The organism is Marinobacter sp. B-21, assembly GCF_056857895.1.
Genome location: NZ_JBSXNZ010000072.1, coordinates 1 through 110366, shown reverse-complemented (window position 1 = coordinate 110366; position 110366 = coordinate 1). Strand labels below are relative to the sequence as shown.

115 protein-coding genes, 1 tRNA gene and 2 pseudogenes (1 of these 118 running past the window's edge) are annotated in these 110366 nt (G+C 57.9%); 55 read left to right on the top strand and 63 right to left on the bottom strand.

Annotation, left to right across the window (positions count from 1 at the left end):
* Nucleotides 1–1973, top strand: partial view of an efflux RND transporter permease subunit gene (locus AC13C0_RS10840; protein ID WP_341582736.1) — the 3' portion only. 1054 nt of this gene lie to the left of the window's left edge; only the last 1973 of its 3027 coding nucleotides appear in the window; its start codon lies beyond the left edge, outside the window; the stop codon is at nt 1971–1973.
* 62 nt (nt 1974–2035) lie between these two features.
* On the opposite strand, the gene astE is transcribed toward AC13C0_RS10840, so the two are convergent.
* The 6 genes from astE to AC13C0_RS10810 all read right to left on the bottom strand — a co-directional run bounded on the left by astE (nt 2036) and on the right by AC13C0_RS10810 (nt 7278).
* A complete protein-coding gene (gene astE / locus AC13C0_RS10835; protein WP_341582735.1) occupies nt 2036–3106 on the bottom strand; it encodes a succinylglutamate desuccinylase in 1071 nt (356 codons plus the stop codon).
* A 158-nt stretch (nt 3107–3264) separates the two neighbouring features.
* The gene (locus AC13C0_RS10830) at nt 3265–3987 is read right to left on the bottom strand and encodes an ABC transporter permease (protein ID WP_117618377.1); all 723 of its coding nucleotides are present in this window, start codon (nt 3985–3987) and stop codon (nt 3265–3267) included.
* A 3-nt stretch (nt 3988–3990) separates the two neighbouring features.
* Nucleotides 3991–4695 carry an ABC transporter permease gene (locus AC13C0_RS10825; protein ID WP_117618376.1) on the bottom strand — a complete coding sequence of 235 codons (705 nt, stop codon included), beginning with the start codon at nt 4693–4695 and terminating at the stop codon, nt 3991–3993.
* Nucleotides 4696–4743: 48 nt separating this feature from the next.
* Complete coding sequence (locus tag AC13C0_RS10820; RefSeq protein WP_117618375.1) at nt 4744–5496, bottom strand: ABC transporter substrate-binding protein; 753 nt, start codon at nt 5494–5496, stop codon at nt 4744–4746.
* A gap of 98 nt (nt 5497–5594) precedes the next feature.
* The gene (locus AC13C0_RS10815; RefSeq protein ID WP_117618374.1) at nt 5595–6365 is read right to left on the bottom strand and encodes an ABC transporter ATP-binding protein; all 771 of its coding nucleotides are present in this window, start codon (nt 6363–6365) and stop codon (nt 5595–5597) included.
* 154 nt (nt 6366–6519) lie between these two features.
* On the bottom strand, nt 6520–7278 hold the full coding sequence (locus tag AC13C0_RS10810; protein ID WP_117618373.1) for an FCD domain-containing protein: 759 nt from the start codon (nt 7276–7278) through the stop codon (nt 6520–6522).
* A 373-nt stretch (nt 7279–7651) separates the two neighbouring features.
* Here AC13C0_RS10810 and dctP point away from each other — a divergent pair, with 373 nt between their 5' ends.
* From dctP to AC13C0_RS10770, 8 genes are all read left to right on the top strand, one after another.
* Nucleotides 7652–8677 (top strand): TRAP transporter substrate-binding protein DctP, encoded by a 1026-nt coding sequence (dctP, locus tag AC13C0_RS10805; RefSeq protein WP_205422330.1) that lies wholly within the window; start codon nt 7652–7654, stop codon nt 8675–8677.
* 102 nt (nt 8678–8779) lie between these two features.
* Entirely contained in the window at nt 8780–9484 is a 705-nt protein-coding gene (locus AC13C0_RS10800) for a TRAP transporter small permease subunit (RefSeq protein WP_117618371.1), read from the top strand.
* Nucleotides 9481–11016, top strand: coding sequence for a TRAP transporter large permease (locus AC13C0_RS10795; RefSeq protein WP_117618370.1), 1536 nt, complete (start codon nt 9481–9483; stop codon nt 11014–11016). Before AC13C0_RS10800 ends, AC13C0_RS10795 begins: the two co-directional genes overlap by 4 nt.
* A 22-nt stretch (nt 11017–11038) precedes the next feature.
* Nucleotides 11039–11464, top strand: a complete 426-nt coding sequence (locus AC13C0_RS10790; RefSeq protein WP_117618369.1) for a GlcG/HbpS family heme-binding protein — start codon at nt 11039–11041, stop codon at nt 11462–11464.
* A gap of 40 nt (nt 11465–11504) precedes the next feature.
* A complete protein-coding gene (locus AC13C0_RS10785; RefSeq protein ID WP_117618368.1) occupies nt 11505–12977 on the top strand; it encodes an FAD-linked oxidase C-terminal domain-containing protein in 1473 nt (490 codons plus the stop codon).
* A complete protein-coding gene (gene glcE, locus AC13C0_RS10780) occupies nt 12970–14037 on the top strand; it encodes a glycolate oxidase subunit GlcE (RefSeq protein WP_482954379.1) in 1068 nt (355 codons plus the stop codon). The genes AC13C0_RS10785 and glcE overlap by 8 nt, the downstream gene beginning before the upstream one ends.
* 2 nt (nt 14038–14039) lie before the next feature.
* Nucleotides 14040–15248: a glycolate oxidase subunit GlcF gene (gene glcF / locus AC13C0_RS10775; RefSeq protein WP_117618366.1), complete on the top strand. Its 1209-nt coding sequence runs from the start codon at nt 14040–14042 to the stop codon at nt 15246–15248.
* Nucleotides 15249–15384: 136 nt separating this feature from the next.
* Nucleotides 15385–15828 carry a DUF4124 domain-containing protein gene (locus AC13C0_RS10770; protein ID WP_117618365.1) on the top strand — a complete coding sequence of 148 codons (444 nt, stop codon included), beginning with the start codon at nt 15385–15387 and terminating at the stop codon, nt 15826–15828.
* A 12-nt stretch (nt 15829–15840) separates the two neighbouring features.
* Here the strand turns inward: AC13C0_RS10770 and rhtB are convergent, their stop codons facing one another.
* Complete coding sequence (rhtB, locus tag AC13C0_RS10765; protein ID WP_117618364.1) at nt 15841–16461, bottom strand: homoserine/homoserine lactone efflux protein; 621 nt, start codon at nt 16459–16461, stop codon at nt 15841–15843.
* A 3-nt stretch (nt 16462–16464) separates the two neighbouring features.
* The gene (locus AC13C0_RS10760; RefSeq protein WP_341582734.1) at nt 16465–17433 is read right to left on the bottom strand and encodes a calcium/sodium antiporter; all 969 of its coding nucleotides are present in this window, start codon (nt 17431–17433) and stop codon (nt 16465–16467) included.
* A gap of 197 nt (nt 17434–17630) precedes the next feature.
* On the opposite strand from AC13C0_RS10760, the gene AC13C0_RS10755 reads away from it, so the two are divergent.
* The 3 genes from AC13C0_RS10755 to AC13C0_RS10745 all read left to right on the top strand — a co-directional run bounded on the left by AC13C0_RS10755 (nt 17631) and on the right by AC13C0_RS10745 (nt 19280).
* On the top strand, nt 17631–17786 hold the full coding sequence (locus tag AC13C0_RS10755; protein ID WP_162893708.1) for a hypothetical protein: 156 nt from the start codon (nt 17631–17633) through the stop codon (nt 17784–17786).
* Between the two features lie 80 nt (nt 17787–17866).
* The gene (locus AC13C0_RS10750) at nt 17867–18619 is read left to right on the top strand and encodes an NYN domain-containing protein (protein ID WP_117618361.1); all 753 of its coding nucleotides are present in this window, start codon (nt 17867–17869) and stop codon (nt 18617–18619) included.
* A 220-nt stretch (nt 18620–18839) separates the two neighbouring features.
* Nucleotides 18840–19280 (top strand): universal stress protein, encoded by a 441-nt coding sequence (locus AC13C0_RS10745; protein ID WP_482954378.1) that lies wholly within the window; start codon nt 18840–18842, stop codon nt 19278–19280.
* Nucleotides 19281–19670: 390 nt separating this feature from the next.
* Here the strand turns inward: AC13C0_RS10745 and AC13C0_RS10740 are convergent, their stop codons facing one another.
* From AC13C0_RS10740 to AC13C0_RS10715, 6 genes are all read right to left on the bottom strand, one after another.
* The gene (locus AC13C0_RS10740) at nt 19671–20165 is read right to left on the bottom strand and encodes a PIN domain-containing protein (RefSeq protein WP_482954377.1); all 495 of its coding nucleotides are present in this window, start codon (nt 20163–20165) and stop codon (nt 19671–19673) included.
* Complete coding sequence (locus tag AC13C0_RS10735; protein WP_482954376.1) at nt 20140–21231, bottom strand: helix-turn-helix domain-containing protein; 1092 nt, start codon at nt 21229–21231, stop codon at nt 20140–20142. The genes AC13C0_RS10740 and AC13C0_RS10735 overlap by 26 nt, the downstream gene beginning before the upstream one ends.
* 542 nt (nt 21232–21773) lie before the next feature.
* Nucleotides 21774–21849: transfer RNA gene (locus AC13C0_RS10730), tRNA-Phe, on the bottom strand.
* A 121-nt stretch (nt 21850–21970) separates the two neighbouring features.
* A complete protein-coding gene (locus AC13C0_RS10725) occupies nt 21971–22243 on the bottom strand; it encodes an oxidative damage protection protein (RefSeq protein WP_117618355.1) in 273 nt (90 codons plus the stop codon).
* 75 nt (nt 22244–22318) lie between these two features.
* Nucleotides 22319–23386: an A/G-specific adenine glycosylase gene (gene mutY, locus AC13C0_RS10720; protein WP_482954375.1), complete on the bottom strand. Its 1068-nt coding sequence runs from the start codon at nt 23384–23386 to the stop codon at nt 22319–22321.
* Entirely contained in the window at nt 23386–25548 is a 2163-nt protein-coding gene (locus tag AC13C0_RS10715; protein WP_482954374.1) for an AsmA family protein, read from the bottom strand. The genes mutY and AC13C0_RS10715 overlap by 1 nt, the downstream gene beginning before the upstream one ends.
* 193 nt (nt 25549–25741) lie before the next feature.
* Between AC13C0_RS10715 and AC13C0_RS10710 the strand changes: the two genes are divergently transcribed.
* From AC13C0_RS10710 to hisF, 5 genes are all read left to right on the top strand, one after another.
* Nucleotides 25742–26203 carry an SRPBCC family protein gene (locus AC13C0_RS10710; RefSeq protein ID WP_117618352.1) on the top strand — a complete coding sequence of 154 codons (462 nt, stop codon included), beginning with the start codon at nt 25742–25744 and terminating at the stop codon, nt 26201–26203.
* A 116-nt stretch (nt 26204–26319) separates the two neighbouring features.
* Complete coding sequence (hisB, locus tag AC13C0_RS10705) at nt 26320–26913, top strand: imidazoleglycerol-phosphate dehydratase HisB (protein WP_007153401.1); 594 nt, start codon at nt 26320–26322, stop codon at nt 26911–26913.
* Between the two features lie 71 nt (nt 26914–26984).
* Nucleotides 26985–27626 (top strand): imidazole glycerol phosphate synthase subunit HisH, encoded by a 642-nt coding sequence (gene hisH / locus AC13C0_RS10700; RefSeq protein WP_482954373.1) that lies wholly within the window; start codon nt 26985–26987, stop codon nt 27624–27626.
* A 182-nt stretch (nt 27627–27808) separates the two neighbouring features.
* Nucleotides 27809–28546, top strand: a complete 738-nt coding sequence (gene hisA / locus AC13C0_RS10695; RefSeq protein ID WP_117618350.1) for a 1-(5-phosphoribosyl)-5-[(5-phosphoribosylamino)methylideneamino]imidazole-4-carboxamide isomerase — start codon at nt 27809–27811, stop codon at nt 28544–28546.
* A gap of 8 nt (nt 28547–28554) precedes the next feature.
* On the top strand, nt 28555–29328 hold the full coding sequence (gene hisF, locus AC13C0_RS10690) for an imidazole glycerol phosphate synthase subunit HisF (protein WP_482954372.1): 774 nt from the start codon (nt 28555–28557) through the stop codon (nt 29326–29328).
* Between the two features lie 38 nt (nt 29329–29366).
* Here hisF and AC13C0_RS10685 read toward each other — a convergent pair whose 3' ends face one another.
* The 4 genes from AC13C0_RS10685 to gpmI form a co-directional block, all read right to left on the bottom strand.
* A complete protein-coding gene (locus AC13C0_RS10685; protein WP_482954384.1) occupies nt 29367–30140 on the bottom strand; it encodes a divergent polysaccharide deacetylase family protein in 774 nt (257 codons plus the stop codon).
* Between the two features lie 47 nt (nt 30141–30187).
* Entirely contained in the window at nt 30188–31597 is a 1410-nt protein-coding gene (locus AC13C0_RS10680; protein WP_117618347.1) for a S41 family peptidase, read from the bottom strand.
* Between the two features lie 97 nt (nt 31598–31694).
* A complete protein-coding gene (locus tag AC13C0_RS10675; RefSeq protein ID WP_482954371.1) occupies nt 31695–32828 on the bottom strand; it encodes a murein hydrolase activator EnvC family protein in 1134 nt (377 codons plus the stop codon).
* A 20-nt stretch (nt 32829–32848) separates the two neighbouring features.
* Nucleotides 32849–34396, bottom strand: a complete 1548-nt coding sequence (gpmI, locus tag AC13C0_RS10670) for a 2,3-bisphosphoglycerate-independent phosphoglycerate mutase (RefSeq protein WP_482954370.1) — start codon at nt 34394–34396, stop codon at nt 32849–32851.
* 147 nt (nt 34397–34543) lie between these two features.
* On the opposite strand from gpmI, the gene AC13C0_RS10665 reads away from it, so the two are divergent.
* On the top strand, nt 34544–34960 hold the full coding sequence (locus AC13C0_RS10665; protein WP_117618344.1) for a rhodanese-like domain-containing protein: 417 nt from the start codon (nt 34544–34546) through the stop codon (nt 34958–34960).
* 144 nt (nt 34961–35104) lie between these two features.
* The gene (gene secB / locus AC13C0_RS10660) at nt 35105–35608 is read left to right on the top strand and encodes a protein-export chaperone SecB (RefSeq protein ID WP_117618343.1); all 504 of its coding nucleotides are present in this window, start codon (nt 35105–35107) and stop codon (nt 35606–35608) included.
* Between the two features lie 85 nt (nt 35609–35693).
* Here the strand turns inward: secB and trmL are convergent, their stop codons facing one another.
* The 5 genes from trmL to traF form a co-directional block, all read right to left on the bottom strand.
* Nucleotides 35694–36158, bottom strand: a complete 465-nt coding sequence (gene trmL, locus AC13C0_RS10655; RefSeq protein ID WP_117618342.1) for a tRNA (uridine(34)/cytosine(34)/5-carboxymethylaminomethyluridine(34)-2'-O)-methyltransferase TrmL — start codon at nt 36156–36158, stop codon at nt 35694–35696.
* 5 nt (nt 36159–36163) lie between these two features.
* The gene (locus AC13C0_RS10650; RefSeq protein ID WP_117618341.1) at nt 36164–37342 is read right to left on the bottom strand and encodes an acetyl-CoA C-acetyltransferase; all 1179 of its coding nucleotides are present in this window, start codon (nt 37340–37342) and stop codon (nt 36164–36166) included.
* A 129-nt stretch (nt 37343–37471) separates the two neighbouring features.
* The gene (locus AC13C0_RS10645; protein ID WP_117618340.1) at nt 37472–38218 is read right to left on the bottom strand and encodes a pteridine reductase; all 747 of its coding nucleotides are present in this window, start codon (nt 38216–38218) and stop codon (nt 37472–37474) included.
* A gap of 9 nt (nt 38219–38227) precedes the next feature.
* Entirely contained in the window at nt 38228–39349 is a 1122-nt protein-coding gene (locus AC13C0_RS10640) for a tRNA nucleotidyltransferase/poly(A) polymerase-related protein (RefSeq protein ID WP_341582729.1), read from the bottom strand.
* Between the two features lie 126 nt (nt 39350–39475).
* The gene (gene traF, locus AC13C0_RS10635; protein WP_482954369.1) at nt 39476–40780 is read right to left on the bottom strand and encodes a conjugal transfer protein TraF; all 1305 of its coding nucleotides are present in this window, start codon (nt 40778–40780) and stop codon (nt 39476–39478) included.
* A gap of 247 nt (nt 40781–41027) precedes the next feature.
* On the opposite strand from traF, the gene AC13C0_RS10630 reads away from it, so the two are divergent.
* On the top strand, nt 41028–41576 hold the full coding sequence (locus tag AC13C0_RS10630) for an LPP20 family lipoprotein (protein WP_117618337.1): 549 nt from the start codon (nt 41028–41030) through the stop codon (nt 41574–41576).
* A gap of 9 nt (nt 41577–41585) precedes the next feature.
* Nucleotides 41586–42815, top strand: coding sequence for a flagellar assembly protein T N-terminal domain-containing protein (locus AC13C0_RS10625; RefSeq protein WP_482954368.1), 1230 nt, complete (start codon nt 41586–41588; stop codon nt 42813–42815).
* Between the two features lie 13 nt (nt 42816–42828).
* On the opposite strand, the gene AC13C0_RS10620 is transcribed toward AC13C0_RS10625, so the two are convergent.
* The 8 genes from AC13C0_RS10620 to trhP all read right to left on the bottom strand — a co-directional run bounded on the left by AC13C0_RS10620 (nt 42829) and on the right by trhP (nt 51110).
* Nucleotides 42829–43299: a SufE family protein gene (locus AC13C0_RS10620; protein ID WP_117618335.1), complete on the bottom strand. Its 471-nt coding sequence runs from the start codon at nt 43297–43299 to the stop codon at nt 42829–42831.
* Nucleotides 43300–43424: 125 nt separating this feature from the next.
* Nucleotides 43425–43967, bottom strand: a complete 543-nt coding sequence (gene sufT, locus AC13C0_RS10615) for a putative Fe-S cluster assembly protein SufT (RefSeq protein WP_117618334.1) — start codon at nt 43965–43967, stop codon at nt 43425–43427.
* An 88-nt stretch (nt 43968–44055) separates the two neighbouring features.
* On the bottom strand, nt 44056–44409 hold the full coding sequence (locus AC13C0_RS10610) for a HesB/IscA family protein (RefSeq protein ID WP_117618333.1): 354 nt from the start codon (nt 44407–44409) through the stop codon (nt 44056–44058).
* Nucleotides 44410–44422: 13 nt separating this feature from the next.
* Nucleotides 44423–45676: an aminotransferase class V-fold PLP-dependent enzyme gene (locus AC13C0_RS10605; protein ID WP_117618332.1), complete on the bottom strand. Its 1254-nt coding sequence runs from the start codon at nt 45674–45676 to the stop codon at nt 44423–44425.
* A gap of 6 nt (nt 45677–45682) precedes the next feature.
* The gene (gene sufD / locus AC13C0_RS10600; RefSeq protein WP_117618331.1) at nt 45683–46969 is read right to left on the bottom strand and encodes a Fe-S cluster assembly protein SufD; all 1287 of its coding nucleotides are present in this window, start codon (nt 46967–46969) and stop codon (nt 45683–45685) included.
* A 17-nt stretch (nt 46970–46986) separates the two neighbouring features.
* On the bottom strand, nt 46987–47772 hold the full coding sequence (sufC, locus tag AC13C0_RS10595) for a Fe-S cluster assembly ATPase SufC (protein WP_482954367.1): 786 nt from the start codon (nt 47770–47772) through the stop codon (nt 46987–46989).
* 90 nt (nt 47773–47862) lie between these two features.
* Nucleotides 47863–49311: a Fe-S cluster assembly protein SufB gene (gene sufB / locus AC13C0_RS10590; RefSeq protein WP_482954366.1), complete on the bottom strand. Its 1449-nt coding sequence runs from the start codon at nt 49309–49311 to the stop codon at nt 47863–47865.
* Nucleotides 49312–49793: 482 nt separating this feature from the next.
* Complete coding sequence (gene trhP / locus AC13C0_RS10585; protein ID WP_482954365.1) at nt 49794–51110, bottom strand: prephenate-dependent tRNA uridine(34) hydroxylase TrhP; 1317 nt, start codon at nt 51108–51110, stop codon at nt 49794–49796.
* Nucleotides 51111–51317: 207 nt separating this feature from the next.
* Between trhP and AC13C0_RS10580 the strand changes: the two genes are divergently transcribed.
* A complete protein-coding gene (locus tag AC13C0_RS10580) occupies nt 51318–51674 on the top strand; it encodes a helix-turn-helix transcriptional regulator (RefSeq protein WP_117618327.1) in 357 nt (118 codons plus the stop codon).
* A gap of 6 nt (nt 51675–51680) precedes the next feature.
* Here the strand turns inward: AC13C0_RS10580 and fabB are convergent, their stop codons facing one another.
* Nucleotides 51681–52892 (bottom strand): beta-ketoacyl-ACP synthase I, encoded by a 1212-nt coding sequence (gene fabB, locus AC13C0_RS10575; protein WP_482954364.1) that lies wholly within the window; start codon nt 52890–52892, stop codon nt 51681–51683.
* Between the two features lie 11 nt (nt 52893–52903).
* The gene (gene fabA, locus AC13C0_RS10570; RefSeq protein ID WP_117618325.1) at nt 52904–53413 is read right to left on the bottom strand and encodes a bifunctional 3-hydroxydecanoyl-ACP dehydratase/trans-2-decenoyl-ACP isomerase; all 510 of its coding nucleotides are present in this window, start codon (nt 53411–53413) and stop codon (nt 52904–52906) included.
* Between the two features lie 344 nt (nt 53414–53757).
* On the opposite strand from fabA, the gene AC13C0_RS10565 reads away from it, so the two are divergent.
* Nucleotides 53758–54273: an SRPBCC family protein gene (locus tag AC13C0_RS10565; RefSeq protein WP_482954363.1), complete on the top strand. Its 516-nt coding sequence runs from the start codon at nt 53758–53760 to the stop codon at nt 54271–54273.
* Nucleotides 54274–54346: 73 nt separating this feature from the next.
* Here the strand turns inward: AC13C0_RS10565 and AC13C0_RS10560 are convergent, their stop codons facing one another.
* On the bottom strand, nt 54347–55531 hold the full coding sequence (locus AC13C0_RS10560; protein ID WP_482954362.1) for an NnrS family protein: 1185 nt from the start codon (nt 55529–55531) through the stop codon (nt 54347–54349).
* Nucleotides 55532–55657: 126 nt separating this feature from the next.
* On the opposite strand from AC13C0_RS10560, the gene AC13C0_RS10555 reads away from it, so the two are divergent.
* Entirely contained in the window at nt 55658–56035 is a 378-nt protein-coding gene (locus AC13C0_RS10555) for a SirB2 family protein (protein WP_482954361.1), read from the top strand.
* Here the strand turns inward: AC13C0_RS10555 and AC13C0_RS10550 are convergent, their stop codons facing one another.
* On the bottom strand, nt 56036–56857 hold the full coding sequence (locus AC13C0_RS10550) for an ion transporter (protein ID WP_482954360.1): 822 nt from the start codon (nt 56855–56857) through the stop codon (nt 56036–56038).
* A 229-nt stretch (nt 56858–57086) separates the two neighbouring features.
* On the opposite strand from AC13C0_RS10550, the gene AC13C0_RS10545 reads away from it, so the two are divergent.
* On the top strand, nt 57087–57212 hold the full coding sequence (locus tag AC13C0_RS10545; RefSeq protein ID WP_482954359.1) for a hypothetical protein: 126 nt from the start codon (nt 57087–57089) through the stop codon (nt 57210–57212).
* A 1-nt stretch (nt 57213) separates the two neighbouring features.
* Here the strand turns inward: AC13C0_RS10545 and AC13C0_RS10540 are convergent, their stop codons facing one another.
* Complete coding sequence (locus tag AC13C0_RS10540) at nt 57214–58536, bottom strand: MFS transporter (RefSeq protein ID WP_482954358.1); 1323 nt, start codon at nt 58534–58536, stop codon at nt 57214–57216.
* A gap of 299 nt (nt 58537–58835) precedes the next feature.
* On the opposite strand from AC13C0_RS10540, the gene AC13C0_RS10535 reads away from it, so the two are divergent.
* Nucleotides 58836–59297: a universal stress protein gene (locus AC13C0_RS10535; protein WP_117618302.1), complete on the top strand. Its 462-nt coding sequence runs from the start codon at nt 58836–58838 to the stop codon at nt 59295–59297.
* Nucleotides 59298–59344: 47 nt separating this feature from the next.
* Nucleotides 59345–60847, top strand: a complete 1503-nt coding sequence (locus AC13C0_RS10530; protein WP_117618301.1) for an MFS transporter — start codon at nt 59345–59347, stop codon at nt 60845–60847.
* Nucleotides 60848–60926: 79 nt separating this feature from the next.
* On the opposite strand, the gene AC13C0_RS10525 is transcribed toward AC13C0_RS10530, so the two are convergent.
* From AC13C0_RS10525 to AC13C0_RS10515, 3 genes are all read right to left on the bottom strand, one after another.
* Complete coding sequence (locus tag AC13C0_RS10525) at nt 60927–61343, bottom strand: globin (RefSeq protein WP_341582706.1); 417 nt, start codon at nt 61341–61343, stop codon at nt 60927–60929.
* Between the two features lie 168 nt (nt 61344–61511).
* Nucleotides 61512–63104, bottom strand: coding sequence for an MFS transporter (locus tag AC13C0_RS10520; protein WP_117618299.1), 1593 nt, complete (start codon nt 63102–63104; stop codon nt 61512–61514).
* A gap of 258 nt (nt 63105–63362) precedes the next feature.
* Nucleotides 63363–64520 carry an NnrS family protein gene (locus tag AC13C0_RS10515; protein WP_482954357.1) on the bottom strand — a complete coding sequence of 386 codons (1158 nt, stop codon included), beginning with the start codon at nt 64518–64520 and terminating at the stop codon, nt 63363–63365.
* Between the two features lie 73 nt (nt 64521–64593).
* Between AC13C0_RS10515 and AC13C0_RS10510 the strand changes: the two genes are divergently transcribed.
* A complete protein-coding gene (locus AC13C0_RS10510; RefSeq protein WP_117618297.1) occupies nt 64594–65157 on the top strand; it encodes a Yip1 family protein in 564 nt (187 codons plus the stop codon).
* Here the strand turns inward: AC13C0_RS10510 and trhA are convergent, their stop codons facing one another.
* Nucleotides 65158–65847, bottom strand: a complete 690-nt coding sequence (gene trhA / locus AC13C0_RS10505) for a PAQR family membrane homeostasis protein TrhA (RefSeq protein ID WP_482954356.1) — start codon at nt 65845–65847, stop codon at nt 65158–65160.
* 166 nt (nt 65848–66013) lie between these two features.
* Here trhA and wrbA point away from each other — a divergent pair, with 166 nt between their 5' ends.
* Nucleotides 66014–66613 (top strand): NAD(P)H:quinone oxidoreductase, encoded by a 600-nt coding sequence (wrbA, locus tag AC13C0_RS10500; RefSeq protein WP_339753260.1) that lies wholly within the window; start codon nt 66014–66016, stop codon nt 66611–66613.
* A 96-nt stretch (nt 66614–66709) separates the two neighbouring features.
* On the opposite strand, the gene AC13C0_RS10495 is transcribed toward wrbA, so the two are convergent.
* The 9 genes and pseudogenes from AC13C0_RS10495 to AC13C0_RS10455 all read right to left on the bottom strand — a co-directional run bounded on the left by AC13C0_RS10495 (nt 66710) and on the right by AC13C0_RS10455 (nt 74971).
* The gene (locus AC13C0_RS10495) at nt 66710–67417 is read right to left on the bottom strand and encodes a Crp/Fnr family transcriptional regulator (RefSeq protein ID WP_117618294.1); all 708 of its coding nucleotides are present in this window, start codon (nt 67415–67417) and stop codon (nt 66710–66712) included.
* Nucleotides 67418–67679: 262 nt separating this feature from the next.
* Nucleotides 67680–69173 carry a cytochrome D1 domain-containing protein gene (locus AC13C0_RS10490; protein ID WP_482954383.1) on the bottom strand — a complete coding sequence of 498 codons (1494 nt, stop codon included), beginning with the start codon at nt 69171–69173 and terminating at the stop codon, nt 67680–67682.
* Nucleotides 69174–69177: 4 nt separating this feature from the next.
* Nucleotides 69178–70008, bottom strand: a pseudogene (cobA, locus tag AC13C0_RS10485) (uroporphyrinogen-III C-methyltransferase); the annotation flags it as partial.
* Nucleotides 70009–70046: 38 nt separating this feature from the next.
* Nucleotides 70047–71243 carry a heme d1 biosynthesis radical SAM protein NirJ gene (nirJ, locus tag AC13C0_RS10480; protein ID WP_341582696.1) on the bottom strand — a complete coding sequence of 399 codons (1197 nt, stop codon included), beginning with the start codon at nt 71241–71243 and terminating at the stop codon, nt 70047–70049.
* A gap of 13 nt (nt 71244–71256) precedes the next feature.
* Nucleotides 71257–71772, bottom strand: coding sequence for a siroheme decarboxylase subunit beta (gene ahbB, locus AC13C0_RS10475; protein WP_117618291.1), 516 nt, complete (start codon nt 71770–71772; stop codon nt 71257–71259).
* Nucleotides 71747–72229 carry an Lrp/AsnC family transcriptional regulator gene (locus tag AC13C0_RS10470; protein WP_482954355.1) on the bottom strand — a complete coding sequence of 161 codons (483 nt, stop codon included), beginning with the start codon at nt 72227–72229 and terminating at the stop codon, nt 71747–71749. Before AC13C0_RS10470 ends, ahbB (AC13C0_RS10475) begins: the two co-directional genes overlap by 26 nt.
* On the bottom strand, nt 72213–72713 hold the full coding sequence (ahbB, locus tag AC13C0_RS10465) for a siroheme decarboxylase subunit beta (RefSeq protein WP_303288191.1): 501 nt from the start codon (nt 72711–72713) through the stop codon (nt 72213–72215). The genes AC13C0_RS10470 and ahbB (AC13C0_RS10465) overlap by 17 nt, the downstream gene beginning before the upstream one ends.
* A gap of 41 nt (nt 72714–72754) precedes the next feature.
* Nucleotides 72755–73219: an AsnC family transcriptional regulator gene (locus tag AC13C0_RS10460; protein WP_339753279.1), complete on the bottom strand. Its 465-nt coding sequence runs from the start codon at nt 73217–73219 to the stop codon at nt 72755–72757.
* Between the two features lie 27 nt (nt 73220–73246).
* Complete coding sequence (locus AC13C0_RS10455) at nt 73247–74971, bottom strand: nitrite reductase (protein ID WP_303288145.1); 1725 nt, start codon at nt 74969–74971, stop codon at nt 73247–73249.
* 215 nt (nt 74972–75186) lie between these two features.
* On the opposite strand from AC13C0_RS10455, the gene AC13C0_RS10450 reads away from it, so the two are divergent.
* From AC13C0_RS10450 to AC13C0_RS10430, 5 genes are read left to right on the top strand one after another with little or no spacing between them, the layout of a single operon-like run.
* Entirely contained in the window at nt 75187–75552 is a 366-nt protein-coding gene (locus AC13C0_RS10450) for a c-type cytochrome (protein ID WP_339753282.1), read from the top strand.
* Between the two features lie 26 nt (nt 75553–75578).
* Nucleotides 75579–76811, top strand: coding sequence for a cytochrome D1 domain-containing protein (locus tag AC13C0_RS10445; protein ID WP_339753286.1), 1233 nt, complete (start codon nt 75579–75581; stop codon nt 76809–76811).
* Nucleotides 76795–77559 carry a type 2 periplasmic-binding domain-containing protein gene (locus AC13C0_RS10440; protein ID WP_303288148.1) on the top strand — a complete coding sequence of 255 codons (765 nt, stop codon included), beginning with the start codon at nt 76795–76797 and terminating at the stop codon, nt 77557–77559. Before AC13C0_RS10445 ends, AC13C0_RS10440 begins: the two co-directional genes overlap by 17 nt.
* The gene (locus AC13C0_RS10435) at nt 77556–78344 is read left to right on the top strand and encodes an AAA family ATPase (protein ID WP_482954354.1); all 789 of its coding nucleotides are present in this window, start codon (nt 77556–77558) and stop codon (nt 78342–78344) included. Before AC13C0_RS10440 ends, AC13C0_RS10435 begins: the two co-directional genes overlap by 4 nt.
* A complete protein-coding gene (locus AC13C0_RS10430) occupies nt 78310–78684 on the top strand; it encodes a hypothetical protein (RefSeq protein ID WP_117618283.1) in 375 nt (124 codons plus the stop codon). The genes AC13C0_RS10435 and AC13C0_RS10430 overlap by 35 nt, the downstream gene beginning before the upstream one ends.
* 97 nt (nt 78685–78781) lie before the next feature.
* Here AC13C0_RS10430 and AC13C0_RS10425 read toward each other — a convergent pair whose 3' ends face one another.
* From AC13C0_RS10425 to AC13C0_RS10400, 6 genes are read right to left on the bottom strand one after another with little or no spacing between them, the layout of a single operon-like run.
* Entirely contained in the window at nt 78782–79021 is a 240-nt protein-coding gene (locus AC13C0_RS10425; protein WP_117618282.1) for a cytochrome C oxidase subunit IV family protein, read from the bottom strand.
* Nucleotides 79022–79033: 12 nt separating this feature from the next.
* The gene (locus AC13C0_RS10420) at nt 79034–79606 is read right to left on the bottom strand and encodes a cytochrome c oxidase subunit 3 (RefSeq protein WP_117618281.1); all 573 of its coding nucleotides are present in this window, start codon (nt 79604–79606) and stop codon (nt 79034–79036) included.
* Between the two features lie 5 nt (nt 79607–79611).
* Complete coding sequence (locus AC13C0_RS10415) at nt 79612–81435, bottom strand: nitric oxide reductase activation protein NorD (RefSeq protein WP_482954353.1); 1824 nt, start codon at nt 81433–81435, stop codon at nt 79612–79614.
* Nucleotides 81436–81444: 9 nt separating this feature from the next.
* Nucleotides 81445–82401: a 4Fe-4S binding protein gene (locus tag AC13C0_RS10410; protein WP_482954352.1), complete on the bottom strand. Its 957-nt coding sequence runs from the start codon at nt 82399–82401 to the stop codon at nt 81445–81447.
* A gap of 57 nt (nt 82402–82458) precedes the next feature.
* A complete protein-coding gene (locus AC13C0_RS10405; RefSeq protein WP_482954351.1) occupies nt 82459–83874 on the bottom strand; it encodes a cbb3-type cytochrome c oxidase subunit I in 1416 nt (471 codons plus the stop codon).
* 10 nt (nt 83875–83884) lie between these two features.
* Nucleotides 83885–84334 carry a c-type cytochrome gene (locus AC13C0_RS10400; RefSeq protein WP_482954350.1) on the bottom strand — a complete coding sequence of 150 codons (450 nt, stop codon included), beginning with the start codon at nt 84332–84334 and terminating at the stop codon, nt 83885–83887.
* Nucleotides 84335–84527: 193 nt separating this feature from the next.
* On the opposite strand from AC13C0_RS10400, the gene AC13C0_RS10395 reads away from it, so the two are divergent.
* On the top strand, nt 84528–85445 hold the full coding sequence (locus tag AC13C0_RS10395) for an AEC family transporter (RefSeq protein WP_482954349.1): 918 nt from the start codon (nt 84528–84530) through the stop codon (nt 85443–85445).
* A 153-nt stretch (nt 85446–85598) separates the two neighbouring features.
* On the opposite strand, the gene cadR is transcribed toward AC13C0_RS10395, so the two are convergent.
* From cadR to AC13C0_RS10375, 4 genes are all read right to left on the bottom strand, one after another.
* Entirely contained in the window at nt 85599–86057 is a 459-nt protein-coding gene (gene cadR, locus AC13C0_RS10390) for a Cd(II)/Pb(II)-responsive transcriptional regulator (protein ID WP_482954348.1), read from the bottom strand.
* Between the two features lie 53 nt (nt 86058–86110).
* Nucleotides 86111–86734, bottom strand: coding sequence for an SCO family protein (locus tag AC13C0_RS10385; protein WP_482954347.1), 624 nt, complete (start codon nt 86732–86734; stop codon nt 86111–86113).
* Nucleotides 86734–87573: a cytochrome c oxidase assembly protein gene (locus tag AC13C0_RS10380; RefSeq protein ID WP_341582674.1), complete on the bottom strand. Its 840-nt coding sequence runs from the start codon at nt 87571–87573 to the stop codon at nt 86734–86736. Before AC13C0_RS10380 ends, AC13C0_RS10385 begins: the two co-directional genes overlap by 1 nt.
* A gap of 179 nt (nt 87574–87752) precedes the next feature.
* Nucleotides 87753–88661: a cation diffusion facilitator family transporter gene (locus AC13C0_RS10375; protein ID WP_117618272.1), complete on the bottom strand. Its 909-nt coding sequence runs from the start codon at nt 88659–88661 to the stop codon at nt 87753–87755.
* Between the two features lie 365 nt (nt 88662–89026).
* On the opposite strand from AC13C0_RS10375, the gene AC13C0_RS10370 reads away from it, so the two are divergent.
* The 3 genes from AC13C0_RS10370 (at nt 89027) to AC13C0_RS10360 (ending at nt 91230) form a co-directional block, all read left to right on the top strand.
* Nucleotides 89027–90382 (top strand): APC family permease, encoded by a 1356-nt coding sequence (locus tag AC13C0_RS10370; protein ID WP_341582673.1) that lies wholly within the window; start codon nt 89027–89029, stop codon nt 90380–90382.
* A gap of 12 nt (nt 90383–90394) precedes the next feature.
* Nucleotides 90395–90640, top strand: a complete 246-nt coding sequence (locus AC13C0_RS10365; RefSeq protein ID WP_341582671.1) for a DUF805 domain-containing protein — start codon at nt 90395–90397, stop codon at nt 90638–90640.
* 116 nt (nt 90641–90756) lie between these two features.
* Nucleotides 90757–91230 carry a hypothetical protein gene (locus tag AC13C0_RS10360; RefSeq protein ID WP_341582670.1) on the top strand — a complete coding sequence of 158 codons (474 nt, stop codon included), beginning with the start codon at nt 90757–90759 and terminating at the stop codon, nt 91228–91230.
* 156 nt (nt 91231–91386) lie between these two features.
* Here AC13C0_RS10360 and AC13C0_RS10355 read toward each other — a convergent pair whose 3' ends face one another.
* Both AC13C0_RS10355 and AC13C0_RS10350 read right to left on the bottom strand, forming a co-directional pair.
* Nucleotides 91387–92151 (bottom strand): copper resistance protein B, encoded by a 765-nt coding sequence (locus tag AC13C0_RS10355; protein WP_341582668.1) that lies wholly within the window; start codon nt 92149–92151, stop codon nt 91387–91389.
* 20 nt (nt 92152–92171) lie between these two features.
* Nucleotides 92172–94007: a copper resistance system multicopper oxidase gene (locus tag AC13C0_RS10350; RefSeq protein WP_341582667.1), complete on the bottom strand. Its 1836-nt coding sequence runs from the start codon at nt 94005–94007 to the stop codon at nt 92172–92174.
* 392 nt (nt 94008–94399) lie between these two features.
* On the opposite strand from AC13C0_RS10350, the gene AC13C0_RS10345 reads away from it, so the two are divergent.
* From AC13C0_RS10345 to AC13C0_RS10335, 3 genes are all read left to right on the top strand, one after another.
* Entirely contained in the window at nt 94400–94786 is a 387-nt protein-coding gene (locus tag AC13C0_RS10345; protein ID WP_341582665.1) for an EMC3/TMCO1 family protein, read from the top strand.
* Nucleotides 94787–95084: 298 nt separating this feature from the next.
* Nucleotides 95085–96512: a hypothetical protein gene (locus tag AC13C0_RS10340; protein ID WP_341582664.1), complete on the top strand. Its 1428-nt coding sequence runs from the start codon at nt 95085–95087 to the stop codon at nt 96510–96512.
* 58 nt (nt 96513–96570) lie between these two features.
* The gene (locus AC13C0_RS10335) at nt 96571–98157 is read left to right on the top strand and encodes a hypothetical protein (protein ID WP_482954346.1); all 1587 of its coding nucleotides are present in this window, start codon (nt 96571–96573) and stop codon (nt 98155–98157) included.
* Here AC13C0_RS10335 and AC13C0_RS10330 read toward each other — a convergent pair.
* Nucleotides 98154–98876, bottom strand: a complete 723-nt coding sequence (locus tag AC13C0_RS10330; RefSeq protein ID WP_482954345.1) for a cytochrome c biogenesis CcdA family protein — start codon at nt 98874–98876, stop codon at nt 98154–98156. The two genes, AC13C0_RS10335 and AC13C0_RS10330, sit on opposite strands and share 4 nt — an antisense overlap.
* Before the next feature lie 515 nt (nt 98877–99391).
* On the opposite strand from AC13C0_RS10330, the gene AC13C0_RS10325 reads away from it, so the two are divergent.
* From AC13C0_RS10325 to AC13C0_RS10280, 10 genes are all read left to right on the top strand, one after another.
* On the top strand, nt 99392–99850 hold the full coding sequence (locus AC13C0_RS10325; RefSeq protein WP_117618265.1) for an ATPase: 459 nt from the start codon (nt 99392–99394) through the stop codon (nt 99848–99850).
* 432 nt (nt 99851–100282) lie between these two features.
* Nucleotides 100283–101455 carry a porin gene (locus AC13C0_RS10320; RefSeq protein ID WP_482954344.1) on the top strand — a complete coding sequence of 391 codons (1173 nt, stop codon included), beginning with the start codon at nt 100283–100285 and terminating at the stop codon, nt 101453–101455.
* A 12-nt stretch (nt 101456–101467) separates the two neighbouring features.
* Nucleotides 101468–101782: a c-type cytochrome gene (locus AC13C0_RS10315; protein ID WP_288944969.1), complete on the top strand. Its 315-nt coding sequence runs from the start codon at nt 101468–101470 to the stop codon at nt 101780–101782.
* Complete coding sequence (locus tag AC13C0_RS10310; protein ID WP_482954343.1) at nt 101779–102132, top strand: c-type cytochrome; 354 nt, start codon at nt 101779–101781, stop codon at nt 102130–102132. The genes AC13C0_RS10315 and AC13C0_RS10310 overlap by 4 nt, the downstream gene beginning before the upstream one ends.
* A 102-nt stretch (nt 102133–102234) precedes the next feature.
* Entirely contained in the window at nt 102235–103056 is an 822-nt protein-coding gene (locus AC13C0_RS10305; RefSeq protein ID WP_482954342.1) for a PAAR domain-containing protein, read from the top strand.
* 81 nt (nt 103057–103137) lie between these two features.
* Nucleotides 103138–103413: a hypothetical protein gene (locus AC13C0_RS10300; protein ID WP_482954341.1), complete on the top strand. Its 276-nt coding sequence runs from the start codon at nt 103138–103140 to the stop codon at nt 103411–103413.
* A gap of 94 nt (nt 103414–103507) precedes the next feature.
* Nucleotides 103508–104143 carry a DUF2931 family protein gene (locus tag AC13C0_RS10295; RefSeq protein ID WP_482954382.1) on the top strand — a complete coding sequence of 212 codons (636 nt, stop codon included), beginning with the start codon at nt 103508–103510 and terminating at the stop codon, nt 104141–104143.
* Nucleotides 104144–104160: 17 nt separating this feature from the next.
* Nucleotides 104161–104346, top strand: coding sequence for a hypothetical protein (locus AC13C0_RS10290; RefSeq protein WP_482954339.1), 186 nt, complete (start codon nt 104161–104163; stop codon nt 104344–104346).
* A gap of 107 nt (nt 104347–104453) precedes the next feature.
* Nucleotides 104454–104825, top strand: a complete 372-nt coding sequence (locus tag AC13C0_RS10285; RefSeq protein WP_341582650.1) for a type II toxin-antitoxin system TacA family antitoxin — start codon at nt 104454–104456, stop codon at nt 104823–104825.
* Nucleotides 104825–105370, top strand: a complete 546-nt coding sequence (locus AC13C0_RS10280) for a GNAT family N-acetyltransferase (protein ID WP_341582648.1) — start codon at nt 104825–104827, stop codon at nt 105368–105370. Before AC13C0_RS10285 ends, AC13C0_RS10280 begins: the two co-directional genes overlap by 1 nt.
* A gap of 138 nt (nt 105371–105508) precedes the next feature.
* Here AC13C0_RS10280 and AC13C0_RS10275 read toward each other — a convergent pair whose 3' ends face one another.
* A complete protein-coding gene (locus tag AC13C0_RS10275) occupies nt 105509–105814 on the bottom strand; it encodes an ArsR/SmtB family transcription factor (RefSeq protein ID WP_341582646.1) in 306 nt (101 codons plus the stop codon).
* A gap of 224 nt (nt 105815–106038) precedes the next feature.
* Here AC13C0_RS10275 and AC13C0_RS10270 point away from each other — a divergent pair, with 224 nt between their 5' ends.
* The 4 genes and pseudogenes from AC13C0_RS10270 to AC13C0_RS10255 form a co-directional block, all read left to right on the top strand.
* Nucleotides 106039–106242, top strand: coding sequence for a YgaP family membrane protein (locus AC13C0_RS10270; RefSeq protein WP_053113999.1), 204 nt, complete (start codon nt 106039–106041; stop codon nt 106240–106242).
* An 18-nt stretch (nt 106243–106260) separates the two neighbouring features.
* Nucleotides 106261–108723 carry an efflux RND transporter permease subunit gene (locus AC13C0_RS10265; protein WP_482954338.1) on the top strand — a complete coding sequence of 821 codons (2463 nt, stop codon included), beginning with the start codon at nt 106261–106263 and terminating at the stop codon, nt 108721–108723.
* Entirely contained in the window at nt 108720–109568 is an 849-nt protein-coding gene (locus AC13C0_RS10260; protein WP_482954337.1) for an outer membrane lipoprotein-sorting protein, read from the top strand. The genes AC13C0_RS10265 and AC13C0_RS10260 overlap by 4 nt, the downstream gene beginning before the upstream one ends.
* A gap of 31 nt (nt 109569–109599) precedes the next feature.
* Nucleotides 109600–110366: pseudogene (locus AC13C0_RS10255) on the top strand (hypothetical protein); the annotation flags it as partial.

Genomic DNA, 110366 nt, shown 5'->3' with positions numbered 1-110366 from the left:
GCATGGGTCTGCTGGTCGCATCCATCCTGCCCATGGTGGCGTTGATCAGTGTCGGGCTCTATGATCTGGGCGGCGGCGTTCTGCATCAGATTGCCGTGATTGGTATGGTAATTTCCCTCGGTATCCTGATTGATAACGCCATCGTGATTGTTGAAAGCATCCAGGGACACCTGGACGAGGGGATGCGTCGCCTCGATGCTTTGCGTAAGGCGGTGACTGAACTGGCCGGACCTCTGGGTGCCTCAACCGGCACCACTCTGGCGGCGTTTACGCCTTTGTTGCTGTCCAAGGGCGGCACCGCCGATTTCACCCGGGGGGTGCCGGTGATGATCATGCTGACCCTGTCGGTCAGCTATCTGCTGGCCATTTCCGCTGTACCCCTGTTGGCTGCGAAGTTCCTGAAGCCAACGCGGAAAAGCAGAGAGGACCGGTTTACGGGTCTGGCCCGTTTTCTGGGCAGCCTGGTTGCCCGGCACCCCGGACGCCTGATTGCCGCCGGCACCATTCTGGTCGCCATCAGTCTGGCCATGACGCCTTTTATGGCACGGCAGTTCTTTCCGAATGCTGATCGCCCCAGAGTCATCGTTGAAGTTCACATGCCCGAGGGTACTGACCAGTCCCGCACCTCGGACGCAACGGCAGTCCTTGAGAGGGCTATCCGGGCCCGGCCCGATGCCCTGGCGGTGCACCGGTTTGTGGGCTACACCGGGCCGTCATTCTATTACAATCTCCAGGAGGCACCTCAGGCTCCGAACCGCGCCAGACTCGTTGTCACCACACCAACCCTTGAAGACACCGCCGATATGACCCGCTGGATACGCGCTCATGTAAACGAGCAGATGCCGGAGCTGGACGTGACCGTGGGTGTGCTCGGGCAGGGGCCACCAAGGGCCGCACCGGTGGAAATTCGGATCTATCACGCCAGCGACAACACCCGGGCCAGGGCAGTGGAACAGGTCTTCAGTATTCTGCGGGGCGTTGAGGGCACGGTTGATGTGCGCCATGATCTGGATATCGGCGTGCCCAGCATCGCGATTAACGTCGACGACGCCACTGCGGCCCGGTACCGCCTGACCCGCGCCGATGTGGCCCAAAGCCTTTATGGCCAGAGTTTTGGTGTGGTGGCCGAGCGCTATCGCCAGGAGGAGGACCCCATTCCCCTGGTGTTGCGGTCCCGGGAAGGCACTGCGCTGTCGCTCTCACGCCTGCTGTCCGTCAACATCTACAATGATCGCGGGGATGCCGTGCCCCTGTCGGCGGTAGCCAGTGTGTCTACCACCTGGGAACCCGCCGCCCGGTACCTGCGCGATGGCGTCAGAATGAACACGGTAACGGCGAACCTGGAAACCGGCTACAGCTTCAGTCAGGCTCTGGAGGGCCTGTACGCAGCCCTTGACAAGACGCCCCTGCCGCCGGGCACGCGCATGGAACTGGGCGGTGATGCCGAAGGTTCGGGTGAGGCCAATACGGCTTTGCTGACAGCGGCACCTATCGGCATGCTGTTGCTGCTGTTTTTCCTGCTGCTGCAGTTCAATTCCTTCCGCCGGGTCGGGATTATCCTGTTGACGGTACCGCTGGCTGCCGTCGGTATCTTCCCGGGTTTGGTGCTTTCCGGTTCCCCCTTCGGTTTCCAGTCCCTGCTGGGGGTTATTGCCCTGGTGGGTATCGTGGTAAACAACGCCATTGTGCTTCTGGATGTCATGGACCGGGAACTGGAGAAAGGAAAGGACATCAGGGGTGCCATGCGCAGCGCAGCAGAACAGCGCACCCGCCCGATTCTGCTGACGACGGCAACCACCGTGGCCGGTCTGCTGCCCCTGGCGTTCTCCAGCTCCACCTTGTGGCCACCGATGGCCTGGGCCATTATCTCAGGTTTGCTGGCTTCCACGGTGCTGACCCTGCTGGTGATCCCGGCGGTATGTACCCAACTGATCAGAGCCAGCGTACCGGAACCTGAAAACGCCCCGGCCTGACCCGCTGAAGTCAGGGTCAAGTCAAAGTTGGGGTCAGATGAAAAAGGGGTCAGATGAAATTTTCATCTGACCCCTTTTTCATCTGACCCCAACTTCGAACCCGTTTTCGGCCTGATCATCAAACCGACACGTTGGCCCACAGGAACCTCAGGGTTGGGAAATACAATGGCCTCCGGCGAATGCCCGACCCGGTAACTGGTTTCATCGTCCTCCCAGATCACCGTGCCGGGTTGGTACTCGGTGAAGTTGGCAACATCATCCGGGATGTGAAACCGGAAATTCTTTCCGGTGTTCAGGATTTCATGCACCACCTCAAACACCGTCAACTGGTCAAACGGTGGCTGCGGTGAAGGCGCAGGTTGCCCCCGGAGCCGCCGCCGCAAGGCATCCCGGATGCCCGAGAAACGCTTCGGATCATTCTGGCCGAAAGGCCGAACCTTACCCAGTTCCACGGTAAAACTCTCAGCCTTCAACAGCGACGCCGAAAACGACGAAAACGTCGTGCCCGCCTTGTGTTGCAGCAGCAACGTCTCCACCTCCGCCTCCAGTAGAAAATCACACTGCCTGACCGGAACCTGTCGCCCGGCCACAAAAGGATACAAGGCAAACCGCTCCCGGTGGGAGGGACGAATGGCGGTGTGCAGATCGTAGTGATAAAGCGCCTGGGGACTTGCCATGGCAAACTGCCGGCAAGCCTCCTCAAGCAACTGCGCCCGCGCCGCCTCCGCCAGACCGTCGTACTCGCTCCGCCCGTGTGCACCATTGAATAACCGGTTCAGGTTCACCTCCGTGAACCGCTCTCCGGCCACCATCGCCGGCGGATTACCCAGAATCAACAAGACCGGGCAGGCAAGTTCCCACTCGCCATCAATCAGCTCAGAAACCAGTTCGTTCAGAACCTCGACAGGTGCGGTTTCATTGCCATGCACACCCGCGGAAACGATGATCGCCTCGGAATTCGGATTGCCCCGGCCAGCGGGCGGAACAATGTCCAGAACCCCAACGGCCTTGCGGCTGATGCGGGTTCCGTCGGGAAGGAAGGTTTTGGTTTCAGGAAGTGAGGCTTTCGAATTGTCGAGGGTGTGGAAAAGCCAGTCAGAGTGAGTTCCGAAAAGGTCGTGTTTTGCCGACATAGAATCCCCGAACCAAGTCTGGGGGCGGGCAGGGTGTTGCCTCCCGGGAGTGTCTGAAGCCATGGATGGCTTCAGTCAAGCGCACATGGATGTGCTCGTAGCGTCTCCCGGGAGGCAACACCCTGCCTGCCCGGGCACTTAAGCCGAAATCAGCAGGCTCAGCCGCTTACCGGCCGCTGATGTCGAAGCAGATGATTCTCAAGTTTGCGAAACGCAAACACCAGAATAAAGGTCAGCGCCATGTAGCAAAACGCTACAAAGATAAACGCATCAAACGGCGCATAAAACCGCGAGTAAATGTTACGCGCCGCCCCGGTAAGATCGACAATAGTGACCACACTGGCAATGGCACTGGCGTGCAGCATGAAAATCACCTCATTGGAATATGCCTGAACCGCACGCCGCGCGGCACTCGGCAGCACGATACGCCGCATACGCATGAGCCAGTTCATGCCATAGGCCTTGGCCGCCTCGATTTCACCATTGGGTGTTGACACAATTGCACCCCGGATAATCTCCGTGGTGTAGGCTGCGGTGTTCAGTGTGAATGCCAGCAGGGCCGGGTAGAACGGCTCCCGGAAGATCTCCCACCAGAAAGTCTCCTGTATCCCCTCAATCTGGGCCAGGCCGTAATAGATAATATACAGCTGGATCAGCAGCGGTGTACCGCGGAACAGGTAGGTGTACAGCCACACTGGCCCGGACACGAACGGGTTGCGAACCGTTCTCAGAATGGCCAGTGGTACCGCCATCAGTAAGCCGATAACCAATGACAGGAACACCAGATGGACGGTGGTCACCAGACCATCCCAGTATTCCATGATGGTCATGGCGGTAAAAATGTCGTTCTGGTTGAGCCACTCGGCAATGAAATCAGGCATCCGTTAACTCCCCTGAATCACGCCGACGTTAGCGCGCTTGTCGAGCCATTTGATAAACAGCTCGGACCCCGCCGTCAGGGCCAGATAGACGAACGCCACCGGAATGAAAAAGTGGAAAGGCATCCGCTCTGCCTTGGCGGCTTCCTCGGCAACCCGGACCATGTCCGTGAGCCCGATGATCGACACCAGTGCCGTGGTTTTCAGCAGAACCTGCCAGTTATTGCCCAGCCCGGGCAGGGCATGACGAAGCATCTGAGGCAGCATGATTCTGCGGAAGGTATGCAGGCGGGTAAAGCCGTAGGCGCGGGCGGCCTCAATCTGGCCGGTTTCAACCGCCAGAAAGGCACCCCGGAAAGTTTCGGTCATGTAGGCGCCGAAGATCAGCCCGATCGTTACCACGCCAGAGATAAACGGATCGAACTGAAAGAAAAAGTCGATTTCGTAGGCTTCCCAGATGTAGTCTGAGAGCATGTTCACTGCAACCTGGCCGCCGTAATAAAACAGCAGCATCATGACCAGATCCGGCACGCCACGGATCAGCGTGGTGTAGGTGGTGGCGATGCCCCTGGCAACCCGGCTTTGCGACAGTTTGGCAGGCGCGCCAATCAGTCCCAGGACAACCGAGAGGGCCAGAGAGAGGAAGGCCAGCTCAAGGGTAACGATTGCCCCGTCTATCAGGGCCGGGCCATAACCTTTCAGATCGAGCATGGGAACGTCCGGTAAGCAGAGGCAGCCTTAACGGCCGCCCCAGTAAGATTACATCTTGATGTCGTAAGCGAAGTACTTCTGCATGATGGTGTCGTAGGTACCATCTTCCTTCAGGGTGCGAAGGGCTGCATTCACTTTCTCTGCGATATCCGCGTCTCGCTTGCGCATGGCAACGCCAACACCCTCACCCAGCTTTACGGGCTCACCAACTTCCTTGAAGCCTTCCTTGGGCAGTATAGTCTGCTCGCCTACCGGATAGTCTACGAAGACGACATCCAGACGCTGGCCTTCAAGGTCCAGAACCATGTCATCGGCGGTTGTGTAACGCTTGATGGTCACAATGCCGCCCATGTTTTCGGTTACGTGGGTGTCCATGGTGGTGCCACGCTGAACGCCCACGGTCTTGCCCTTCATGGCGTCCATGTCGGTGACGTCGGTGTTGAAGCTCTCAGGGCCGAACCAGCCACCCGGGGTGTTGTAGTACGGTTCGGAGAACAGAACCCGCTCGGCCCGCTCCGGAGTGATGGACATGGAAGACATGATCAGATCAAACTTACGCGCCAGCAGACCCGGGATCATGCCGTCCCATGACTGAATAACGAATTCGCAGTCAGCGTTCATTTCTTCACACATGGCTTCGGCCAGTTCCACTTCGAAACCGGTCAGCTCGCCGTTCTCGTCTTTGTACTCAAACGGCTCGTAGGGCACGTCGAATGCAATGCGGAGGCTACGTTCCTGGGCCTGTGCACCGCCTGCAATCAGGGCGAGGGCGCAGCTTGCTGCAACAATCAGTTTTTTCATGTGTCACTTCTCCAGTGGTTTGCCTTTTGGGCTTTATTTTTAATGGAATTTTTGATTCCAGCTTTTATTTCTTCACCGGCTCAAGATAGCACCGCGTGTCAGAACTTGGGCGCCAGGAACTGTTTCATGCGTTCCGAGTCCGGGTTATCAAACACTTTCCGCGGTGTACCCTGTTCCTCAATCACGCCCTGATGCAAGAACAGGACCTGACTCGACACATCCCTTGCAAACGCCATCTCGTGGGTGACCACGATCATGGTGCGGCCTTCCTCGGCGAGGCTTTGCATAACTTTGAGTACTTCACCCACCAGCTCAGGATCGAGAGCCGACGTGGGCTCATCAAACAGCATGACTTCCGGCTCCATGGCGAGGGCCCGGGCAATGGCGGCCCGCTGCTGCTGACCGCCCGACATCTGGGCCGGATAGTAATCCTTGCGTTCGTAGATGCCCACCTTGTTCAGGTAGGCCTCGGCACGCTCAATCGCTTCCTTCTTGGGCACCTTGAGCACGTGGATGGGCGCTTCAATGATGTTTTCGAGCACGGTCATGTGGGACCAGAGGTTGAAGCTCTGGAACACCATGGAAAGTTTTGCCCGGATCAGTTCAACCTGCTTGTTATCCGCAGGAATGCGTTCGCCTTTCCGGTTGGTGGTGAACCGTATCGGGTCGCCGTGCACGATAATGTCGCCGGATGTGGGCGTTTCCAGCAGGTTAATGCAACGCAGGAAGGTACTCTTTCCGGAGCCGGAGCTGCCGATCAGGGAAACCACGTCGCCTTTGCGGGTCTCCAGTGAAATACCCTTGAGTACTTCAAGCTGATCAAAGGTCTTGTGAATGTCCCTGCAGATCAAAGGCGCTTGGTCCGCCATGGGTGACTCCTGAGGCTGTAATTCAAAGGCGCATGTTTTACGGACTGTGGATGCAGAAATCAATACCTTCAACAGGGCGTTTCACCGTATTTCACCGCCGTTCGCTGCATTTCATTGTGGGCGAATGGGTGATCAATGCAAGCGTTTGCCATCCTCAGGTCGTGGCCTGTGAGTAATGCGCCCCGGCCTCTGCGCCGACCGGCAGGCGGATCAGCGTACTGCCTTCCTTTTCCATCTCCCGCATGGCTTCGCTGACGAACCGCACATGGGCTGTGGCGGCTTTCTGGGCGCTGGCGGCTTTGCCGGAAATTACCGCCTCATAAAGTTGCCTGTGCTGGCGGACAATTTTCTTGCGCATCTCTTCCCTCGGGTTGAGGTTGGCAACGGATGCCTGAACGGTCAACAGCATCATGTTTTTCAGGCTATTGAGCACGTGCACCAGAATCGGATTGTGGGAGGCCTCCACAATGGCCAGGTGAAAGCCGTGGTCGGGTCGGGCGTTGCTGAGCGGATCGGTGTCTTCCAGAGCACGGAACGCCTTGGTGATCCGGTGCCGGTCCAGCCGGGTTGCCCGTTGTGCTGCCAGGTAGGCCGCCTGACCCTCAAGTTGCTCCCGCACTTCCAGCAAATCATAGAGGGTTCGGGGGTGGCCTTCGAAAAGATGCATCAGCGGGCTCTGTTCACCCAGATCGTTGGAGCCGGGAACCATGCTGGCCACAAATGAGCCCTTGCCATGCCGGGTTTCGATAACCCCTCGACCCTGAAGCTCGTGCAGGGCTTCGCGAATGACTGCGCGGGAAACACCCAGCCGCGCCGCCAATTGCCGTTCGGAGGGTATTTTCTGCTCCGGGGCGAGCCCGCCATCAAGGATGAGCCGTTCCAGCCGGTAAGAAATTTCCTGGGAGATTGCCATTTGGGTGCCTGTTTGTGCTCTGTGGTCTGACCAGTCAATGGTTCTGATTGTTGTTGCTTAATCTGCCAACCGATACGCGTCCGAGCCCGTTAAATATGGCTGATTCAGAGTATTTCGTCCATTTTTAATACTTCAAAAACTGGTCTGACCAGTAGTTACGGAACTGGACTAAAGCGGGAATGGCTACGAATATCATGGTAATGCCGGCCTGTGCCGGCGTTGCTATGACGCTCATAACAACAAAGCCAACGGAGACGTTTCGATGAATTCGAAGAATAACATCCGGAATAAATGTGATACGGGCGAGACCCCACCTCGCAGAAGTTTCCTTAAAACTGCCGCTGTAGGCGCCGCCTTCGCCGGCGCGATGCTGATGGGTGCCGGCCAGGCCCAGGCTGCAACAACCTGGAAAATCCAGTCTGTCTGGGATGCGGGCACGGTCGGCTATGACCTGTTTGAGGACTGGTGTAATGGCATGGAAGAGAAGTCCGGCGGGGAACTGATCTTCAAATGTTTCCCTGCCAAGGCTGTCGCCGCCGATAGCAATTCACTGTTCGATTCGGTTCGCAGTGGCGTTCTTCAGGGCATGAACCCGTTCACTCTGTACTGGTCCGGCAAGATTCCCGCTTCGGTTTTCCTGTCATCCTATCCCGGCGGCCCGGATCAGCCTCACCAGTGGGACACCATGTTCTACTCACTGGGCATGCTGGAGAAGACCCGGGAAATCTACAAGAAGTTCGGGCTGTTCTATGTGGGGCCGATCCAGCACGATGCAAATATCATTCACTCCAAGACCCCGGTAAACAGTCTCGAAGACTTTAAAGGCATGAAGCTCCGGGTTCCCGGTGGTATGGTCGCTGAGGTGTTTCAGGCGTTCGGTGCTTCTACCGTGAGTCTGCCGGGCTCTGACATCTTCCCGGCCCTGGAAAAGGGCACCATCGACGCAGCCGATTACGTGGGCCCGGCGGTGAACTGGGAACTGGGCTTTTCCCAGGTGACAGATTACATTCTGTTCGGACCTCCGGGCGTAATGTCGATCTACCAGCCGGTGGACCTGATGGATCTGACCGTCAACCTGCGTGCCTGGAACGCTCTGGATCCGAAACTCCAGCAACTGGTTGAGGATGAAGTGCGCATCTATTCCCAGAAGCACTACCTGACCATTCAGAAGCGCAACGTTGAGGCCATGAAGAAGTTCAAGGATGCGGGTGACACCGTGAGCCGTCTGAGCCAGGAGGATGTGGATGAATGGCGCCGCAGAGCCATCCCGATCTGGTATAAGTGGGCGAACAAAGACGAAGATGCCCGTGCCATCTTCGACATGCAGATCGAGTATATGATGAACGATACCGTCGGCTATATCGATGAGTCTGATCTTGAAGGTGTGCCGGGCCGGTAACGCCTTGTCAAATCAATAAAAAAAGAAACAAGGGGAAGGGCAGGGACAGCTTCGGAAGGGGGGGTCCCACCTTCCCCGTTTTGTGGCTGAGGAAGCAACAACATGTCTGATCTTGAAGGTTTCGGATTCGTAATGCCGCACTGGTTCTACTGGGGCTGGCTTGCGGTCATGCCGCTGATCATGATGGCCTGGGACAGGTGGAGTAGTGGTCACGGAGGCGGGAGTGCCGAGCCGGAATTGACACCGGGGGAATTACAGGCGGAAGAGGATGATCCTCTTATCTATCTCCAGTTCGAAGGGAACTGGTTTACCAAGGTAGTGGACTGGATGTGCGACAAATCCGGTCTGTTTGTGTCGTTTTGGACAATCAATGCCGTTGTGTTCTATTTCTTTGGGGTGGTCATGCGCTATATCTTTAACATGCCCACCATCTGGGTCCATGAAGCCAGCTTCCTGCTGCTGGGTATGCAGTATATGCTGGCGGGCGCATTTGCCATGCTTCATGGCGCCCACGTGCGTGTGGATGTGATGTACAACATGCTGCCGCCGAGGGGAAGAATTGGCCTGGACATCTTTACTTCCATGTTCTTCTTCATTTTTGCCCTGATTCTGCTGGTTACCTCCTGGACCTTCTTCCAGGATTCCTACGCCATGAATGAGACCACGGTTGAGACCTGGGGCATCCAGCATTGGCCGGCCAAAGGCATGATGGTTCTGGGTTCAATACTTCTTTTACTCGCAGGCACATCCAAGCTGATCAAGGATATTGTCCTGTTTGTCCGTCTTGGCCGGGAGCGCACCGCATGACTACAAATACAACAACTGCGCCGGGTAGTAACCTTGTCGGGAAGCTGAGTACCTGGCTGATGATTATCGCCACAGTGGCACTGGCGTTTGTCATCTGTGTCGAAATGATCAACATTCTTTTCTACGATCCGTGGAGCGATGAGCAATTCCTGTTCAAGCTCTCCGGTAGCCTTTCTGACGTCAAGATCGGGCCTTTGACCTATCTGATGTTCGGTTCCCTTGCCGTGGCCCTGATGATGGGGCTGCCGCTGGCTTTCGTGACCGGTGGTCTAGGGGTGATGTTCATCTACCTGGTGGGCGACGCACTGATGCTGAACCTCGTGCCGGGGCGCATCTTCCCGATGATGACCAACTCTGATCTGGCGGCGATACCGCTGTTTATCTTCATGGCTTCGATGCTTGAACGCGCCGGCCTGATTGAGGAAATGTTCAGTGTGGTCTACAAGTGGATGGGTGGCCTGAGCGGCGGTCTGGCGACAGCAACCATCCTGGCCTCCACCCTCCTTGCAGCCATGGTGGGTGTCATTGGAGCCGCAGTTGTCACGATGGGTATCATCGCTCTGCCGGCGATGCTCAAGCGCGGTTACGATCAGAAGATCGCTCTGGGCTCGATCATGGCTGGCGGTACTCTGGGCATACTGATTCCTCCTTCAATCCTGGCAATTCTGTACGCGGTTGTCGCACAGCAATCGGTCGGTGAGTTGTATCTCGGCTCCGTGATCCCGGGCCTGATGCTGTCTTCCATGTATATTGCCTATGTGCTGATCCGCAGCTGGATTAATCCGAAGCTGGGGCCGCCTGTACCGGTGGAAGAGCGGATTTCCCTGAAGGAAAAGCTGCTGCTCACGAAAAACCTGATTGCTCCACTGATTCTGGTATTTCTGGTGCTGGGCCTGCTGTTCGGCGGCATCGCAACGCCCGTGGAAGCGGCCGGTATCGGCTCCTTTGGCGCCATCGTGGTGGCCATGATGCACGGCAGGTTCTCCATTGCCGGACTGCGGGAAGCATCCGTAACCACTACCAAGGCATCCGCAATGGTGCTGTGGATCATGTTCGGTGCCTCGGTCTTTGTTGGCTTCTACATCCTTCAGGGTGGGCAGCAATTTGTCACGGACGCCATCCTGGGTACTGGCATGTCGCCATACGGCATTCTGTTCCTGCTGATGTTCCTGCTGGTGGTTCTGGGTATGTTCCTGGATTGGGTGGGTATTCTGCTGCTGGCAGTTCCTATCTTCATTCCTATTGTTAAAGCGCTGGAGTTCCCGGGGTTGCTGGGCTTCCCGCCTGTGGCAGGTGATGACGTTGTGCTCTGGTTTGGCGTGCTCTATCTGGTCAATATGCAGATGTCGTTCCTCAGTCCGCCATTCGGTTACGCATTGTTCTACCTCCGCGGCGTATGCCCGCCGGAAATATCCATGGCCACGATTTTCCAGTCGTCCCTGGTGTTCCTGGCGATTCAGGCGCTCGGGCTGTTCATGTGTATCCTGATTCCCGGCCTCGTAACCTGGCTGCCAGGGCTGGTCTACGGTTAATTAATTCAAGGAGTAATACGTTATGTTGACAATCAATCGGCTGGATCTGGCTGAAGCACGAATTCTCATTGAAGGCGCCGCGAACAAGGCCCAGGAAATCGGCGTGCCCATGTGCATTGCCATCGTGGATGAATCCGGCAACCTGGTGGCCTTCGAGCGCATGGACGGCGGCAAGATCACCAGTGTGACCATTGCCCAGGACAAGGCGTTCACGGCGGCGGCGGCGAAGAAAGCCACCCACGACTACAACAAGGTGAACGTGCCCGGCAGCCTGGCCTTTGGTATTCACACCGAAGTGGGCGGGCGCATCAGCTCAGTTGGCGGTGGCTTGCCGGTGATCGTTGACGGCGACGTGGTGGGGGGTATCGGAATCAGTTCCGGTACGCCCCAGCAGGACATGGATTGTGCCCAGGCCGGTCTTGACCACTTTGCAACAAAACGCGGTTGATGACTGTCACACTTGATGTAATCCAAACCCAGAGAGTGCTATGACTACCAAGCCGAAAGTTAGCAAAGCCGAGCTGGTGGAGCAGTTCCGGTCGTTTATCGACCCGGACTACGTCATCACCGATGACGAAACCATGAAGCCCTACGAATGCGACGGCATGTCCATGTATTGCGAGATGCCGTTGCTGGTGGTTCTGCCGGAGACCGTTGAACAGGTGCAGCGCGTGATGCGCATCTGCAACGAGAACGCAGTGCCGGTGGTGGCCCGTGGTGCCGGAACCGGGCTCAGTGCCGGTGCCATGCCCAATAAAGAGGGCGTGGTGCTGTCGCTGGCCAAGTTCAACCGCATCATCGGGATTGATCCACTGGGGCGAACGGCACGGCTTCAGCCTGGTGTTCGTAACCTGGCCATCAGTGAAGAGGCGGCCCAGTATGGTCTCTACTACGGCCCGGATCCCTCGTCCCAGATCGCCTGCACCATCGGCGGTAATGTGGCGGAGAATTCCGGTGGCGTGCACTGCCTCAAGTACGGGCTGACCGTTCACAATATTCTTAGCGTGGAGATGGTGACCGCCGAGGGTGATGTGGTCACCGTGGGCAGCGATGGCCTGGACAGCTGTGGCATGGATCTGCTGGCGCTGATGACCGGCTCTGAAGGTCTGCTGGGTGTGGTGACGGAAGTAAAAGTAAAACTGCTGCCGGAGCCGGAAGTGGCCCAGGTGGTCATGGCCGGTTTTGATGATGTGCAGAAGGGCGGCGATGCCGTGGGCGGCATTATTTCCCACGGGATCATTCCCGGCGGCCTGGAAATGATGGATAGCCACGCGATCGTCGCGGCCGACGACTTCGCCCAGGCGGGTTACCCGAGGGATGCCAAAGCCTTGCTGCTGTGCGAAGTAGACGGTACCGAAGAAGAGGTGCATGAGCACATCGCCCAGGCCGAGGACGTGTTCCGCAAGCTGGGGGCTACCTCCGTCCGTACTTCCCAGAGCGAGGAAGAGCGTGCGCTGTTGTGGAAAGGCCGTAAATCCGCGTTCCCGGCAGTCGGCCGGATTTCGCCGGATTACTACTGCATGGACGGTACCATTCCCCGCCGTGAGATCGCCTACGTTCTGACGGAAATGGAGAAGATGTCCGAGGAGTTCGGTCTGCGCGTGGCCAACGTGTTCCACGCCGGCGACGGCAACCTGCACCCGTTGATCCTGTTTGACGCCAACGTGCCCGGCGAGTTTGAGCGCACCGAGGCGTTTGGCTCCCGCATCCTGGAAATGTGTGTGGAAGTGGGTGGCTGCATCACCGGTGAGCATGGCGTTGGCGTGGAAAAAATCCGCCAGATGGCCGTGCAGTTCAACGATGAGGAGCTGCAGCAGTTCCACGATGTGAAAGCGGCCTTCGACCCCGCCGGTATTCTCAACCCGGGCAAGGGCGTGCCGGCACTGCGATTCTGCCAGGAATACCGCTCCCTTGAGCATAAACAACACACGCACGACCATACGGAAGCCGCCCATGGCTGATATTTCCCAACAACTGAAGGAGCAGGTGCTCCAGGCCCGGGACAGCGGGCACAAACTCAATATTGTCGGCGGTGGAACCAAGGCCTTTATGGGCCGGGAAGCCGACCCGGATGCCGGAACCCTCAACGTGGGCGAACATTCCGGCATCGTGGATTACCATCCGGTCGAACTGGTATTGACCGTTCGTGCCGGTACGCCTTTGAGCGAGATCGAGGCCACCCTGGCCGAACAGGGCCAGTGCCTGCATTTCGAACCGCCCAGATTCGGTGCTGCCTCCAGCATCGGCGGCACCCTGGCCTGCAATCTTTCCGGCCCGGGCCGTCCGTGGGCGGGTTCGGTACGGGACCAGGTCCTGGGTATCCGGCTGCTGAACGGCAAGGGTGAGCACCTTCGCTTTGGTGGTCAGGTCATGAAGAACGTGGCCGGCTATGACGTATCACGGCTTCAGGCCGGCGCCCTCGGCACGCTTGGCGTGATTACCGAAATCAGCATGAAAGTGATGCCCAGACCTGCTGCGTCCCTGACCCTGATTCAGGAAATGGGCATGGACGAGGTGATTCACTACATGAACAGCCGCGCCGCCGAGCCCAAGCCGATCACGGCTGCCTGCTGGGTGGACGGCAAGGTCTATCTGCGCCTGTCCGGCGCAAAATCCGGTGTCGAGGCCACGGCCGAAAAATGGTCCGGCGAGGTGATGGAGCAGGGCGATCAGTTCTGGCAGCGGGTGCAGGACATGCAGCACGAGTTCTTCGCCGGTAATGACGTGCCGCTGTGGCGTTTCTCCGTTGGCTCAACCGCGGCCACGCCGGAGCTGGAAGGTAACTGGTTCATCGACTGGGCCGGTTCCCAACGCTGGTTCCGGGGTGCCGGTGAACTGAAAGAGCTGGAACCGGTGGCGCGCGCTGCGGGCGGCCAGGTCAGCCTGTTTCGGGGTGGCGATCGCTCCGGCGAAGTGATGCACCATCAGCCGGAGGCCCTGAAAGGTATTCAGCGCCGAATCAAGAATGCGTTTGATCCGGATAACATCTTCAATCCCGGACGCTTATACAGCTGGTTGTAACTATGCAAACGAATCTGGTTCAACAATTTGCCAACACCGCAGAAGGCCAGGAAGCCGAGTCGATACTGCGGGCCTGTGTGCACTGTGGCTTCTGTACCGCAACCTGCCCGACCTACCAGGAGCTGAACGACGAACGTGATGGTCCCCGGGGCCGGATCTACCTGATGAAAATGTTCCTGGAAGGTGCGGAAGTTACGGACAAAACCCGGGAACACCTGGACCGCTGCCTCACCTGTCGCAGCTGTGAGACCACCTGCCCCTCTGGCGTAAAGTATGGCCGCCTGGTGGATATCAGCCGTGGCCTGATGGAGAAGGAGCTGCCCCGCGATCCGAAAGACAAATGGCTGCGCTGGGCCATGGCCCGGGTCATTCCCAACCGCCAGTTGTTCGGCATTCTGCTGCGTCTCGGGCAGGTGTTCCGCCCGGTGCTGCCGGAGAAGCTGCGCACCAAGGTACCGCCCAGAAAGCAGGCGAATCCGTGGCCGGCGGCCAGCCACAGCCGGATCGTGCTGGCACTGGCCGGCTGCGTGCAGCCCTCCGCTACACCCAACACCAACGCCGCTGCTGCGCGGGTATTGGACCGGCTTGGTATCACCATGGTTGAGGCACCGGAAGCCGGCTGTTGTGGCGCCGTGAACTATCATCTTTCCGAGCACGAGAAGGGCCTGGAAAGAATGCGCCAGAACATTGATGCCTGGTGGCCCGCCATCGAAGCAGGCGCAGAAGCGATCATCATGACCGCCTCCGGCTGTGGCGCCATGGTTCAGGATTACGGCCATCTTCTGAAAGATGACCCGGTGTATGCCGCCAGGGCGCAGAAGGTCAGTGAACTGTGCATCGATCTCGGCGCCTTCCTGCTGAAACAGGATCTGGAGAAGCTCAAGGTGCGCCAGAATCCCGGAAAGGTGGCGTTCCACTGCCCCTGCACCCTGCAGCACGCCATGAAACAGAGTGGAGTGGTCGAACAGGTGCTGACCCGGGCCGGCGTAAATCTCGCTGCCACCAAAGACAAGCACCTGTGCTGCGGCTCTGCCGGAACCTACTCGGTTACGCAACCGGAGATGAGCCAGAAACTGCTGGGCAACAAGCTCAAGGCGCTGACCATCGATAACCCCGACCGCATCGTTACCGCCAACATCGGTTGCCAGATGCACCTGGAGACCAGGTCGCCGGTTCCCGTGCAACACTGGATTGAGCTTCTGGATCAGTAAAACCTGAAATCGGGGTCAGATGAAAAAGGGGTCAGATGAAATTTTCATCTGACCCCTTTTTCATCTGACCCCATGTTCACGGTTTTTTTCGTTATACTGCCGCGGCAATTTACCGAACCACAGGGAGTGGAACCGTATGCCAAGGATAATGGCGAGTCTTGTTGTGTCTGTTGTATTCGCCGCTGTTGCCCACGCCGAAGTCTATACCTGGATAGACAGCCAGGGCGTGGCGCATTTCTCGGATTACCCGCCAGGGGAAATTCCCCACAAACGGATTCAGGTGCGGGCGCCTGCTACTGTGCCGATGTCTGAAAATCTCAGGCAAGAGGAGCGTATTTCCGGGATTCGAGAAGAGGTGAGCGGTCTGCTGTCCCCCTCTGGTCGCCCCGGTAAACCCGATACCAATGCCCGGGAAAGAGCCAGCGCCAGGCTGGAAAAAACCTGTGGCAAGTACCGGCGTAAGCTGGACCAGATTCAGTCCAGGTTACGGGCCGGCTACAGCAACGACAGGGGGAACAGCCTAAGGCGTCAGCGCCGGACATTAAGTCAGAAACTCAGCCGGGAATGCATCCTGCGTTAATTCACTCGCCTGCTAAGCTCGCTTGAAGCTGGCCAGCGCCACGGCGGCGGTGACGAACAGGCCGCCAAACACCCGGTTCATCTGCTGCTGGCGCCGTGCCGAGGTCATGAAGCGGAACAGCTGGCTGGCCAGCAGGGCATAGCCGAGCATGACCAGGCAATCCACCAGTATCAGAGTGGTTCCCATGGTGATCAGTTGGGGTCCGTGGGGCGCACCGGCCACCAGGAACTGGGGAAACAGGGCAACCAGAAAGACCGTTGCCTTGGGGTTGGTAAGGTTTACAAATGTCGCGTTCCAGAACCTCTTGTGTCCGCTCACCGGCTGGCGGTCATCGTCCATGGATTCCATCACTGGCTCGCGCCATTTGGAAATGCCCAGCCAGACCAGGTAAGCAACACCCAGCCACTTGATCACGGATAGAGCAATGTTCGAGGAGGCAATAATGGCACCCAGCCCGGCACCCACCAACAGAATCTGGATACCGAACCCCAACTGCAGTCCCATGATTGCGGGCAGTGAGCGGCGAACACCGTAGCGCATGCCATTGCTCATGGTATTGATGGCCCCGGCGCCCGGGGAAACGCTGATCAGTACGGCTGCAATCAGGAAAGTGAGCCAGGCTGTGAGTGACATAACTTAAGCTCCTGAAAACGCTAAGAGATACACTGTATAACCCACGAAGGCAAGCAGCAGACCAGAACCCTCGAACCGGTTGATACGACCCGGCCCACGGAAACCATACCCCATGGCAAACAGGGCGAGGGTGAGTGTGGCCATTACCGGGAAATCCCGGGAAAGAACTTCCGGCGCTACCGACATCGGCGCAATCAGTCCGGCAATACCCACAACCGCGAGTGTGTTGAACAGATTGGAACCCAGAATGTTACCCAAGGCGAGATCATGCTCACCCTTGCGAGCGGCAATTATGGATGAGGCCAGTTCAGGCAGTGATGTGCCAACGGCCACAATGGTCAGACCGATGACCAGATCACTGATGCCAAACGTGGTCGCCAGATCCACGGCTCCCCATACCAGGATTCGGGAGCTGACAATCAGAAGCAGCAGACCGATAACCAGCCACAGTATTGCCCTCCGCAAGGGAATGGCGTGGGCTTTGAGCTCATCTGTCATCTCATTGGCCATGGTGTCTCCGGGTTGTTTGATTCCCTGGTAGATACTCCAGCCAAGCAGCGCCACGAACACCACGATCAGGCCAACGGCGTCCTGGCGGGAGAGCTCGCCGTCCCAAAGCTGCCAGCCGGCAAAGGCTGTCACCAGAATCAGAATAGGCAGCTCTTTCCGCAGAACCTGCGAATGCACCGCAATCGGCGCCAGCAATGCCGTGATACCGAGAATCAATGCAATGTTCGTGATGTTCGAGCCATAGGCATTGCCCAGCGCCAGCCCCGGATTGCCCTGGGAAGCCGCCAGAGCGGACACCGCCATCTCTGGTGCGGAAGTGCCAAAGCCGACCACAACCATACCAATCAGCAGGGGCGGCATCCCGAAATGGCGGGCCGTGGTGGCTGAGCCCTCCACGAATTTGTCCGCACTCCACACCAGCAGAACCAGGCCCGCAAGGATTGCCCCAATGGCCATCAGCATTTCAAGAACTCCTTTTAGTCAATTACCGTCTCGGCGGCACAAGAATCTATGGTGCCACAGGTTCCGGCAATAGGTATAAATGCCCTGGTGGCGTGCGTGATATTCCGGATGTCGCCCGCGCGGAAGTAGTACCGGAATCTGCTAAACTGGGTATGGAAAAACAAATCCATGAAAACGCCAAAGGAGGCACAACTGTCATGGCCAAGAAACGGGCAAAGCCCACACAGGAAAGCGCTATCAGGCGCGACCTGAAAACCCCGAAATACCAGATGCGAGTGGTTGAAGGCAAAACGAAATACAAGCGCCGGCGGGGCAAGGCCGTTCGAGCCGAGGATTTCCGCAAGGCCGCCTGATGGGTGGTTTTACGGAAATCCTTGGTGAGAATTTCCCGGGCGGTGCCCTGGAGTGAGCCAACAAGCTTGGAAGAAGTACATTGAAGGATCTTGAACAGCACAAGAAGATCGCCGTTTTAATCGACGCCGACAACGCCCAGTTGTCAAAGCTGCCCCTGATCATCGAAGAGCTGTCCTCCCACGGGCATGTGGTTGTTAAGCGCGCTTACGGTGACTGGTCTGTGGACAGTCTCAAAAACTGGAAGACGGTCCTCAATGAACTGGCTATCCAGCCGATCCAGCAGTTCGCCTACACCAAGGGCAAGAACGCGACCGATGCATCCATGATTATCGACGCTATGGACCTGCTTTACTCTTCCAAGTTCGATGCCTTTGCCCTTGTCTCCAGCGACAGTGATTTCACCAAACTGGCTTCCCGTCTGAGGGAGTCTGAGATCTACGTATTTGGATTCGGCGAGAAAAAGACTCCGGTTTCATTCCGCAGTGCCTGCGACGATTTCCTGTTCACGGAAAACCTTGAGTACCCCGATGAGGCGGCTCCGGGCGAACCGGCAAAAACCGAAACCGAACCCCGGAAAAAGAAACACGAAAAGCTTCCCGAGGAAGTCGCACTGCTCAAACGCGCGTGGGAACAGACCCAGGACGACCAGGGATGGGCGACTTTCTCTGCGGCCGGCTCCTTCCTCAAGCGCACCCGCCCGGACTTCGACCCAAGGACCTACGGTGTAAAGAAGTTCTCTGATTTGCTGGTAGCCAGATCGGAATATTTCACGGTCAAGAAGGGCGCCAACGGGCAGGGGTATCGGGCGTACAAGCCGATAGAACAGAAGTAAGCAGATATCAGAGGCGCCAGAGCCTGCGCCAGGCGGGCTTTGCGCATGGACTTTCGGGCATAGTAATCTAAACTCATGCCGGGGATTCAAAGGAGTGAATGGTGTCCCTCAGAGCCTGCGGCTCTTAAGGATTCATCCGGGGGTATGACCTGAGTCAACCATCCGGCTTTCGCATCAATGTTATGTTGATTGCACATCCAACATAAAAGGAGAGGGGACCATGGCCAAAGGGACTCCGAGCATTGTGGTTGCTTGTGACGGTTCGGATCATTCGTTACACGCAGCAAAAATGGCAGCCGAACTGGCTAAATCTACCGGCCAACCGCTCAAATTGTTAGCTGTGTTTCCGGGCACAAAGGTGGAGAGACTGGTTGTCAGCGGCGTATGGCCGAGTGATATTGAGGAAGAGGCAAAAAGTTACGGGCGCAAAATATTTGATGCCGCGAGACAGGCCGTGAGCGGGACGGCCGATCCCGCTGAAGAGGTCCTTCTCAAAGGTGATCCTGCCAAGGAAATTATTGAATACCTGGAAAACAATCCGGGCGCTCACCTGTTTATGGGCAGGCGCGGCCATTCACTGGTGCGCAGTCTTACTCTGGGTAGTATCAGCGAAAAGGTTGTCAGGCATGCCACCGGGCCGGTGACGGTTGTAAGCGAATAACGTCGGCCCTGTTGCCAGAAAAACCGCGATCAGGGTTCGGTTTTTCTGGCAACCAGGCCCATCAGTTAAAAAAGCGAAGAAGAGAAAACAAGTCGGCGACCCATGTCCGGCGTTGCATGCGGCGGGTGGTTTTGCAGGGTTGTGTCTTTATTGTCGATCACCAACACGTCCGATGTTGCCAGCTTGCCCTTCGCAGTGCAGCTTTCCCAGCGGGACCTGAAGATCTTGATGCCCACCTCGCCAAGTATGATGCTGGCCAGAGGGGAAAATGTTCATTTTTTCGAGACTTCATCCTGAAGCAATGAGTACTGCCGGGAAACGTCGACCTGAAGGCGGTGCAGGTCTGTCGTTATGGCGGTAGATTGACAGCTTGGAAGAAAAATTCGGATTTCAGCCCTTGCGCCACTTCGTAAGGCGTTTGTCGCATTCTTCGTCTGGCAAGCGTGCGCCGGAGTAGAGCATCGAAGCTAGAGCACTCGCGAGCTTAGCTGGCGACAGTACCCGGTGAAACTCCAATTCATCCAGAATCCAGAGTACACCTCGGACATCCAACTCCGCTTGGTGGCCAGATTTTCGCAGGTCACCATCATTCGTTAGCAGGGTCCACCCTCTCTCCCTGGCCACGAAATAGCAGGACACATCCGCCAGCGATGAATTGTTCAGAGACTGCTTGAGGTCGAATAGCTGCAGCGTCTCGCTACGACTGAGCGCCTCAATGGTCAGCCCAAGATCCGTTAATTGCTGTCCCGGAGGCTTGCGCAGCTCCCGCCAGACAAACTCTGTGGTGACAAACTGATGGGGTAGCTCGAATACCGTCTCCAAAAGGTTGCAGCGGTGAAGATCTATCCAGATATTCGTGTCAGAGACGAGAATTTTCGTGGGCATCGGCGCCCTCACCTGCTTGTCCGTTTGCCATCACATCCTCGATCTCTCCCAGACCGACGCCAAGTAACTCAGCCGCTCTGGACGGGGTTACTAGCCCCTCCGCCAATGCCCTGTATACGATCTGACGCAAGCGATAGGAGTTCTCCGGGTCCAGAGGTTCCGGTTCATCCTTCCGGTAGCCCTTGGACGACCAGAAACGAAAAGTACTTTGGTAGAAGCCCTGCTGAACAATGTCCAGATCATAGAGTCGCCGCAGGAGCGCCTGGATAGAGATTCCCCATTCCTCTTTGGCCAGCAAAAACTCCTTGAACAGCACCCGTCGGCGGCTGGTGCCGAAAGTTGCTCTCACCTGGCTGGCGGGAAAAAGGAATGCGCCTGCAAAGCGGTGGCACCAGTTTTCTTCATCACGAGTGCCATGAACCGCTTCTGGTATGTCCATCACAAGGTGGCCCAGTTCGTGGGCCAGATTGAATCGCTGCCGTTCTCCGGGGCGTTCGATATTGCTTACGATCACAGCATCAGCACCATCGTTAACCACAGCACAAAGCCCATCAAATTTTTCATGAGCTTTCAGGCCAACCACCTTGATGCCATTCTCTTCCAGGGTTTCAGTTAGGTTTGCAATGGGGTTGGTGCCAAGATGCCATCCTTTCCGAAGGTCTTCTGCGGCCTTTTCAATATCGTCGACATTAGACACCGAAAAGCACTCCCGCCATTGGGCGAACCCATCGGCAGCGTGCTCGGTTTCAAACAGATCCTCCGCAGCCAGATACCGTTCCAGGTGTTCCCGAACTTGCTCTTTCACCGCTTCCTGCTGCTTTTTGCCGAATGCAGAGTGCTTCCGAAAGTCTACCTCGCCAAGCTTGACGGAATCGGAACGAAAGAAATACTCAGGGTTTACCTCCAGCACGTCCGCGAGCTGTATTAAACGGGTGGAATTGGGCGCATCTTTGCCCTGTTCATATTTCGACAGAGCCTGCTTGGAAATATCTCCCAACTGGTCCGCAACCTGCTGTAGTGACATGTTTTTCAGGACTCGTGCACGACGCAACCGATCATGCAACATGGCTCTATTCCTTTAGGGTGACAACTGCTGGTTGACAATTTTAGGTTAAAGTTAATGGATGTCAACCTTATATGTGGATTTATCACAGCACGACACAAGATGTAGTGTTTTTTTGCACAGAACGGGATTTCTTCTCAAAGCTGGAAGTCTGGAAGGGCTTTATTGAGGAAGGGGTCCCGGCTTGGGTGGCTCATACCGGGAGAACGTCATTCAATCCGTAATATCGAATTTGAGTAATCCAAGCTCAGCTATATCCATATCGCCTTTTGACGGTGAGTAGTAGGCCTGAAAAAAACGAAATTCTGCGCGCCCTTCGGCATGGCACTTTCTTTCAGGCAGTTGTGTTCGGATTAAAGAAGGTGTGAGGATTCCAGGCTGTCCATGGTTAAGGTTCGCCCCGCTGGCATTACGGAAGCCTATTGGACGGGGCTGGAACTGCCGGTTGAGCGATAAAGCCACCGGCACAGTAGATCAGCTTTAAGTCCGACAGGCTGCTGGAAACAACAAAGCCCGCACAAGGCGGGCTTTGTCTGAATTCTTAATGGTGCCCGGAGGCGGAATCGAACCACCGACACGGGGATTTTCAATCCCCTGCTCTACCAACTGAGCTATCCGGGCATGTTGCGCTACTGCAGTGCAACGGGGCGCTATTAAACCGGTTTCGATGTTTTGAGTCAAGGCTGGGCCGGAAAAATTTCTGAATCTTTTCAGGGTCGCTCAGGCTTTGATCAATCCGGCTTTACTGCTCTGGCGGTACGTAGCCTTCGGCCTTGTCAAAAGGCTCGTTGTTGAAAAAGTGCTGCATCTGCGCCTGCAGGTATTTGCGGGTGTTCTGGTCCATCAGGCTCAGGTGTTTTTCGTTGATCAGCATGGTCTGCTGGGCCTGCCATTCTTCCCAGGCCTGCTTCGATACGTTTTCGAAAATGTCCTGGCCCCTGGCGCCGGGCATCGGGGGGAAATCCAGGCCTTCCAGTTCTTTCTGGTATTTGCGGCAGAACACGGTACGGCTCATGGTGGCTCCTGTTGGCAAATGTTACTGGCGGTGATGATAACAGATCGTTGCGGCTGAAGACGCAAGCGGACCGGCTCAAAGCAGGGTGGCTTGCTCCGGTTTAGTGAGCAGCGAACGAATCGGCGCCGGTAGCCCGAGATTCAGGGCTTCATGTCGGTGCAGCCATTTCAGGTGGTCGCGATCTGCAATGGCCTTGGCACCGCTGGTCACGTTCAGGCGGGCGGGCTGAATGTGCAGGTGATAATGGGAGAAGGTGTGCCGGAAGCCGCTGATCAGCTCCGGCTCTCCGCAATCCAGCCCGAGGTTCTGTTCACAGGCTTCCTGGAGTTCGTCTGCCCCGTAGGCCGGGTCCAGTTCCGGCAGGCTCCAGAGGCCACCCCAGACGCCGCTGGGTGGGCGACGCTCCAGCAGGATGCGGCCCTCGCTGTCTTGAAGGATCATCATCCAGGTAGTCTTTTCCGGTTTGGCTTTCCTGGGCTTTGAGCCCGGATAGAGTGATGTTTCGCGCCGGGCATAGGCCTGGCAGCCGTGTTGCAATGGGCAGCTGTCACAGGCCGGGCGGCTACGGGTACACACCATGGCGCCCAGATCCATAATGCCCTGGGTATAATTCCGCACCCGTTGTTCTGGCGTGTGTTCCTCGGCCCGTTGCCAGAGCTGGTTGAGCACGGCGGTCTGGCCGGGCCAGCCGGGGATGGCGTGGTAGCGGGCCAGTACCCGTTTCACGTTGCCGTCCAGTATGGCGGCGCGAATGCCGAAGGCCTGGGCCAGTATGGCCGCTGCGGTCGAGCGGCCGATTCCGGTGAGGGACTCGAGCTCTTCCTGGGTTTGTGGAAACTCACCACCGAAGTCGCGAACGACCGTTTGCGCGGCTTTCTGCAGGTTGCGGGCCCGGGCGTAATAGCCAAGGCCGGACCAGTGGCTGAGCACGTCATCTACGGGTGCTTCGGCCAACGCCTGGACATCCGGGAAGCGTTCCATGAACGCTTCAAAGTAGGGGATAACGGTGGTTACCTGGGTTTGCTGCAGCATGATTTCCGAGACCCACACCCGGTAGGCGTTCCGGTTATGGTGCCACGGCAGGTCATGCCGGCCGTGGCTGTCGTACCATTGCAGCAGTTTTTGGGCGAATCGGTCGGGCATCAGTTGAACAGGCCCTTGAGTTTGTCGCCAAGTTTATCCTGCAGCTTCTCTTTCACCTTTCCCTCGGCTTTTGTCCTGGTCTCGTCAATTTTCTCCTTAACTTTGGCCCTGGCGGCATTTTCAGCGATGGTTTTCAGGGTATCCCGGAAACGTGATCCGTCAAAGGAGCAGAGGCCGGCGGGATCTTCGGCAAAGTTGCCCCGGCATTCCACCGGAATAACCACGTTCTCCACATACTCGGTAACCCGGCAGGCGTTATCCCGATGAATCTCACCCACGATTCGAAGCCCCGCCTCGTAATCCAGCTGGCTCTGTTCCATGTCTATGGTTCCTTTGCCCTCAAGGCGCATGCCGGCCAGTGAGGCCACCAGATCGGTGTTGTTCAGGGTGTTGCCGTTGATGTTCAGGGTCCCGCGCATGTCGTTAAACGGGGTGCTGGTGCCCCAGTCGGTGGTGGTCAGCTGATCCTGGTTAACCAGAGCAATTCCCTGGCAGGCCATGCGGGTCAGGTTCATTCGGCGGAACTGGCCCTCCGCCAGGTTGAAGCTGACCTGGCCATCGGCGTTGCTGCGTAGTGCCGAGATGCGGTTACCGGTGGTGGTGACGTTCACTTTGAGGTTGGCGCCACCGCCGAGCATGTCCACGTCGGCAAGGTCGGTGAGCAGGGGCAGGGTCTGCACATTGGTAACGTCTGAGCCAATGGTCCATTTCGGGTTGTCGCTCCGGGCGTCGATGGTTACGTTGGCGCTAAAGCGGCCCTCATAGAGCTTGCCGCTGAACTCATCCACTTTTAACAGGCCATTTTTCGCTGTGGTACTGGCTTTGATTTCTTTGATGGTCAGGTTGCTGACAATCAGTTGGCCGAGTCCCAGATCAATGTCCAGCAGCAGGCCGCGGATGGTTTCCAGTGGCAACAGATCGCCTTCCGGGCCGGTTGTCGCCTTTTCGGGGGTGGCGGCCTGCTTTGTATCGCCTTCTGCTTGAGGGGGGAGGTAGCGGTCTGCATTCAGCTGGTCGCCCTGAAGGTTGAAGACGATGCCAGTGTCAGCGAGGTTGTAGCTGCCGGAGCCATTGAAGGTGGTGTCATCCAGTTTGATGGTCAGGTCGGACAGCTCCACCTTGCCGGCCGGGCCGCTGATGCTGGTGGAGAAGGCGAGGGCTTCAAGAACGTCTTTGTCACGGGTTTCAACGGCTGGCTGGCCGAGGTTGCTTAGCAGCTTCCTGAGGGAGAAATCTGCGATGGATACCTTGCCGCTCAGGGTCGGTTTGTCACCGAACCCGTTCACGGTGAGTTCCGTGCTGAGGGACAGGTTGGCAAGGCTGGCGGTAAAGTCGCTCAGGGTTGCGGTTTCGTTTTCCAGGTTTGCCTTGGCAGAGCCACCAAGTTCAGCGGTGACCTCTTTGCTGCCGAACGGTTCGCCGGTCATATCGAACACGGCTTTCAGGCCGGATACGGCGAACTCGTTGAGTGCTTCGTTGGCGGCAAGACGGGCACTGATGTTGCCATCCACCTCAAGGGTCGGCTGGGTGGTGGCAACCCGGAATCCGATCTCCAGCGGGAACTCGGAACCCAGGGTGATGTTGCTGGCGTTAACGGTAAAGTTTTCCAGGGTGACCGACTGGCCGGTGCTCTTGTCGGTGTAGTGCACCTGGGCATTGCTGATCTGAACATTCTCCACGTTGAAGTTCAGGGGCTCGCCGCCGGCACCCTGATCTTCCTGTGCCTGCTCCTCCTGGGTCCCGGCTGTTTCCGCGGCTGCCTCTCCGGCGGACTTCCCGGGCATGATGCGGGTCCAGTTGCCGTTGCCCTGTTCGTCTACTTCGAGGCGCGCGTCCAGCCCGTCCAGCACAAAGGTATTCACCCGGGGCGACATGGCAATGAGTGACCAGAAGTCGATTTGGGCAACCAGCTTTTCCAGAGCAACGAAACGATCACCTTCCAGGGTGGCCTCTACGGAATTCAGTTCAAACCCCAGCGGGATGAAAGACCAGCCAATGTCGCCTTTGAGAATCAGGTCGAGGTTGGTCTGCTTCTCAACGGCCTGTTCAATCTGCGGTTTGTAGTCGTTGGGGTCGATCACGGCCATGGCGATGGCAACGGCAGCCACGGCGAGAATGACCAGAGCAACGAGGGTGATCAGCACATAACGGACGGCTTTCATGATTCAGGCTTCCTTCCTAATGTTGGGAGCTTGCAGTATTCGCGGAGAATACCGACGCCAATGACCCAAAGGATAACGCAGGGTTAACAAATTAACAGCGCAGGAGTATGACAATGCCGTAGTGTTGGGCCAAAATACACGTCCTTGATTTTCCGACTACATTGATACCTATAAACACAAGAAGGAGTTGGTTGTGGCTATTACTGTTTCGATTGAGCTGAACCGGGAGCTTGAAATACCGGGTAGTTATGATGAAGTGTTTGACCTGCTGGCGGATGTGCCACGTTCCGCCAGCCATTTTCCCAAGGTCCACAAGCTGACTGACCTTGGCGACAACGCCTACCGGTGGGAAATGGAAAAGGTGGGCGTGGACAAGCACGCGATCCAATCCGTGTATGCCTGCAAATATTACTCAGACAAAGACGCCGGCAAGATTACCTGGGACCCCGTTAAAGGTGAGGGCAACGGGGTGGTGAGCGGCTCCTGGACCATTAAGTCCAGGGGTGACAAGGCCACGGCAGTGAAATTCCAGACCAGCGCTGAGCTTACTTTGCCACTGCCCAGCCTGCTGAAACTGGCGATCAGCCCGGTGATCAAGCACGAGTTCAACAGCCTCGTGGATACCTACATGAATAACCTCAAGAAGGCGTTTTAACCGCGCTTTGCTATCGGAGCGATTAAACCGGTTGTGGGACTCAGGCGGACATAAAAGGTATAATCGCCGGATAGATTTTTTCCGGCGCTATGCCGCTCAATTGTCACGGAGTCCCCATGGCCGAACGTAAGGCTCGGGTAGAACGAAATACCCTTGAAACCCAGATCACCGTTGAGATCGATCTCGACGGCACCGGCAAATCCAGTTTCGACACCGGCGTGCCCTTCCTGGAGCACATGATGGACCAGATTGCCCGTCACGGCCTGGTGGATCTGAACATCGTTTCGAAGGGCGACCTGCACATTGATGACCATCACACGGTGGAGGACATCGGTATCACCCTGGGCCAGGCCTTTAAGCAGGCGGTGGGTGACAAAAAAGGCATTCGCCGTTATGGCCACGCCTATGTGCCGCTGGACGAAGCCCTTTCCCGTGTTGTGATTGACCTGTCCGGCCGTCCCGGCCTGATGATGGACGTGCCCTATACCCGGGGTGCCGTTGGTGGCTTCGATGTGGACCTGTTCGAGGAGTTCTTTCACGGTTTCGTGAACCATTCCATGGTGACCCTGCACATTGACAATCTGAAGGGCAAGAACACCCATCACCAGATTGAAACCGTGTTCAAGGCCTTTGGCCGCGCCCTGCGCATGGCTATTGAAATGGACGAGCGCATGGCGGGTATTACTCCGTCCACCAAAGGCTCGCTGTAAAAGGCTCGTCGCAAGAAGACTCGCTGTAACCGGTCACTTTTCACCGGTCAATCAAGGACACCGCAACAACCATGAAAACCGTTGCCATAATCGACTACGGCATGGGCAACCTTCACTCTGCCAAAAAAGCGGTAGAGCACGTCGCCCCGGACACCACCGTACTGGTCACCGACAACGCTGGCAAAATCCGCGAAGCCGACCATGTGATCCTTCCCGGCGTCGGCGCCATCCGCGACTGCATGGCCGAAATCCGCCGCCTGGGCGTCGACACCCTGGTTCGTGAAGTGTCCCAGGACCGACCATTCCTGGGCATCTGCGTTGGCATGCAGGCCCTGATGTCCCGCAGTGAAGAGAACGGCGGCGTTGACTGCATCGGCCTGTTTCCTTCGCAAGTACGCTATTTCGGTGACCACCTCACGGAAAACGGCGAGCGCCTGAAAGTGCCCCACATGGGCTGGAACCAGGTGCAGCAGACCATTGATCACCCCCTTTGGCATAACATTCCCGAGGGTGACCGTTTCTACTTCGTGCACAGCTTCTACGCAGAAGCCGAGGGCAATGCCGATATGGCCGGCCGCACGCATTACGGCGTAGACCTTGCAGCAGCGGTGGCCAGAGACAACATTTTTGCAGTGCAGTTCCACCCGGAGAAAAGTGCACGGGCGGGTTTGCAGTTGCTAGAGAATTTCACAAACTGGACTGGAAAGAGCTGACGGACCGGAATGTTTCAGCCCTTCGATGCGGGGAGCTACTGCCGGGACTGCCTGCAGCATGGATGCTGCAGGCAAGCTCACAGGGACGTATTCACAGCGTGTTCCGGCAGTAGCTCCCCGTAGCGGAGGGTGGGCGACTATCTCCGGTATCTGATCGGCCATCTCCGAGGAAGCTAGAAAATATGCTCATTATCCCCGCCATTGATCTGAAAGACGGCAAATGCGTGCGCCTGCGCCAGGGCCGGATGGACGACTCCACCGTATTCGGTGACGACCCGGTAGATATGGCCACCCGCTGGGTGGAAGCCGGCGCCCGCCGCCTGCACCTGGTGGACCTGAACGGTGCCTTCGCCGGCGAGCCGGTAAACGGCGAAATCGTTCAGACCATTGCCCGAAAATACCCGGATCTGCCGATCCAGATCGGCGGCGGCATCCGCTCCGCGGAAACCATCGAAGCCTACCTGAAGGCCGGCGTGCAGTGGGTCATCATCGGCACCAAGGCGGTGAAAGAGCCGGAATTCGTTACCGATATGTGCAAGCGCTTCCCTGGCCACATCATTGTTGGCCTGGACGCCAAAGACGGCCGCGTTGCGACCGACGGCTGGGCGGAAGTCTCCGAAGTGATGGCTACCGACCTGGCGAAGCGGTTCGCCAACGACGGCGTGGACGCCATTGTCTACACCGACATCAGCCGCGACGGCATGATGCAGGGCGTTAACGTGGAAGCCACTGCGGCACTGGCGGAAGAGGGCGGCATTCCCGTGATTGCTTCCGGCGGCGTCACCAACATGGACGACCTCAGGCGCCTGGCTACCGTGGCCGATAAGGGTATCCTCGGTGCCATTACCGGCCGTGCCATCTACGAAGGCACGCTGGATGTGGCTGAAGCCCAGGCCTTCTGTGACAGCCTGAAGGGGTAAGACGACATATGGCTCTGGCGAAACGTATTATTCCCTGTCTGGACGTCGACAAAGGCCGCGTTGTAAAAGGTGTTAACTTCGTGGATATCCGCGACGCCGGCGATCCGGTGGAAGTGGCCCGCCGCTACAACGAGCAGGGTGCCGACGAAATTACCTTTCTCGATATAACGGCCAGCCATGAAAGCCGTGATACCACCTACGAAACTGTCGAGCGGATGGCGGCGGAAGTGTTTATTCCGCTCACCGTGGGTGGCGGTGTGCGTACTGTGGACGATATTCGCAAGTTGCTGAATGCCGGCGCCGACAAGGTCTCGATCAACACCGCGGCGGTCTTCAACCCGGAATTTGTGCGTGAAGCAGCGGAGCGTTTTGGCAGCCAGTGCATCGTAGTGGCCATTGATGCCAAGCGGGTCAGTGAGGAAGGCGGGGAGCCTCGCTGGGAAATCTTCACCCACGGTGGCCGCAAGCCAACCGGCCTGGACGCCATAGAGTGGGCCCGCAAGATGGTCGAAATGGGCGCCGGGGAATTGCTGCTGACCAGTATGGACCGGGACGGCACCAAGATCGGTTTCGATCTGGGCCTGACCAAGGCAATTTCAGATGCTGTCATTGTGCCGGTGATCGCCTCCGGCGGTGTCGGGGAGCTGCGGCACCTGGCCGATGGCGTGACCCAGGGTGGTGCCGATGCGGTTCTGGCGGCTTCCATTTTTCACTTTGGCCAGCACACCATTCCCGAGGCCAAAGCTTTTATGAAGGCTCTGGGGATAGAAGTCCGCGATTGAACATGAAAGCCGGCGAATAAGGGGTCAGATGAAAGCTTTCATCTGACCCCTTTTTTACGTGCAAAAGCAGGTCGAATGGCCTGCTTCTCACCCTCTGCAAACATCTTCTGGTTGCTGTTGCGCATGGCCCAGAGGCCACTCACGGTAGCGATGGCAATGCCCTGGGCGTCCAGTTCCGGAAGGTGCTTTTCCAGATAGTCCACGGTGACTTTGTGTGGATGGCCGATGCCGATGGCGCTGCCGTTCTCCCGCGCACGCTGGATCAGCAGCTTGAACTGGCGGTCGACAAACTCCTCGGTTTGTTCGTGGTCGAGAAAGACATCCCGGTTCAGGGTGGGAATCCTGTAAGCGGCAGCCACATCACCGGCGACTGATGCAGCAATGGTGCGGCTGTCTACAAAATAGACCGGGTAGCGAAAGAGCTCCTTCATTACCCAGTCCATGGGCTGGAGCTGCTGGGTTAGCAGGCTACCCATGTGATTATTCACACCCTGTACGTGAGGAATGGAGCGGAGCGCGCGCCGGAGCGTCATTGCCATGCTCAGCTCGTCCATATCGGGCGTCAGCCCGCCGGGGCCAAGCCCGAAGCTTCGTGTGTTGGCCATCGGGGCGTGCAGCATGATTTCCTTGTTTTTCCGGTAGGCAAGCCGGGCAAGGGTATCGGTATGCCTGCGGTAGGGCAGGAAGGCGAGGGTCAGCGGCTGATCCAGGTTGGCCAGGCGCTTGCCCTCGTGAAGGCTGTGTCCCATGTCATCAATAATGATGGCAATGGTCGGAGGCAGCGCCTGTTTTGCAGGCTCGGCTGCTACCAGGGTGGGTACAACCGAGAGGGCAAATGCCAGCAGGGAGCCTACCAATTTCACTGACTGCTTCCTTCTGCCTTGCCTTTGCCTTGCGGACTCAGAATCCGGATGCCCTTGAGCAGATTAAGAGCCGAGCGCAGTTGGTAGTCCCTGTCTGCCAGGGAGGCGGTTTCGTCCTCCGCCAGGGTTTTATTGTCCTGTTGCTTCTTGTTCTCGTCCTGGCCTTCCAGGTGTCCGCTCAGGTCTGCCTCGGTGAAGAAGGGTTTGCTGTCCAGTTCCTTCAGCTCTGCCGGGCGCACTTCGATATCCGGTTTGATGCCGGTTGCCTGGATGGAGCGGCCATTCGGTGTGTAGTAGCGTGCAGTGGTCATCTTGATCGCGTGGGTTTCATCCAGGGGAATGACCGTCTGAACGCTGCCCTTGCCGAAGGACTGGGTGCCCATGATCACAGCGCGTTCATGGTCCTGCAGGGCTCCGGCCAGGATTTCGGAGGCAGAAGCAGAGCCTCCGTTAATCAGTACCACAATCGGAGTGCCTTCCATGACGTCGCCGGCTCCGGCGCTGAAGCGAAGGCGCGAACTCTGGATGCGGCCCTCGGTATAAACAATCAGCCCCTCATCAAGGAGCACGTCCGCGGATTCCACGGCCGCCTGAAGAACACCACCCGGATTGTTACGCAGATCAATGATCAGACCATCGAGATCGCGGCCCAGTTCGCCCTCGAGGTTGCCGAGGGCGTCTCTGAACTGCGAGCCGGTATCCGCCTGGAACTGGGTAATCCGGACATAGCCGTAGCCGTTTTCCAGCATCCGGGATTTCACACTGGTGACCTTGATGATGTCGCGCTCGACTTTGATCTCAATGGGCCCCGTCTCGCCCTCACGCATGATGGTCAGAGTGAGGATGGTGCCGGGTTTGCCGCGCATCATTTGGACTGCTTCTTCGAGGCCCATGCCTTTCACCGGCTTCTCATCGAGCTTGATAATCAGGTCTCCGGCCTGAACCCCGGCCTTTTGTGCGGGAGTGTCATCAATCGGTGCGATTACCTTTACGAAGCCATTCTCCATGCCCACTTCAATGCCGAGCCCGCCAAATTCTCCGGAGGTGCTTTCTTCCAGATCCTCATAATCCTTGGGGGCAAGATAGGTGGAGTGGGGGTCCAGGTCTGACAGCATGCCCTTGATGGCGCTTTCAAGCAGCTGTCGATCATCCACTTCCTCTACATAGGCGTCTTTTATCCGACTGAACACCTCGGTAAATTTTCGGAGATCTTCCAGAGGCAGCTGCTTTTCCGGGTCAGGGAGGCGGATTTCAACCCGTTCGCCGTCCCGGATGCCTTCGAGCAGTTGTTCGGTAGCGGAGTTTTTCTCCTGGGCCCAGGCCAGACCGGATGCGGTGGCGAAACAGGTAGCGAGTGCAATGCTGCGTAATGGAAAGGCATGGAGTGTACTTCTGACCCGTTTCATTCACATATCCCGTTTTTATTCCGATAGTTGGACTGGTTTCCCTGACACCCGACAGTATGGCGTTACCCGGGACGTTTGTCAGCCCTCCCGCAGCCTGTCAGTTTGCCAGCCACCGGCCCGGATTGTCAGGTTTGCCATTGTGCCGAACCTCAAAATACAGGGCTGGAGAATCCGTGCCGCCGGTACGCCCGGCCAGGGCGATGGGTTCGCCGGCTGCCACCCAGTCTCCGGGGCTGGTAAACAGGCTGCTGCTGTGGCCATAGAGTGTCATGTAGCCGTCGCCGTGATCAATAATGGTGATCAGGCCAAAGCCCCGAAGCCAGTTGGCAAAAACCACCCGGCCATAATGAATTGCCCGTATCTCCGCTTCTTCTTCGGTGCCGATGAGAAGGCCATTGCGTCGCAATCTGCCATCGGCGTACCTGTCTCCGTAGCCGCTGAGAACCTTCCCCTGTGCAGGCCAGGGCAGCTTGTCCCGTAGTGAAGCGAAGGGCCGGGATTCGTTGGGCGAAGGAATGTTATTGATCGCCTGCTGAACTTCCTCAAGCAGTTTTTCCAGTCGTTTGCGGTCGGATGTCAGTTCTTCCCGTTCGCCGAGCCGGTTCTTGATGTCGGCGTTGAGCGATGCGAGGGTCTGCTGCCGTTGCTTTCTGGATGCCGCCAATTCCTGCTGGCGCCTGGCCACATCACCTTCCGTTCGGGCCAGTTCCACCCGTGTCGCCTGCGCTGCGGCGCGGGTGTTTTTGAGTTCCTGCAGGCTTTTCCTGAACACCTCAAGGCGGGTGACCGTATCCTTGCTCAGATACTCGTAGTAAGTCATGGTCCGGGCGATCCTGTCCGGATCGATCTCATTCAGCAGAACCTTTACCGCCGGCGCGTCGCCCTCCATCCAGGCAGCCCGGATCTGTTTCTTCAGGCTCTCCCGTTGCCGGTCCAGCGTGCGGGTGAGTTCCTGCTCTTCTTTCTGCAGTTCCTTGAGTCGCTGTTGCTGCTGTTCCACCTGCTGGCGCAGGGAGCGGCGTTCCCGGGTCAGGCGGCTGATGGTGCGTTCAGTCGAAGCGAGCTGCTGCTCCAGGGAGGATCGGTCTTCTTCGGCATCCGCCAGCCAGTCATCAATCTCCTCAATACGTTCCTTGAGTTTCTCGATCTGGGCCGGTGTGACCTCTTGCTGGGAGATCGCCGGCGCCGCACCCAGAACAAGGGTGAGCGCCAGCATTGCAGGCAGTCGCAAGGGGTGGGTCCGCGCCGGGATCAACCGATCTGAACCAGGCTGTGCCCGGTCATTTCTTTCGGCTGGTCCAGTCCCATCAGGGTCAGCAGCGAGGGCGCCACGTCGCTCAGGCTGCCGTCGTTTTTCAGCGTCACCTTGCGGTGGCCGGTGTAGACCAGCGGAACCGGGCCAATGGTGTGCGCGGTATGAACCTGCCCTGAATTGGGGTCAGTCATTTGCTCGCAGTTACCATGGTCCGCCGTAATCAGGGCTTCGCCGCCCACTTCATTCAGCGCTTCAACCACTCGCTTTACACACTCGTCGAGACACTCGGCGGCCTTGATGGCGGCAGCCAGCTTGCCGGTGTGGCCAACCATGTCGCCGTTGGCGTAGTTGCAGACAATGAGGTCGTATTTGCCGCTCTTGATGGCTTCTACGAGTTTGTCCGTTACTTCCGGCGCGCTCATTTCCGGTTGCAGGTCGTAGGTGGCGACTTTCGGGGAGGGGACCAGAATCCGGTCTTCGCCCTCGAACGGTGTTTCCAGGCCGCCGTTAAAAAAGAACGTGACATGGGCGTATTTCTCCGTTTCAGCAATCCGGAGCTGGGTCTTGCCCTGATTTGCCACATATTCGCCGAGACCGTTGGTTAACTGCTCCGGGGGGTAGGCGCAGGATGCCTTGATGTCCGCCGCGTACTCGGTCAGCGTCACGAAATCCGCCAGTTCGGGGTGTTTGCGGCGCTTAAAACCGTTGAAGTCCGTCTCCACAAAAGTGCGGGTCATTTCCCGGGCACGGTCGGCCCGGAAGTTCATGAACAGAACCGTGTCGCCGTCGTTAATGGTGCCTTCTGGCTCCCCCGGTGCGTGAATACGAGTGGGCATCACGAATTCGTCATTCTCGCCGCGCTCGTAGGCCTGCTCAAGGCCTGATACCGGATCGGTTGCTGTGAATTCGGATGTGCCCTGGGTCATCAGGTTGTACGCGGCTTCAACACGATCCCAGCGGTTGTCGCGGTCCATGGCGTAATAACGGCCAACGATGGAGGCGACACGGCCTACACCCAGGCTCTTCAATCTGGCTGCTGCTTTCTCCAGAGAGGGCTTGGCACTGCGAGGCGGCATGTCCCGGCCGTCCAGGAAGGCATGTATGTAAACTTCCTTTGCACCACGAGCGGCAGCCAGTTCGGCAGCGGCCAGAATATGGTCTTCATGGCTATGCACGCCACCCGGAGACATCAGCCCCATCAGGTGAACAGCGCGACCACCCTGAACGGCTTTATCGATGGCCGAGCAAAGCACTTCGTTGCTCTGGAAGGTGCCTTCTTCCAGATCCTTGTCGATCCGGGTCAGGCTCTGATAGACCACGCGCCCTGCGCCGAGGTTCATGTGGCCGACTTCCGAATTACCCATTTGCCCCTGAGGCAAACCAACAAACATGCCCGACGTGTTGAGCAGGGTCTTTGGCTGATTCTGCCAGAGCTTGTCCCAGAACGGGGTATTGGCGGTGCTGATGGCATTGTCTTCAGCCGGGTCGCGGTGGCCCCAGCCGTCCAGGATAATCAGGGCAGTCGGCTTGCGCATTGCAGTCATCATTCAGTCCGGAAGTAAAATGTTAGTAAATTTACTAAACCAAAAATTCAGTTTGTCTATTCTCGCATTTACAGGCCAGTTTCGTCACCTTCTGTCCGGGGAGCAGGCTGTGTATAATCCCGCCAAACTCATCATCGGGGTAAATTCATGGGCCGGTTGTTTGAATTTGTCGTTAATCACTACATTCTTGTGTCGCTGTTTGTGGCATTTCTGGTCGCGATTCTTATTCTGGAGTCCCGTCGTGGCGGTGCCAAGATCTCGGCCCAGGGCGCAGTTAACCTCATCAACAAGGATGAGGCCATCGTGGTGGACATCCGGGACCGGAAGGAATTCGGTGAAGGGCGCATTACCGGTTCCATCAATATTCCGCTGAACAGCCTCAAGAGCCGGGTTGCCGAGCTGAACAAGTTCAAAGACAAGCAGATTATTGTTGCTGACAAGATGGGCCAGCATTCAGCGATGGCGGTCAAGCAGCTGAACGCCGAAGGCTTCAGCAATGTTGTGCGTCTCAACGGTGGCGTTTCTGACTGGAAGGCCAGCAATCTTCCGCTGGTGAAGAAATAAGGCCACTCTTGATCTGAAGATCAATCTGCCGCACTGTTTCACATAAGCCGGCGTAGCCTCGACGTAAACTGTTCCGGCAGCAAACTCCACAACACTCCATAACAACGGGCCCCGGGCCCATGACCGAGAACGAAAGGACTGAACATGGCTGAGAATCAGCAAGCCGCAGCAGGCAGTGACAACCAGAACCAACCCCAGTTTGCCCTTCAGCGTATTTACGTGAAGGACCTGTCTTTTGAATCACCCAATTCTCCGGTGGTGTTTCAGGAGCAGTGGAAGCCACAGGTTAACCTGGACCTCAATACGTCCCACAACAAGGTGAGCGACAACCAGTACGAAGTTGTGCTTTCGCTGACCGTGACGGCCAAAGTGGGTGAGAAGGTTGCCTACATCGTCGAGATCCAGCAGGGTGGCGTGTTCCTGGTTCAGGGTATTGAAGGCCAGCAACTGGGTCAGATGCTCGGTGCCTACTGCCCGACTATCTTGTTCCCCTATGCCCGCGAAGCCATTGACGGCATCGTGAATAAGGGCAGCTTCCCGGCCCTGATGCTGGCGCCGGTGAATTTTGATGCCATCTACGCCCAGGCTCTGAAACGCAAGCAGGAAGAAGCGGCGGGTGAGGCGAAGGAAGAGCAGCAGACTCACTGAGGCTGGCACTTTCCGAATACGGGGTCAGATGAAAAAGGGGTCAGATGAAAAGTTCATCTGACCCCTTTTTCATCTGACCCCAACTTCACACTGCTCCGTTGAATCCCAGTTGCCGCCAGGCTTCGTAAACCACCAGCGCGGCGGTGTTGGAGAGGTTCAGGCTGCGGCTCTCAGGGCGCATGGGAACCCTGAGGCGATGTTCTGGCGGCAGGCCTTCACGGATACCGGCCGGCAGGCCCCGGGTTTCCGGGCCGAACATCAGATAGTCGCCGCCCTGATAACTCACTTCATGGTAGGGGTGGCTGCCTTTGGTGGTCAGCCCGAACAGGCGTTCCGGCTGCTCGCTGTCCAGAAAGCTCGGGTAGTCCTTGTGGACCTTAACCCGGGCGTACTCACTGTAATCCAGCCCCGCCCGCCGCATCTGTTTGTCTTCCAGGCTAAAGCCCAGGGGTTCGATCAGATGAAGCTGGCAGCCGGTGTTGGCGCACAGCCGGATGATATTGCCGGTATTCGGCGGTATCTCCGGTTCGTACAGCACCACGTGGAGCATGAAGCTTAGCGCTCGACAGCCAGGGCAACGCCCATGCCGCCGCCGATGCACAGGGTGGCCAGTCCCTTGTGGGCATCCCGGCGCACCATCTCATGAAGCAGCGAGACCAGGATGCGGCAACCGGAGGCGCCGATCGGGTGGCCCAGGGCGATGGCGCCGCCGTTGACGTTCACCTTGCTGGTATCCCAGCCCAGATCCCGGTTCACGGAGATGGCCTGGGCCGCGAAGGCTTCGTTGGCTTCCACCAGGTCCAGATCGTCAACGCTCCAGCCGGCCAGCTTCAGGCAGCGCTGGCTGGCCGGAATCGGGCCGGTTCCCATGATGGTGGGATCTACCCCTGCGTTGGCGTGAGCCTTTATGGTGGCCAGCGGCGTCAGCCCCAGTTCTTTGGCTTTTTCCGCGCTGCACACCATCACCGCAGCCGCTCCGTCGTTCAGTGACGAGGCGTTTCCAGCGGTGACAGTGCCGTCTTTTTTGAAAGCCGCACGAAGTTTGCCCAGTCCCTCGGCAGTCACGCCGTCACGGGGGCCTTCGTCCCGGTCAACCACGATCGGATCGCCTTTGCGCTGGGGAATGGAGACCGGAACAATCTGGCCATCGAAGTAGCCGGCTTCGCGAGCGGCAGCGGCTTTCTGCTGGGAAGCGGCGGCAAATTCGTCCTGCTCTTCACGGCTGATACCGTATTTCTCTGCGACGTTCTCGGCGGTAATGCCCATGTGGTAGTCGTTGAACGCGTCCCAGAGGCCATCGTTGATCATGGTATCCACCATGGACCAGTTGCCCATGCGCTGCCCATTGCGGCTGTTGGGCAAGACGTGGGGCGCCTGGCTCATGCTTTCCTGACCGCCGGCGATCATCATCTCGGCATCGCCACAGCGAATGGCCTGTGCCGCCATATGGACCGCTTTGAGGCCAGAGCCGCACACCTTGTTGATGGTCATGGCGGGCACCGATGCCGGAATGCCGGCGTTGATGGCGGACTGGCGGGCCGGGTTCTGGCCGCAGCCGGCAGTAAGGACCTGGCCAAGAACCACTTCGTTGATCTGGTCGCCGGCGACACCGGTTTCCTCCAGGAGCGCCTTGATGACGGCGGTCCCCAGCTGGTCTGCGCGCAGGCTGGAGAGACCTCCGCCAAAGGCTCCGATAGCAGTACGGCGGGCAGCAACAATAACGACATCACGCATGGGAATTCTCCGGGTCAATGGCGCGCGTGGGCCTGAGCCCCAGCGCGTGCAGGATTGAAAACTGCAAGTATTGTATCCGGAAAGCGGCGGTTGGCCAAAGTTAGCGGGCGGGGAACGCCGGGTGGCACTCTACATATTCAGGCTGCGGCCGCCATCGACGGCTAAAATTTGCCCGGTAATGAACGGCGCGTCGCAGATCAGGAAAGCGATGGTCCCGGCGATATCATCCGGGTTGCCGGTGCGCGCCAGCGGCGTTTTCTCGAGAATGGCCTGCTGGTGCTTTTCATCCATCGCGGCTCCCCCCTCCGGCCAGAGAATGGCTCCCGGCGAAACGCCGTTCACCCGCACATCGGGTGCCAGGTCTTTGGCCCATGAACGGGTCAGTGCAGCGAGGCCTGCCTTGCTGGCACAGTAAAGCGGGTGATCGGCAAGAGGCCTTTCGCTGTATATGTCGATCATGTTGACCACACTGCCTCCGTTTTCCCGCAGCGCCGGAAGGCAGGCCTGAAGCAGAAAGAATGGAGCCCGGAGATTGGTGTGCAGGACGGTGTTCCAGTCGTCCTCGGTGGCTACTTCTGTCGGGTTGGGGTAGAACGCCGAGGCATTGTTTACCAGTGCGTCGAGTCGGTCCCACGGGGTAATGGCCTCGCTCGCCAACCGGTTCACATCGCCAGTCAGGCCGAGATCAGCCTGAACCGCATAAGCGGAATCCGGGCGCTCCCGGTTCAGGTCTTCAACCAGCTCCCGGGCCTGCTGTTCCCTGCTCCGGTAGTGAACCACCAGATTCCAGCCCCTTTGATGAAGTGTCTTCGCCGTTTGCGCGCCAAGGCGATGGGCAGCGCCGGTGATCAGTGCAACGGGAGCAGTGGCGGGCATTTCAACTCCTCAGTGACTGGGCGGGGTGACGGCATCGGCAATGCGTTTCAGGCGTTCGGTACGGATCGCCTCCCCGAGTGCCTTGCCTTTATAACCATGGGTCAGAAGAGTCTTGGGGTCAACGCCGGTTGCGGCGTCGGAGGCGGTCCGAAGCAGTTTCAGGCTGTTCCGGCTATCCGGGAGGGCGCATTCCAGTACGTTAAGCAGTTGTGCGAAACGCCCCGGTCGGCGCCAGAAGTCCGCATGGTCGAGCCGATCCAGCAATGATTCACCCTCGGGATTCCGAGAGTTCATTTCCTGTACCTTTGGTATAAACGCCGTCGCCAGGCGTGCCAGATTCTGACAATCATTGGGAGCTTTCAGGACCTTGGCCCGGGCAATGGCTGCTTGCTCATCCAGAGGCGACAGCAGGGCGGCGAAGCGCTCTTCGGAACTGGTATCAGGTTGAGTATGGATGCAGCGAAGTGTCTCCATTGCCAGAGAGAAAACCTCTGACGGATCGAGTTCCGGAATCAGCACGCCAAGAGCCCCGCAGTCACGGAGAACCTCAAAGAACGCCTCTGGCGCCTGTTCGTGCAGAGCCCGCTGTATCTCCTGCCAGACCCGCTCCGGCACAAGGTGGTTTACTTCACCGGCATCCACCATGTTCTGCATCAGGGCCATGGTCTGGTCGCACACAGTAAATCCCAGGGGCCGGAAGCGGGCTGCGAAGCGGGCGGTGCGCAGGATTCGTAACGGGTCTTCGGCGAACGCCTCCGACACATGGCGCAGCTTCCGGTCTGCTAAATCGGCTTGGCCCTGGAAGGGGTCCACCAGATCGCCACCTTCGGTTTTCGCTATGGCGTTGATGGTCAGATCACGTCGCTTCAGGTCCTGTTCCAGGGTGACATCCGGTGCGCTGTATACGGTAAAACCATGGTAGCCACGTCCCTGCTTCCGCTCGGTACGGGCCAGCGCGTATTCCTCCCGGGTTCCCGGGTGCAGGAATACCGGAAAGTCCGCACCAACCTGTTTGAAGCCCTTGGCAAGCATTTCGTCAGGCGTTGCGCCAACCACGACCCAGTCCCGGTCCTTGACCTCAAGGCCGAGTAATTCATCACGAACAGCACCGCCAACCAGATAGGCTTGCATGGAATGCCTGATTCCTTTCGGAAAGTGTGCGTGGATTATCCGGTCTGGGAGGCAGGTTCGCAAATCCGGGAACGGTGAAATTGGGGTCAGATGAAATTTTCATCTGACCCCAATTTCAGTTTTTGATCAGAACGCGGTGCCAAGCTCCAGCGCAGCACCTACATCCGCATCGCTGTACAGGGCGCCGATATCAAGGCGGGCGCCCAGGATGCTCAGGCCGAGACCGGCGGTGAACTGGGTTTTTTCCTCGATGCCGTCGTTGTCTTCGTTGCTGGCCAGGTTATGGCGAACCCCGGCACGCAGCTGGGCATAGCGGAAGGCATCGAATTCAGCGCCCAGCGCCACCCACTGGGTATCGTCCTCAAAACCAAAGGCTTCCTTCCTGGTCAGATCAATTTCCGCGGTAACGACATGGTACTCGCCTTTATGGGCAATGCCGGTGGTGACCATCGGGTTAAGTTCGAGGGTCCGGACTTCCTCGCCCAGTGCCGGACGGCTGGCTGCGGAATCCAGCTCCATGGGGATGAGGTTTTTCACCACGATGCCGGCGTTCCATTGTTGTTCTTCACCGAAGGCATAGGCGGCGCCGATATCCATATTGAAGCCGCTTTTGTCGGTCTGGTATTGATCACCGTCGAAGTCGTTGTCCTCGAAAGCAGAGACACTCTCGGTGTACTGGAATGTTCTCAGTTCCACGTATTTCGGGGACAGTCCCAGTTGAAACTTATTGCCACTGGGGAGTTCAAACTGGCGTGCGAAGGAGATTCCGACTTCCCCGACTGCGGAGGCCAGGATTCTGCCTCGTGAGGTCAGGTCCAGGGTGCCATCCGGGTTGATAAGCTGGTCAATCGCGGTGTCGACATCCTGTGCATTCGCGGCATTGGCAATATCATCGAGCAAGCTTGTGTCCTGGCCAGAAACGTCGCCACGAACAGTCGCCGTCAGGCTGGCATTGGTAAACACACCCACGGCGAATGACTTGCCGGGGACCGCGAAACCCAGCCCCAGCCCTGCGTTTACTCGCATGGTGTCGCTGTCGAAGGCGGTCAGTCTGTCTCGGAGGTCGGCTGCACCATCCTGAATGATTTGCGGATCGTCCGTGTTCGGATCGAATCCAGAGACCAGGGATTCAAGGTCATCAATCACATCCTGAATATCATCAACCTGGTCAACCGTTTCTTCCTCGTCGGCGGCTCGGGCGTTAACTGATGGAAGCATCAATCCGAAGTCATCATTCCAGCTGTGGTGATCCGCAGCCATCATCGCGGGGTTGTCAGTCGGGGCCGTTGAAGGCGTTGCAACAGCAACACCGGTGCCGCCCATGGCAAAGGAGCGGGCAGACATAAAAGACTGGGGGCTGGCCAGTGCCGAGGTGGTGGCAACGGAGAGGCCAATGGCAGCAGAAAGCTTGGTTAGACGGTGTCCGGTCATGAAGAATCCTGTCGGGTAAAAGGCAAAATAAATATTACGTAACTGAAAGGTTAATGCAGAACGTTTTCCAGCACATGACACATGGGGTAACGGTTTGTTTTTGATGTGTAAACAGAGGCAGGTTTTTGCCGCGTCGGGTTGACGGGTCGGTGCGCTTTGCGTCTGTTAACCGAAATATCAGGGGCTTAGAAAAACTGGCGTAATTCTTTCATGGCAAACCGGAAATGACGTTTTCTGGAGACAAGCAATGACCCTTCGCTGGATACTGATCCCTCTGCTGGCAACGAGTCTTGCTGCCTGTGCGCCGGTTGGCAGTTATCAGGGTGATGGCGGCAAACAGTCCCGGGAGGATACCAGGCTGGAGCCCATTACTGTTCGGGTGAGTGGTCTGGGGACCTATAAAGATGCCGGATCGGAGCGCTCGGACACCCGCAAGCGTCTGATGGCCCGGCGGGCTTCGCAACTGGATGCCTACCGGAACCTGGTTGAGCGGGTATACGGCACCGTGGTTTACGGCAGCTCCACCGTCAATGACTTCGTTTTGCGCAATGACACGTTCCGAACCTATGTCGACAGCTATCTCCGCGGCGCGAAGTTGGTCGCAGTCAACGAGCACAGCGACGGGGTTTTTGAAACGGTTATGGAGCTGAAGCTGGAACCCCGGTTCCGGGCCTGTGTTGCCAAGGTTGCAGAGGATCAGGTTCGGGACCTGTGCCCGATCCCCGTGCCGCGGGACAATGACAGTATTGGCGATGTGCAGAGCAAGGGCGTCGATTCCCTGTATTACCTTGAGTGATCGAAAATTATGAAGTGTTTGTCATCACTGCGTTTGTCGTCACTGATAGTGCTGTGCGCCCTGGCCCTGCCGCTGGTGTTTGCCACCGGGGCGCAGGCCGTGGTTCTGGAAGGTGTGGGCCACGCCAGTATCTATAACGGGGATCTTGAGACCGCCCGTGCCGAGGCCCGCAAGGCCGCGATCAGGGATCTCTCGTTGCAGTATGAAGCCCGGGTGAGCACCCACGACACCATGGAAAACGGTGTTATCACCGAATCGCGGATACGCCTGGCTTCCAGTGCGCGGGCACGAAATGTACGGATTATTGACGAGTACCAGAGCGGCAATTTGCTGCGGGTGGTTGTACGGGGTGATATCAGTGAGAGTCGGGTAGGACAATGCAGTGCCGGTGAGTCGAGCCGGCTGAAAAAGCGGGTAGCTGTCACGGGGTTTCCGGTCCTGTATCCGGATCAGACCCGCATAGGGCGTATTGGCGATGCCGGCGAAATCTTGCCGCACCAGCTGCAACAGCGGTTGATGGAGCAGGGTGGCTTTCAGGTCTTTGGCGCCACCACATCACGGGTGTTTACCGACCTTCTGAACGCACCCACTGTTTGGCAGGGCAACAACCAGCTGACCAATGTGTTACAGGTGGCTCGTGAAATGGAGGTTCAGTTTGTGGTAACGGGCGTTATCCGGGATCTGGGTGTGGCTGATCCCTCCGCCTGGGGCACATCGGTTCTGGACAGAATGCAGCGTGGCATTGGTGCGGTGGATCAGCAACGTCGGTTTGCTGCGGATCTTGTCGTTTATGACGGATTCAGCGGTTCCCCTGTCTATCAGCAGAGGTTCGCGACATCAGCAGATTGGGATGCAGGCCCCGGCAGCTCAGTCGGCTTTGGTTCGGAGGGGTTCCGGAAAACCGCCTATGGCCGGTCTGTAAATGGCGTCATTGAAGAAATGGCGACAGCGGTTACCGAGGCCCTGGCTTGTCAGCCGTTTATTACCCGGATTGCCCGGGTGGATGGGCATTTGGTGACGCTGGGATCCGGCGCAACTGCAGGGCTCAGGCCTGGCGACGAATTGAAGCTGTACCGGAGCACCGCTTACCTGGATTCACCCGGTGCCACGCCGGAACTGAACGATAGCCGGCTTTCTGTAACCCTGGACAGGGTTCAGCCTCAGTCCAGCCGCGGAACCATGCCGCAGCTGGGTGGCATGGTGAATATACAGAGGGATGATATTGCCATCCTGTGGTAGGCGTTGAGCTCATTCAGTCTGCGGCGTCAGCCACCTCGGCGGCGGCAATATCCCGGATCTTGCCGACCATGGCCCGCAGGCCATTGCCTCGGGTGGGGGAGATGTGGCGGAACAGATCCAGCTGCTCGAACAGCTCATCAATGTCGGTTGCCAGCAGGTCCCGTGGGGGTTTCCCGTTCAGTGCTACCAGAATGATGGCGGCCAGGCCACGAACAATCATGGCATCTGAATCAATCAGCAGGTAGAGACGGCCGCTGGCGTCGTCGTAATGGTGAATCAGCCAGACCTGGCTCTGGCAGCCGTGCACATAGTTCTCTTCAATCCGGGCTTCGTCCGGAAAGGCCGGCAGCTGTTTGCCCAGGTCGATAATGTAGGCGTAGCGCTCTTCCCAGTCGTCCAGCAACTCGAAGCCATCCAGAACGTCTTCGAGAGTGGTGTCTCTACCGAGCGGGTTGTTCAGGAAATCGTCTTTAGTGGCGGTCATGTGGTTGCTACTGTTATGAAAACGCGGTCAGATGAAAGCGTTCATCTGACCCCATGTTAGCGGTTTGAAGCCTGCGGGGAAAACGGGGTCAGAAGAAGGCTTTCTTCTGACCCCACCTTCAACCTTCACAGCATCCCCAGTTCAAGCTTGGCTTCATCGGTGAGCATGTCGTTGCTCCAGGGCGGATCGAAGGTCAGTTCCACGGTCACCTTGTCGACGTTCGGCACATGTTCGAGCTTGCGCTTGACGTCTTCGGTGATCACCGGCCCCATGCCACAACCGGCAGCGGTTAGCGTCATTCTGACGTACACGTGGTTGCCGTCTTCGGTGCCGTTCTCGATCTTGCATTCGTAGATCAGGCCGAGGTCCACTACGTTAACCGGAATTTCCGGGTCGTAGCAGTTGCGCATCGCTTCCCACACCTGATTTTCGTTGACGGTGCCGTCTTCCGGTGTGTCGAAGCTGCTTTCCAGTGGCTGCTTGCCAAGGGCGTCGGCGTCATGGCCCTCGATGCGGGCAAGGTTGCCGTTGACTGCAACGGTGAAGGTACCACCCAGTGACTGTGTGATGGTCACGAAGGTGTCCGAAGGAATCATGATCTCTGTCCCAGAAGGAACGAGTCTGGCTTCCACCTCGCGTTTGGTCAGGACCACTTCCCGTTCTTGCATGCCCAGACTTGCCTCGCTGTATCCTGTGTTTATTAGTGTGGGGTCAGATGAACTTTTCATCTGACCCCAATTTCATCTGACCCCAATTTCACGCTACGGTAAAACTCTCGCCGCACCCGCACTCGGCGGTCGCATTCGGATTGCGGAACTGGAACATGGAGTTCACGCCTTCGGTGACAAAATCGATCTCGATGCCGTTCACCAGTGGCAGGTGTTCCTCTTTAACGAAGACGTCAACGCCATCAATATGAAACACCCTGTCGTCGGCTGCGGCTTCTTCCACCCACTGGGTTTCGTACTTGAAGCCGGAGCAACCACTTTTCCTGATGGCCAGCCGGATGCCTTTGGCCTCCGGTTTCTTCTCCAGTTGTTTGCGCACGTGTGTGACCGCGCTGGGCGTCATGGTGACGGCGACGGTCGGGGTGAAGATTTCAGCTGTCATGATTCCATCTCCATCAGGCAAACAGGCGCTGGACTTTCCGCAGGGCGGTAAACAATGCTTCCACCTCGTCCAGGGTATTGTAGAACGCAAAGGAGGCCCGGGCTGTACCGGGAACTCCGTAGAAATCCATCAGCGGCATGGCGCAGTGGTGGCCGGTGCGGATGGCGATACCCTGCTGATCCAGCAGGGTGCCTATATCACTGGGGTGCAGGCCGGCAATTTTAAAGGACATCACCGGCACTTTCCGTTTTGCGGTGCCAATGATTTCCATGCCCGGAACGGTTTCCACCAGTTGGTTGGCCCGCTCGAGCAGCGCCGATTCCGCGGTTTCCATAGCCTGGCGATCCAGACCCTGGAGATAGTCGATGGCCGCCCCCAGGCCCACGGCTTCGGCAATGGCCGGCGTGCCGGCTTCAAACTTGTAGGGCAGGGTGTTCCAGGTGGTGCGCTCGAACGATACCCGCTCAATCATTTCGCCACCGCCCTGGTAGGGAGGCATCTCCTCCAGCAACTGGGCCTTGCCGTAGAGCACACCAATGCCGGTGGGGCCAAACAGTTTGTGGGATGAGAACACGTAAAAGTCGCAACCCAGCGCCCGGACATCCGGCTGGTAATGGGGTACCGCCTGTGCGCCATCCACCAGGGTGATGATGCCGAGGGCCTTGGCCTGCTCGATCAGCGCCGCCACCGGATTGACCGTGCCCAGCACGTTGGAAACATGGGTGATTGCCAGTACCCGGGTCTTCCCGTTCAGCAGGCTGGTGAAGGATTCCAGGTCCAGCTCACCTTCCGGCGTTACCTGGATGGGAACCACTTTCGCGCCGGTACGCTCGGCAATCATCTGCCAGGGCACAATGTTGGCGTGATGCTCCATGTGGCTGACCAGGATCTCGTCGCCGGCCTTCAGTCGCGGGGCCAGGCCGTTGGCGACCAGGTTAATGGCCTCGGTGGTGCCACGGGTCCAGATGATTTCCCGGGTGCTGTCGGCGTTCAGGAACCCGCGAACCGTCTCTCTGGAACCTTCGAAGGCGACCGTGGCCCGATCCCCGAGAGTGTGGGCACCCCGGTGAACGTTGGAGTGCATTTCCCGGTAATAGCGGTCCATGGCGTCCAGCACTGCCTCTGGCTTCTGGGCCGAAGCGGCATTGTCCAGATACACCAGCGGCTTTCCGTTCACCTGCTGTGACAGGATCGGGAAGTCCTGGCGAATGGCCTCCACATCGAAGGTCGGGCGCCTGGTTGTGTTTGCCACGGACAGATCGGTCATAGCCGGTTACGCCTCCTGGAATGTCTGTTCAAAGAACTGGTTCAGCCGGCCCTGGGCCGTTTCCCGAACGGTTTCTACCGGGATCTGCTCCACCAGCTCGTTGATGAAGGCCATGGTGAGCAGGACATTGGCTTCGCGCCGGCCGATACCTCGTGAAACCAGGTAAAACAGCGAGATTTTGTCGAGTTGGCCGATGGTGGCGCCATGGGCACACTTGACGTCGTCTGCGTAAATTTCCAGTTCCGGCTTGGTGTCGATTTCTGCGCCATTGGACAGCAGCAGGTTCTTGTTGTTCATATCCGCGCTGGACTTCTGGGCGTCCTGATGGATATGAATCCGGCCGTTGAAAATCGCGTGGGACTGATCCGCGGCAATGTTGCGATAGGTTTCTTCGCTGTTGCAGCGGGCCGCCACGTGCTCAATGGTGGTGTGGTTGTCGTAGTGCTGTTTGCCCTGGGTTACCACCACGCCGTTGAGCTTGCACTCCGCCCCTTCACCTTCCAGGCGAACCTGCAGGTCGTGCCGGCGCAGGAGGCCGCCGAAGCCGACGCAGTGGCTTTCAAAGCGGGAGCTGCGTTGCTGCAGGACGCCGGTTGCGCCAATATGCTGAACATTCTCGCCTTCCATGTTCAGGCGGATGCTGGTGACGTCGGCACCTTCACCAAGGTTCAGCTCGGTTACCGTATTCACCATGACCGATTCGCTGCCGCCGGAGATGTACTCTTCCACCAGGGTGATCTGGCTGTTAGCGCCGGCGTCCACGTAAATGCGCGGGTAGGCAGAGCCGCTGGCATCAGCACTGGTTTCATGAACAATGAACAGTGGCTGGTCCAGAACCGCGCCGGGCTTCAGACGAATCAGCAGGCCATCTTCAAACCGCGCGGTATTGAGGCGGGAGATCTGCACTGACTGGCTATCCAGGGCGTGATCCAGGCGCCCGGCCAGCCAGGTGGCGGTGTCGCTGTCCAGGTCCTCGAAGCGCTCAATGGTTATGCCATCCAGGTCCGGGTAGTCGCTGGCTTCCGGCATCATGATGCCGTTCAGCAATACTACCTTGTAGCCGGGCACCGCCAGACTGCTGCCGGACTTGCCTTCCGCGGGCAGCGAGATGGCCATATCGTCGGTCAGCTTCAGGTACTTGCTTGAGTACTTCCAGTTCTCTGTTTTCCGGGTGGGCAGCGGCAGATCCACAAGGCTGGAGCCCTGCTGCTTGCGCAGCGCAGCCAAAGGCTCCGGCAATGAGTGCCCGGCCGGATGCAGGAACGCGGTAGAAAGGGTTGGTGCTGGCTTCATTCCGCGACCTCCTTTAGTTAGTTGCCGGAAACGTTGGCAGGGCTGTCGGCGGTTTCTTCATCCTTGATGCCGAGCCAGCCGTAGCCACGTTCTTCCAGCTCCAGGGCCAGTTCACGGCCGCCGGATTTGATGATCCTGCCCCCCGCCAGCACGTGCACGTAATCCGGCACAATGTGGTTCAGCAGGCGCTGGTAGTGGGTCACCATCAAAATGGCGCGGTCTTTTGCGCGCAGGGCGTTAACGCCGTTGGAGACCACTTGCAGGGCGTCGATGTCCAGCCCGGAATCGGTTTCATCCAGAATGGCCAGCTTCGGCTGCAGCAGGAGCGCCTGCATGATTTCGTTGCGCTTTTTCTCACCGCCTGAGAAACCTTCATTGACCCCGCGTTTCAGGAAGGCCGGATCCAGATCTACCTGTCTGGAGACCTCCTTGGCCAGCTTCATGAACTCCGCCGCATTCATCTCGCCTTCGCCCTTGTGGTGACGCATGGCGTTCACGGCGGTGCGAAGGAACTGAAGGTTGCTCACGCCGGGAATCTCCACCGGGTACTGGAATGCCAGGAAAATGCCTTCGCGGGCGCGTTCCTCGGTTTCAAGCTCCAGCAGGTTTTCGCCATTCAGGGTAATTTCCCCCTCGGTGACTTCAAATGCTTCGTTGCCTGCCAGCACCTGCGACAGGGTGCTCTTGCCAGAGCCGTTGGGGCCCATGATGGCGTGAACTTCCCCGGCCTTGATCTCCAGGTTGATACCCTTGAGGATTTCTTTGTCCTCAACGGATGCGTGCAGGTTCTTGATGCTCAGCATTTGTCGGCTTCTCTCTGTATTCTGAAATTCTGTATGTAAATTAAACCGTTTCGGTGCCCGCAAAACGTTCGGCGCAGCGAGGCAAAATAGTTAACCAACGGACCCTTCGAGGCTCACTTCGAGCAGCTTGCCGGCCTCGACAGCGAACTCCATCGGCAGTTCCCTGAACACCTCCTTGCAGAAGCCGTTCACGATCATGGACACGGCCTGCTCCGGATCGATACCACGCTGGCGGCAGAGGAACATCTGCTCATCGCTGACCTTGGACGTGGTGGCCTCGTGCTCGACAATGGCGGACTTGTTCTTGCTCTCTATGTACGGGAAGGTGTGCGCGCCGCAGCGGTCGCCAATGAGCAGCGAATCACACTGGGTGAAGTTGCGCGCGCCTTCCGCGCCGGGGCCGAATTTCACCAGGCCGCGATAGGCGTTGGAGCTCTTGCCGGCGGAAATACCCTTGGAGATGATGGTGCTGGAGGTGTTCCTGCCCAGGTGGATCATCTTGGTGCCGGTGTCGGCCTGCTGGTAATTATTGGTCAGCGCCACGGAATAGAATTCGCCCACGCTGTTGTCGCCGCGCAGTACGCAGCTCGGGTACTTCCAGGTTACCGCTGAACCGGTCTCGACCTGGGTCCAGGAGATTTTGGAGTTCCTGCCGATGGCGGCGCCACGCTTGGTGACAAAGTTAAAGATGCCGCCTTTGCCTTCTTCGTCGCCCGGGTACCAGTTCTGCACGGTGGAGTATTTGATCTGGGCGTCGTCCAGGGCCACCAGCTCAACCACGGCCGCATGCAGCTGGTTTTCGTCCCGCATGGGGGCGGTGCAGCCCTCGAGGTAGCTCACGTAGCTGCTGTCTTCGGCGATGATCAGGGTGCGCTCGAACTGGCCGGTGTTGGCTGCGTTGATGCGGAAGTAGGTGGACAGCTCCATGGGGCAGCGCACGCCCTTGGGCACATACACGAAGGTGCCGTCGGAGAAGACCGCCGAATTCAGTGCGGCAAAGAAGTTGTCGCCGTGGGGTACCACGGTGCCCAGATACTTCTGTACCAGCTCCGGATAATCGCGGACGGCCTCGGAGATGGAGCAGAAAATCACGCCGGCTTTGGCGAGGGGCTCCTTGAAAGTGGTCGCGACGGAAACGGAATCGAATACGGCATCGACGGCTACGCCAGCCAGCTTTTCGCGCTCGTGGAGGGGGATGCCCAGCTTTTCGTAGGTTTTCAGCAGTTCCGGATCCACCTCGTCCAGGCTCTGGGGCATGTCTTCGGGGCGCTTGGGCGCGGAATAGTACGAAATCGAGTTGTAATCGATTTTCGGGTAGCCCACGTGGGCCCAGTCCGGCTCGTCCATCTCGAGCCAGCGACGGTAGGCTTTCAGGCGCCACTCCAGCATCCATTCCGGTTCTTTCTTGAGGCCGGAAAGGCGGGCGATAACGTCTTCATTAAGGCCGGGTTCGAACGTGTCGGATTCAATGTCTGTTACGAATCCGTACTCGTATTCCCGTTTGATCAGCTCGTTCACCTCGGTGTCGGTGGTCGCCATGATCGTCGCTCCGTATTCTCTCATCGCGGGCTTGCGCCCTTGGTGTCGCCGGCAGCCTCATAGGCGGGCTGTCGATCGGATGTCATCAGTTTGGGTGTTGCCAGTAGTCGCTCATCCGGTGAGTGCGCCCTGCAATCGCTTTTTGGATGACGGATTTCTGGTGGCCTGATGCTGAAAAGTAAGCAGAAAAACAGGCTGAATCCGTTGCTTCTGGCTGGCGATTATACAATACCAGAGTAAATTAGTCAGGTATTAATTTGTGCGTGAGGTGATTATACCTTAATCGGCCTTTGGGGCACTAAGGGGGCTGCCAATAGCCTTGATAGTCTGGCCTCGGGCAGGACGGCGTATTATGGAGGGGGGCGTCAGGCGGGTCTGCCTCCCAAAACACGCCGTGAACCCGTCCATGGGGGCTCGGCATTGCCATCCATGGCAATGCACGGTTTTGGGAGGCAGACCCGCCTGACGCCTCAAACTAATTGCTATTCGCTGGCGGGAAGGATTCTGGTCAGGTAGGTGAAATCCAGAGATTTTGGCAAATGTTCTGGTTTCGGAATTCTCACGATATGGCCACTGCCCGGGGCATACTCCATGGTTTCGCCGTTCCGGTTTTCCATGATATCAGCGGAGAAACGAATATTACCGGCCGGGTTGATCAGTTCCAGTTGGTCGCCTGGGGCGAATTTGTTTTTCACGTCGATGGTCAGCCATCGGTCATCCGCATCCGTTATGGTGCCTACAACCTGCTGGGTGCCGAGGAACGATGAGCCCTGTTCGTAGGTCTGGTATTCCCGGGGTACGTGCCGGCGGAGGAAGCCTTCGGTGTAGCCGCGGTTGGAGAGGGCTTCGAGTTCGTCCATCAGGTTCATGTCAAAGGGCTTGCCGTGTACGGCCTCGTCGATGGCCCGGCGGTACACCTGGGTGGTGCGGGCTACGTAGTAGGTGCTTTTGGTGCGGCCTTCGATTTTCAGGGAGTGGACGCCCATTTTGGTCAGTTCCGCTACGTGCTGGACGGCCCTCAGGTCTTTCGAGTTCATGATGTAGGTGCCGTGTTCGTCCTCGTAGGCGGGGATGAAGCCTCCGGGGCGATTGGGCTCTTCCAGCAGGAGCTCTTTTGGCTCCACGTCTTGCACACCGCCGCTGCAGGTGGCGATCAGGTCGCCGGTCTGGTCATGGCTGTGCTGGACTTCCTTGTAGTTCCAGCGGCAGGCGTTGGTGCAGGCGCCCTGGTTGGCGTCCCGGTGGTTCATGTAGCCGGAGAGCAGGCAGCGGCCGGAGTAGGCCATGCACAGGGCGCCGTGCACGAAGACTTCCAGTTCCATGTCCGGGACCCGGTCGCGGATCTCGCGAATTTCGTCAAGACCCAGTTCTCTGGAAAGGATTACCCGGCTGATGCCCTGTCTGCGCCAGAACTCCACAGTTGCCCAGTTAACGGCGTTGGCCTGCACCGAGAGGTGTATGGGCTGGTCCGGCCATTTTTCCCGCACCAGCATGATCAGTCCGGGGTCAGACATGATCAGGGCATCGGGTTGTTGTTCCAGTACCGGCTCCAGGTCTTTCAGATAGCTGCGTACCTTGTTGTTGTGAGGTGCTATGTTGGAGACAAGGTAGAACTGTTTGCCAAGTTCATGGGCTCTTGCGATTCCGGAGCCGAGGGCTGCAACATCCTTGAAACTGTTGTTCCTTACTCTCAGGGAGTAGCGGGGCTGGCCGGCGTAGACGGCATCTGCACCGTAGGCGAAGGCGGTTTCGAGGTGTTCAGGGGTGCCTGCGGGGGCAAGCAGTTCCGGGGTGTTCATGTTGGCTCCGGGTGGTCCGTTCTGGTCAGTCTGGTTGGCGGGCCCTGGCAGGGGATGCCGCCATTCTGAAAAGCGGGGTATTTTGCCGTACGTTGGCGGAGGTTCCCTTGACCCTGCTCAAAGGTAGTATTGATTGTTTTCAGCTAACAAGTGTACGCTCACAGCGTCGGCCAATATGGCCACAGAATCGGAAAAGAGGAGTTCCAGATGGGATCAAAGCCTCTGACGCCAGAGGTGGCGCGGGCTTCGCTGAGTCTCAGGGTGAGTTCCCTGATCAGTGTACAGCTTGCCCGTGGCAAGGTTGGTGTGGAAGTCGTGGCGTCGCAGCTGCATATGAGCCGTTACACGCTGCACAAGAAACTGAAGCGGGAAGGGCTGACGTTTGCCCGCCTGCTTGAGGAGGTTCGTCGTAAACAGGCGCTGACCTACATGCAGGATAAAACCAAGCCACTCGTGGAAATTGCAGAGCAGCTCGGGTTCTCGGAACTGAGTGCATTCAGCCGGGCTTTCAAGCGCTGGATGGGAACCTCCCCGGCTGAATATCGTTCTGTCAGGCTGTCCTGATCCGGCTCAGACCTTTTTGAACACCAGCGAGGCGTTGGTGCCGCCAAAGCCGAAGCTGTTGCTCATCACCAGGTCCAGATTCTGGTTGTCCATGCGCTCCCGAACGATCGGGTAGCCTTCGGCGCCTTCATCGAGGGTCTGGATGTTGGCCGACGGAGCAATGAAGCCCTCGCGCAGCATGATCAGGCTGTAAATGGCCTCATGCACGCCTGCCGCACCCAGGGCATGGCCGCACAGGGGCTTGGTGGAACTCAGCGGCGGGATTTTGTCGCCGAAGGTTTCCTTCAGTGCTTTCAGCTCGGTGATATCGCCTGCCGGGGTGCTGGTGCCGTGAGTGTTGACGTAGCTGATCTCGCCGTCCAGATGCTTCATGGCCTGCTTCATGCAGCGCACCGCGCCCTCGCCGCTTGGGGCAACCATGTCGGCACCGTCGGAAGTCGCACCGAAGCCGACGATCTCCGCCAGAATGTTTGCGCCGCGTGCTTCTGCGTGTTCCAGCGCTTCGAGGGCCAGAACACCGCCGCCACCGGAAATAACGAAACCGTCCCGGTTGGCGTCATAGGTGCGGGACGCCAGTTCCGGTGTGTCGTTGTACTTGGTGGACAGGGCGCCCATGGCGTCGAACAACAGACTCAGGGTCCAGTGGATGTCCTCGCCGCCGCCGGCAAACATTACATCCTGGCGCCCCAGCGCAATCAGGTCTGCAGCGTGGCCAATGGCGTGTGCACTGGTGGCACAGGCGGAGGTAATGCCGTAGTTGATGCCGCGGATGCCAAAGCCGGTTGCGAGGGAGGCGTTAATGGCGCTGCCCATGGTGCGGGGCACGCGGTAGGGGCCCACCCGGCGGATGCCGCGGTCGCGGTGTGTGTCGATGGAATCGAGCAGTTCAACCGTGGAGGCGCCACCCTGGCCGAAAATAATGCCTGTGGTGTCGGCCTTGATGTGTTGGTCGGTCAGGCCGGCCTGTTCGATGGCTTCAAGCATGGCCAGGTAGGTATAGCCTGAGGCCGGGCACATGAAGCGCCAGAGTTTGCGGTCGATCAGTTCCGGAAGGTTCAGGTTTATCTGGCCACAGACGTGGCTGCGGAGGCCCTTGTCCCGTGCTTCTTCGCTGAAGCCGATGCCGGGACGGGAATCCCTGAGGGACTGGGCAACGTCCTTCTGGTTGGTGCCAAGGCTGGAAACAATGCCCATACCAGTAATTACAACACGACGCATCTTGTTAACTCCTAAAAATCATCGGTCGAGGTGAACATGCCAACCCGGAGGTCCTTGGCGGTGTAGATTTCCCGGCCGTCCACTTCCATCCGGCCATCGGCAATTGCCATGGTCAGTTTGCGCCTGATCACGCGCTTGAGATCCAGGCGGTAGGTCACCTTTTTGGCAGTAGGCAGCACCTGGCCGGTAAACTTTACTTCACCGGAACCCAGGGCACGGCCCTTGCCTTCTCCGCCACCCCAGGCCAGGAAGAAGCCGACCAGCTGCCACATGGCGTCCAGCCCCAGGCATCCGGGCATAACGGGATCATCAACAAAGTGCACCTTGAAGAACCAGAGGTCCGGGTTGATGTCGAGTTCCGCCAGGATACTGCCCTTGCCATACAGGCCATCGTTGTCTGCTATATGCGTGACGCGGTCGAACATCAGCATCTCATCAATGGGCAGACGCATGGAGCCAGGGAAGAGTGTACCGTGGCCACATCTGATCAGGTCTTCTTTATCAAAATGATCCGGGTTCATAGTGCCAGTATCTCAGTTACAAAATGATTTCCTCATACTTTAGCGCGAATTGGGCGTTTCGGTATTGACCTTTAGTGGATGATTGTCTTTTTTGCCGGGGTGAGGGGTTGATGGTCATCAAAGATCTGCCAGCGGCATGGTGGTAACGTGTGAACCGGCCCTTGAACAGAGCCGTTGATACACCGGATACCGTGGGATTCCTTGGGGAATATGCAACTCATGATTCGGTATGTATGGGTTTGCGGCTATGAAAAGTAAGAAATATAAATGTTCAGGGTCTTTTATTTGTCTGCTGGCCCGCAGGTATGGGGCAAGGTGGAATGGTGTAGAAGGAGGGCGCATTGATGGCACTGGATGCTGATGACATTCAGGGAAACATCTGGCGTGAGGGGGAGTGGGTTGTAGCCCGGCTGCAACGAAAAATCGGATATGCGCCCGAGGTCGTCTGGAAAATGCTGACGGATTCCGTGTGCCTCAGCCAGTGGCTGGCACCGGGCACTCTGGAACAGGAGCGGGGTGGCAGGGTCAAGCTGGATTTTGGCAACAGTGGCACACCCATCGATTGCCGGATCAGCGCTTGCGAACCCCCCTGTCTGCTCGCGTATTCCTGGAGTGCCGGCGATGATCCGGAACGGCCACTGGTCTGGGAGTTGTCCCCGGACGGTGGCGGGACGATCCTTACCCTCACGCTTTTTCTCCCTGACGACGAGTTGATCGCCATTGCCTGTGCGGGCTGGGATGCGCACCTGGAAATGCTGATGGCGGCGATGGAAGGCATCAGAATTTCATTTCCGGCCGCCCGTTTTCACGAGTCGCGGTCCGCATTTGCCGAGTTGGCGCGGAAAAAACTGGCAGCCTGAGTGGGCTGAACGGTAAAGGCAGGCTCCCGGGCCTGCCTTTTTTCGTCTGCCTTTATTCGAGTGTTCCGGGCGTTTATCCGTCGCGGCCGTCCGGGCGTGGACTGGCCAGTACCCGGGTGTAGCGGAACAGGAACATACCAAACGCGAACAACCAGAGCAGCGCGCTGGTGCTGATTCCCGGATGCCAGCTGATAACCTCGAAGGCTGTCAGCACCCGGATAAGTGCGGCCAGGTGAATGGCGATGAATGCGGTCACCATGCCTGTGGGCAGAACCAGCGGCCGGCCGGTGTGACCGAGGGAGACGCGGGCGATGACGCCGAAAATCAGGCAGGCCACTGCGCCGGTGCCGGCGGCGTGGCTCCAGGCGTTGGATGGCCAGCCGGCAAGCAGTGTGCCGGCCAGCAGGAACAGGGCCACGGGCACCCAGAGGATGGACAGGTGCAGAATCCAGAGCAGTGGTTCCTTACGAACCAGCCAGCCTTTCCAGCCTGCCAGTCGCACCAGCATCAGGGTGCCTGCAACAATGGCCAATACGCCGGTGACGGTTTGCCAGCCAGTGACCAGGGAGACCATCAGCAGAATCAGGCTGAACAGCGTGGTCATATCCAGGGCTGGAACAGTTTTCACGGCAGCGCTGTCCAGCCCTCGTTGACGAAGCCAGCCGGTGGTGAAGGCCGGAGTGATGCGCCCACCAATGATGCTGATCAGCGCCATGGCCATGATCAGGGCACCGTAGCTGAAGGTCATATCCAGTTGGGTCAGGAATCCTATCTGCATCAGCCAGAGTAGCCCCAGAACCAGCAGGATCAACAGCTGGCGCTTCTGGCGGGCGCGCCAGATCCGCCAGCCGGCATCCAGCATGACCAGGGGCAGAAATGCCAGGTTCACGGTATGCACAAGCCAGTCCGGCAGGCCCGCACCGAAAGCAAGCAGCAGGCGGCCGGCCAGCCAGACGCCCCAGAGCAATACCAGTCTGGTTCCGTAGGTGCGCTCCGTCTGGGTCCACACGCAGACTGCGGTCAGCAGGAAGCCGGCGATGCCTGCCGACAGGAAACCGAACAACATCTCATGCTGATGCCAGAACAGGCCCGGCAGGGCCAGGGGCAGGCTGATCACACCATTGACCTGCATGATCCAGAGGGGGATCGCAAGCAGCGCCAGTACCGTCATGGAAAGGAAGAAAATCCGGAACGGATAGCTGAAAAGCTGGCTGACGCTGGCGGCTTCGGTTTGGCTGGTGGTGGGGATCGCCGGCATGGTTGTCTCCGCTTATACATATAATTACAGTACATGTTATACGCGAGCCGATAGAAAGAACATACCCGGTTCGGGGTATCTTTGCGTACAATGCCGCCATCGTTTTGATTCACAACGGGATGATTTATGAGTGCCTATCTAATTCTCAAGCACCTGCACATGACCACGGCCTATCTGACCGTTGTGCTGTTTGCTCTGCGTCTGCTGCTGGATGCGGTTGGCAGGCCCGACTGGCGGAAAACACCGTTGCGCTGGATTCCGCATGCGAATGACACGGTCCTGCTGATAGCGGCCATCAGCCTGTTGTTTGTGACGCCCTGGATGCCATTTGTGCATGGCTGGCTGACTGCCAAGATCTTGCTGTTGATCGGCTACATCATTGCCGGTCTGTTTGCCCTGAAAACCTCTCTGGGCAGGCCGGCCCGGGTGTTTGCAGCCATTCTGGCGTTCGTCCAGATCGGCGTCATTTTCCACCTGGCCATGACCAAGCCGGTGTTTGGCTGATCAGCGCCGCTCCGAGATCTGCCGGGTCAACTCCTGCAACTGTGCCTGCACCGACTGGAGCTGCCGGGCGATCTCATCCCGTTCATCGTGGGCTTTCTGGGCCTGCTTGGCGTTCTGCTCCTCGCCCATGACCTCCAGGATGGCGCCGATCATCATGTTCAGGAAAACAAACGCTGTCAGGAAGATGAACGTGATGTAGAAAACCCAGCTCAGCGGGTATTGCTCCATGGTGGCGTACATCACATCTGTCCAGTCCTCGAAGGTGGCCACCCGGAACAGGGTCAACATGGCAATGGCCACGTCGCCCCAGAGCTCCTCGTCCACACTGGCGAAGAACATCGAACCAATGGCCGCGTAGATATAGAAAATGATGAACATCAGCAGGGCGATGTAGCCCATGCGCGGAATCGCTTTTAAAAGCGAGTTGATCAGGAACCGGAGTTCCGGGACCACGGATACCAGGCGCAACACCCGGAACACCCGCAAGAGGCGCCCCAGCAGCACCGCTTCAGAATTATCCAGAGGAATAAGGCTGCCGATCACCACCAGGGTGTCGAACAGGTTCCATCCGTCGAACAGAAAACGTTTCTTGTTGGCGCACACGCCGAAGCGGAACAGTATTTCCACCAGGAAAAGCAGTGTAATGGCGTTGTCCATTACGATCAGCGACTTTTCCACCAGGGGTGGCAGGTCATAGGTTTTGGCACCAATGGTCAGTGCCGACAGGATAATGATGGTGATGACTGCGCCCTGAAAAAACTTGCTGGACTCAATGCGGCGGAGTTTCTCGAAACCGGAGGCGGGGCTTAATTGGGGCGACATGGCAGACAGCGGCTCCAGATAATTCGGGGAAGGCCGAATTCTAAAGGGCCGGGACTGAATTGGATAGCCTGAATGACAGTCGACACCTGTCGTGAGGCGCGCAACTGCGCGCAATTAGCAGGATTTATTCAGCTTGATCAGAAATATTCATTCGTCCGATCCGGAAACTCTTCCCATAATCAGATCACAAACAATTTTGGCTTGAGTTTTGAAGAAGCCGTTGCATTCCATGATTCACGCCTCCGTGATTGCCTCGGCCGTGGTTGTCTTCGGCGAGCCTTATGCGGGAGGCTGGATTACCCCGGCGTTGTCCCTGATTCTCGCGTTTGTGCATAGAGGCGTAGGGCAATGTTAGGTTATGGCTTTTTCCGGTTGAGCGGATAAAACAGCTGTGGCGAGGCCAATTCCGGCAAGTCCGTTCGTTCCTCGTTGGCAGCCCACTCAAACCGCTCGGCGGACCGGATCGCATAGTGCATCCACACCAGCGCGGCAGCGACGATCACAAACATCAACATGAAATTGCTCTGCCAGATTCCGGTGAGGTCGTTCAGCACGCCGAAGGCCAGTGGCAGAATGAATCCCCCGAGTCCGCCAATCATCCCGACAACGCCACCCACAGCGCCCACGTGCAGCGGATAGTAGACAGGAATGTGCTTGTAGACCGCCGCCTTACCCAGGGACATGAAGAAACCCAGAATAAAGATCAGCGCCACGAACACCGGCAGGCTCATCTCAAGGGTAAAGCGGATATCGCCATCGATGCCCTGCACCACATACTCGGTGGGCGGATAGCTCAGCAGGAAGGTACAGACAACGGAGGCACCGAAGGTCCAGTACATCACCCGGCGGGCACCGAAGTGGTCCGACATCCAACCCCCGAGGACACGGAACAGTGACGCCGGAATGGTGTAGAGCGCGGCGATGATGCCCGCCGTTTTGATGTCCAGGCCGTAAACGCCGATAAGGAAGTGAGGCAACCAGAGCGCCAGGGCGACAAAAGCGCCGAATACGAAGAAATAGTACAAAGCAAACCGCCAGACCCTCAGCTCACGCAGCGGCTCCATCTGCTCCATGAATGATTTGGCCCTGGTGCCGGCCCGCTCTGCGGCCAGAGGGTCCTCCCTGGCCAGCAGGATGAAGACCACACCCATGATTGCCAGCACGGTGGCGTAGATCTGAGCCGTGCTCTGCCAGCCGAACGCGACCAACAGGAACGGGGCCCCGAAGTTGGTTACCGCAGCACCCACATTGCCCGCGCCAAAAATCCCCAGCGCCGTGCCCTGGCGTTCCGGTTCAAACCATGCCGCCGTGTAGGCCACGCCGACGATGAAGGCGCCACCGGCCAGGCCGACACCCAGGGCGCCCACCAGCAGCATCAGGTAAGTGGTTGCGAAGGTCAGCAGGTACACGCAGGCGGCGGTGGTGAGCATCAGGATGCCAAATACCCAGCGGCCACCATAGCGGTCCGTCCAGATACCGAGGAACAGCCGGCTGATGGAGCCGGTGAGAATCGGGGTGGCCATCAGCAGGCCAAGCTGGGTATCCGACAGCCCCAGATCTTCGCTGATGCGGATTCCGATGATGGAGAAAATCGTCCACACCGCAAAGCACAGGGTGAAGGCAAATGTGGATAAACCGAGCGCACGATATTGCTCTGGTTTTGACGGGCTATTGGCCATGCTCCGCTCCCTCCGGACATTCATTAAACGATGTCTGAAAACATCGCCTAAACCTTACCAAAAACAGGGTTTTCCGATGCGGGGCATTGGAGGTACCTCCTGCTGGGGGCGGTGGTGGTAGGTGATCGGAGCTTTTCGAGGCCGGAGGGATAGACCCTTGATTTCTCTCGTGGGGTACATGCTGCGAACGTTGATTTCCGTCAATTATGGGGGGCGCCGGAGTGTGGGCTAATGCTGGCAGATACCAATGCCTGCCCCTTACACGGGCGATGAAAAACGCCTTCGGGAGAACCCATAAAATGAACATTATGATTGCCTACGACGGTTCGAGGAACGCCAGGTTGGCTCTGGCTCAGACCATCACCATGTTCCGCGATCTCAAACCCGTGATCACCCTGGTTGCGGTTGCTGAAAACCCACGGGATATCACCTCCGGAAACGAAGACCTGTTCCAGCAGGAAGTGGCCGAACTGAAAGAGCACCTTGCTGAGGCCCTGGGAGTGTGCGAGCAGGAGCAGATTTCCGCCGAAAGCATGCTGCTTGAGGGGGATGCGCGGAAAATGCTGCTGTACGCCGCGGAGAAAAAGATCCATCCCGATATGCTCGTTATTGCGCGCCACAGCAATGAACCGGACGGCGGATTTATCGCCCGCTCGCTGACCTATTTCGTGGACGAATTGGATTACATGACCTTCGGCAGCGTGAGTTCCTTCCTCGCCCGCCGGATCCAGTGTCCGCTCCTTATTTTGCCCAGCCGTTGAGACTGGCGCCTAACCGTTTCTGTATCTGATAGCCCAGGGAGGCTGACATGAAAGTCGCAGACGTTTTCCACGTCAAAAATCCGGAAGTCAGGGCCCTGCACCTGACCTGGATCGCATTCTTTATAACCTTCTACGTGTGGTTCAACATGGCGCCGCTGGCATCCAGTATGCTCAAAAGCGTCAACTGGCTCACCGCGGATGATCTTCGCCTGTTTGCCATCGCCAACGTAGCGCTGACCATACCTGCCCGGATTATCGTGGGCATGGCCCTGGACCGCTTCGGCCCCCGCCGGGTGTTTTCGGTACTGATGGTATTGATGGCCATCCCTGCCCTGGTATTTGCGTTCGGCAACACCATGACCCAGCTCCTGGTCAGCCGCCTGGTGCTCAGCTCCATTGGTGCCAGCTTTGTGGTGGGTATCCACATGACCGCCATGTGGTTCAAACCGAAAGACATCGGCTTTGCCGAAGGCTTCTATGCTGGCTGGGGCAATTTCGGTTCCGCTGCCGCGGCAATCACCTTGCCGACCATCGCCCTGCAAATGTATGGCGGTGAAGATGGCTGGCGCTGGGCCATCGCCCAAAGCGCGATCGTGATGGCGGCTTACGGCGTTTACTACTGGTTCGCGATTACCGACGGCCCTGTTGGCACGGTTCATCGCAAGCCGCGCAAGGCGGTGGCGCTGGAAGTCAGCAACTGGGGCGACATGATCAAGCTGATCCTGTGGACCATTCCGCTGGTGGGTGTGCTTGGTATTCTGGTCTGGCGTATCGAAAACATGGGGTACCTGAGTGCCACCGGAGCGGCCATCTGTTACGCTGTGATTGTCGCCATTGTGGGCTACCAGATTGTCCAGATCCTGAGGGTGAACGTGCCGATCCTTAAAAAAGGCGTGCCCGAGGATGACAAATACCCGTTCAACAGCGTTGCTGCGCTGAACAGCACCTACTTCGCGAACTTTGGTGCCGAGCTGGCGGTGGTTTCCATGCTGCCGATGTTCTTCGAGGAAACCTGGAGCCTGAGCGCCACCGCTGCCGGCCTGATCGCTGCTTCCTTCGCCTTCGTGAACCTGGTGGCACGCCCGATGGGTGGCCTGGTTTCAGACCGTATGGGCAATCGCCGGTTTGTGATGCTCAGCTACATGTTCGGGATCTCGGTGGGCTTCGCGCTGATGGGCCTGATGAACTCCAACTGGCCCCTGATCATCGCCGTGGGGATCACCGTGTTCACATCCTTCTTTGTGCAGGGTGCGGAAGGTGCGACATTCGGAATCATTCCCTCTATCAAGCGTCGCCTCACCGGCCAGATTTCCGGGATGGCGGGTGCCTATGGCAATGTGGGCGCGGTGGTGTACCTCACTATTTTCACCTTTGTAACGCCCTCTCAGTTCTTCTACATCATTGCCGGTGGCGCATTTGTCAGCTGGCTGCTGTGCATGATGTGGCTGAAAGAGCCTGAGAGCGGGTTCTCGGAGGAATACCACGTGTCTTCCGTGGATCTGCAGATTGAAGAGGAAGAGCGTCGCCGGCAGGCTGTTGTTGTCGGATAACCTGATAGCCAGCAGCCGTAAAGCCGCCGGGTCACCCCCCGGCGGCTTTTTTGTTTTTGTCGAATGCCTGTTTCGATACTCAGAAATGGTAATAGCCAAACTTCATATAGGTGATTCCGGGACAGAGGATGAGCCTCCAGGCCAGCTCAACATCGTCGCTGAACTCCGGATCGTAAGCCCTTACGGTGTCGATCAGGCACTCCAGCCATAGGTCGTAGAGGTGCGGTTTGATGTTGAGTTGACGGGCACTGTGCAGGTAGGCCGTCCGACGGAGAACGTCGTCAATAATGCCGCTTGCGTAAAACGAAACCAGGCTGAAAAACGATTTCTTCAGCATATGTCGTTGTTCTGCCATATCCGTATTGCGAAAGAGCATGCGGACTTCCGACGACGACATCAGAAAGCGGCGGTAAAAGGCTTCAAAAAAGTCCGGACTGCCGGGACGGGGTATTACGACACGTTCATAGCTGGCGTCAAAGATATCATCGAAGGACATGACTGGCTCCGACCGGCGAGAGGGTTGCGCTTCGCCCCTGTTTAAAACCTAGCACTGGTCAGTCTTACTGCCAAATGCAAACCTTAAGACGGAGCTACTGCCTCCGTACCGCAAACAAAAAAACCGACCCCATCGCTGGCGCCGGTTCTGTTACGGGCAGTGTCAGCTCTACGGATTCTTGATGTAGGCATTCTTGCGCAGGTAGAACCACCAGTTAACTACCAGGCAGAGGGCGTAGAACACCGCAAACCCATACATGGCCACTTCCGGTGTGCCGGCCTGGATTTCCTGGCCCATCACCCGTGGCGCGATGAATGCACCGTAGGCAGCAACCGCTGATGTCCAGCCCAGAACCGGGCCTTTCTGCTGCTGGTTAAAGATGAAACCGATGCTGCGGAAGGTTGAGCCGTTGCCGATACCGCTGGCGGCGAACATGATAATGAACAGAATCAGGAAGGGCGCAAAGTAGACGTTCGGATCGGTGGAGTTGTACGCCAGCATCATCACGTAGCCGGTGGCCACAGAGGCGGCAACCATCACAACCGAGATGATCTGGGTAACGATGGAGCCGCCGACCTTATCGGAAATCCAGCCGCCGACCGGGCGAATGAGGGCGCCCACAAACGGCCCCATCCAGGCCCAGGTCAGTGCGCTCGGCGCATCAGGGTTCACCACCCGGGTTACCGTGCCGTCGGCAGCAACGTCCATCATGTTCCCGAAGATAACGCTGATGGACAGCGGCAGGGCGGCGGAGAAGCCGATAAACGAGCCGAAGGTCAGGATGTAGAGCACGGTCATGGACCAGGTGTGCTTGTTGCTGAAGATGGCAAACTGGTTCTGGATGTTGGGCTTGATGTCGCCCGGGATCAGCCGCAGAAGAATCAGCGTGAGCACGATGGTCAGGGGCAGGGCCAGCCACATGTTCAGCACGCCCAGGGCCCAGACGCCTGCAATGGACGTCAGAATGCCGACGCCATAGAGGCCAAGAATCTTGCCAAACGCCGAAAGCGGATTACCGGGATTCGGGGTAACCACTTTCAGGTTGTTCATGCCGAACCAGCCGGCAAACGCCAGCGGAATCAAAAACACCAGCCAGATAAATCCGGCGTTCTGGATCCAGGTGTCGGTACCTGCCTCAATACGGCCGATAAGGGTGCCGCTGGGGCTTTGCAGTTGCATCGGGTCACCGGCCAGGGCGCCGAAGATGCCAACGGTCATCACCAGTGGAATGACGACCTGCATGGTGGTCACGCCGAAATTACCCAGCCCGGCGTTCATGCCCAGGCCGTAGCCCTGTTTGCTTTTCGGGTAGAAGGTGCTGATGTTGCTCATGGAGCAGGCAAAGTTGCCACCACCGATACCGGAGAGCAGCGCCAGGGCCTGGAACACGATAAAGGGTGTATCCGGGTTCATCAGGGCGATGCCGGTACCGGCCGCCGGGATCATCAGCAGGGCGGTGGTCAGGAACACCGTGTTCCGCCCGCCGGCAATCTTGATCATGAATGAGGCCGGTATCCGCAGGGTTGCGCCGGACAGGCCTGCAATCGCAGAGAGGGTAAACAGCTGTTCAATGCTGAAGGGAAAACCCAGGTTTTTCATCTGGGCGGTGATCATTCCCCACATCAGCCAGACGGCAAAGCCCATCAGCAGGCTGGGGATGGAAATCCACAGGTTGCGGGAAGCAATGCGCTTGCCCTCCCGCTCCCAGAATTCTTCATTCTCGACATCCCAGTTTTCGATGTCTGCGTTGGTTTTGGCCATGATTTTGACTCCCTCGGTTAACGTGCCCCTGACCGCAAACCTGGCGGCATCCGGGTTTCTCGACACCATTGTGCAAAGCAGGGCAGGGAGTCATGCTTGATATTTCTCAAGGACAAAACGGCGTGTCAGTTGACCGGTTTCCCGGCGAAAATACCGATGCGTTTTTGTTTCTTAAAATATAATAAAATCAATTGAGTACGATGGTGATATCTCGAAATGAGTAGGCATTCAGACTGCTGGCGCAGTAGAGGTAGCCAATCATTTCCGGCGGTTCTGGCTATGCCGGAACAGTACAACAAGCTGCAGGGCGACGAGAGCGTAGGTGCCGGACCAGCTCACAGCCGACAACCAGAGTACGTGGGGTTTCGCGAAAGGCGTTACGCCCGCATCAAGCCGAGCGAGCACCGCAATAGCCATACCGACAGCAATACCGATAACCTGCCAGGAGGGTGGCGTGGTCCGTCTGGCGCGCTGCCAGGCCAGCCGGAGCATGACACTGGTGGACAGCGTGCCAAGGGCGCCAATGGTGATCAGATGCATGGCGGGGATTGGGTCAGTTCCCTGCAAAAGACTGAACCCGGTGGCGCCGGCGCCTGCCGCCAGCCACAGATAACCAAGGGCCAGAACCAGCAGGTCCGGCCGGTTTCCGCAATGCCAGAGCTCCCAGCGGATAGCGCGAATCACAATCAGAACTGCCGAGATCAGCAATAAGAGTCCTGCCCCCGCAGCCGCGAATGGCAGAAAGGTCAGAACCAGTGCCAGCGGCAGAATGATCAACAGCATCCCTTCAATCCGTGGTTGCACCCTTGCCTCGAGGGGAATGCCTCTTTTCTCCAGGGTTCCCGCCACTGCCGGCGCGATGATTCTGCCCCCGATAAACGTCATCAGCAGCAGCAGGCCGACAATGGCGGCCATCATTACCGGCCGGGTTCCGGGCATTGGCTGAATACTTCCGGCCAGTATGCTATTGGCAAACCAGAAAACGACCGACAACAGGCAAAGAATCAGAATCAGCGGGCCTGTAATCCGGTTACGCCATTTTTTTGCAGCCTGGAATCTTGGCACGGCGTGGCGGGCGAGCAACAGGGCAAAAGCCGGGCTGAGCAGTTGAGCGGCCAGGTTCTCCGGAGCCAGAAGCCAACTGATCCGGGCGAGGATCCACAGCAGAAATAACAACGCAAGTACGCGCCGTGGTTGGGGGCCAAGGGTGTAGCCTGCAACAAGGGCCAGGGCGAAGCCGAAAATCAGTTCATGGCCATGCCCTGAGCCCAAAAGCCCCGGAGGCCAGTCTGTGCCAGACAGGGCGCTGTATACGGACAGAGGCACCGCCAATGCAGCCAGAAGCGAGGCCGCAGGAAAGAACAGCCAGAACGCATGCATGTTTTTACGGGGCATCCCCGAGTTGTCCGAAGTCATCTCGTGTCCTTGACCCGTTCACGTCCCGGGGCTATCAGTAAAAATAACATGGGGTACATTGTAAAGGTGCATCATGAATATTACACAACTTGCTCGCTTACCGTTTTCCGGCAATGGTGCCTGGTCTGAGCTTCGGCGCCTTAATCTTTCCATTCCATTCCTGGCGTGGGTTGTTGTCGTCCCTATGTCGTTCCTGCCACCGGTGCTGCTTTACTACGCAGGCACGCACTATGGGGATGGTTTTATTCAGGGGTTCGGTGACAAGCAATGGCGGTTTATCACCACCATTCTGTTTCTGGCCGAACTGCTCACGTTTTTTGTCATGGGGTGGCTGATTCACGCCGTGATGAACAGCCATCAATTGAAGATGAGTTACGGGGATGCCTATCTGCTGGCCGCAATTGCTCCGCTGCCGCTTTGGCTGTCGTCACTGGCGTTGCTGGTGCCGGCTCTGGCGGTGAGCGTGGTTGCGGTGTTTGCAGGGTTGTTCCTGTCCTGTGCGCTGGTATATCAGGGCGTTCGTTCCCTGTGTGAGCGAACGGATAATGACGTGGTAGCCATGTCTGCCACCTACATTGTTATGGCGGCGTCCTTGCTTGCCTGGGGCGTACTGATGGCGATGGTGTGGGGGTTCTGATCAGGCTGTGTAGGGCAGGACGCCGAAATAAATGGCGCTGAAATGGCAAGCGCTGCCGCCGATCACGAACAGATGCCAGACGGCGTGCATGTAGGGAATGCGGTCTGCCAGATAAAAGGCGACGCCGGCGGTGTACAAAATGCCGCCGGCGATGGTGAGGTTCAGGGCCGTCTCACTCAGGCTGGCAATCAGATCCGAGGAAGCGAAGGTGATCAGCCAGCCCATGGCCACGTAGATACCGACACGCGCCAGCTTGAAGCGGTTCCTGAAAATAACCTTAAGCACCACGCCTGTTATGGCCAGCGACCAGATTACCGCAAACAGCGTCCAGCCCACGGTTCCCCGCATGTTCACCAGGAGAAAAGGCGTGTAGGTGCCCGCAATCAGCAGGAAGATGGCGCAATGGTCAAGGGTTTTGAAGGCGCTCTTCAATTCCGGACGCCGGGCGCCGTGATAAAGGGCAGAAGCCATATATAGCAGAATGAGAGAAGCACCAAAAATACCGAAGCTGACAATTTTCCAGACGTCACCGAGCTGACTGGCACCCACGATCAGAGCGATGGTCCCGACAACGCTGAGCAGGGCACCCAGACCATGGGTGGCACTGTTAAGCCACTCCTCGATGCGATGGTGGATGTTTTGCGCAGGGGATGGAGCTGTTGTCATCGAAAGGTCTTCCGTATTAGTCATGCTCATAAACTACTTGAGCGTACAGGTGTACGCAATAGTCGGGGATGAACATCCTGTGACCCTGTTCAGAAAAACTGAACGACCTGCTGGAAAACTTCCGGTTTTACTGTAATCCGTCGCTGGTTATTCTGAGTTTACCAAATGACAGACAGAGGAGGTTTTTCCGATGGCAAAAGTACTTGTCCTTTACTACTCGATGTACGGCCATATCGAAACGATGGCGAACACAGTCGCTGAAGGTGCCAAAGACGTAGACGGCGCTGAAGTCACCATCAAGCGAGTGCCGGAAACCATGGCTGATCAGGCGTTTCTGAGCGCTGGTGGCAAGGCGGAACAGGAAGCCCCGGTGGCAGATCCGAAGGAGCTGGCGGATTACGATGCCATCATCTTCGGCACTCCGACCCGGTTCGGCAACATGGCCGGCCAGATGCGCACCTTCCTGGACCAGACCGGTGGCCTGTGGGCCGGAGGCAAACTCCACGGTAAGCTGGCCAGTGTATTCACCTCTACCGGAACCGGTGGCGGCCAGGAGCATACGATCAGCTCGTTCTGGACCACGCTGGCCCACCACGGCATGGTGATCGTGCCCTTGGGCTATGGGATTCCGGAGTTTTTCGACATTTCCGAAGCCAACGGCGGAACGCCCTACGGTGCGTCCACCATCGCCGGTGGGGACGGCTCCCGGCAGCCCAGCGAGAAAGAACTGACGATTGCCCGTTATCAGGGCAGGCATGTGGCTGAGCTGGCGGTAAAGCTGCACGGCTAACAGCAAAGTATTGGTCAGGCGTTGAGCGTTTTTCAGGGCAGAAGGTGAGAGCTTGCTGCCCATTTTTTTATGTTGTAGCCGGCCCTGTTCCGGAGCTTACGACCGGTTGCCTGCAGCACCGGTTTTCAGTCGGGAGAAGGTGGCAGGAACCACTCCCAGCCAGGACGCCAGCTGATTGTCTGGTACACGCCTGACCAGTTCCGGATATTCTTCAAGCAGCAGCTTATACCGTTCCCGGGCGGGCATCGTGTGCTTCCGGAACTCCCTCATGCTGGTCAGCTCCGCTATCTCCTCGGTCAGGGCAAGGGCGAATCTCGGCCAGAGCCCCTCACCGTGAGACTGGATCGCGGACCGGAAAGCGGAAAAATCAGCCATCCAGGCGGTTACCGGCGTTACCGTGGTCAGGCAGAGTGTGTTTCGTACGGTGCGGCTGCGGCCAAAGACCGGCCAGACCATATCGCCCTCGGAAAAGAAATGGTGTACGGAGACCTTGCCGCTGGGTGCTTCCCGGAAAAGCCGCAGGATGCCGTACTGAACCAGGTAAACGTTCGCCCAGGGGGTGTCGTGCTTCTCCATGGCGGTTTCGGCGTCAACCCTGCACGGATGAAACAGGCGGGCCAGGTCTGCCAGAAACCGTGCGTCCGGATCGTTTTCATGGCCTGCCAGGCGGATACCGAATACCCGGCTCAGGCCATTCAGTAGCGCCGTTGACTCTGGTGCGGTATCTTGCCGGATGATATCCGTATTGTCTTCTCCGAGCATGCAGGGGGGCGAGGATACGTCTGGCCTGAAAATTGAATTCATGGCTTTGACCCTGTTTGGACTGTGGGTCAATTATCGTATCAAAAAAGCATGTTTTGAAATGACTTAAATCATTAAGGCTTTTTCACTGAATCGATTAGAGCAGCGAAGTAGCGGGAGGGCCAGGGATGGCTCGGTGAAGACGGGGTTGAAGACGGGGTTGAAGACGGGGTCAGATGAACGCTTTCATCTGACCCCAGGTTCACAGGTTCACAGGTTCACATCTGACCCCGGGTTCATTCCTGCTGGCCATCAGAGTAAGCCCTCAGTGACTGGTCCCTTCCTCATAATTGATCTTGTTCCAGACATTGTATTTGCCGGAGGGTTTGTTCATCGGAATGCGCTTTTCTTCCTCCAGCGTGTCTGCGTTGTAGACGATGACGGCGCCGTCCTTGTCCCAGATGCTCAGCAGCAGTTTTTTGCCGTATCGGTCAAACTCCACATGGGCAGCAACTTTGCCGGGAGCGGGTTGTAACGTTTTGACGATTTCAAGCGTCTGCTTGTCGATAACGTGGACCTTGTCCTTGTTGGGGCCGAAGAATACGTCCACCCAGGCGTAGCGGGAGTTCTCGTGGCTGCGCATGAAGAATCCGGGACCTTGCGTTTCCAGAGTTTTGATCACCTCCCAGTTGTCCATGTCGATTATGGAAACGGCGCCTGTCCGGAAGTGCGGAGTGGCCATGACCCGTTTGCCCTGGTACTCCCAGGTAATGCCGGAGCCCAGGTGCGGCATGCCGGGGAGAGGGAGTTCGGCGATGGTGTTACCGGTGTCGAGGTTGATCACGTAGCCGTGCTTGCCGTCGCGGGCGGCGCCGATGAGGTGTTCGTAGCCAGGGTCGAAGAAGAAGTCGTCCAGCCAGGTGTCGGTTTGCATCCGGCGGATTTTGGCCTCGCCATCTTCCACATTGATTTCCCAGGCTTCGGGAATGTCCTTCAGGGCGGCGATGAAGCTGTCCCTTGGTGGGGCCGCGTACACGGCGCTGACCCGGGAGCTTTCACCGGCGTCGTTTTCCACCGGGACGATGTCCATGAGTTCAAGGTTGTCGGCATCGAACAGCACCAGGGTGTGGGGCAGGTAGTTGGCGGCCATTACGTAGTTGCCATCAGCGGAGACGGCGATGTTGCGCATGTTGATGCCGGCACGCACTTCCGCCACCACTTTCAGGTTGTACAGGTCGTATTTGGTGATCCAGCCGTCCCGGGAGCCAAAGTAGACGTAACGGCCGTCCGGGCTGTATTTCGGACCGCCATGCAGAGCGTAGCGGCTTGGGAAACGATGGATGGGCTCCATCTTGTCGCCGTCGAGCAGGGTAACCTGGTGGTCACCGATTTCCACCACCAGGAACAGGTTCATCATATCGGCTTGGTAAACCGGCTGATCGGGTAATGTGCCTTGTGGGTGGGGCAGCAAGTGACTGTCGAGGATGTCTGCCCGTCCCCAGGTGGGTGTGTTGGCGGGCGGGCGGTAAATGTAGTCCGCCAGCGCCGTGATGGATTCGCTGCCAAGAATATCGTTAAAGGCCGGCATCTGGGTTGCGGGCCTGCCGTTGCGGATGGTGTTCTCGGCTTCGGGCTTTTTCAGCCGGGAAAGGTTTTCTGGTAGCAGGGCAGGGCCCATGCCGCCCAGGCGATCGGAGCCGTGGCAGCTGGCGCAGTGTTGCTGATAAAGCGCCCCGGTTTCCGGGGCTGGGCTGGCTTGCAGCGATGCGGGGATCAGCAGGCTGGCGGCCAGAATCAGCAGGGCGTTTTTTTGGTTCATCATGTCAGCCGGCCCCTGCACTGGCTGCAACGGCCTCACTCTGGCCGCAATGCCAGCCTGCTGTGGAGGGTTGCGCCAGTTTGTCTGCAAGACGGACAACCTCACCGACAATGATCAGTGTCGGGGGCTGGAAACCTTCACGGAGAATGGTCGCTTCCAGGTCTGCCAGGGTGGTGACCGCCATGTGTTGTTGTGGCGTGGTTCCCCGCTCCACCAGGGCCACAGGGCAGTCTCCCGGCACGCCATGGGCAGTGAGTTCCCGGACAATGGTCGGGGCATTGTGGAGCCCCATGTAGAACACCCGGGTCTGGCCCGGCGCTGCCAACACACGCCAGTTCAGTTCCAGGGACTGGTCGGCCTTGCGGTGGCCGGTTACGAAGGTCACGCTCTGGGAGTAATCCCGGTGCGTCAGTGGGATGCCACAGTATGAGGCGCAGCCGGCGGCGGAGGTGATGCCTGGTACCACCTGAAAATCGATGTGGTTGTCCACCAGGAACTCCGCTTCCTCGCCACCACGGCCAAAAATATATGGGTCACCGCCCTTGAGGCGCACAACCCGGCGCTGTTTCACCGCCAGTTGCACCAGCAGTTCATTGGTGTCTTCCTGGGGTACATAGTGGCAACCGCTGGCTTTGCCCACGTGGATGCGTTCGGCAGCCGGGTTCACCAGTTCCATGATCTGGGGCGACACCAGGCGGTCATACACGATGGCATCGGCCTGCTGTATCAGCATCAGCGCCCGCAGGGTCAGCAGGCCGGGGTCTCCCGGGCCGGCTCCCACGATGGCTACCTCTCCGGCCCGTAAGGGTTGTTCCGCCAGTTGGAACTCCACCAGGCACTTCTTCCTTTGACTGGTTGTCATGATGCTTGTCCTTAGAGGTTGTGAACCGGAATCTCGGTAACCGGGGCGGCGACGCGCCGGGGCATATCAAGGACACCGATTTCGTCATTGGTGAGGTAACAGCCGGGATCCTCTTCCCAGAAATCACCGGAAATGTTGTAGGCCCGTACCCGGGTGTTGCCGTTGCAGATGGCCAGGTAACGGCAGTCGGCGCAGCGGCCTTTCACCGGCCTTGGTGTCTGGCGGAAACCCGTCATCAGCGGGTCGCTGGCTTCGGACCAGATCCGGGAAAAAGGTTGGTGCCGGACATTGCCCAGGTTGTAGTCCCACCAGAAGGTATCCGGATGAACCTCGCCGAGGTTGTCGATATTGGAAATATTCACGCCAGAGGCATTGCCACCCCAGTACGTCAATCGTTGTTCCAGGGCCGGAACCTGATCGGGGTAGTGTTCCGCGGCCCACTGCAGCAGGAAGGGGCCGTCGGCATCGTTGTTGCCGGTGACGTATTCCCGTTCGATGCCGCGCCGGAGCTCGTCGTGGCAGTGATCGAACAGCAGGGTCATGGCTTCCCGGGTCATCTCGTACCAGGCATCCCGCTTACGGTTGCGGCCGCCCCGGCCGGAGTAGTTCAGGTGCGACAGGTAGAACTTGTCGATGTCGTGTTCGTCCAGCAGTCTGAGCATGTCTGGCAACTGGGGGAAATTGTCCTGGGTGAGGGTGAAGCGAAGGCCGACCTTGATACCCGCCTGCTTGCACAGTTCAACCGCTTTCATGGAGGCCGCGAAGGCTCCTTTTTTCTGGCGGAACTCGTCGTGGGTCTGTTCCAGTCCGTCGATGCTGATACCCACGTAGTCGTAGCCGGCCTCGGCGATTTGCCGGATATTCTCTTCGGTGATCAGCGTGCCATTGGTGGACAGGCCGACATAGAAACCCATGGCTTTGGCCCGGTGGGAGATGTCGAAGATATCCGGGCGCATCAGCGGCTCGCCGCCGGACAGGATCAGCACGGGCACGCCGAAGGCCTTGAGGTCGTCCATCACGGTGTAGACCTCATCAGTGCTCAGTTCGCCCTTGAAATCCACATCGGCGGAGATGGAATAGCAGTGTTTGCAGGTCAGGTTGCAGCGTCGAATCAGGTTCCAGATTACCACCGGGCCGGCCGGTTTCGGAACCGGGCGCACGGGAGCCGGGTTCATCAGGCTCTTGATGTAGCGGGTCATTCTGAACATGGTGCTTCCTCTCTCATGATTTCCGCAGCCGCAGACCGGTTTTTTTCAGGATGGCCGAGCTGTAAAGAATGGTGTGCCCCCGGCAGGTGTCTCCGAGCACTGACTGAATCTGCGAAGCCTTGGCCTCGACTTCGTCACGGCTGGTGCCGTGAACCATGGCGAACAGGTTGTAGTGCCAGTAGGGCAAGTGGCGCGGGCGCCGGTAACAGTGGCTGACGAAGGGCAACTCGCCCACCTGCCGGCCCATGTCGGTGATGGCGTCGTCGCGGACATCCCAGACCGTCATGCCGTTGAAGCAATAGCCCAGGCGGTAGTGATCGGGGACGGCGGCGACCCGGCGGATAACGCCGGCGTCCTGCATGCGCTGAAAACGGGCCAGAACCTCGTCGGCCGGCAGCCCCAGTTCCTTGCCCAGGGTGCCCCAGGGATCCGGCACCAGGGGCAAACCGCCCTGGGTGGCCAGGATCAGTTTCCGGTCCAGCTCGCAGAGCACGTATTCCTGGTCAGACCGGGAAGTGGAGATGGACATGGAACTCTTCCTCTTTCGGCATGTTGTAGACGGCATAGCCGGTTGCGGATTCGATGGCGGCAATTGCCCGGGCGATGTCGTCCGGGGCTTCCGTGGCCAGAACAAACCACATGTTCAGTTCATGTTCCCGGCGGTAGTTGTGGGCCACCTCGTCGAAGGCGTTGACCTTTCGGGTGGCGTCCTCAAAGTCCTGCTCCGGGATTCGCATGGCGGCCAGTGTGAGGCCGCCACCCATTTCTCCGGCGTGGAACATGGGGCCGAAACGGGTAAGAATGCGACGATCCAGAAGGTCTTCAAGGGTATGCAGGAGCGCCTGCTCGGTTATGCCAAGTTCGCCGGCGACCGCTGCATAGGGCGAGTGCACCAGTGGTAGCCCCGTCTGCAAACGGTTAATGACAGCCCGTTCCATCTCGGTGAATTCGGGAGCTGCCTGAAGGCGCTCAGTCACGGCTGACATAACGGCCTCCCCGTTGCCGGTAGGCTTTGGTGCTGAACAGCACGGCACGGGGGATTTGTTCCAGGCCAAGATCGGCGGTCAGCGTTTCCAGTTGACTCAGAACCCGTTGCCGGTCAATGCCGTGAATCATGCAGAACAGGTTGTAGGGCCAATCCGGGAGTCGGCGAGGACGCTGATAGCACAGGGTGATGAAGGATGTGCGGGCCAGTGTGCGGCCCAGATCCTGAACCTCACCGTCCGGGACATCCCAGACCACCATGGCGTTGGCGGTGTAACCCAGCGTCCGGTGCCGGACCACCAGCCCGAGCCGCTTGATGAGCCCCTGGGCCTGCCACTGTCGGATGGCGGTCATCACTTCCTGTTCGGACAGCCCGGTGATCTCAGCCAGTGTCTCATAGGGCCGTGGTGTTAGCGGGAGTCCAAGTTCCAGCTGGCGCCGAAGCCGAAGCAATCCCCAGGCACTGACCGGCCCGGCCCCGGCGATTTCCGGCACCACAGCCAGATATTCCGGGGCGTGGTGAAGGTTCACGGCAGGGCCTCCCAGTCAATATCAAAGCCCAGGTCAATGTGGTGGGCCTCCACCATCGGTAGCCGAAGCATAGGGAGCCTGAGCTGGTGTTCCAGTTCATCAAGCCGCTCTTCCAGGGTGTCTTCATCGGGCGCGGTCATGACAAACCAGAGATTGTAGGTGTGCTCCCGGGCGTAGTTGTGATTCACCCCGGGAGCACGATTAACCCGGGCGGCAACCAGATCGATCTGTTCGTCGGGTACCGCCACCGCAGCCAGCAGGCTCGCGCCCGCCCGGCTGTGCTCAAAAACCGGTCCGACCCGGCTGAGAACCTGGCTGTCCTGAAGTGACTGAAGTCGTGCAATGACCTCCTCTTCGGCGATGTCCAGCTGTCGGGACATTGCTTTGTAGGGCCTGTCGCAGACGGGCAGGTCCCGCTGGAAGAGGTTGATCAGTTGTTGGTCAGTGGTATCCAGTCTCATCAGTGCTCTCCTCCGGGCCGTAACCCGTCAGTAGACGTCGTGCTGGGTGTTGTAGACGTTGAACTTCCCGGTAGGCGTTACCAGCCGTTCGTCCTTGATCACTTTTTTCAGCTTGCGGGTCTTGTCATCAACAACCACCAGGGCCGAGGTTTGTTCCTTGCCATTCCAGACGGAGAACCAGACTTCGTCGCCGGCAATGTTGTACTCCGGTTGGACCACGCGCTTGGGCCCTTCACCCAGATCTGCCCATTCGGCGATCGGCAGCACTTCATAGCCGGCGTCCAGGTTGTCGATGTTATACACGGCGACGCTTTGGCTGACCGCCTCGGCGGGATTCAGCGCGGTATCGACCCACAGGTTGTTCGATTTCGGGTGAGTCTTGACGAACAGCGAGCCGCCACCCTGGCCATTGAGGGTTCTGACCACTTTCCAGGCCTTGTCCGGATGGCCTTCGGGGTCGGTGCCAATCAGTTGGATGGTAGGATCGCCCAGGTGGCTGGTTGCCCAGACCGGGCCATGCTCCGGATCCACGAAATTGGCGCCACGGCCGGGGTGGGGGATTTTGCCAACGTCGATCAGAGCCTCGAGTTCGCGTTCTTTGGAATCGATCACTGCGATTTTGTCGGACTGGTTGGCGGCTGTCAGGAAATAGCGCAAGCTGCTGTCCCAGCCCCCGTCGTGCAGAAATCTGGCGGCATCGATGGTGGTAATTGTAACGGCGTCAAGGTTCTCGTAATTGACCAGCTTGACCTTGCCAGTCTCTTTAACATTGACAATAAACTCCGGTTGCTGAAGTGAGGAAACAATGGCAGCCACGCGTGGCTCCGGATGATATTCCTGAGTGTCCACGGTCATGCCCCGAGTGCCGACAATTTTCTTTGGCTCCAGGGTCTGGCCATCCATGATCACGAACTGTGGCGGCCAATAGGTGCCCGCGATAGCGTACTTGTCCTCGTAGCCCTTGTACTTGGAGGTTTCCACGGAACGGGCTTCAAGGCCGACCTTGATTGTGGCGACGGTCGCCGGATGCTCCATCCAAAGATCAATCATGTTGATCCTGGCGTCCCGGCCGATAACGAATACGTAGCGCCCGGAAGCAGACATCCGCGAGATGTGAACGGCGTAGCCGGTATCGATCACCTCGACGATCTCCTTGGAGTCGCCATCGATGAGTGCAATCTGGCCAGCATCCCGAAGAGTCACGCTGAACAGGTTTTTCAGATTCAGATCGTTCAGCTGCTTCTTGGGCCGGTCTTCTGGCGGCACAACCACTTGCCAGGTAGCCTTCATGTCAGCAAGGCCGAACTCTGGGGGTTCGGGTGGCTGATGCATCAGGTATTTGGCCATGAGATCGATTTCAGCATCGGTAAGCTCACCGGAAGTGCCCCAATTGGGCATGCCCGCCGGAGAACCATAGGTAATGAAGGCTTTCAGGTAGTCTATGCCCCGTTCCTGAGTGATATCTGGAGTCAGGGGTTTGCCGGTTGCGCCTTTGCGCAGAACGCCGTGACATCCGGCGCAGCGCTCAAAGAAAATCTGTTTGGCTTTTTCAAATTCGGCCTCTGTCAGGTCGGGCGCGCCTGGTGTGCGAACGACTTTCGCGGATCCGGGATCAATCGCGCTGGCGGTGCCCTCATAGGCAGTAACCGAGGGGTCGGGGTTCTTGGGAGCGGCATGAGCCGTCAGTGCGCCGAAGGACGCAACGGCGACGGCCAGTGCCAGTGGTTGGAAAAACAGGTTAGTGACTCTCATCAGGTTCTCTCCTTGGATTTAAGAGTCCCTCTAGGTTTCGCTTCTTTAGTCTGACGAACCTTGATTTATGTCATATATATGGTGTTTGGCCGCCATCTACCCTAACAGGGGTATGCCATAATAGTACTGGTGTTAGTAACCCCTTTTAACCAATATCAACGATGGGTTATATGGGTGTCGTCACGATGCCGACAACACTCGGGAGGACGCAGCGTGTGAAGGGTTTCTGGCGGGAAGACCAAAGGCGGATCCTGGTTTCGGCTGTCCTGTTGTCCGGTCTGGTCACGGCGCCAGCCGTGAGCATGGGTGACGACGCCCGGGGCCGGAATGCGGACGAGGCCCGGCTTGCCAATCTGGTGGTTCAGGATTGTGGCTCCTGTCATGGCCTCACCCTGCGCGGTGGCCTGGGCCCGCCGCTGCGGCCTGAGGATCTCGGCGAGCTTCCGGTGGAGGCCATCGCAGCCATTATCCGCGAAGGTGTTCCGGATACCGCCATGCCACCCTGGAAGCCACTGTTGTCCCCTGAAGAGATTCACTGGATCAGCCAGCAGCTGAAATCCGGTGCACTGGTTTCGCCCTGAGGGCCAACCTGGAGGAATGATCAATCATGGATCCTGCATTCAAGCGGCCCGCACAGCTGTTACTGGCACTACTTCTGGCCATCGGCCTGAGCGGTTGTCAGGCGTTTCCCGGATCGGCGGGCCCAGAACCAGAGTCCCGCCCGGAGCTCATGGGCACCGGCGATCTTGGCCTGATCATTGAGCGGGCCACCGGCTCTGTGCTGGTGATCAACACCTCCCGCCATGAGGTGCTGGGCCGAATTGCGGGTTTGGGGGATCTGTCCCACGCGTCAGTAGTCTACTCCCGGGACGCCCGATACGGCTACGTATTCGGGCGGGATGGCGGCCTCACCAAAGTTGACCTGTTGACCCGAACCATTGTCGACCGTGTGATGCAGTCGGGTAACAGCATTGGTGGTGCCATCTCCCAGGATGGCCGCTATGTGGCCGTCTCCAACTATCAGCCCGGTGGCGTGAAGGTGTTTGACAGCCAGACCCTGGAACTGGTGGCGGATGTCCCGGCCACCTATACCAGTGGGCACGGTGAGCCTGGCCAGTCAAAAACCGTCGGGCTGGTGGACGCGCCGGGAAACCTGTTTGTGTTCAGCCTGTTCGACGCGGGGGAAATCTGGACCCTCGACATGAGTGATACCTCGGCCGAAATCACCCGCTTCGAGGCGGGCAAATCACCTTACGACGCACTGATCACCCCGGACGGCCGTTACTACATTGCCGGCCTGTTTGGCGAAGACGGCCTGTCGATGCTGGATCTGTGGAATCCGGGCCAGGGAGTGACTGAAATTCTGCCGGATTATGGCAAGGGAGAGCAGAAGCTGCCGGTGTACAAGATGCCCCACCTGGAGGGCTGGGCCATCGCTGACGGCCAGGCTTTTGTGCCGGCCGTTGGTCACCATCAGGTATTGGTGGCCAACCTCAGCAACTGGTCCCTGACGGATCGCATCCCGGTACAGGGCCAGCCGGTGTTCGTGATGGCCAGCCCGGACAACCGCCGGATCTGGGTGAGCTTCGCCCACCCGGACAACAATGTGGTTCAGGTGATCGATTCACAGACCCGGGAAATCATCCGCACCCTCAAACCCGGCGATGCGGTTCTGCACATGGAATTCACGCCCCGGGGCGAGGAAGTGTGGGTGTCGGCCAGGGACAGCAACCGGGTGACCGTTTACAACACCCGTACCCTGGAGCCGGTCGCAACGCTCAGTGCCGAAAAGCCCAGCGGCATCTTCTTCACCAGCCGGGCCCATGAACTCGGCCTTTGAATCACGGCGGGCGTTGCCTGGCATCCTGCTGGCCGGCTTGTTGTTTACAACGCCTGTCAGTGCCGGGGGCGCGCGGATTCTGATCGGAGTCGAGTCCGCGACCAGTGTTACCGGGGTAGCCCGCTATCGGCTGACAGACTATCTGCGAACTCAGGGCTGCGAGGCCGATGTCCGGTTCAATACCGAGGCCCCAGGCCTTGCCCTGGCGTTCCTGCCAGGCGTTCCGGGGGGGGCGGTGCCGATTCTGGAAGCGGTCAACCGGGATGGCCAGCTTCCGGTTCCTGTCTGGGTAACCCGAGGAACGGCCGGTGTAAGGCATATCCGGGAACTGCAGGGGCGTGATCTGGCCACGGTTGCCGGCAAGGAGCCGCTGGGGGCCAGCCTGCCGCTGGCCGCGCTCAGGCAACAAGGTATCATCCCTGAGCCGGGGCGGCTCTACGAAGCCGGTGACTACAGTTCTGCCCTGGGGTTGCTGCTTCACAACAATACCCATGCGGCGGTTTCCGAGCTGGGATTTGTGAAGCCGTTTCTGACCGGGAATAACCTGGTGGTGAGCTGGCGGGGTGAACCGGTTAAGGCGGCAGGCTGGTTCCGGCAGGCCGGCTGGAACCCGGCCGCAGAGGCCTGTGAACAGGCATTGGCCCGAAGACAGCGGTCAGACGACCCGCAGATGTTTGTGATCTTCCCCGAATGGGTATTTGGCTTTGCCTTACCCGACAGTCAGTACTCAAAGGATTCAATGCAATGATATTTTACCAACCGGCAGGCAACGAGATCGAACTCTTTCAGGCCGCGGCAGATAACGGTCTGCCTGTGCTTATCAAGGGCCCCACCGGCTGCGGCAAGACCCGATTTGTCCGGCACATGGCCGAGAAACTGGGGCGGCCGGTGTACACCGTTGCCTGTCATGATGACCTGACCGCCGCCGACCTGGTGGGCCGACACCTGATCGGGCCGGAAGGCACCTACTGGCAGGACGGGCCATTGACCCGGGCAGTGCGCGAGGGCGGTATCTGCTACCTTGACGAGGTGGTGGAAGCACGCAAGGACACAACCGTAGTCCTGCACCCGCTAGCCGACGACCGGCGGGAACTGCCGATCGAGCGTACCGGCGAGGTGCTGACAGCGGCGCCCGGGTTCATGCTGGTGGTTTCCTACAACCCCGGGTACCAGAGCCTGCTGAAAGGAATGAAGCCGAGCACCCGGCAGCGCTTTGTCTCAATGAGTTTCGATTACCCGGGCGCGGCGGAGGAGCAGACAATCGTGATCGAGGAGTCCGGTTGCGACAGGGAGCTGGCGGAACGACTGGTCAACCTGGCCCGATCAATTCGTAACCTGAAGGATCACGATCTGGAAGAGGCGGCATCGACCCGGCTGCTGATTCACACCGCCCACCTGGTTCGGGCCGGCGTGCCGGTCGGCGAGGCTTGCCGTGCCGGGATGATAGAGCCACTATCAGACGACGAAGCAACGGTCAGCGCACTCATGGAGGTGGTGTATGCGGTATTCGGGAGGTCAGGCGAAGGACAGTAGTGGTGCGGTAGTGCCAGTGATCTGGTATCTGTTGAACCTGCTGGCCCTGCCGGTTATCGGGTTTTCGGTGCTGGTTTGGTTGTTCATCCGTTCCGGGGAGGCACCGGCGTTGCGACAGGCTCATACGCGCGCAGCGTTTTATATGTCGATCATCGGGGCGGTGGTGATTTTCTCCGGTGTGGGGGTACTCTGGCTGCTGTTTGGCAACACCGGTAACTTCTGGACCGGTGCCATTGTCTGGTCGATCACTCTGCACACGTCGTTTGTGCTGTGGGGGATGATCGCACTGGCTCAGGCGATTGGTGACAAGCCGCCTTATTTTCCTCAGAAACATCGGTAACCGCAGAGCTCTGGGCGGCGATCAGGGGAGGCTTTCCAAAACCGTGCGGAGCCATGTGAAGACGGGGTCAGATGAACGCTTTCATCTGACCCCATGTTCAGCTCACGGCATGAAATCCTGCAATTACTGCCACCACTACCGGCGCCCATGCTTGCGCGGCAAAGCGCCAACCAATGGGTGCATGCCGCATTTCCATGAAGTGATCGACCAGAAGAACGGCTTTCACGATCACCAGTGCAAATACCAGCCACACCAGAACGGAAGCATCAGCGCCTGCCTGCATGGCAATCACTGGCGTCATGGTGCAAACCATCAGGGCGATGTAAACCGCTAACATGGGCTCTCCTCCTTACGCCAGAACGTACAGCATCGGAAATAACACCAGCCACACCAGATCCACCATGTGCCAGTAAGACGCGCCGGACTCCATGCCATTCATGTCGTCCCCGTTGTAGTCGCCTCGCTTAACCTTCACCGCCAGTACCACCAGGATAATCTGGCCCAGTACCACGTGCATGAAGTGGAAGAAGGTCAGGAAGAAATAGAACATGAAGAAGGTGTCGGTACCCAGGTTATAGCCGTTACCGTAGAGGTCTGCGTACTCCCAGAGTTTGCCGAAGGTGTAGATGGAGGAGGCGGCGATGGCGCCCCAGAGCAACGGGGTAACGCATGGCTGGCGGTGACGGAGGCGGTGGACGGCGACGGCTACCAGGTAGCTGGCGGTGATCAGGCCGATGGTGTTGATCAGGCCGGTCCAGGGGTGTAATACCTCTCGGCCGGCGGTGAAGGTTGCCGGGTCCAGGCTGCGGGCAACGCCGAAGCCGATGAACAGGATGCCGAAAACGGCCAGTTCCGCAAATATGAAGAACCAGACGGCCAGATCGCCGGGGAGGTGATGGCGTGTCGGGGCAGATGCGTGCATGGGTGTCAGCGGGTCAGGTTCATATAGAGTTTGGGGAGCTGAAGCGGCAACTGCGCTGGGTCTTTGATCACCACGAAATGGTTGCTGCCAAAGATATAGGGCAGGTATTCGCTGGCGTCGTCGTCGATGGTGACGCAGAAGGGGGTCAGGCCAGCCTTGTGGGCTTCCTGAACCGCCATTCGGGTGTCTTCCACGCCGTATCGGCCTTCGTACAGGTCCAGGTCATTGGGTTTGCCATCGGTGAGCAGGAGCAGGATTTTCTGGTGTTCGTGGCGCCCCTGCAGCAAGCGGGTGGCCTGACGGATGGCCGCGCCCATGCGGGTGTAATAGCCCGGCTCCAGTGCCTGGATTCGACCCCGGCTGATGTCGTTGTAGGGCTCGTCGAACGATTTGATGTGATGGAAGCGCACATGGTCCCGGCGGCGTGAGGAGAAGGCAAAAATCGCAAAGGGGTCCCGGCTTGCCTGCAGGGCTTCGCTGAGCAGTTGTAAGCCGTCCCGGGCAATTTCGATCACCCGCTGGCTGTTGTTGATAAAGGTATCCGTGGACATGGAGATGTCCGCCAGAATCAGGCAGGCCAGATCACGCTGGTTCTGTTTGCAGCGGCGAAACAGCTTCTGGTCGATGACGCCGGCGCCCCGGCGGTGCTGGACTTCCCGTTCCATGCAGGCGTCCAGGTCCAGTTCCTCGCCTTCGGTCTGTCGGCGTTGCCATTGCCGGAGTGGCTTCAGGGCACTGAACTGTCGGCGGAGTCTCATGGCCGATCGGGACAGGTGGTCCGGCAGCCTGGTCGGAATAGAATCCTTGCTCAGCATTGGCTGCAGGCAGCAGAACCGTTCCCGGTAACTCTGGCTGCGCCAGTCCCATTCCGGCAGATGGATGCCGGGCCCCAGGTGCAGGTCATCATTTTCTTCCGAGGGCAGGTCCAGATCGAACTTGATGGCGGAGGAGGCTTCCCGGCGGTCTTCAGAGACAGAAATCATGTCCATGTCGTCAGCCACCGCGTCGGCATCCTCTTCCTCCGTGTCATCACCGGCCCGGTCCACAGGGATAAATTCGCTCCATGAAAACAGGCTTTCCAGCCGGAACAGCATCAGGCCCTGATCTTTATCGAAGGCGTCCACCCGTTCGGCCCGCCGGCGTTTACGTTTCTTCGCCAAACCTCCCGGTGTCGAGGCCAGGTTGTCGTCGCCGATGATCTGGCCGGTGACCTTGCCCTGAGCGAGAGTGGGGTAAAGCCAGATAACAACCGGCCAGGGATCCGATTCCGCCCCTGGCAGTGCCGGTACACTGCCTGGATCAATCAGCGCCTGGCGAATGGCTTTTTCGCGGCGACTCTCGGCTGGCGGCAGTACGCCCGGATCCGGTCGCCATTGCAGGGCGTGGCGTACCAGGCGCTGGTAAACCGGCTCCAGCCCCGGCCATCTGGCCAGCAGGGTCTGGACCATGGCCTGGTTGCCGGTCAGCCAGTCGGAGTCGGTCAGTTCACCAAGGGAGGCCAGGGCTGCCAGCCAGAGATAGAGGTCCCGGTTAACGGCTTTGGAGGGAAACAGGGCCAGGCGTTCCGGCAGCCGAAGGCTTTGCTCATCCCGCCAGGCCAGTTCGAATTTTTTGTGGGTGCCTGCCAGCTTCTGCAGGAAACGGCGCCGGGTACGGAAGTGCCGGGGTTCCGCGGTAACCAGGCTGAGGGCCGGGTCGCCGCCCAGGGCCCGGAACAGCACACCCAGGGTTCGCGCTTCGTCTTTCAGGTGTACCGCGTGCTCAGGGAACTCCCCCACGGCCTGCCGGGTAATGTACTCGTGCCATTTGAAGCCTACCCACTCTTCCATTTCAACTCCTCAGGCTCCGGCGCGTTGCTTGCGTGGTGACGGATCAACCTGGCGAACCGGAATCAGCACGGTCTGTTTGCCGGGTTCTCCGGGTTCCCAGCTCAACAGGGAGCCTTCCGGGTTGTTCTTCTGCACCTCCCGGCAGGCGCTGACACACTGCAGGCACTGGGTACAGGTGAATTTTGCCCGCTTGTGGCTGCGGGTTGGCAACCGCATGGGGCAGGCTTCGTCACAGGCCCTGGTGCAGTCGCGGCAGGCTGCGGCCCGTTCGGTATCAAAGGTGACAACCCTGCCTTTGCCGTTGGTCATCCAGGCAATGCTCTGCACCACCCCGAAGGCGCAGCCGTATTTGCAGAACAGGTGCCGGGCAAACAGGAAATCCAGTGTAAACAGAGTGGTGGCTACCGCCAGGAAAATGCTTGGGTAGAGCGCCAGGTTGCCGGTAACCAGATCGGTGTACAGCGGGATCGGCGGCAACAGGTAAGACAGCATCGCCAGGGCCCAGGAAAAACCGATCAGCGCGCACACCAGAACCAGTCCGGCCCAGTGCAGGACCTTGCCGCGCCGGCCTTTGCGAAGCGCCTCGTAAAGGGTGGGGCGGCCGGTAACCCGGGTCATCAGGTGGTTGATGGTTTCTACCACCGAAAAGTGCGGGCACAGCCAGCCGCAGTATATTCGCCCCCATTTCCAGGCGATCCAGAGCACCAGGGGTACCAGGAGGGTAATGGGAAGTACGAACCAGACGAGGATCTGCCCGGCCACTTCCGCCGGTGAGCTCTGGCTGACCCAGGCCAGTTCGAGATTGAATGACAGGGGAAACCCGAAAATGACAAAGTGGGTTTCCGTAAGGTCGTATCGAAAAATATTAAGTACCGGCGCAAGCAGAAACAGCCCGAAGAACGCGGTGCGGGTCAGCAACCGTTTGTTCTGGAGAGTGTCCTTGTTCGGGAAATTCTGCTCATGCACGGCAAGTATCCGTTGAGGGTTGGGCAGGCCGGAGCGATTGGCCCCGGCCTGCGGTTGTTATGCGTCCTGAGTGGCAGGGCCACGGACTTCCTCAGCCGGGGACGCCTGCCCCTTGATGAAGAAGCTGCCGAAGTACACCACCAGGCCTGCCATGAAGAAGCTGCCGGCGACCAGGCGCATCCAGTAGAACAGGGCGATGTTGTCCTGGGTTGCCATGAACGACAGTGCTTCACCGCTCTCCGGAATCCGCTGCAGCCAGACCTGCAATATACCGGCGCCGGTCAGGAACAGGGTGATGAACACCATGGAGATGGTCATCAGCCAGAAGCCCCACATCTCGACAATCTGCGCGGTATTGCTGTTACCGTAAGGCCTGCCACGCATGATGGGAACCGCATAGGAGATGATGGTCAGGACAATCATCACGTAGGCGCCGTAGAAGGCCATGTGGCCATGGGCCGCGGTAACCTGGCTGCCGTGGGTGTAGTAGTTGACCGGGGCCAGGGTATGCAGGAAGCCCCACACGCCAGCGCCCAGGAACGCCATCACGGCAGTCCCCATGGCCCACAGCATGGCGGCCTTATTGGGGTGGTTGCGGCGGCGCCGGTTGATCATGTTGAAGGCGAAGATCACCATCATGAAGAATGGCAGCGGCTCAAGGGCGGAGAATACCGACCCCAGCCACAACCAGTATTCGGGCGGCCCGATCCAGAAGAAGTGGTGCCCGGTACCAATAATGCCGGTAATCAGCGCCATAGCGATGATCACGTACAGCCATTTTTCGATGACTTCACGGTCAACACCGGTGAGCTTGATCAGCACATAGGCCAGGATGGCACCCATGATAAGCTCCCAGACGCCCTCCACCCACAGGTGCACCACAAACCACCAGAAGTACTTGTCCTGGGTCAGGTTGCCGGGGTTGTAGAAAGAAAACAGCCACAGAACCGCCAGGCCGATCAGGCCGGTAATCAAGACAATATTGACCACGGTTTTGCGACCCTTCAGGGCGGTCATCATGATGTTGTAGAGGAAACCGACAACCACCAGGGCTATGCCTATCTTGGTGATCGTGGGTTGTTCAAGGAACTCCCGCCCCATGGTTGGCAACAGCCTGTTCATGGTGACATCGGCCAGGGTGGCGTAGTCCACGAACAGGTAGCCAAGGATAGTCAGGGTGCCGGCAGCGGCGAAAACCCAGAACAGGATCCAGGCGAGCAGCGGGCTGTGCAACTCGGTTTGTGCCTCTTCCGGAACCAGGTAATAGGTTGCCCCCATAAAGCCGAAGAGCAGCCAGACAATCAGCAGGTTGGTATGAACCATCCGCGCTACGTTGAAGGGGATTTCCGGGAACAGGAAGTCACCTACCACGTACTGCAGTCCCAGGATCAGGCCGAACAGAATCTGGCCGGCAAACAGAACCAGGGCAAAGATGAAGTAGGGCATTGCCACTTTTTGAGATTCGTATTTCATGTCTGCTCCCTCAGCCTTCTATGTTGGGTGGCCAGTTGTTGTCGTCAATCTTTGATGTCCATTCCAGGAAGGCGGCGAGATCCTCGATTTCCTGGTCGGTCAGATTGAACTGGGGCATCTGGCGGCGGCCGGGCACGTTGGTGGGCATGGCGTTCATCCAGGCATTCATGTAGGCCTTGAAGACGTCGCTGTCACCACCGCCGCGGCGGTCGAATACATTGGCAAGTTCCGGCGCGAAGTACGCACCTTCACCCATCAGGGAATGACAACCGACACAGTTGTTGTTCTCCCAGACATGTTTGCCACGAACCACCTGATCGGTGAGTTGGTCTCGGTTGTCCCGCTCGGGCATTGCCCGCAACTGGGTATCAAAGGTCAGCGCCAGAAACAACAGGACGAAGAATGCACTTCCTCCCAGGTATATGTTTCTGGCCATGCTTTTGGTAAAGCGCTCGGCCATGGCTCTCTCTCCTCGGTCTTTGTGAAATACCTGACTGCCCCGCTAGGATATAAAGATGCATCCACAATGCTGTTGATGATTATCAAGCATGGGGGGCTATTTCACCATTGCGCCGGGGAGTTACCTCCGGAGGGGTAGGTGGTAGACTTCGCGGCCTGTTTGTCCAGAAACGTTTTGCTCACCTGGAGTGCCGATGACGGCCGCGTTTGCCCTTTTCTTCAAGCTGATTCCGCTCTATGTAACGGTCGTCCTCGGCTGGATTGCCGGCCGCTATCTCGAGGCCAGCGGCCGGCATATAGCCGGCATCATGCTGTACATCGTGACTCCATCGGTGGTGTTTTCCGGCGTTATGGTGGCGCCGCTCTCTCCAGAGGTCATCCTGCTGCCCTTCCTCGTTTTCGGAATCTCATCCGTACTGGGGATCGTTCAGTTGAAGCTGGCGAAAAAGGTTCTTACCGATGGCAGCGCCAATATCATTCCCCTCTGTGTCGGCTCCGGCAACACCGGCTACTTCGGGGTGCCGGTGGCCCTGTTACTGTTCGGGGAAGAGGGGCTGGGGCTCTACATTGTGTGTATGCTGGGTACTACGCTGTTCGAGAATTCAGTGGGCTTTTACCTCGCCGCAAGAGGCCGGTATGGTTTAAGGGATGCGCTCTGGCGGGTGCTGAGGCTGCCCTCGGTGTATGCCTTTCTGGTCGCGGTGGCCCTGAACCTGGCGGGGGTGGGGATTCCGGAGATTTTTGTGCCGCTGTTCGATAACCTGCGCGGCGCCTACAGCATCCTGGGCATGATGATCATCGGTATGAGTATCACCAGTTTCCGGGGGCTGGCGGGCAACGTCCGCTTCACCGCGCTGGCCTTTTTCGGGAAGTTTGTGGTCTGGCCCCTGGTGGCCATCGTGTTCTGGTGGGTCGATGCAACGCTTCTGGGGATCTATGGGCCGGCGGTGCACCAGGCCTTGTTCCTGATTTCGATCACACCGATTGCCGCCAACACGGTGGTCATTGCCACCCTGCTCGATACCTCGCCAAGGCAGGCAGCAGGCACCGTGCTGCTGACCACGCTGTTTGCCCTGGCGTTTATTCCGGTGATGATTGCCCTGGCATTTTAATGGCTGTGTGAGGACAACGCCGTTGCCGGCGGCGCCGGGGATTTGGGTTCGGGGGCGGAGCAGTTGCACGCCATAAAGACCTCCTGCGTTCAGATGGCCTTATTGAAAACCCTGTAGTAACTACAGGATCAAGCGTTTTGGTGGGGTTCTGGGTCAGGTCTGGCCGGGGCCGTGGGTGCCTGGCACATGGTTGTGCCGGCCCTCAGGTTCCGGAGTCTCGAGTTCAGACTTGAGCCCGCCAAGAATGCCGCATTCCCTGACCGTGCGACGATCCGAACAGGCCTCCTGGAGTTGCACCAGGGTTTCTTCAAGGCTCGCCAGTTCCCTCAGGCGCTCCCGAACGTGGATCAGATGGCGTGCCAGCAGGGCATCCACTTCGCTGCAATCCGCCTCCGGCAGCTCGGCCAGCCGGATCAGCTCACGGATTTCGTCCTGGGCCATATCAAGATTGCGGCAACGCCTGATAAACAGCAGGCGGTCCAGATGGGCGGGGCGGTAGCAGCGGTAGCCGCTGCTGTCCCGGACCGGCTCCGGTAACAGGCCGATTTTCTCGTAATAGCGGATGGTTTCAGAGGGAACACCCGTTGCGTTCGCGAGTTCACCGATCTTCAAACTGTATCCTCTCAGTGATTCCGTTAACCGGGTTCATGAATGTTCCTGACCGATCACTCCGTGTCAGTTCTGGCGAGGGCTATCAGATCCTGGCGAATCTCTTTCGGGCTCAGATCCGCCCTGATCAGAAGACGGGCTTTTCCCTCGCGGTCAAAAACGTAAACTGCACTGCTGTGAGAAACGGCATAATTGCCGTTTTCGTCAGGCTCCTCATAACCGAAGGTCGTTCGATAGCGTTTGGCAAGCTCACGAAGTTGCGGCTCTTTCCCGGTTAACCCGACGATCCCGCTACCAAAAAACCTGACGTAGGCAGCCAGGCGTTCCGGTGAATCCCGCTCCGGGTCAACGCTGACGAACAAGGTGAGGACATCGTCCTGAAGCCCGGATGGCAGGCCTTCAGTGGCCTGATTGAGTTTTTGCAACGCCGTAGGGCAGATGTCCGGGCACGAGGTAAAGCCAAAAAACAGCAACCTTATTTTGCCGTCAAACTGCTTGGCGGTTACGGAGCTGCCCTGGCTGTCTGTTAATTCAAACTCCAGACCGGGCATCAGGCCGCTGATGTCTTTGCCGTTCCAGTTTTCCTCTTCCCCTGAACAGCCGCTGACAACAAGCGTCATCAGAATAAGGGCGAGAAGCGACAGTGTGCCGGTGTGTCGCCGAAAAGGGCTGGTACTCATTAAGTTGTCTCCCCCACTTGGCTGGAACGGCTGGTGAAACTCCCGTCTTCCCGCATGGCGCGTCTCAGGATAATCAGAATGCCGAGGATGCTCATCATCGCGGGTGGTATCCAGGTCAGCATGCCGCCAAGAAGCTGGTCGGTCTCCGGCGCCATGGGCCAGGCCCGGCCACAGACCTCGTAAACGTCGTACACCATACCTCTTGAAAACACGATCATAGCCCCGAGCACCATCTGCGGTATCGCCACCAGGGCCAGGAGCAGTATGCGCTTGCCATAGCCCAGAGAAGGGGTGGTGGCAGGTGGGCGAGGATCAAAAATCAACCACCAGAAGAGTATTCCATCAATCAACATACTCCAGTTCATAACCCAGTAAAGGTTTCGGCTGAGCATGGCATCAAAATGAATTGGCGGCCATAACCAGAAATAGATGAGCCCCACAAACAGGACGGAGGCGATCAGGGGGTGTTGAAGAAATCGATACAGCCATCCCAGGGGGCGAAGCCGGCTCTTCAATCCAGGGCTTATTTGCCGGGACCAGAACCGCATTACCGGCAATGGGTTGGACAGGGCAATCAGTATGGGGCCCAGATGATGAAGAACGAGGTGCTGGCCGCGGTGGACGAAGAACATGTATTGGGAGTAGTAATCGAATCGGGTTTGCATGACCCCATAAGCAATCAGAACGCCCAGAACGAAGACCATAATCCTTACCGACCCGGGCCTGTCTTCTTCCGGCATCCGTAAAAGACCGACGCCATAAAAACCCAGTACCAGCATAAAGCTCAGTACGGTCAGCGGCGAGAAATCGTATGGTGCCAGGTACTCAATCAGAGACATAGGGTTGCCGGGTCAGTTGTTGCCTTTTGTTGTTGGCCTGAGCGCACGTTGCCTGGATATTCAGTGAGAATCTGTTTTACGTAAGGATACATCGCCCGGCGGCGGTGAGGTAGGCCCAGACGCTGATAGCGTTCAGTCGTGTCGCGCACGAGCTCCCCCGTAACCATCTGCATACAGCGTTAACAGTGGGTGGTGTTCGGGCATTCGCTATCACATCGTTCCCACTGAATCGTCGTATGCTGGATGTTGAACTCCTCTGCCAGTATCGCTGAGGCATCATTGATGATCCGGTCATCGCCCAGTGGATCAGGCTTCACCAGGTGGACTGTCAGCGCGTTCTCGGTCGTACTCAGGGCCCAGATATGAAGATGATGGGCAGAGTGCACGCCTGGCAGACTCTCCAGACACTCGCGAACAGCTGCGGGATCGATCCCTTTGGGTACGGCATCTACAGCCAGATTTACGGAGTCCTTTAGCAACTGCCAGGTGCCCAGGAAGATAACAGCGGCAATGACAAGGCTGACTACCGGATCGATCCAGGTCAGGCTGGTGTACATCAGTACTATGCCTGAGATCACGACACCCACCGATACCGCAGTGTCGGCGGCCATGTGCAGGAAGGCACCCCGTATGTTGATATCGCCTTTCTGACCTTTGACAAACAACATCATTGTTGCGCCGTTGATCAGCACCCCGATTCCGGCAACCACGACCACGGTCAAACCGGCAACCCCAGCGGGGTTTGTCAGGCGCTGGATTGCCTCCCAGGTAATCCCGCCAACCGCGGCGATAAGAATGAGTGCGTTGAATAGAGCCGCGAGAATGGTGGTCTTTTTCAGGCCATAGGTTTTGCTATGGGTCGCCGCCCGGCTGGCCAGCCAACTGGCCACCCAGGCCATTATCAGTCCCATGACATCGCTGAGATTATGGCCGGCATCTGCGATGAGTGCGAGAGACCCTGATAAAACGCCATAAACCGCTTCGATAACCACAAACAGGGTATTGAGAATCACCGCGATGGCAAAGGAGCGGTTATGAGTGTCGAAGTGATGGCCGTGGTCGTGGCTGTTAGGTTCGTGGCTGTGCATTCCTGCCTCTATTGAACGGAGCTTGAGTGCATGTTTTAAACCTTATAGTAACTACAGAGTCAATCCCGGACGGTGGCCGGTGTTTGCTCGTCGAGTCCTGATCTCCGTTGACCCGGATTCGCCATTGCTTTGCTCTGACGGGCCGGGGTATTCCCCCGGCCCGTTTCCGTCTACACTTTGATATAGATCACGTTCACCCGGAACTGCCTCCTGTATTCAGTTGCAGTTCAGGTTGGGATGGTGTGATACAGGGAAGGGGGTAACTCAGGCAACGAGGTGCACTCCCATGGCCAAAGCACACAACAGGCAATCATGAGCCATTTTGCTGTTCGAAAATCCCACCCATGAAAAAAACAGGAGGTTGAATGAGCAGGGGGAAAGACAGAACCACCCGCTACAAGGAAGGCAGTCTCACCCTCACGGGAACCGTTATGCTGGGTACCGGCGTCATGATCGGCGCCGGTATCTTTGCCCTTACGGGGCAAATGGCGCAGATGACGGGGGTTCTTTTCCCGTTGGCGTTTCTGGCGGCCGCGGTGATCGTCAGCTTCAGTTCTTATTCCTACGTCAAGATTTCCAATGCCTGGCCGTCAGCAGGGGGCATTGGCATGTACCTTTACAAAGCCTATGGCAATCGGCTGCCGACCGCGTTCAACGCCTTGCTGATGTATTTCTCGATGGTGATCGCCCAGAGCTTCCTCGCGCGCACTTTCGGTTCCTACACCATGCAACTGTTCGGTGGTGATGAAAGTGGTCGCATGGTGTCCATTCTGGGTGTGTCGCTGATCCTGGCGGCGTTTCTGATCAATCTGCTCGGTAATCGGATGATTCAGGGCGTGGCTTCCTTTATTGGTATTCTGAAAATCGGCGGCATACTGATCTTCGGGGTGGTGGGTGTCTGGATTGCCGACAGCCTGGCGGTGGATTTCTCGAACCCGGGAGAAGCCGGAACCGCGGGCAATTTCCTGGGTGCAACGGCGCTCGGAATTCTGGCCTTCAAGGGCTTCACCACCATCGCCAACAGCGGCTCCGAGGTCCAGGACCCTCATCGGAACGTAAGTCGCGCCATTGTCATTTCCATCGCGGCCTGCGTGGTGATCTACACCCTGGTCGGTTTTGCCGTCGCCAGCAACCTGTCCCTGGCGGAAATCATCAAGACGCAGGATTACTCCCTTGCGGCCGCCGCGCGCCCGGCGTTGGGTGATTATGGCCTCTGGTTCACGGTCGCCATTGCCATGATGGCCACCGCGGGTGGCATTCTGGCCAGCATTTTTGCTGTCTCGCGCATGCTTGCCATGCTGACTGAAATGAAACTGGTGCCTCACCGTCATTTTGGCATGCCGGGCAGTATCCAGAAGCACACGCTGGTCTACACTGTGGTTCTGGGGCTGGTTCTGACGGCCTTCTTTGACCTCTCCCGGATTGCCGCCCTGGGTATCGTGTTCTACCTGGTCATGGACATTGCCATCCATTGGGGCGTGCTTCGCTATCTGCGTGACGATGTGAAGGCCAGGGCGTGGGTGCCGGCGACGGCCATCGTTCTGGATTTGCTCGTGCTTGGCGGCTTTGTCTGGGTCAAACTGAATACCGACCCGTTTGTCATTGGCGTGGCGGTTGCCACAATGATCGTGATCGCGGTATCCGGGCAGCTTTTCCTGAAAAGGGCTGCAGCAGCCGAAAAAAACGGCCACGAGGAATCCCATGCTCACGGTCACCAGTAATCAGAATTCAACATGGAGGGCAGTATCACGATGGGGGAAAACATGTTTGGCAACACCATGTGGGCGGGGCACTGGCTGTGGATGCTGGTGATTGCCATCGTAGTCGTCATCCCGGCCTGGCGTATTTGCCAGCGCACGGGCTATCCGGGTTGGATGGGCATTCTGATACTGATACCCATCGTCAACCTCGTTCTGCTCTATTTTATCGCATTCGCGGATTGGCCGGCAGGCAAAGCGGGAAACCATGATGATAGCTGAGCAACGGATTCCCGTCGCTCACAATTCATTTCTTCGAGAGGTGTTTAAAAGGGGCGGCTTGATATCGAAAAAATGACAAGAAGGGATATATTCCAGGTTGAATTCAGTGTTCGTTGATGGAAGTGACAGGAACGGATGAACAATTGTCGAGTTTATTGATGGGAGATCAGATAGTGCGAACGAAAATCTTACAACTGGTGTTGGTTTTCATGGTATTTAAAGCGCCACTGCTACAGGCGAGTGAAATCCTGTCAGGTGAGGACGTTGCTGACATTTTGGTGGGTAACACGGTTCAAATGGTCTTTCGGGATGCAAAGGATGAATTCCGCACCCGGACTTTTCATGAATATTACGATCCCGACGGGTCGATCTATGGCATGACAAAGTACAGGGAACAACAAGGAAATCTCACCCACTATCTCGGTAGCTGGCAGGTTGAAGACGGGAAATTCTGTACCTCTGTCTACGGGCGAGATTACTCCTGCAACAAAATCAAACCCCTCGGTGACGGTAATTATGAGCTTGTAAATGAGGGGGGCACCATCAGAAACGTCAAGTTATTTGAAGGCAAGCATCACGGGCTGGAGTAGGGGCCGCTGTGCGTTGTTAACCCCGACGCTTCCTTGCAGTGGTTTTGCTCAGGGTTAAGGCAGGCCCGGTCGATGGGCCTGCCTCCTGAAGTCTTCCTGCGGAATGCCGTCTTGTTACTGGTTATTGCCGGTGCTGGCAGGTGCCTTGCGGGCGCCTTAAAACCACCACCGGATACCCGCCACAAAACTGGAGGACTCGACATCCTCGCCTTCCCGCTCACGGAGATCCTTTGTGTTGCCCAGGTAGCGTGTATAGGAAACACCAACGTAAGGAGCGAACTCCCGGGAAAAGTGGTATCTCAGCCGGAGCCCCAGGCCAACATTATTGATCCCGCTACCGACTCCCCATTCCTCGACATCACTGAAGGCCACCAGGGTTTCCCCCCGGCCTTGCAGAATGAGCCTTTGGGTCAGTAACCAGTCGTATTCGGCTTCGAAATCATACGACAGGTCGCCGTCTTCAGTAACCCTGAGGTTGGTATCCACCTCAAACCAGTAGGGAGCAAGGCCCTGCAGGCCAATAAGTGCCGAATAACGCTCCTTGTTCTGGCCCGGACCGAAGGTTGCCTGAGCGCCCAGCCCTGTCTGTATGTCCCAGAAGGGGGCCAGACGATAGCTGTACTGAGCATCAAAGTTTTCGATGTCGCCAGCCTCGGTGGCCAGATTCGTCTCACCCTCTGTTTCAATCCAGAGCCGCTTTTGGTCCGTGCCAACCCAGGCCTGGGCGTCCCAGAGCGCGATCTCGTTGTTGCCGTCGCGCTGATATTCCATCCGGTCAAGCAGTAGTTGGGCGAGTACCGGAGTGTCATGAATAGGCAATGTCCAGTCCGGCTCGGCCTGAACGCCGGTACCCGCGGCCCCGGCTCCCGAGGCAATCGTGAAGGCTGACGCGCCCACAACCAGTTTTATGCGATTCATCATAGTGATCATCCCCTATCCCGTTAAACGACCGACACGACGCGAAACATACCTGCGTCCAAGTGGTAGAGCAGGTGGCAGTGGAACGCCCAGTCACCGGGTGCGTCCGCCGTTATCAGCGCGGACACCCGTTCACCGGGTTTGACGGAGATCGTGTGCTTGCGTGGTCGGTACTCACCCGCCCCGGTTTCCAGCTCCATCCACATGCCGTGCAAATGAATGGGGTGGTCCATCATTGAATCGTTGACCAGGATCAGGCGAAGGCGTTCACCATGGTAGAATTTGATCGGGCCATCCACCTCGGAAAATTTCCTGCCATCAAACGACCACATGTAACGCTCCATATTGCCGGTAAGGTGGAGCTCCACTTCCCGTTCCGCCGGGCGCTTGTCGGGCCAGCCATCAATACTCCGTAACTGGGAGTAGGTCAGCACCCTGTGATCCACGGTTTCGAAGCCAACGCCGGGCTCATCCAGCCGTGACTGGGGGCTGGAAGCCACCATTGCTGCTCCGGGGCCGTGATTGTCCGGGCCATGGGATACCGGGCGCCCCGCAGTTGGAACCGGGCTCAGGCCCGGGGTGTCAGGCGAGGCGTCCATGCTCATCCGGGTATGATCCATGTTCATATTCATACCGCCCGAATCCCCCGCCATGTCGCCGTGGGCCATCTCCATGCCGCCGTGCATTGCCTGGCCACCATTCTTGCCCATGGCGCCCATTCCCATGGCCGCCATGCCCCGTTCAGTGCGCGGGTACATGGGAGGCACCGGGGCTTCCAGCCCTTTCCGGCTGGCCAGTGTGCCGCGCACGAACCCGGACCGGTCCTGGGACTGTGCAAACACGGTATGGGCCATGTCCGTTGGCTCCACGATAACGTCGTAGGTTTCGGCCACGCCAATGCGGAACTCGTCGGTCTCGACCGGCTGCACTGGCTGGCCGTCGGCGGAAATAACCGTCATTGGAAGTCCCGGGATACGGACATCAAAGTAGGTCATCGCCGAGGCGTTGATGAATCTCAGGCGGATTTTCTCGCCGGGACGGAACAGCCCGGTCCAGTTGCTGGCGGAGGGCGATCCATTCATCAGGTAGGTGTATTCAGAACCGGTCACATCCAGGATATCCCGGGGGCTCATTCGCATTCTGCCCCACATGCCGGCTTTGCTCCACGCGGCACTCCAACCCATGGTTTCGACATCCTTGAAGAAATCGCCAACGGTGCGCTGGTTATAGTTGTAATAACCTTCAAACACCTTGAGGTTGCGGAAGACGTCGCCGGGAGAATCGAAGGTCCAGTCGGAGAGAACCACAACGTATTCACGGTCATAGGCGACTGGCTCCGGCTCAGCCGGGTCTATAATAATCGGTCCGTAGTGGCCGAGCTGTTCCTGAAGCCCGGAATGGCTGTGATACCAGTAGGTGCCGTGCTGCTCGACCGGAAAACGGTACTCGAAGGTTTCGCCCGGCATGATGCCCGGAAAACTGACGCCTGGAACACCATCCATCTGAAACGGCAGTATCAGGCCGTGCCAGTGAATGGACGTTGCCTCGGCCAGGGTGTTGGTCACACGCATGATCGCTTCGCGGCCCTGCTTGAGCCGAATCAGGGGCGCAGGCAGCGTGCCATTGATGGTAATAGGCTGTTTCGAGAGTCTGGACCCGATCGTGAGAGGCGTTCGTGCGATCGTCAGATCATAGACATCGGCGCCGTCACGCACGGTATGATAAACATTCGAGTTGTCCAGGTTGCCCCTGGCAAACGCCGGCATCAGGCTGTCAAAACCGGCGAGAAGGCCCATTGCGGCAGCCCCCTGGATCAGGCGCCGCCTGGATAATCCCGTATCAGGATGTTTTTCACTCATACACTAATTCTCCTGCCTTTCATGGCACTATTGAATCACTGCGTCATGGCACTATTGAATCACTGCGGGTGCGCTCACGCGCCCTTGGCGCGTGGGATCGGTCTGACCACGGGCGCCCGCTTTCGCACTTCCGGTCTTTACCCTACACACTGTAGCTGAAACGAAGCTGAACCTCCTGGCAGGGCCGTGAATGCAGGATCCTGTCTGATGCTGGCTCATCTTTTAGCGCAAGAAGCTGACCGGCCTGTGGCATTGTCCGGGTGTTTGCCATGCTTCACCTCAGCCGATCGTTGTACTATCTTATACGAAGACGGTCGGAATCAGACCCGGTCAACAATCGTCTCTTACGGAGGCAATTGCATTTTCCAGTTACCCAACGGACGGAGAACACCATGAAAAGACTTACACTTGTTAGCACCGTCATAGCCGCCCTGCTTTCTATGCCGGCTTTGGCAGCGGATCATGATCAGCATCGCGATCAAAAGCACCATGAACAGGATTCCATGCAGATGCAGGAGATGCAGATGCAGGATCAGGACAGGGCGGAGGCGATGCAGAAGAATATGGAAGAAATGCAGGCGCTGATGAGCCGGATCAAACAGGAGCAGGATCCTGCCAAGCGCCAGGAGCTGATGCAGGACCATATGAAAGCCATGCAGGAAAACATGCAGATGATGCATGGAGACATGAAGGGCTGCATGGGAATGATGAAGGAAATGAAGGGGTCGATGAAGGATCAGCCGATGAAATCGAAAGGGGCGGAGAAATCCGGCCATTGAGGTCATCAAGCCCTTATCCTTCGCGCTGATATTCGATCTGTTGTAAAGGTGACCGTCCAGGCGGTCACCAAAAACGGCCTTAACTCCTTTGTCTCCGACATGTTGCCAGCCCTGTCTAAGACATAAGTCGTAATCCCTCTGGATTTTCAGCTTCGTTTCAGGTTTCATTGGTCTCGGCCTGCCTGCAAGCAGGAGGTTGGTTGCCCTGCTGTATGCGACACGGCGGAATGACCGACCATTAGGTCCGTTTGCTGAGCTCTTCTGACGACTAATAAGACGACTAATAATAGGGATAACAATGAAGCAACTGAAACTTAAGCGCAGCCCGCTTTACCTGGCGATTCTCGGAGCAGCCGCTATGTATGCTCCAAACCCTGTAATGGCGGCCGAATTTGATTTTCATGGAGACATGAACAACCGATTTCAGGCATACACCAATCAGAGGGATTGGTTCAGAACAGGTAATTCCGGTGGCGGAACGCTGAAAGAAAGCGATCCCACCGAGAGTTATGGTGAGATAAAGTACCGGTTTTGGGTCACCGCCACGTCGGACAATGAAATGGTCAAGGGCGTGTTTGCAACCGAAATCGGCGGCGTTCGCTTCGGCGAAAGCTCAAAGGGGGGGGGGTATTCCGGTGACGGTAAAAATATCGAGACTCGCTGGGCTTACGTCGACTTCGTTTTGCCCGATACCGTTGATCAGCACCTGAAGATCGGGTTGCAGCCGGTTTCGGTTAACGCCCATGTCTGGAACGAGACGGCAACCGCAGCCGTGCTGACCGGGAAGCTTCAGTCCGGTATTGACTATCAGCTTCTGTGGGGGCGCGGTGACTCCACCAACGCAGGAGGCTCCGGCGACTCCCCGCAGGATGAAGGATGGGATGGCGCTGATAACTTTGCGCTGAACCTGGATAAACAGTTTTCACCCAACCTGAATGCCGGAATTTTTTATCTTTATCAGATGAACAATCAGGTTGCAAATGGTTTCGGTGTTGTCGAGAGCAGGAAATATGAGCTGAAGCATATCGCCGATAACTCAGAATACTCAGTGTCGAATCTGGGCGCGACCTTCGACTACAACACTGAGACGTCGGCGGGCCGGCTTTTCCTCAAGGGTACAGCCATCGCGCAGACGGGAACGATTGAGGGTGTTAATTTTAAACCTTTAAACGGGGCTCAAAACCCAAACACCAGCTATGACCTGTCCACCTTTTTGGGCCGTGGCGAGCTTGGCCTGCAATTTGGTCCCAATACAGTCACCTACACAATGGTGTATGCATCGGGAGACAGCAATGAGCAGGATTCCAATTTCGATGCGTTCATATCCACGGACGTCGATCTGACGGACAGCATGATTTTCCAGGAAAATATGACGGACGACGACTATTTCGCCGAGACTCCTTATATCCTGGATAAGGGGTATTTCATGAACAAGATCCAGCTCGATCACAAGGTCAGGCCTAACGTAAAGCTCAGTGGAATGCTGGTGTACAACCGGCTGGCGGAAGCCATTACGCTGGCTGACGGGAGTTCATCAAAAGATCTGGGCCTGGAGTTCGGTGGACGGGTGAGCTATCTTCCGTATCCGTCCCTGGAAATTGCGGCGGAAGCGGCTTATCTGCTTGCGGGAGATGCAGTGGATGCACTTGAGGAAGGCGCGCTTCAAAACGGCCAGAGTGATAAGGACATTGTGCATGTTGCCGGCCGCGTCCGGTATAAGTTTTAACTGACCAGAAGGTGCGAAGCCGACGCTTCGCACCTTATTCCTTTCGAAGAGTCCCTGTATGACGAATGTAATCAGCTGTGCCAGCGTCCGGATCTTTCGTTTTGTCGTTTTAATTGTTTTTACAATAACCGGACAGCTCTGTTTCGCAGGTGAGCGCTTCGACCCTTTTGTTTCCGCGATCAGCCGGATCGACAAGGACGAAGGTCTTGTTTACATAGACCGGCACGATAATGTCGTCGAGGTGGGGGATGTTTTCGTTACGGCAAAACCCGTTCAGAACGGCGATGCCAGTATGGTCGGTGACCGCCGGTCCGTAATCGGTATTTTACGGATTAATCCGGAAGAATTCGTTGGCAAGCTGCTGTCCGGGCCCATGCCTGGTGTAAATGCCGTTGTGGAGAGGTTTGGCCCTTTGCCGGCCGTAATTAAAAGTACAACCGAAAAAAGCGGGCCCGTGGAAGAAGAACTGAAATCCATGTTTCCACGCCTGGTCTGGGAAAATGAGGAAAGCAAGGCAGAGCCCTCTCTGACGTTCGAGTTAATAAGCAAGGGCAGGGTAGTTGTCACCTATGACCAAACCTGGCTGGTCGGGATGATTGATATCGGCGCAGCTTCATACTCAAAGGAAGAGAGTTTTCGTGTTGCGGCAGAGGCGGAGGCCGAGCTTGCTCTTGAGTTGCCGGGCCGGGCAGGTTCGATTGCGGTCCATGAAATCCCGGGGCGTTATGTCGTGGCACTGGAAGACAAGCAGACAATCAGGTTTTTTTCGGGGCGGTCCGATGGCTCTGTAAGCGAAATCGCCGTGGTTGATATTCCACGTGGCGAGAGAATCATTTACATGGACTGGTATAGCAGTGCCGGTGAGCTTTATCTGCTGGTCAACCAATGGGATGATTACCGGGTGTCAGGTTCTGTTGTCAGGCTTGACGGGGACCGAGCCATGTTGGTCGGGTTTTCGCCATTGATGATGGGCGTGCATGATACCGACCTGGATGGGCGGAGTGACACCATTCTGGGGCAGTCCTATACGGCAGAGCACGGCTTCGGGTCAAAGATTTACACGGTTATGCCGGGGCAAGAGAAGATGGCGGAAAGCGCCAATGACACATTCAGCGCCCTGACGCCGGGTTTCAGGGTGTTGGGCTCCCGGGTTCTGGGCAAGACAGACAGCGGCGATCTGGCTTTTGTAAGTGCGTTTGACGGTAAAGCCTCTGTGTATTCCGGCAATGGCCCGGAATTGCAGCTCAGCTACGATATGGACCCTCTTGTCAGCTCGGAAATCCGGTTTGAGGTAAACCCGGAACTGATTTTCAGTCCGACAAGAACCCTGTCCCTGGGTAACCCGTTTGTCGGCGGCACTGGAGGGGCGGATAGGGTTTCGCGCCCCATGGTGGGTATTGCGCAGCGCCCGAGCCCTGCGGAGGCCGCAGGTCCCAGGGATGTCGTCGCTATCGACTGGCTGGACGCAAACCCGGGCTCGCCATCGGTTCTGGGAAGATCCAGGGTATCCATACCCCGCTCGGCGAAGCCGGCCTATGGGAGCGGCGGGCTGTTCTTTTTCTCGGTAGGAAGCCGAGGTGGAGATAGTAAGGCCGGGGAAGGCGCAACAAGGCTCTACCGGCTTCCAGCCGACCTGGGACACTAGCCAAGCCTTCCCAACACGGGAAAGGTCGACAGCATCCAGGTGGCGAACCAGGTCATCTGGCCGGTCAGCACCATTATGCCCATGATGATCAGCACCAGGCCCGCCAGTGCCCTTAGCGGCCTGCTCCAGCGGCTGAATCCGCGCACTCGCTTGCGAAAATGCTCGATGAACAGCGCGGTTCCGAGAAACGGGAGTGCCAGGCCGAGCGAATACACCGCTAGGTACAACATGCCCGTTTCTGCGTTGGCGTGGGTGGAACTGAGCGCCAGTATGGCTCCGAGTATCGGGCCGATGCAGGGCGTCCAGCCGACGGCAAAGGCGATACCCAGCAAAAAGGCCGCTGTGGGGCGTCCTCCCTCGAGCGTTTGCCCCAGGCGCCAGTCCCGTTGCAGCGCCGGCATGCTCCACCAGCCCAGCATGAACAGGCCCATCAGCACGATCAGCAGGCCCGCCACCAGATTGGCTTCCTGCCGGTAGGCCATCAGCCATTGCCCCAGAAGACTGGCGCTTGCGCCCAGCGCCACGAAAACCACGCTGAACCCGAGGACAAAACAGCAGCTCAGCCACAAGGCTTTCAGGCGGTTTGATGCCTCACTAACGGCGCCGCCGGTAACAACGGACAGGTAGCCGGGCACAAGGGGTAATGTACATGGCGAGAAGAAAGACACCAGTCCGCCCAGGAACGCGGCCAGGATTCCCCAGCTTGCCAGGTCGGGCATAGTCAGACCTCGTATCGTTTTATGGAAGCGATGGCACGCGAGAGCAAGCCTGCGACAAGTGATTTTCTCATGCTGATCTCCTGACAGCCAGCCCCGGGGGTGGCCAGGCGCCGCCGGCACTGCCGGTGAATATGAATGGATATCCGGTCTGCCCGGCCCTGTGGCCCGGCGATGAAGCCGCATCGGATCATAAAACCTCTGAGCCACTCACATGTCAAGCAGTAAGGTATTGAGTGTCCATGAAATGATCCAGACTTGACTCCTGTCAGATCCGGATCAGTTAGTGGCGATTGTTCAGTTTCGGTTCAGCGCAGTATGAGTTGCCGCCCCCGGTGTGGTATGGGATTGATGCAAATCATATTAACCAGTGCCAGGGCCGGAATTTTACTTTCTTTTGCTGGTTTTCAGGGTGAGTTCAGATTGCAGGGTTTTACTTCGAACAGGGAACCTTATACCGGGCTGGCAATCATCAACCCAAACAAAGCCATCAACCCAAACAAAGCGGGGACAACGAAATGCATATCAGAACCTTTGGTGAATTGATTGACTGGACGCGGGATCTGCACTCACACCTGGCGAGTTGTCTGTCCCACTGTGCGACAAAAAATGAAGAGGAGCGGGCCCGGGCACTGCTGGACTATCTGGCGGCCCATGAGTCCGAAATGGAGCGGATCGTGAGCGAGTTTGAACGTCAGGGGGATTCCAGGGCGCTAGAAACAAGAGTCTTTGATTACCTTTCGCATAATCCCGTCAAAACTCACCGTACCTGTGATGAGCCGTACGCAAAGCTTGATTTCCAGGGTATTTGCCGGGAGGTATTCGACTTTCATGATCAGATCGCCGACCTCTATAAAGCCATGGCGGACCGGGCGGAGATTCCCGAGGCAAGGGAGCTGTTCCAGGCTTTGTTAACCATGGAACAGAACGAATCGATGCGACTGGCCCGTCAGGTCGGACGAATGGACGACCTCTGATCATCCACTGAAGCAGCGCTCTGATTTCCGGGCACCGATCCGGCATTTTCTCAATCAGGCGGAGGATGAGCGCAGATGAACATCACATTCCCGGGTGGAACGGAGACCGCGACCGGCTCCAGGTTCCTGGTTGAAACCGGCCAGACACGTGTATTGGTCGATTGCGGTCTGGAAGCAGGGCCTGGGGTTCGGATAGTGCAGCGTGACAATTATCAAGTCTTTGTCGCCGCGGAGGCAGGGGCCCGGGGCTTTTGCCGCCAGGCGGGAATAAAAACTGACGTGAATCAAGGCCGGAGCGACCAGGCCAAAAAATTCAGTTTCGTTTCGGTTTCAAGGTGTCTAATTGTTCATGTTTTGGATCAGTAGCTTTTCGAAAGCCTTTTTCCGGAACAGCTATATACGTCTCTTCATCTAACCCAGAAGGGTGCACCTATGAAAAAACTCCATTTTATTAAGCTGTCGCTGGCAGCCTCCGTATTCGCAAGCGGGGCCGCGATCGCAAACGAAGACACCGAATCAAAAATTGCCAACCTTGAGTCGCAGATGGCGGCCCTGCGGGAAGATGTCAAGAGCAACAATCTCGATACGGTGAACAAGTGGCATATGGCCGGGTACAGCAACGTTGATTTCGTGGGTGGCTCCGACGGGCAAGAGGACGGTTTTACGTCCGCGCGATTTGCGCCGATCTTTCACTATCAGTTTTCCGACAGGGTGTTGTTTGAAGGCGAGCTTGAAGTCAATACGAATGCAGATGGTGAAACTGAAATCGCAGCGGAATATGCGACCATCGATCTCATGCTGAACGACTACATGGCGCTGGTGGCGGGTAAGTTTCTGAGCCCCATTGGCCAGTTCCGCCAGAATGTCCACCCAAGCTGGATCAACAAGCTGCCGACTGTACCCGTGGGCTTTGGCGAGGGAGGCGCGGCACCGCTTGCCGACCTGGGCGTTCAGTTGCGTGGCGGTTTTCCCTTGAGCGGGTCGATGCGCGCCAACTATGCCCTGTACACCTCGAACGGCCCGACACTTGTTGTTGATCCAGCAGATGGTGAAGTGGAATTGGAAAGCGAGCCTGCCGCAGGCAATGCCGATGGCAATTTTGTGTACGGTGGCCGGGTGGGGTTCCTGCCGGTGCCGGCGCTGGAGTTGGGACTGTCCGGTGCGTTTGGCAAGATGGGAGTAGGCCAGGGAAGCGTGTCTGAGCTGGCACAGGGAGAGCCAGACCGTGATTACACCGTTCTGGGTGCAGACGCCATTTACAACATTGCCACCCTGCAACTGCGCGGTGAATTTATTCAGCAGACCGTGGGAAGCGAAGCCAACAGCACGATCTTAGGTGGTGCGGCGGCTGAAGAGCTTGAATACACAGCCTGGTACGGGCAGGCGGCGTACCGGGTGCCGGATACCAAGTGGGAAGGCGTTGTCCGCTTGGGTGACCTGGACACCCCGGATGCCGATGCAAACCGCTCCCAGTGGTCTGCGGGGGTGAATTACCTGTTCACTAACAATGTTATCATCAAGGCGGCCTACACCGTGGATGACTACGATGACAACGCTACTGACGATGACAAGCGCTTCAACGTTCAGTTGGCTTACGGATTTTAAGAGGGTATTAGCATGAAATTATTGAACCGGAACCTCATCAGTAACGCTGTATTAGTCGCCGCGCTTGTTGTCGGTGGCGCAGGCTCGGCAGCGGCTCAGGACGCAGACGATCCCATGGCATTCATCCGGGGCGCCCAGTCATGGGCCGACAACTGCTCACGGTGCCACAACATGCGCGACCCGGCCGAGCTTCGTGACGATGTCTGGGAGCCAAGCGTGATTCACATGCGCATCAGAGCGGGTTTAACCGGGCAGGAAGTGCGGGACATAACAGCCTTTCTCCAGAAGAGCAATGATCCCGCAGATAACAAGGGGGGTGATAAATGAAAACGTCATCTTTTCTGATCGCCAGTCTGGCCACCGGGATCCTTGCGTACTCAGCCGGAGCTGCGGCTTCGTCTGACCAGGTGGAAGCCGGCGAAAAACTCTTTAACTCTACGTGCGTTGCCTGCCATGGCGCAGACGGAAAGGGCAAGCTGCCCGGCGTTCCGGACTTTACCAAGAGCGATGGCCGGCTGTCCAAGGATGCTGACGTACTGGCTACTCACATCATGGAGGGGTTCAAGAGCCCCGGCTCGTCCATGGCGATGCCCGCCAAGGGCGGCATAAGTTCATTGACCATGGAGCAGGCAGAGGCCATCGTTCAATACATGCGCGAGGCCTTCACAGGCAAATAGCAGTTGAAGTCGGGGCAACGCGGGCCTGGTGTATGCAAGCGTTGCCCCGCTTTTTTTCGTGGGTAGCCAGGACGCTACTCTTCACAGTAAGGAACTCTGACCATGAGCAATCTGATTGCCGCCTGCTTCGGTGATACGCACGTCTGCCCGATCAAAGGGCACGGTTCTTCCCCTATCTTGCCAAACGGCTCTAGCATCCTAGTTGAAGGCAAGCCCATTGCCCGGGTGGGCGATGTTGCCGGCTGCGGCGCCGTTATTACCCAGGGCTACCCGCTGGCACTGGCCGATGGTATGCCGGTGGCCTATCTGGGCAGCCCCACCAGTCACGGTGGTTCGATAGTCAGTGGCAATCCACGGGTCATTCTCGGCGTTGCCACCAACACTGCGCCGGTTGTGGATTTTGCCATGGCCGGTGCGCTGGATGATAAAGGCCAGCTTACGCCAGGCGCCAAAGAGTTGCTGGACAAGGACCCGCAGGAGTTTGTGCGCCGGGCTGCCCAGAAAGGCGCACTGATTGATGAGGGCTTACCCGACGAATCACTGGATGATTCACCTACAGAAGAGGGTCGCCCGAAGGTACGGGTAGAGGCTGGCATCTTTTTTGATGGCACGGGCAATAACCGCGACAACACTCAAACCTACCAGCAACAAATGGACGAATGTCTGACGGCCAACGCGACCGGGGCTATGTCAGAAGAAGAGTGCAGCAATGAGCTGTCACAGATTCTGGAAGGCAGTTACCTCAACGCAGAAACCAATGTCTCCAAGCTTGAGAACCTGTACCAACGGACCGGTGCCCAAGGTGAAGATGGCGAGAGCATATTCAGGCTGTCAACCTATGTGCCCGGAGTAGGCACAAAGTCCGGTGAACCCGATGACGGTCCGAGTATGGGGCTTGGCCTTGGCGAACAAGGCATACTTTAAAAGATAGACGAAGGCTGCGGAGAACTCGCGTTTGCAATTGGTGACTCTGTCAGGGAGTCAATCGAAGAACTGGTTTTTGACGTGTTTGGTTTCAGTCGTGGAGAGGCAACGGCCCGGCATTTCGTCAGTCGGGAGATTCATGACACGACCGGCTCTTTACATGGTGAGTATAGAGGGGCACTGGTCAGAGCCTTTGAGCGGGAGGGCATTCCCTGGCCTGACAAAGTCACCGTTCGTTTCCTCGGGTTGTTTGACACCGTCGCTGCAGTCGCCGATTTGGGCAATCTGGATATTTCCGCCCACGATGCCGACACAGGTCGAAGCAACGGTATATCCATCATTCCGATCATTACCTGAGGCTCGGACCGCTGTATCCCCTCCAGCCAGCCAGCCAGGTATGGCCGACGTGCCGTCCATTCGAACAAGGGACAGTGAAAGGGGCAGTGAATTGATGAGGGCTATCATAAGTATTAAACATCTCGCACTCAGCTTATGTGTCTTGATACTTCTGGGCTGCTCGGAGCAAACGGAATCGGAAGGGCCAAAGCATGGCCCCAACTCCACCTCCACCTATCGAAGTATCGGCGTTGTTGCTCCCAAGCATTATGAAGTCTGGGTAGATAAATTTTTTATAGAGTCCCTGTCAGAAAATATAGGTTGGCGTCGCCCCTTTGGAATCGTCTCTTGTTGCTGGAAAAGTCCGCCACTTTCCCGTGCAAAATGGCAGACGACACCAGAACTGTTTCTTATCCGCTGGTTTTCGTTCGCGGAGCAGCAATCCTACGAGGCGGTGATTAAGCTGGAAAACCCAGATGGGATTGCGGAGAAAATGAAGGAAACAGCTTCATTTGAGCGTTATGGTGAGATCGTTGAGCGCTCCCGACATAACCTTGTTTTTGGCTTGGCACCGGGCGGAACAGTGGTTGTCTGGATCATGAATAGTGCGGAAAATGCGATTGAGGTAGGGCGGTATGAGGCCAAGCCAATCAATAACAAAAAGTCGGATTACTCTCAGTGGGTAAATGAATACCTGGAGAGAGAAGGAGAATATCTGAGGAAAAACGGGATCAAGCTGGAAGGTTGGTAGGTCCGCAGCCTGACACATTGGCCGTTAGCCACCACATCAATGCCATGCACCGGATACCAACCCCTCCGCTTCGCTGCGGTGTTGCCACCAACACTGCGCCGGTTGTCGATTTCGCCATGGCCGGTGAGCCGGGCGACGGCCCCAGCAAGGGGCTCGGGCTAGGAGAACAAAGGTATGCATGGGCCGATGCACTGACTGGGTGAATGAACATCAGGTGCCATTATACCTTCGGGAGTTTTGCCATTGCAGGCTTTGTAGGCAATTCAAACCGTGCGAAGTTACGAATTCAGGCAATACTTAAACACTATAAATGTACGCCGATCAGGCGTACAATTTAAAAATCTCTGGCGTTGGTGAGGAAATGTCCATGTTGCCATCATCGAATTCTGACAGCGGCCTCAAGGCCAATCAGCGTAATACCGCTCGCTTCAACTTTCGCACGACTGAGCGGATCAAAAAAACGGTTGAGCGGGCGGCGGCGCTCACTGGTCAGGATATGTCATCGTTTGCGATCAACGCGGTATACCAGAGGGCGATAGCAACGATCCAGGCGCATGAAGTGACGCACCTGGAGCCGGAGGATCATCAAGCCTTTTTCGATGCTTTGGATAACCCGCCTGCTCCCACTGAAAAGCTGAGTGCGGCTTTTGCCCGGCATGAGGAACAGGTGGACAACCGCTGATGCCGCCAGCGATTGTTATTGAGCCCCTCGATACAAACAAACATGATCGATCAGCTTTTACATCCGGGGTTGAGCAGGTTGACAACTTTCTTCGCAAAACAGCCTCGAAGCTCATGAAAGGTGGCACAGCGAGGGTATTTGTGGCGTTGAATCCCGATGACAACCCAGAGGACATTCTGGGATTTTATTCGATCAACGCGCACACCGTGAACTACAGTAACCTCCCCAGCCGATATCGGCGTTATTCATTGCCTGACGGCCAAATTCCAGCAGCCTTTATAGGCATGATGGGCGTGACGGCCCATGCTCAGGGAAAGGGACTGGGCAGCCTACTTCTCGCAGATGCGCTCAAGGGGGCCTATCTGGCCTCGCATCGAATAGGCACCGCGCTCGTATTGCTGGACGTTTTAGATTGCGGAACCCCGGAAGCGGTTGAGCGAAGACAGAGACTTTACCTGGCGTTTGGGTTTCAGCCCCTCCCCTCAAACCCTTTGCGAATGTTCCTGCCACTGGCGACGATAGGGCAGATGTACGAGAAGGCGTAAACCAACTTCAGGAAGGGCTCTCACTCGATGAGCGTGATTCGCCAGTGTCCAAAAGATCGGGCGCGGGGTGCGTGGCCCAATCCCTCCGCTTCGCCGGCATCATCAGTTTCTCTTGCGGCCATGGTAAAGGCTTGCTTTTTATAGTGCGTCGGTATCGCAGAACAGCTCATACAGAACTTCTATGATTCGGCGCGCCTCCTCTCCCGCCAGGGAGTAGTGTATGGTCCGCGCTTCGCGGCGCGCAGATACCAGGCCGTCCTTGCGCAGCAGGGCGAGTTGCTGGGAGACGGCCGCCTGGCGCATCTCCAGTGCATCCGCAAGCTCGCTCACCGCCTGCTCGCCGTCGATCAGTTGGCAGAGGATCATCAGCCGGCTCCGTCCGGAGAGGGCCTTTAGCAGATTGGTGGCCTGATCCGCCGCTTCCGACATCTGATTTTTATTCATACATTCATAGCTCTGCAATCGTGAATATGTTAGGCTTGGTTCAGATGATCGGGTGTTCTTGGTCAGGTAGTCAAGTGTTGCCCGTCGTCGTCTGGCAGGCCCCGGCTTTCCGTGGTCCGGCACGTGGCCATGCCAGGTATTATGTACGGTTGCTTTCAGCGCAGCCAGCGCAGCGCGCAATCTGCTGAAAGTGCCGGAACGCGCTACTATAACAGGAGGGGCATATGTCTATCGACCGCCTTGTACTCGCATTCGCAGGATCTTTCATTCTTGTAAGTCTGGCTCTTTCCCAGCTCCACTCACCTTACTGGTTGTGGTTCACCGCGTTTGTGGGCGCCAACATGCTGCAGGCTGCCTTCAGCGGATTCTGCCCTCTGGCGAAGATCCTCAAGGCCTTGGGCAAGAAGCCCGGCGCCGCCTTCGACTGACTTGCGGAGGCGCTGTAAATGGCTGAAAAGACCGAGGGTTCCTGGCTAGAGTTCGCCACTGACCGTCCTCGACTGACCGTTTGGGCCATGGTGGTCGTCACGCTGATGCTGGTGGCGCTGGCGGCGCTGCCAAGCGTCTGGCCCGAGCGGTTTGGTCTGCTTAATCCGCTGACCATCGATACCGACCCGGAGAACATGCTCTCCGCCGACGAACCCTTGCGCGTTTTCCACGACGACATGAAGGAGCAATTCTCGCTTTATGACATGGTCGTGGTGGGTGTGGTCAACGAAAGCAACCCTGACGGGGTATTCAATGTCGGTTCGCTGCGGCGTATTTATGAACTGACGGAGTATGCCAGTACGCTCAGGTGGCCCGATCCGGACAACCCGGGCCGGCAGGAGGGCGTGGTCGAGGAGGATATGCTCGCGCTCTCGCGGGTCGACAACATTGAGCAAGAGGGGGTCGGCTCGGTTCGTTTCAGCTGGCTCATGCCAGAGCCGCCGGATACCCGCAACCAGGCGCTCGCGATTCTTGAGCGGGCGCAACGCATCCCGCTGTTCGACAATACCCTGGTAAGCGCTGATGGCAGGGCAGTCGCCCTTTACCTGCCGCTGACCAGCAAGGACATGAGCTACCGGATCCGCGAAGCCCTGCTTGACAAAGTCGCTGGCTGGAAGGATACCGGCGATGAGGTCTACATCACCGGGCTGCCCGTGGCGGAGGACACGTTCGGTGTGCAGATGTTCTATCAGATGGCGATCTCGGCGCCACTGGCAATGCTGGTCATCTTCCTGGCGATGTGGTGGTTCTTCCGCCACGTCCGGCTCATTACCTCGGCGATGATCGTGGCCATGGTGGCGGCTGCGAGCACCATGGCGCTGCTGGTGATCAGCGGCAGCACCGTCCACATCATGAGCTCGATGATCCCCGTATTCATCATGCCCATTGCGGTGCTGGACGCGGTGCATATCCTCTCGGAATTCTTCGACCGCTATCCCCAGCATCGGGACCGCCACCGGGCCATCCGGGAGGTTATGGGGATACTGTTCAAACCGATGCTGTTCACCACCCTGACGACGATGGCGGGGTTTGGGTCACTGGCACTCACCCCGATCCCGCCGGTTCAGGTGTTCGGCATCTTTATCGCGATCGGTGTGTTCCTGGCCTGGTTGTGCACGGTGACCTTCATTCCGGCTTACATCATGCTGATGCCGGAGCGGCGGCTCACCGGCTTCGGTCACGCCGCCGGGGATCCGGACCGGGATACAGTCATGGGGCGCTGGCTGCGTCGCCTCGGCGAGGGCGTGGTCGGCCACGCCAGGGCGGTGCTGGTGGTTACCATGGTCGTGGTGGTGGCTGCGGGTTATGGCATCAGCCAGATCCGTATCAACGATAACCCGGTCAAGTGGTTCGAGCCCGAGCACCCCATCCGGGTGGCGGACCGGGTGCTCAACGAACATTTCGGCGGCACCTACATGGCCTATCTGGCGCTGGTTCCGGAGGCCGATGACGCGGCCCGGCCCGACGAGACCTTCAAGCGCCCCGAGGTCCTGCGCTACATCGCCAGGCTGCAGCAGCGGCTGGGCGAGACTGGTGTGGTCGGCAAGTCCAACTCCGTCGCCGATCTGGTCAAAACCGTCCACCGCGAACTTCTGGGCGGCGATGCCAAGGCCTTTCGCATTCCGGACAGTCCGGCGGCGGTTGCGCAGACCCTGCTCACTTACCAGAATGGCCATCGCCCCCAGGACCTCTGGCACTTCGTTACGCCCGACTACCGCCGTGCCAGCATCTGGGTTCAGCTCACCAGTGGCGATAACCGGGACATGAGCCGGGTGGTTCAGGCGCTCGACGACTTCATTGCGGCCAATCCTCCGCCGGCGTCGATCCAGGCACGCTGGTTTGGTCTTAACTATATCAATGTGGTCTGGCAGGACAAAATGGTCAGCGGCATGGCCATGGCCCTGTTCGGCAGTTTCGTGGTTGTGCTGCTGTTGATGGCTGTGCTGTTCCGCTCGCTGCTATGGGGGCTGCTGTGCATGATACCTCTGACTGTGACCATCGGGGCCATCTACGGTCTGATCGGTATCATCGGCAAGAACTACGATATGCCGGTCGCCGTGCTTAGCGCCCTGAGTCTGGGGCTCGCCGTGGACTACGCCATCCACTTCCTGGCCCGCGCCCGCGCCATCCAGGCCGAGACAGGCTCCTGGCGTCGCTCGGTGGCACCGATGTTCGGCGAGCCGGCACGGGCAATAACCCGCAACGCCATCGTGCTTGGCGTTGGTTTCCTGCCGCTGCTGGCGGCACCGCTTGTGCCCTACCAGACGGTGGGGGTGTTTATCGCGGCCATTCTGTTGACCGCCGGCCTGAGCACACTGCTGATCCTGCCGGCATTGGTAACCCTGCTGCAACGGTGGCTGTTTCCCGGCGCCCACAGGGCCGTCCCGAATCCGCAAAACCAAGAGGAAGGCGTGCAATGAGTAGATACTGGCTTGTTACCCTGTTCCGAAAGCTGGCCCTGATGGTGATGGCGCTGGGCATCGCGCCCATTGCCCTGGCCCAGGATGCCGGCGCTGCGCCCTCGGTGGAGCGCATTGTCAACCGTGCCAATATGGTCTCCTACTTCCAGGGGCGTGATGGCCGCGCCAGGGTCGCCATGACCATCACTGACCGCCAGGGGCGTACCCGCAGTCGCGAGCTTACCATTTTGCGGCGGGACGGCCCGGAGACAGATGCCATTGAGGGGAGCGCCTACCGTGGCGAGCAGAAGTACTATGTCTATTTCCGGCGACCGGCGGATGTGAGCCAGATGACGTTGCTGGTGTGGAAACACCAGGACCGGGACGACGACCGCTGGCTGTACCTGCCGGCGCTGGATCTGGTTAAGCGAATTGCCGCTTCCGACAAACGCACCAGCTTCGTCGGCTCGGATTTCTTCTACGAGGATATCTCGGGGCGCAGTATTGATGACGACAGCCACGAGCTGATCGAGACCACGGACAACTACTACGTAGTGCGCAACACACCCAGGCGGCCCGGGGAGGTTGAATTCGCCTACTACGATGTCTATATCCACAAGCAGTCCTTCCTGCCGGTTCGCACCGAGTATGTCGACGACAGTGGCAACCTCTACCGGCGTTACACCGCGCTGGCGGTGGAGAAGGTGCAGGGTTACCCCACAGTCGTAAAGGCGAGGATGGAGAACCTGCGCAGCGGCGGCACCACGGAGCTGACCTACACTGGCATTGACTATGACCTGGGCCTGCCGGAAGACGTCTTCTCGGAGCGCTACCTGCGCCGGGCACCAAAGGAGTACTTGCAGTGACCACCGGTGCACTGAGGGCAGGAGGGCGTGGATGAACACCAGAAGCCTGCTCTGGGGCATGTTGCTGGCGGGTATCGGTCTCGGTGTGGCGCCCGGGGCGCTATGGGCGGCTGCGCCCGAGCTGCCGGAGGGGCTGGGCGCGCCAGCCAGCGATACCGAGGAACCGGCCCTGCCGGCAGGCCTCGGGGGTGAGGCCGGGGCAGAACAAACCACCGACCGACCGGCTGCGGCGGCGCTGCCATTTCGCCTGCGTGGCTTCTGGGAAGCCCGGGGCGGAACCCGGCTGGGCGATGATCCTTACGAGCGCGATCTCTCCATCGCCGAGACCCGGTTGCAGCTTGAGGCGGAGAAGTATTTCCAGGGAGCAACGCTGCGCCTTACCGGCGATTTTCTCTATGACGACCTGGACGACGATCGGGCGATGGACCTGGAATCGGGTGAGGGCGCCTTCGACCTGCGCGAGGCCAGCCTGGTGTTTTCGCCGAGCGCGGATACCGATGTCAAGCTGGGGCGCCAGATACTAACCTGGGGAACCGGCGACCTGGTGTTCATCAACGATCTGTTTCCCAAGGACTGGGTCTCGTTTTTTATTGGCCGGGATGTGGAGTACCTCAAGGCGCCCTCGGACGCGCTGAAGGTCTCGGCTTTTTCCAGCTGGGCCAATCTTGACCTTGTCTACACCCCCCGGTTTGACGCTGATCGCTTCATCGACGGCCGCCGTCTCTCTTTCTTCAACACAGGGCAAGGGCGGCTGACCGGGCGCAATGCGGTTGTACTGGCGGACCGCCCGGCGGACGC

Excerpts from the sequence above, each read along its gene's own strand:
- astE (WP_341582735.1), bottom strand. The coding sequence starts at position 3,106 with ATGTCGGCAAAACACGACCTTTTCGGAACTCACTCTGACTGGCTTTTC.
- AC13C0_RS10830 (WP_117618377.1), bottom strand. The coding sequence starts at position 3,987 with ATGCCTGATTTCATTGCCGAGTGGCTCAACCAGAACGACATTTTTACC.
- AC13C0_RS10825 (WP_117618376.1), bottom strand. The coding sequence starts at position 4,695 with ATGCTCGATCTGAAAGGTTATGGCCCGGCCCTGATAGACGGGGCAATC.
- AC13C0_RS10820 (WP_117618375.1), bottom strand. The coding sequence starts at position 5,496 with ATGAAAAAACTGATTGTTGCAGCAAGCTGCGCCCTCGCCCTGATTGCA.
- AC13C0_RS10815 (WP_117618374.1), bottom strand. The coding sequence starts at position 6,365 with ATGGCGGACCAAGCGCCTTTGATCTGCAGGGACATTCACAAGACCTTT.
- AC13C0_RS10810 (WP_117618373.1), bottom strand. The coding sequence starts at position 7,278 with ATGGCAATCTCCCAGGAAATTTCTTACCGGCTGGAACGGCTCATCCTT.
- dctP (WP_205422330.1), top strand. The coding sequence starts at position 7,652 with ATGGGTGCCGGCCAGGCCCAGGCTGCAACAACCTGGAAAATCCAGTCT.
- AC13C0_RS10800 (WP_117618371.1), top strand. The coding sequence starts at position 8,780 with ATGTCTGATCTTGAAGGTTTCGGATTCGTAATGCCGCACTGGTTCTAC.
- AC13C0_RS10795 (WP_117618370.1), top strand. The coding sequence starts at position 9,481 with ATGACTACAAATACAACAACTGCGCCGGGTAGTAACCTTGTCGGGAAG.
- AC13C0_RS10790 (WP_117618369.1), top strand. The coding sequence starts at position 11,039 with ATGTTGACAATCAATCGGCTGGATCTGGCTGAAGCACGAATTCTCATT.
- AC13C0_RS10785 (WP_117618368.1), top strand. The coding sequence starts at position 11,505 with ATGACTACCAAGCCGAAAGTTAGCAAAGCCGAGCTGGTGGAGCAGTTC.
- glcE (WP_482954379.1), top strand. The coding sequence starts at position 12,970 with ATGGCTGATATTTCCCAACAACTGAAGGAGCAGGTGCTCCAGGCCCGG.
- glcF (WP_117618366.1), top strand. The coding sequence starts at position 14,040 with ATGCAAACGAATCTGGTTCAACAATTTGCCAACACCGCAGAAGGCCAG.
- AC13C0_RS10770 (WP_117618365.1), top strand. The coding sequence starts at position 15,385 with ATGCCAAGGATAATGGCGAGTCTTGTTGTGTCTGTTGTATTCGCCGCT.
- rhtB (WP_117618364.1), bottom strand. The coding sequence starts at position 16,461 with ATGTCACTCACAGCCTGGCTCACTTTCCTGATTGCAGCCGTACTGATC.
- AC13C0_RS10760 (WP_341582734.1), bottom strand. The coding sequence starts at position 17,433 with ATGCTGATGGCCATTGGGGCAATCCTTGCGGGCCTGGTTCTGCTGGTG.
- AC13C0_RS10755 (WP_162893708.1), top strand. The coding sequence starts at position 17,631 with ATGGCCAAGAAACGGGCAAAGCCCACACAGGAAAGCGCTATCAGGCGC.
- AC13C0_RS10745 (WP_482954378.1), top strand. The coding sequence starts at position 18,840 with ATGGCCAAAGGGACTCCGAGCATTGTGGTTGCTTGTGACGGTTCGGAT.
- AC13C0_RS10740 (WP_482954377.1), bottom strand. The coding sequence starts at position 20,165 with ATGCCCACGAAAATTCTCGTCTCTGACACGAATATCTGGATAGATCTT.
- AC13C0_RS10735 (WP_482954376.1), bottom strand. The coding sequence starts at position 21,231 with ATGTTGCATGATCGGTTGCGTCGTGCACGAGTCCTGAAAAACATGTCA.
- AC13C0_RS10725 (WP_117618355.1), bottom strand. The coding sequence starts at position 22,243 with ATGAGCCGTACCGTGTTCTGCCGCAAATACCAGAAAGAACTGGAAGGC.
- mutY (WP_482954375.1), bottom strand. The coding sequence starts at position 23,386 with ATGCCCGACCGATTCGCCCAAAAACTGCTGCAATGGTACGACAGCCAC.
- AC13C0_RS10715 (WP_482954374.1), bottom strand. The coding sequence starts at position 25,548 with ATGAAAGCCGTCCGTTATGTGCTGATCACCCTCGTTGCTCTGGTCATT.
- hisB (WP_007153401.1), top strand. The coding sequence starts at position 26,320 with ATGGCCGAACGTAAGGCTCGGGTAGAACGAAATACCCTTGAAACCCAG.
- hisH (WP_482954373.1), top strand. The coding sequence starts at position 26,985 with ATGAAAACCGTTGCCATAATCGACTACGGCATGGGCAACCTTCACTCT.
- hisA (WP_117618350.1), top strand. The coding sequence starts at position 27,809 with ATGCTCATTATCCCCGCCATTGATCTGAAAGACGGCAAATGCGTGCGC.
- hisF (WP_482954372.1), top strand. The coding sequence starts at position 28,555 with ATGGCTCTGGCGAAACGTATTATTCCCTGTCTGGACGTCGACAAAGGC.
- AC13C0_RS10680 (WP_117618347.1), bottom strand. The coding sequence starts at position 31,597 with ATGAAACGGGTCAGAAGTACACTCCATGCCTTTCCATTACGCAGCATT.
- gpmI (WP_482954370.1), bottom strand. The coding sequence starts at position 34,396 with ATGACTGCAATGCGCAAGCCGACTGCCCTGATTATCCTGGACGGCTGG.
- AC13C0_RS10665 (WP_117618344.1), top strand. The coding sequence starts at position 34,544 with ATGGGCCGGTTGTTTGAATTTGTCGTTAATCACTACATTCTTGTGTCG.
- secB (WP_117618343.1), top strand. The coding sequence starts at position 35,105 with ATGGCTGAGAATCAGCAAGCCGCAGCAGGCAGTGACAACCAGAACCAA.
- trmL (WP_117618342.1), bottom strand. The coding sequence starts at position 36,158 with ATGCTCCACGTGGTGCTGTACGAACCGGAGATACCGCCGAATACCGGC.
- AC13C0_RS10650 (WP_117618341.1), bottom strand. The coding sequence starts at position 37,342 with ATGCGTGATGTCGTTATTGTTGCTGCCCGCCGTACTGCTATCGGAGCC.
- AC13C0_RS10645 (WP_117618340.1), bottom strand. The coding sequence starts at position 38,218 with ATGCCCGCCACTGCTCCCGTTGCACTGATCACCGGCGCTGCCCATCGC.
- AC13C0_RS10640 (WP_341582729.1), bottom strand. The coding sequence starts at position 39,349 with ATGCAAGCCTATCTGGTTGGCGGTGCTGTTCGTGATGAATTACTCGGC.
- traF (WP_482954369.1), bottom strand. The coding sequence starts at position 40,780 with ATGACCGGACACCGTCTAACCAAGCTTTCTGCTGCCATTGGCCTCTCC.
- AC13C0_RS10630 (WP_117618337.1), top strand. The coding sequence starts at position 41,028 with ATGACCCTTCGCTGGATACTGATCCCTCTGCTGGCAACGAGTCTTGCT.
- AC13C0_RS10625 (WP_482954368.1), top strand. The coding sequence starts at position 41,586 with ATGAAGTGTTTGTCATCACTGCGTTTGTCGTCACTGATAGTGCTGTGC.
- AC13C0_RS10620 (WP_117618335.1), bottom strand. The coding sequence starts at position 43,299 with ATGACCGCCACTAAAGACGATTTCCTGAACAACCCGCTCGGTAGAGAC.
- sufT (WP_117618334.1), bottom strand. The coding sequence starts at position 43,967 with ATGCAAGAACGGGAAGTGGTCCTGACCAAACGCGAGGTGGAAGCCAGA.
- AC13C0_RS10610 (WP_117618333.1), bottom strand. The coding sequence starts at position 44,409 with ATGACAGCTGAAATCTTCACCCCGACCGTCGCCGTCACCATGACGCCC.
- AC13C0_RS10605 (WP_117618332.1), bottom strand. The coding sequence starts at position 45,676 with ATGACCGATCTGTCCGTGGCAAACACAACCAGGCGCCCGACCTTCGAT.
- sufD (WP_117618331.1), bottom strand. The coding sequence starts at position 46,969 with ATGAAGCCAGCACCAACCCTTTCTACCGCGTTCCTGCATCCGGCCGGG.
- sufC (WP_482954367.1), bottom strand. The coding sequence starts at position 47,772 with ATGCTGAGCATCAAGAACCTGCACGCATCCGTTGAGGACAAAGAAATC.
- sufB (WP_482954366.1), bottom strand. The coding sequence starts at position 49,311 with ATGGCGACCACCGACACCGAGGTGAACGAGCTGATCAAACGGGAATAC.
- trhP (WP_482954365.1), bottom strand. The coding sequence starts at position 51,110 with ATGAACACCCCGGAACTGCTTGCCCCCGCAGGCACCCCTGAACACCTC.
- AC13C0_RS10580 (WP_117618327.1), top strand. The coding sequence starts at position 51,318 with ATGGGATCAAAGCCTCTGACGCCAGAGGTGGCGCGGGCTTCGCTGAGT.
- fabB (WP_482954364.1), bottom strand. The coding sequence starts at position 52,892 with ATGCGTCGTGTTGTAATTACTGGTATGGGCATTGTTTCCAGCCTTGGC.
- fabA (WP_117618325.1), bottom strand. The coding sequence starts at position 53,413 with ATGAACCCGGATCATTTTGATAAAGAAGACCTGATCAGATGTGGCCAC.
- AC13C0_RS10565 (WP_482954363.1), top strand. The coding sequence starts at position 53,758 with ATGGCACTGGATGCTGATGACATTCAGGGAAACATCTGGCGTGAGGGG.
- AC13C0_RS10560 (WP_482954362.1), bottom strand. The coding sequence starts at position 55,531 with ATGCCGGCGATCCCCACCACCAGCCAAACCGAAGCCGCCAGCGTCAGC.
- AC13C0_RS10555 (WP_482954361.1), top strand. The coding sequence starts at position 55,658 with ATGAGTGCCTATCTAATTCTCAAGCACCTGCACATGACCACGGCCTAT.
- AC13C0_RS10550 (WP_482954360.1), bottom strand. The coding sequence starts at position 56,857 with ATGTCGCCCCAATTAAGCCCCGCCTCCGGTTTCGAGAAACTCCGCCGC.
- AC13C0_RS10545 (WP_482954359.1), top strand. The coding sequence starts at position 57,087 with ATGATTCACGCCTCCGTGATTGCCTCGGCCGTGGTTGTCTTCGGCGAG.
- AC13C0_RS10540 (WP_482954358.1), bottom strand. The coding sequence starts at position 58,536 with ATGGCCAATAGCCCGTCAAAACCAGAGCAATATCGTGCGCTCGGTTTA.
- AC13C0_RS10535 (WP_117618302.1), top strand. The coding sequence starts at position 58,836 with ATGAACATTATGATTGCCTACGACGGTTCGAGGAACGCCAGGTTGGCT.
- AC13C0_RS10530 (WP_117618301.1), top strand. The coding sequence starts at position 59,345 with ATGAAAGTCGCAGACGTTTTCCACGTCAAAAATCCGGAAGTCAGGGCC.
- AC13C0_RS10525 (WP_341582706.1), bottom strand. The coding sequence starts at position 61,343 with ATGTCCTTCGATGATATCTTTGACGCCAGCTATGAACGTGTCGTAATA.
- AC13C0_RS10520 (WP_117618299.1), bottom strand. The coding sequence starts at position 63,104 with ATGGCCAAAACCAACGCAGACATCGAAAACTGGGATGTCGAGAATGAA.
- AC13C0_RS10515 (WP_482954357.1), bottom strand. The coding sequence starts at position 64,520 with ATGACTTCGGACAACTCGGGGATGCCCCGTAAAAACATGCATGCGTTC.
- AC13C0_RS10510 (WP_117618297.1), top strand. The coding sequence starts at position 64,594 with ATGAATATTACACAACTTGCTCGCTTACCGTTTTCCGGCAATGGTGCC.
- trhA (WP_482954356.1), bottom strand. The coding sequence starts at position 65,847 with ATGACTAATACGGAAGACCTTTCGATGACAACAGCTCCATCCCCTGCG.
- wrbA (WP_339753260.1), top strand. The coding sequence starts at position 66,014 with ATGGCAAAAGTACTTGTCCTTTACTACTCGATGTACGGCCATATCGAA.
- AC13C0_RS10495 (WP_117618294.1), bottom strand. The coding sequence starts at position 67,417 with ATGAATTCAATTTTCAGGCCAGACGTATCCTCGCCCCCCTGCATGCTC.
- AC13C0_RS10490 (WP_482954383.1), bottom strand. The coding sequence starts at position 69,173 with ATGAACCAAAAAAACGCCCTGCTGATTCTGGCCGCCAGCCTGCTGATC.
- nirJ (WP_341582696.1), bottom strand. The coding sequence starts at position 71,243 with ATGTTCAGAATGACCCGCTACATCAAGAGCCTGATGAACCCGGCTCCC.
- ahbB (WP_117618291.1), bottom strand. The coding sequence starts at position 71,772 with ATGTCCATCTCCACTTCCCGGTCTGACCAGGAATACGTGCTCTGCGAG.
- AC13C0_RS10470 (WP_482954355.1), bottom strand. The coding sequence starts at position 72,229 with ATGTCAGCCGTGACTGAGCGCCTTCAGGCAGCTCCCGAATTCACCGAG.
- AC13C0_RS10460 (WP_339753279.1), bottom strand. The coding sequence starts at position 73,219 with ATGAGACTGGATACCACTGACCAACAACTGATCAACCTCTTCCAGCGG.
- AC13C0_RS10455 (WP_303288145.1), bottom strand. The coding sequence starts at position 74,971 with ATGAGAGTCACTAACCTGTTTTTCCAACCACTGGCACTGGCCGTCGCC.
- AC13C0_RS10445 (WP_339753286.1), top strand. The coding sequence starts at position 75,579 with ATGGATCCTGCATTCAAGCGGCCCGCACAGCTGTTACTGGCACTACTT.
- AC13C0_RS10440 (WP_303288148.1), top strand. The coding sequence starts at position 76,795 with ATGAACTCGGCCTTTGAATCACGGCGGGCGTTGCCTGGCATCCTGCTG.
- AC13C0_RS10435 (WP_482954354.1), top strand. The coding sequence starts at position 77,556 with ATGATATTTTACCAACCGGCAGGCAACGAGATCGAACTCTTTCAGGCC.
- AC13C0_RS10430 (WP_117618283.1), top strand. The coding sequence starts at position 78,310 with ATGCGGTATTCGGGAGGTCAGGCGAAGGACAGTAGTGGTGCGGTAGTG.
- AC13C0_RS10425 (WP_117618282.1), bottom strand. The coding sequence starts at position 79,021 with ATGTTAGCGGTTTACATCGCCCTGATGGTTTGCACCATGACGCCAGTG.
- AC13C0_RS10420 (WP_117618281.1), bottom strand. The coding sequence starts at position 79,606 with ATGCACGCATCTGCCCCGACACGCCATCACCTCCCCGGCGATCTGGCC.
- AC13C0_RS10415 (WP_482954353.1), bottom strand. The coding sequence starts at position 81,435 with ATGGAAGAGTGGGTAGGCTTCAAATGGCACGAGTACATTACCCGGCAG.
- AC13C0_RS10405 (WP_482954351.1), bottom strand. The coding sequence starts at position 83,874 with ATGAAATACGAATCTCAAAAAGTGGCAATGCCCTACTTCATCTTTGCC.
- AC13C0_RS10400 (WP_482954350.1), bottom strand. The coding sequence starts at position 84,334 with ATGGCCGAGCGCTTTACCAAAAGCATGGCCAGAAACATATACCTGGGA.
- AC13C0_RS10395 (WP_482954349.1), top strand. The coding sequence starts at position 84,528 with ATGACGGCCGCGTTTGCCCTTTTCTTCAAGCTGATTCCGCTCTATGTA.
- AC13C0_RS10385 (WP_482954347.1), bottom strand. The coding sequence starts at position 86,734 with ATGAGTACCAGCCCTTTTCGGCGACACACCGGCACACTGTCGCTTCTC.
- AC13C0_RS10380 (WP_341582674.1), bottom strand. The coding sequence starts at position 87,573 with ATGTCTCTGATTGAGTACCTGGCACCATACGATTTCTCGCCGCTGACC.
- AC13C0_RS10375 (WP_117618272.1), bottom strand. The coding sequence starts at position 88,661 with ATGCACAGCCACGAACCTAACAGCCACGACCACGGCCATCACTTCGAC.
- AC13C0_RS10370 (WP_341582673.1), top strand. The coding sequence starts at position 89,027 with ATGAGCAGGGGGAAAGACAGAACCACCCGCTACAAGGAAGGCAGTCTC.
- AC13C0_RS10365 (WP_341582671.1), top strand. The coding sequence starts at position 90,395 with ATGGAGGGCAGTATCACGATGGGGGAAAACATGTTTGGCAACACCATG.
- AC13C0_RS10360 (WP_341582670.1), top strand. The coding sequence starts at position 90,757 with ATGGAAGTGACAGGAACGGATGAACAATTGTCGAGTTTATTGATGGGA.
- AC13C0_RS10355 (WP_341582668.1), bottom strand. The coding sequence starts at position 92,151 with ATGATGAATCGCATAAAACTGGTTGTGGGCGCGTCAGCCTTCACGATT.
- AC13C0_RS10350 (WP_341582667.1), bottom strand. The coding sequence starts at position 94,007 with ATGAGTGAAAAACATCCTGATACGGGATTATCCAGGCGGCGCCTGATC.
- AC13C0_RS10345 (WP_341582665.1), top strand. The coding sequence starts at position 94,400 with ATGAAAAGACTTACACTTGTTAGCACCGTCATAGCCGCCCTGCTTTCT.
- AC13C0_RS10340 (WP_341582664.1), top strand. The coding sequence starts at position 95,085 with ATGAAGCAACTGAAACTTAAGCGCAGCCCGCTTTACCTGGCGATTCTC.
- AC13C0_RS10335 (WP_482954346.1), top strand. The coding sequence starts at position 96,571 with ATGACGAATGTAATCAGCTGTGCCAGCGTCCGGATCTTTCGTTTTGTC.
- AC13C0_RS10330 (WP_482954345.1), bottom strand. The coding sequence starts at position 98,876 with ATGCCCGACCTGGCAAGCTGGGGAATCCTGGCCGCGTTCCTGGGCGGA.
- AC13C0_RS10325 (WP_117618265.1), top strand. The coding sequence starts at position 99,392 with ATGCATATCAGAACCTTTGGTGAATTGATTGACTGGACGCGGGATCTG.
- AC13C0_RS10320 (WP_482954344.1), top strand. The coding sequence starts at position 100,283 with ATGAAAAAACTCCATTTTATTAAGCTGTCGCTGGCAGCCTCCGTATTC.
- AC13C0_RS10315 (WP_288944969.1), top strand. The coding sequence starts at position 101,468 with ATGAAATTATTGAACCGGAACCTCATCAGTAACGCTGTATTAGTCGCC.
- AC13C0_RS10310 (WP_482954343.1), top strand. The coding sequence starts at position 101,779 with ATGAAAACGTCATCTTTTCTGATCGCCAGTCTGGCCACCGGGATCCTT.
- AC13C0_RS10305 (WP_482954342.1), top strand. The coding sequence starts at position 102,235 with ATGAGCAATCTGATTGCCGCCTGCTTCGGTGATACGCACGTCTGCCCG.
- AC13C0_RS10295 (WP_482954382.1), top strand. The coding sequence starts at position 103,508 with ATGAGGGCTATCATAAGTATTAAACATCTCGCACTCAGCTTATGTGTC.
- AC13C0_RS10285 (WP_341582650.1), top strand. The coding sequence starts at position 104,454 with ATGTACGCCGATCAGGCGTACAATTTAAAAATCTCTGGCGTTGGTGAG.
- AC13C0_RS10280 (WP_341582648.1), top strand. The coding sequence starts at position 104,825 with ATGCCGCCAGCGATTGTTATTGAGCCCCTCGATACAAACAAACATGAT.
- AC13C0_RS10275 (WP_341582646.1), bottom strand. The coding sequence starts at position 105,814 with ATGAATAAAAATCAGATGTCGGAAGCGGCGGATCAGGCCACCAATCTG.
- AC13C0_RS10270 (WP_053113999.1), top strand. The coding sequence starts at position 106,039 with ATGTCTATCGACCGCCTTGTACTCGCATTCGCAGGATCTTTCATTCTT.
- AC13C0_RS10265 (WP_482954338.1), top strand. The coding sequence starts at position 106,261 with ATGGCTGAAAAGACCGAGGGTTCCTGGCTAGAGTTCGCCACTGACCGT.
- AC13C0_RS10260 (WP_482954337.1), top strand. The coding sequence starts at position 108,720 with ATGAGTAGATACTGGCTTGTTACCCTGTTCCGAAAGCTGGCCCTGATG.